The sequence below is a fragment of the Mesorhizobium sp. M0239 genome (genome assembly GCF_040321815.1).
In the GTDB taxonomy this organism is placed as follows: domain Bacteria; phylum Pseudomonadota; class Alphaproteobacteria; order Rhizobiales; family Rhizobiaceae; genus Mesorhizobium.
Genome location: NZ_JAMYSG010000018.1, coordinates 54,048 through 151,588, shown reverse-complemented (window position 1 = coordinate 151,588; position 97,541 = coordinate 54,048). Strand labels below are relative to the sequence as shown.

At 61.2% G+C, this 97,541-nt stretch carries 107 protein-coding genes, 1 tRNA gene and 3 pseudogenes (1 of these 111 only partly in view); 41 read left to right on the top strand and 70 right to left on the bottom strand.

The genetic code is table 11. The features are described 5' to 3' along the window. Positions 1–565: 565 nt before the first annotated feature. From NKI99_RS20225 to NKI99_RS20210, 4 genes are all read right to left on the bottom strand, one after another. Positions 566–766, bottom strand: a complete 201-nt coding sequence (locus NKI99_RS20225; protein WP_352461333.1) for an HGGxSTG domain-containing protein — start codon at positions 764–766, stop codon at positions 566–568. A gap of 1,278 nt (positions 767–2,044) precedes the next feature. After that, complete coding sequence (locus NKI99_RS20220; RefSeq protein WP_352611758.1) at positions 2,045–3,412, bottom strand: integrase; 1,368 nt, start codon at positions 3,410–3,412, stop codon at positions 2,045–2,047. Further along, positions 3,372–3,461 (bottom strand) — tRNA-Ser (locus NKI99_RS20215). The genes NKI99_RS20220 and NKI99_RS20215 overlap by 41 nt, the downstream gene beginning before the upstream one ends. A 468-nt stretch (positions 3,462–3,929) precedes the next feature. Further along, positions 3,930–4,265: a hypothetical protein gene (locus tag NKI99_RS20210; protein ID WP_128304492.1), complete on the bottom strand. Its 336-nt coding sequence runs from the start codon at positions 4,263–4,265 to the stop codon at positions 3,930–3,932. A 376-nt stretch (positions 4,266–4,641) separates the two neighbouring features. Here NKI99_RS20210 and NKI99_RS20205 point away from each other — a divergent pair, with 376 nt between their 5' ends. The 7 genes from NKI99_RS20205 to NKI99_RS20175 all read left to right on the top strand — a co-directional run bounded on the left by NKI99_RS20205 (position 4,642) and on the right by NKI99_RS20175 (position 12,262). Further along, positions 4,642–5,874, top strand: a complete 1,233-nt coding sequence (locus NKI99_RS20205; RefSeq protein WP_128304491.1) for a septal ring lytic transglycosylase RlpA family protein — start codon at positions 4,642–4,644, stop codon at positions 5,872–5,874. Positions 5,875–5,977: 103 nt separating this feature from the next. After that, on the top strand, positions 5,978–7,141 hold the full coding sequence (locus NKI99_RS20200) for a D-alanyl-D-alanine carboxypeptidase family protein (protein ID WP_164892962.1): 1,164 nt from the start codon (positions 5,978–5,980) through the stop codon (positions 7,139–7,141). 137 nt (positions 7,142–7,278) lie between these two features. Beyond that, on the top strand, positions 7,279–7,953 hold the full coding sequence (gene tmk, locus NKI99_RS20195) for a dTMP kinase (RefSeq protein ID WP_023811951.1): 675 nt from the start codon (positions 7,279–7,281) through the stop codon (positions 7,951–7,953). Next, positions 7,950–9,005 (top strand): DNA polymerase III subunit delta', encoded by a 1,056-nt coding sequence (locus NKI99_RS20190; protein ID WP_023811952.1) that lies wholly within the window; start codon positions 7,950–7,952, stop codon positions 9,003–9,005. Before tmk ends, NKI99_RS20190 begins: the two co-directional genes overlap by 4 nt. Positions 9,006–9,095: 90 nt before the next feature. Next, on the top strand, positions 9,096–10,646 hold the full coding sequence (metG, locus tag NKI99_RS20185) for a methionine--tRNA ligase (protein ID WP_352611757.1): 1,551 nt from the start codon (positions 9,096–9,098) through the stop codon (positions 10,644–10,646). Then, positions 10,646–11,440, top strand: coding sequence for a TatD family hydrolase (locus NKI99_RS20180; RefSeq protein WP_352611756.1), 795 nt, complete (start codon positions 10,646–10,648; stop codon positions 11,438–11,440). The genes metG and NKI99_RS20180 overlap by 1 nt, the downstream gene beginning before the upstream one ends. A 3-nt stretch (positions 11,441–11,443) precedes the next feature. Continuing rightward, positions 11,444–12,262 carry an MBL fold metallo-hydrolase gene (locus tag NKI99_RS20175; RefSeq protein WP_023811955.1) on the top strand — a complete coding sequence of 273 codons (819 nt, stop codon included), beginning with the start codon at positions 11,444–11,446 and terminating at the stop codon, positions 12,260–12,262. Positions 12,263–12,275: 13 nt separating this feature from the next. On the opposite strand, the gene NKI99_RS20170 is transcribed toward NKI99_RS20175, so the two are convergent. Both NKI99_RS20170 and NKI99_RS20165 read right to left on the bottom strand, forming a co-directional pair. Continuing rightward, positions 12,276–13,046, bottom strand: coding sequence for a GNAT family N-acetyltransferase (locus tag NKI99_RS20170; protein WP_352441503.1), 771 nt, complete (start codon positions 13,044–13,046; stop codon positions 12,276–12,278). A gap of 265 nt (positions 13,047–13,311) precedes the next feature. After that, complete coding sequence (locus NKI99_RS20165) at positions 13,312–13,794, bottom strand: RidA family protein (RefSeq protein WP_023811957.1); 483 nt, start codon at positions 13,792–13,794, stop codon at positions 13,312–13,314. Positions 13,795–13,979: 185 nt separating this feature from the next. On the opposite strand from NKI99_RS20165, the gene NKI99_RS20160 reads away from it, so the two are divergent. From NKI99_RS20160 to NKI99_RS20150, 3 genes are all read left to right on the top strand, one after another. Further along, positions 13,980–14,666 (top strand): TetR/AcrR family transcriptional regulator, encoded by a 687-nt coding sequence (locus NKI99_RS20160; protein ID WP_352611755.1) that lies wholly within the window; start codon positions 13,980–13,982, stop codon positions 14,664–14,666. A gap of 307 nt (positions 14,667–14,973) precedes the next feature. Continuing rightward, a complete protein-coding gene (locus tag NKI99_RS20155; protein WP_023811959.1) occupies positions 14,974–15,945 on the top strand; it encodes an SDR family oxidoreductase in 972 nt (323 codons plus the stop codon). Positions 15,946–15,985: 40 nt separating this feature from the next. After that, positions 15,986–16,135, top strand: coding sequence for a hypothetical protein (locus NKI99_RS20150; protein WP_023811960.1), 150 nt, complete (start codon positions 15,986–15,988; stop codon positions 16,133–16,135). Between the two features lie 60 nt (positions 16,136–16,195). On the opposite strand, the gene NKI99_RS20145 is transcribed toward NKI99_RS20150, so the two are convergent. Next, positions 16,196–16,702: a YciE/YciF ferroxidase family protein gene (locus tag NKI99_RS20145; RefSeq protein WP_023811961.1), complete on the bottom strand. Its 507-nt coding sequence runs from the start codon at positions 16,700–16,702 to the stop codon at positions 16,196–16,198. 229 nt (positions 16,703–16,931) lie between these two features. Here NKI99_RS20145 and NKI99_RS20140 point away from each other — a divergent pair, with 229 nt between their 5' ends. Further along, positions 16,932–18,641 carry an HAD family hydrolase gene (locus NKI99_RS20140; protein WP_352611754.1) on the top strand — a complete coding sequence of 570 codons (1,710 nt, stop codon included), beginning with the start codon at positions 16,932–16,934 and terminating at the stop codon, positions 18,639–18,641. 134 nt (positions 18,642–18,775) lie between these two features. Here the strand turns inward: NKI99_RS20140 and NKI99_RS20135 are convergent, their stop codons facing one another. Genes NKI99_RS20135 through NKI99_RS20120 form a run of 4 tightly spaced genes read right to left on the bottom strand, consistent with a single transcriptional unit; the run spans position 18,776 to position 23,047 of the window. After that, positions 18,776–19,144, bottom strand: a complete 369-nt coding sequence (locus NKI99_RS20135) for a RidA family protein (RefSeq protein ID WP_352611753.1) — start codon at positions 19,142–19,144, stop codon at positions 18,776–18,778. 23 nt (positions 19,145–19,167) lie between these two features. Beyond that, complete coding sequence (locus tag NKI99_RS20130; protein WP_023811963.1) at positions 19,168–21,447, bottom strand: xanthine dehydrogenase family protein molybdopterin-binding subunit; 2,280 nt, start codon at positions 21,445–21,447, stop codon at positions 19,168–19,170. Positions 21,448–21,450: 3 nt separating this feature from the next. After that, complete coding sequence (locus NKI99_RS20125) at positions 21,451–22,473, bottom strand: FAD binding domain-containing protein (protein ID WP_352611752.1); 1,023 nt, start codon at positions 22,471–22,473, stop codon at positions 21,451–21,453. Position 22,474: 1 nt separating this feature from the next. Further along, positions 22,475–23,047, bottom strand: coding sequence for a (2Fe-2S)-binding protein (locus NKI99_RS20120; RefSeq protein WP_352441559.1), 573 nt, complete (start codon positions 23,045–23,047; stop codon positions 22,475–22,477). 209 nt (positions 23,048–23,256) lie between these two features. Between NKI99_RS20120 and NKI99_RS20115 the strand changes: the two genes are divergently transcribed. The 3 genes from NKI99_RS20115 (at position 23,257) to NKI99_RS20105 (ending at position 24,391) form a co-directional block, all read left to right on the top strand. Next, complete coding sequence (locus NKI99_RS20115; RefSeq protein WP_023811966.1) at positions 23,257–23,427, top strand: hypothetical protein; 171 nt, start codon at positions 23,257–23,259, stop codon at positions 23,425–23,427. A 162-nt stretch (positions 23,428–23,589) separates the two neighbouring features. Then, a complete protein-coding gene (locus NKI99_RS20110; RefSeq protein WP_023811967.1) occupies positions 23,590–23,907 on the top strand; it encodes a hypothetical protein in 318 nt (105 codons plus the stop codon). A 40-nt stretch (positions 23,908–23,947) separates the two neighbouring features. After that, on the top strand, positions 23,948–24,391 hold the full coding sequence (locus NKI99_RS20105) for a PPC domain-containing DNA-binding protein (RefSeq protein WP_023811968.1): 444 nt from the start codon (positions 23,948–23,950) through the stop codon (positions 24,389–24,391). Between the two features lie 22 nt (positions 24,392–24,413). Here NKI99_RS20105 and NKI99_RS20100 read toward each other — a convergent pair whose 3' ends face one another. Together NKI99_RS20100 and NKI99_RS20095 are read right to left on the bottom strand one after the other, a co-directional pair. After that, positions 24,414–25,688 carry a DUF763 domain-containing protein gene (locus tag NKI99_RS20100; protein ID WP_352611751.1) on the bottom strand — a complete coding sequence of 425 codons (1,275 nt, stop codon included), beginning with the start codon at positions 25,686–25,688 and terminating at the stop codon, positions 24,414–24,416. A gap of 101 nt (positions 25,689–25,789) precedes the next feature. Then, the gene (locus NKI99_RS20095; protein ID WP_127294539.1) at positions 25,790–26,398 is read right to left on the bottom strand and encodes a cysteine hydrolase family protein; all 609 of its coding nucleotides are present in this window, start codon (positions 26,396–26,398) and stop codon (positions 25,790–25,792) included. A gap of 202 nt (positions 26,399–26,600) precedes the next feature. Here NKI99_RS20095 and NKI99_RS20090 point away from each other — a divergent pair, with 202 nt between their 5' ends. Both NKI99_RS20090 and NKI99_RS20085 read left to right on the top strand, forming a co-directional pair. Beyond that, positions 26,601–26,996 carry a GFA family protein gene (locus tag NKI99_RS20090; protein WP_352441508.1) on the top strand — a complete coding sequence of 132 codons (396 nt, stop codon included), beginning with the start codon at positions 26,601–26,603 and terminating at the stop codon, positions 26,994–26,996. Positions 26,997–27,020: 24 nt separating this feature from the next. After that, positions 27,021–27,451, top strand: a pseudogene (locus tag NKI99_RS20085) (HD domain-containing protein). Positions 27,452–27,481: 30 nt separating this feature from the next. Here NKI99_RS20085 and NKI99_RS20080 read toward each other — a convergent pair. From NKI99_RS20080 to NKI99_RS20060, 5 genes and pseudogenes are all read right to left on the bottom strand, one after another. After that, positions 27,482–27,892, bottom strand: coding sequence for a DUF427 domain-containing protein (locus tag NKI99_RS20080; protein ID WP_023811973.1), 411 nt, complete (start codon positions 27,890–27,892; stop codon positions 27,482–27,484). A gap of 545 nt (positions 27,893–28,437) precedes the next feature. Continuing rightward, complete coding sequence (locus NKI99_RS20075) at positions 28,438–28,731, bottom strand: alpha/beta fold hydrolase (RefSeq protein WP_352611762.1); 294 nt, start codon at positions 28,729–28,731, stop codon at positions 28,438–28,440. Next, a pseudogene (locus NKI99_RS20070) lies at positions 28,656–28,901 on the bottom strand (alpha/beta fold hydrolase); the annotation flags it as partial. The pseudogene NKI99_RS20070 and the gene NKI99_RS20075, both read right to left, overlap by 76 nt. After that, entirely contained in the window at positions 28,898–29,083 is a 186-nt protein-coding gene (locus NKI99_RS20065; protein ID WP_128304477.1) for a hypothetical protein, read from the bottom strand. The pseudogene NKI99_RS20070 and the gene NKI99_RS20065, both read right to left, overlap by 4 nt. Before the next feature lie 89 nt (positions 29,084–29,172). After that, complete coding sequence (locus NKI99_RS20060; protein ID WP_352441512.1) at positions 29,173–29,367, bottom strand: DUF2934 domain-containing protein; 195 nt, start codon at positions 29,365–29,367, stop codon at positions 29,173–29,175. Positions 29,368–29,565: 198 nt separating this feature from the next. On the opposite strand from NKI99_RS20060, the gene NKI99_RS20055 reads away from it, so the two are divergent. Next, a complete protein-coding gene (locus NKI99_RS20055; RefSeq protein ID WP_352441513.1) occupies positions 29,566–29,946 on the top strand; it encodes a hypothetical protein in 381 nt (126 codons plus the stop codon). Positions 29,947–29,956: 10 nt separating this feature from the next. Here the strand turns inward: NKI99_RS20055 and NKI99_RS20050 are convergent, their stop codons facing one another. Beyond that, positions 29,957–30,193: a DUF6894 family protein gene (locus NKI99_RS20050; RefSeq protein ID WP_023811979.1), complete on the bottom strand. Its 237-nt coding sequence runs from the start codon at positions 30,191–30,193 to the stop codon at positions 29,957–29,959. Between the two features lie 95 nt (positions 30,194–30,288). Next, the gene (locus tag NKI99_RS20045) at positions 30,289–30,702 is read right to left on the bottom strand and encodes a hypothetical protein (protein WP_245273244.1); all 414 of its coding nucleotides are present in this window, start codon (positions 30,700–30,702) and stop codon (positions 30,289–30,291) included. A 235-nt stretch (positions 30,703–30,937) separates the two neighbouring features. Between NKI99_RS20045 and NKI99_RS20040 the strand changes: the two genes are divergently transcribed. Next, entirely contained in the window at positions 30,938–31,720 is a 783-nt protein-coding gene (locus tag NKI99_RS20040) for a DUF1236 domain-containing protein (protein ID WP_352611750.1), read from the top strand. A 127-nt stretch (positions 31,721–31,847) separates the two neighbouring features. On the opposite strand, the gene NKI99_RS20035 is transcribed toward NKI99_RS20040, so the two are convergent. Further along, positions 31,848–32,012, bottom strand: a complete 165-nt coding sequence (locus NKI99_RS20035) for a DUF3309 family protein (RefSeq protein WP_023811982.1) — start codon at positions 32,010–32,012, stop codon at positions 31,848–31,850. Between the two features lie 170 nt (positions 32,013–32,182). Then, positions 32,183–32,773: pseudogene (locus NKI99_RS20030) on the bottom strand (flavodoxin family protein); the annotation flags it as partial. Positions 32,774–33,094: 321 nt separating this feature from the next. Here NKI99_RS20030 and NKI99_RS20025 point away from each other — a divergent pair. Next, positions 33,095–33,934, top strand: a complete 840-nt coding sequence (locus tag NKI99_RS20025) for an alpha/beta fold hydrolase (RefSeq protein WP_352611749.1) — start codon at positions 33,095–33,097, stop codon at positions 33,932–33,934. A gap of 28 nt (positions 33,935–33,962) precedes the next feature. On the opposite strand, the gene NKI99_RS20020 is transcribed toward NKI99_RS20025, so the two are convergent. The 4 genes from NKI99_RS20020 to NKI99_RS20005 form a co-directional block, all read right to left on the bottom strand. Beyond that, positions 33,963–35,303, bottom strand: coding sequence for a PQQ-dependent sugar dehydrogenase (locus NKI99_RS20020; protein WP_352611748.1), 1,341 nt, complete (start codon positions 35,301–35,303; stop codon positions 33,963–33,965). Beyond that, a complete protein-coding gene (locus NKI99_RS20015) occupies positions 35,300–35,740 on the bottom strand; it encodes a DUF2231 domain-containing protein (RefSeq protein WP_352552084.1) in 441 nt (146 codons plus the stop codon). The genes NKI99_RS20020 and NKI99_RS20015 overlap by 4 nt, the downstream gene beginning before the upstream one ends. A gap of 131 nt (positions 35,741–35,871) precedes the next feature. Continuing rightward, positions 35,872–36,483, bottom strand: a complete 612-nt coding sequence (locus NKI99_RS20010; protein WP_352611747.1) for an alpha-ketoglutarate-dependent dioxygenase AlkB — start codon at positions 36,481–36,483, stop codon at positions 35,872–35,874. Positions 36,484–36,867: 384 nt separating this feature from the next. Further along, positions 36,868–37,617, bottom strand: coding sequence for a Crp/Fnr family transcriptional regulator (locus tag NKI99_RS20005; protein ID WP_352611746.1), 750 nt, complete (start codon positions 37,615–37,617; stop codon positions 36,868–36,870). 571 nt (positions 37,618–38,188) lie between these two features. Here NKI99_RS20005 and NKI99_RS20000 point away from each other — a divergent pair. The 4 genes from NKI99_RS20000 to NKI99_RS19985 all read left to right on the top strand — a co-directional run bounded on the left by NKI99_RS20000 (position 38,189) and on the right by NKI99_RS19985 (position 39,609). Continuing rightward, complete coding sequence (locus NKI99_RS20000) at positions 38,189–38,488, top strand: PRC-barrel domain-containing protein (RefSeq protein ID WP_128304469.1); 300 nt, start codon at positions 38,189–38,191, stop codon at positions 38,486–38,488. An 80-nt stretch (positions 38,489–38,568) separates the two neighbouring features. Further along, on the top strand, positions 38,569–39,003 hold the full coding sequence (locus NKI99_RS19995; protein WP_127294509.1) for a GFA family protein: 435 nt from the start codon (positions 38,569–38,571) through the stop codon (positions 39,001–39,003). Positions 39,004–39,083: 80 nt separating this feature from the next. Further along, the gene (locus NKI99_RS19990) at positions 39,084–39,284 is read left to right on the top strand and encodes a KTSC domain-containing protein (protein WP_023811991.1); all 201 of its coding nucleotides are present in this window, start codon (positions 39,084–39,086) and stop codon (positions 39,282–39,284) included. 160 nt (positions 39,285–39,444) lie between these two features. Continuing rightward, positions 39,445–39,609, top strand: a complete 165-nt coding sequence (locus tag NKI99_RS19985; RefSeq protein WP_023811992.1) for a hypothetical protein — start codon at positions 39,445–39,447, stop codon at positions 39,607–39,609. 62 nt (positions 39,610–39,671) lie between these two features. Here the strand turns inward: NKI99_RS19985 and NKI99_RS19980 are convergent, their stop codons facing one another. From NKI99_RS19980 to NKI99_RS19965, 4 genes are all read right to left on the bottom strand, one after another. Continuing rightward, a complete protein-coding gene (locus NKI99_RS19980) occupies positions 39,672–39,926 on the bottom strand; it encodes a DUF6894 family protein (RefSeq protein ID WP_023811993.1) in 255 nt (84 codons plus the stop codon). 49 nt (positions 39,927–39,975) lie between these two features. Continuing rightward, on the bottom strand, positions 39,976–40,215 hold the full coding sequence (locus NKI99_RS19975) for a hypothetical protein (RefSeq protein WP_352552075.1): 240 nt from the start codon (positions 40,213–40,215) through the stop codon (positions 39,976–39,978). A gap of 208 nt (positions 40,216–40,423) precedes the next feature. Next, positions 40,424–41,602: an acetate/propionate family kinase gene (locus tag NKI99_RS19970; protein WP_352611761.1), complete on the bottom strand. Its 1,179-nt coding sequence runs from the start codon at positions 41,600–41,602 to the stop codon at positions 40,424–40,426. Then, positions 41,599–44,010 (bottom strand): phosphoketolase family protein, encoded by a 2,412-nt coding sequence (locus NKI99_RS19965; RefSeq protein WP_352611745.1) that lies wholly within the window; start codon positions 44,008–44,010, stop codon positions 41,599–41,601. Before NKI99_RS19965 ends, NKI99_RS19970 begins: the two co-directional genes overlap by 4 nt. Before the next feature lie 262 nt (positions 44,011–44,272). On the opposite strand from NKI99_RS19965, the gene NKI99_RS19960 reads away from it, so the two are divergent. The 4 genes from NKI99_RS19960 to NKI99_RS19945 all read left to right on the top strand — a co-directional run bounded on the left by NKI99_RS19960 (position 44,273) and on the right by NKI99_RS19945 (position 47,331). Continuing rightward, the gene (locus NKI99_RS19960) at positions 44,273–46,264 is read left to right on the top strand and encodes a protein-L-isoaspartate(D-aspartate) O-methyltransferase (protein WP_352611744.1); all 1,992 of its coding nucleotides are present in this window, start codon (positions 44,273–44,275) and stop codon (positions 46,262–46,264) included. A 101-nt stretch (positions 46,265–46,365) separates the two neighbouring features. Continuing rightward, entirely contained in the window at positions 46,366–46,572 is a 207-nt protein-coding gene (locus tag NKI99_RS19955; RefSeq protein ID WP_013531530.1) for a hypothetical protein, read from the top strand. A 45-nt stretch (positions 46,573–46,617) separates the two neighbouring features. Continuing rightward, positions 46,618–47,088 (top strand): YbhB/YbcL family Raf kinase inhibitor-like protein, encoded by a 471-nt coding sequence (locus tag NKI99_RS19950; RefSeq protein ID WP_127268875.1) that lies wholly within the window; start codon positions 46,618–46,620, stop codon positions 47,086–47,088. A gap of 84 nt (positions 47,089–47,172) precedes the next feature. Then, on the top strand, positions 47,173–47,331 hold the full coding sequence (locus NKI99_RS19945; protein WP_128304463.1) for a hypothetical protein: 159 nt from the start codon (positions 47,173–47,175) through the stop codon (positions 47,329–47,331). 110 nt (positions 47,332–47,441) lie between these two features. On the opposite strand, the gene NKI99_RS19940 is transcribed toward NKI99_RS19945, so the two are convergent. Next, complete coding sequence (locus NKI99_RS19940) at positions 47,442–47,870, bottom strand: hypothetical protein (protein WP_023812000.1); 429 nt, start codon at positions 47,868–47,870, stop codon at positions 47,442–47,444. A gap of 191 nt (positions 47,871–48,061) precedes the next feature. Between NKI99_RS19940 and NKI99_RS19935 the strand changes: the two genes are divergently transcribed. Continuing rightward, positions 48,062–49,963 carry a multicopper oxidase domain-containing protein gene (locus NKI99_RS19935; protein WP_352611743.1) on the top strand — a complete coding sequence of 634 codons (1,902 nt, stop codon included), beginning with the start codon at positions 48,062–48,064 and terminating at the stop codon, positions 49,961–49,963. A gap of 55 nt (positions 49,964–50,018) precedes the next feature. On the opposite strand, the gene NKI99_RS19930 is transcribed toward NKI99_RS19935, so the two are convergent. Together NKI99_RS19930 and NKI99_RS19925 are read right to left on the bottom strand one after the other, a co-directional pair. After that, entirely contained in the window at positions 50,019–50,177 is a 159-nt protein-coding gene (locus NKI99_RS19930; RefSeq protein ID WP_023812002.1) for a hypothetical protein, read from the bottom strand. Between the two features lie 150 nt (positions 50,178–50,327). After that, positions 50,328–50,555, bottom strand: coding sequence for a hypothetical protein (locus NKI99_RS19925; RefSeq protein WP_352611742.1), 228 nt, complete (start codon positions 50,553–50,555; stop codon positions 50,328–50,330). Between the two features lie 251 nt (positions 50,556–50,806). Here NKI99_RS19925 and NKI99_RS19920 point away from each other — a divergent pair, with 251 nt between their 5' ends. Continuing rightward, positions 50,807–51,202, top strand: coding sequence for a hypothetical protein (locus NKI99_RS19920; RefSeq protein WP_352611741.1), 396 nt, complete (start codon positions 50,807–50,809; stop codon positions 51,200–51,202). 453 nt (positions 51,203–51,655) lie between these two features. Further along, positions 51,656–51,841: a hypothetical protein gene (locus NKI99_RS19915; RefSeq protein ID WP_023812005.1), complete on the top strand. Its 186-nt coding sequence runs from the start codon at positions 51,656–51,658 to the stop codon at positions 51,839–51,841. A gap of 38 nt (positions 51,842–51,879) precedes the next feature. Here the strand turns inward: NKI99_RS19915 and NKI99_RS19910 are convergent, their stop codons facing one another. After that, positions 51,880–52,629, bottom strand: coding sequence for a metallophosphoesterase family protein (locus NKI99_RS19910; protein WP_023812006.1), 750 nt, complete (start codon positions 52,627–52,629; stop codon positions 51,880–51,882). Further along, positions 52,622–53,431, bottom strand: a complete 810-nt coding sequence (locus tag NKI99_RS19905) for a nucleotidyltransferase family protein (RefSeq protein WP_023812007.1) — start codon at positions 53,429–53,431, stop codon at positions 52,622–52,624. The genes NKI99_RS19910 and NKI99_RS19905 overlap by 8 nt, the downstream gene beginning before the upstream one ends. 366 nt (positions 53,432–53,797) lie before the next feature. On the opposite strand from NKI99_RS19905, the gene NKI99_RS19900 reads away from it, so the two are divergent. After that, positions 53,798–54,709 carry an agmatinase gene (locus tag NKI99_RS19900; protein ID WP_023812008.1) on the top strand — a complete coding sequence of 304 codons (912 nt, stop codon included), beginning with the start codon at positions 53,798–53,800 and terminating at the stop codon, positions 54,707–54,709. Positions 54,710–54,711: 2 nt separating this feature from the next. On the opposite strand, the gene NKI99_RS19895 is transcribed toward NKI99_RS19900, so the two are convergent. The 9 genes from NKI99_RS19895 to NKI99_RS19855 form a co-directional block, all read right to left on the bottom strand. Next, complete coding sequence (locus NKI99_RS19895; RefSeq protein WP_023812009.1) at positions 54,712–55,368, bottom strand: imm11 family protein; 657 nt, start codon at positions 55,366–55,368, stop codon at positions 54,712–54,714. A gap of 64 nt (positions 55,369–55,432) precedes the next feature. Further along, positions 55,433–56,095, bottom strand: coding sequence for a glutathione S-transferase family protein (locus tag NKI99_RS19890; RefSeq protein ID WP_023812010.1), 663 nt, complete (start codon positions 56,093–56,095; stop codon positions 55,433–55,435). Positions 56,096–56,135: 40 nt separating this feature from the next. Next, the gene (locus NKI99_RS19885) at positions 56,136–57,008 is read right to left on the bottom strand and encodes an aldose 1-epimerase family protein (protein WP_023812011.1); all 873 of its coding nucleotides are present in this window, start codon (positions 57,006–57,008) and stop codon (positions 56,136–56,138) included. 175 nt (positions 57,009–57,183) lie between these two features. Next, on the bottom strand, positions 57,184–57,900 hold the full coding sequence (locus tag NKI99_RS19880) for a Bax inhibitor-1/YccA family protein (RefSeq protein ID WP_023812012.1): 717 nt from the start codon (positions 57,898–57,900) through the stop codon (positions 57,184–57,186). Positions 57,901–57,923: 23 nt separating this feature from the next. Next, positions 57,924–58,715: an anti-sigma factor family protein gene (locus tag NKI99_RS19875; protein ID WP_128304461.1), complete on the bottom strand. Its 792-nt coding sequence runs from the start codon at positions 58,713–58,715 to the stop codon at positions 57,924–57,926. Then, positions 58,712–59,227 (bottom strand): sigma-70 family RNA polymerase sigma factor, encoded by a 516-nt coding sequence (locus tag NKI99_RS19870; RefSeq protein WP_245273246.1) that lies wholly within the window; start codon positions 59,225–59,227, stop codon positions 58,712–58,714. Before NKI99_RS19870 ends, NKI99_RS19875 begins: the two co-directional genes overlap by 4 nt. Positions 59,228–59,478: 251 nt before the next feature. After that, positions 59,479–60,012, bottom strand: coding sequence for a response regulator transcription factor (locus NKI99_RS19865; RefSeq protein WP_023812014.1), 534 nt, complete (start codon positions 60,010–60,012; stop codon positions 59,479–59,481). Then, positions 60,002–61,282: an ATP-binding protein gene (locus tag NKI99_RS19860; RefSeq protein ID WP_031213491.1), complete on the bottom strand. Its 1,281-nt coding sequence runs from the start codon at positions 61,280–61,282 to the stop codon at positions 60,002–60,004. The genes NKI99_RS19865 and NKI99_RS19860 overlap by 11 nt, the downstream gene beginning before the upstream one ends. 38 nt (positions 61,283–61,320) lie before the next feature. After that, positions 61,321–62,634: an MFS transporter gene (locus NKI99_RS19855; protein WP_023812016.1), complete on the bottom strand. Its 1,314-nt coding sequence runs from the start codon at positions 62,632–62,634 to the stop codon at positions 61,321–61,323. 166 nt (positions 62,635–62,800) lie between these two features. On the opposite strand from NKI99_RS19855, the gene cyoA reads away from it, so the two are divergent. The 7 genes from cyoA to mazG all read left to right on the top strand — a co-directional run bounded on the left by cyoA (position 62,801) and on the right by mazG (position 70,219). Continuing rightward, entirely contained in the window at positions 62,801–63,970 is a 1,170-nt protein-coding gene (cyoA, locus tag NKI99_RS19850) for a ubiquinol oxidase subunit II (protein WP_023812017.1), read from the top strand. A gap of 15 nt (positions 63,971–63,985) precedes the next feature. Further along, positions 63,986–65,998: a cytochrome o ubiquinol oxidase subunit I gene (gene cyoB / locus NKI99_RS19845; RefSeq protein WP_352611740.1), complete on the top strand. Its 2,013-nt coding sequence runs from the start codon at positions 63,986–63,988 to the stop codon at positions 65,996–65,998. A gap of 5 nt (positions 65,999–66,003) precedes the next feature. Further along, a complete protein-coding gene (cyoC, locus tag NKI99_RS19840) occupies positions 66,004–66,630 on the top strand; it encodes a cytochrome o ubiquinol oxidase subunit III (RefSeq protein WP_127270912.1) in 627 nt (208 codons plus the stop codon). Then, on the top strand, positions 66,627–67,007 hold the full coding sequence (gene cyoD / locus NKI99_RS19835; RefSeq protein WP_352611739.1) for a cytochrome o ubiquinol oxidase subunit IV: 381 nt from the start codon (positions 66,627–66,629) through the stop codon (positions 67,005–67,007). Before cyoC ends, cyoD begins: the two co-directional genes overlap by 4 nt. A gap of 96 nt (positions 67,008–67,103) precedes the next feature. Then, positions 67,104–67,811, top strand: a complete 708-nt coding sequence (locus NKI99_RS19830; RefSeq protein WP_352611760.1) for an SURF1 family protein — start codon at positions 67,104–67,106, stop codon at positions 67,809–67,811. Positions 67,812–68,069: 258 nt separating this feature from the next. Continuing rightward, positions 68,070–69,254 (top strand): amino acid aminotransferase, encoded by a 1,185-nt coding sequence (locus NKI99_RS19825; RefSeq protein WP_352611738.1) that lies wholly within the window; start codon positions 68,070–68,072, stop codon positions 69,252–69,254. A gap of 140 nt (positions 69,255–69,394) precedes the next feature. Beyond that, positions 69,395–70,219, top strand: a complete 825-nt coding sequence (gene mazG, locus NKI99_RS19820) for a nucleoside triphosphate pyrophosphohydrolase (protein WP_023812023.1) — start codon at positions 69,395–69,397, stop codon at positions 70,217–70,219. 6 nt (positions 70,220–70,225) lie between these two features. Here mazG and hflX read toward each other — a convergent pair whose 3' ends face one another. The 8 genes from hflX to dusB all read right to left on the bottom strand — a co-directional run bounded on the left by hflX (position 70,226) and on the right by dusB (position 80,362). Then, positions 70,226–71,617, bottom strand: coding sequence for a GTPase HflX (hflX, locus tag NKI99_RS19815; RefSeq protein WP_352611737.1), 1,392 nt, complete (start codon positions 71,615–71,617; stop codon positions 70,226–70,228). After that, positions 71,618–71,863 (bottom strand): RNA chaperone Hfq, encoded by a 246-nt coding sequence (gene hfq / locus NKI99_RS19810; RefSeq protein WP_006202172.1) that lies wholly within the window; start codon positions 71,861–71,863, stop codon positions 71,618–71,620. Positions 71,864–72,008: 145 nt separating this feature from the next. Then, positions 72,009–72,872 carry a D-amino-acid transaminase gene (locus NKI99_RS19805; protein ID WP_352611736.1) on the bottom strand — a complete coding sequence of 288 codons (864 nt, stop codon included), beginning with the start codon at positions 72,870–72,872 and terminating at the stop codon, positions 72,009–72,011. Between the two features lie 99 nt (positions 72,873–72,971). Beyond that, positions 72,972–74,333, bottom strand: a complete 1,362-nt coding sequence (gene ntrX / locus NKI99_RS19800; protein WP_023812026.1) for a nitrogen assimilation response regulator NtrX — start codon at positions 74,331–74,333, stop codon at positions 72,972–72,974. Further along, the gene (locus NKI99_RS19795) at positions 74,323–76,608 is read right to left on the bottom strand and encodes a sensor histidine kinase NtrY-like (protein ID WP_023812027.1); all 2,286 of its coding nucleotides are present in this window, start codon (positions 76,606–76,608) and stop codon (positions 74,323–74,325) included. Before NKI99_RS19795 ends, ntrX begins: the two co-directional genes overlap by 11 nt. A gap of 129 nt (positions 76,609–76,737) precedes the next feature. After that, complete coding sequence (gene ntrC, locus NKI99_RS19790; RefSeq protein ID WP_023812028.1) at positions 76,738–78,198, bottom strand: nitrogen regulation protein NR(I); 1,461 nt, start codon at positions 78,196–78,198, stop codon at positions 76,738–76,740. Further along, complete coding sequence (locus NKI99_RS19785) at positions 78,195–79,337, bottom strand: two-component system sensor histidine kinase NtrB (protein WP_023812029.1); 1,143 nt, start codon at positions 79,335–79,337, stop codon at positions 78,195–78,197. Before NKI99_RS19785 ends, ntrC begins: the two co-directional genes overlap by 4 nt. After that, positions 79,334–80,362, bottom strand: coding sequence for a tRNA dihydrouridine synthase DusB (gene dusB, locus NKI99_RS19780; RefSeq protein ID WP_352611759.1), 1,029 nt, complete (start codon positions 80,360–80,362; stop codon positions 79,334–79,336). Before dusB ends, NKI99_RS19785 begins: the two co-directional genes overlap by 4 nt. 261 nt (positions 80,363–80,623) lie before the next feature. Here dusB and NKI99_RS19775 point away from each other — a divergent pair, with 261 nt between their 5' ends. Both NKI99_RS19775 and NKI99_RS19770 read left to right on the top strand, forming a co-directional pair. Continuing rightward, the gene (locus NKI99_RS19775; protein WP_352611735.1) at positions 80,624–81,853 is read left to right on the top strand and encodes a bifunctional 2-C-methyl-D-erythritol 4-phosphate cytidylyltransferase/2-C-methyl-D-erythritol 2,4-cyclodiphosphate synthase; all 1,230 of its coding nucleotides are present in this window, start codon (positions 80,624–80,626) and stop codon (positions 81,851–81,853) included. Beyond that, positions 81,850–82,332 carry a CinA family protein gene (locus NKI99_RS19770; protein ID WP_352611734.1) on the top strand — a complete coding sequence of 161 codons (483 nt, stop codon included), beginning with the start codon at positions 81,850–81,852 and terminating at the stop codon, positions 82,330–82,332. Before NKI99_RS19775 ends, NKI99_RS19770 begins: the two co-directional genes overlap by 4 nt. Positions 82,333–82,377: 45 nt before the next feature. Here the strand turns inward: NKI99_RS19770 and plsY are convergent, their stop codons facing one another. The 18 genes from plsY to NKI99_RS19680 form a co-directional block, all read right to left on the bottom strand. Next, positions 82,378–83,052, bottom strand: coding sequence for a glycerol-3-phosphate 1-O-acyltransferase PlsY (gene plsY / locus NKI99_RS19765; RefSeq protein WP_352552030.1), 675 nt, complete (start codon positions 83,050–83,052; stop codon positions 82,378–82,380). Between the two features lie 10 nt (positions 83,053–83,062). After that, positions 83,063–83,518: a type II toxin-antitoxin system RatA family toxin gene (locus NKI99_RS19760; RefSeq protein WP_127294439.1), complete on the bottom strand. Its 456-nt coding sequence runs from the start codon at positions 83,516–83,518 to the stop codon at positions 83,063–83,065. A 12-nt stretch (positions 83,519–83,530) separates the two neighbouring features. After that, positions 83,531–84,496 (bottom strand): lipoyl synthase, encoded by a 966-nt coding sequence (lipA, locus tag NKI99_RS19755; protein WP_023812035.1) that lies wholly within the window; start codon positions 84,494–84,496, stop codon positions 83,531–83,533. 137 nt (positions 84,497–84,633) lie between these two features. Then, the gene (locus NKI99_RS19750; RefSeq protein WP_023812036.1) at positions 84,634–84,891 is read right to left on the bottom strand and encodes a GlsB/YeaQ/YmgE family stress response membrane protein; all 258 of its coding nucleotides are present in this window, start codon (positions 84,889–84,891) and stop codon (positions 84,634–84,636) included. A gap of 89 nt (positions 84,892–84,980) precedes the next feature. Next, on the bottom strand, positions 84,981–86,426 hold the full coding sequence (gene lpdA, locus NKI99_RS19745; RefSeq protein ID WP_128304448.1) for a dihydrolipoyl dehydrogenase: 1,446 nt from the start codon (positions 86,424–86,426) through the stop codon (positions 84,981–84,983). Between the two features lie 12 nt (positions 86,427–86,438). Further along, entirely contained in the window at positions 86,439–87,074 is a 636-nt protein-coding gene (locus NKI99_RS19740; RefSeq protein ID WP_128304447.1) for an SGNH/GDSL hydrolase family protein, read from the bottom strand. After that, positions 87,071–87,487: a hypothetical protein gene (locus NKI99_RS19735; RefSeq protein WP_023812040.1), complete on the bottom strand. Its 417-nt coding sequence runs from the start codon at positions 87,485–87,487 to the stop codon at positions 87,071–87,073. The genes NKI99_RS19740 and NKI99_RS19735 overlap by 4 nt, the downstream gene beginning before the upstream one ends. A 13-nt stretch (positions 87,488–87,500) precedes the next feature. After that, positions 87,501–88,883: a pyruvate dehydrogenase complex dihydrolipoamide acetyltransferase gene (locus tag NKI99_RS19730; RefSeq protein WP_128304446.1), complete on the bottom strand. Its 1,383-nt coding sequence runs from the start codon at positions 88,881–88,883 to the stop codon at positions 87,501–87,503. Between the two features lie 18 nt (positions 88,884–88,901). After that, positions 88,902–90,305, bottom strand: a complete 1,404-nt coding sequence (locus NKI99_RS19725; RefSeq protein WP_023812041.1) for a pyruvate dehydrogenase complex E1 component subunit beta — start codon at positions 90,303–90,305, stop codon at positions 88,902–88,904. 15 nt (positions 90,306–90,320) lie between these two features. Then, positions 90,321–91,358 carry a pyruvate dehydrogenase (acetyl-transferring) E1 component subunit alpha gene (pdhA, locus tag NKI99_RS19720; protein ID WP_023812042.1) on the bottom strand — a complete coding sequence of 346 codons (1,038 nt, stop codon included), beginning with the start codon at positions 91,356–91,358 and terminating at the stop codon, positions 90,321–90,323. A gap of 194 nt (positions 91,359–91,552) precedes the next feature. Next, positions 91,553–91,876, bottom strand: a complete 324-nt coding sequence (locus tag NKI99_RS19715) for an FtsB family cell division protein (protein ID WP_023812043.1) — start codon at positions 91,874–91,876, stop codon at positions 91,553–91,555. A gap of 269 nt (positions 91,877–92,145) precedes the next feature. Beyond that, complete coding sequence (gene eno, locus NKI99_RS19710) at positions 92,146–93,420, bottom strand: phosphopyruvate hydratase (protein WP_023812044.1); 1,275 nt, start codon at positions 93,418–93,420, stop codon at positions 92,146–92,148. Between the two features lie 375 nt (positions 93,421–93,795). Beyond that, positions 93,796–94,161: a PRC-barrel domain-containing protein gene (locus tag NKI99_RS19705; RefSeq protein ID WP_127294419.1), complete on the bottom strand. Its 366-nt coding sequence runs from the start codon at positions 94,159–94,161 to the stop codon at positions 93,796–93,798. Between the two features lie 86 nt (positions 94,162–94,247). Continuing rightward, entirely contained in the window at positions 94,248–94,451 is a 204-nt protein-coding gene (locus NKI99_RS19700) for a dodecin family protein (protein WP_352552015.1), read from the bottom strand. 96 nt (positions 94,452–94,547) lie between these two features. Continuing rightward, positions 94,548–95,408, bottom strand: coding sequence for a 3-deoxy-8-phosphooctulonate synthase (gene kdsA / locus NKI99_RS19695; RefSeq protein ID WP_031213495.1), 861 nt, complete (start codon positions 95,406–95,408; stop codon positions 94,548–94,550). After that, a complete protein-coding gene (locus NKI99_RS19690) occupies positions 95,405–96,295 on the bottom strand; it encodes a VOC family protein (RefSeq protein WP_352611733.1) in 891 nt (296 codons plus the stop codon). The genes kdsA and NKI99_RS19690 overlap by 4 nt, the downstream gene beginning before the upstream one ends. Positions 96,296–96,408: 113 nt before the next feature. Continuing rightward, the gene (locus NKI99_RS19685) at positions 96,409–96,699 is read right to left on the bottom strand and encodes a Dabb family protein (RefSeq protein ID WP_023812050.1); all 291 of its coding nucleotides are present in this window, start codon (positions 96,697–96,699) and stop codon (positions 96,409–96,411) included. A gap of 91 nt (positions 96,700–96,790) precedes the next feature. Further along, a complete protein-coding gene (locus NKI99_RS19680; RefSeq protein ID WP_023812051.1) occupies positions 96,791–96,925 on the bottom strand; it encodes a hypothetical protein in 135 nt (44 codons plus the stop codon). Between the two features lie 331 nt (positions 96,926–97,256). Here NKI99_RS19680 and NKI99_RS19675 point away from each other — a divergent pair, with 331 nt between their 5' ends. After that, positions 97,257–97,541: the start of an SAM-dependent methyltransferase gene (locus NKI99_RS19675; RefSeq protein ID WP_128304513.1), read on the top strand. 972 nt of this gene lie beyond the right edge of the window; only the first 285 of its 1,257 coding nucleotides appear in the window; its start codon is at positions 97,257–97,259; its stop codon lies beyond the right edge, outside the window.

The window sequence follows — 97,541 nt, the reverse complement described above, 5'->3', positions numbered from 1 at the left end:
AACCGATCCCAACTTCATGGAAATTTCCGCAAGACCGCTGGATGACCAATTCATCTCGCTTGACGCCTACGCCGTCGCGCGAGTCGACCTCGATCGGCCGTCTTCGGCCTAGCCCGATCTTCGCTTAGTTGGCCAAAACCCCAACAAAGATGAGGGTGATAGTTCTATGAGGCCCTAAGGCCGCGCTTGGGATCCATCTCGCTTTGACCCCCAACCCCATCGTTGGTCAATTCAAAGGCATAGCGCGCGAAAGCAGCAGATGATTGAGACCTGGTCTGCCGTGCAAAACGTCCGTGAGCCTGGTTTGCCCTGGCTGCGCCGGGCAAGCCTCACGCGCCTCAATGCCCCCTGGCCACTACGTGCGCTTCAGCATGTGCCTGGAAACCCGTTCACCGAAACGATTTTCAGGTCAACAAAAGTCAACATAATCGTAACACCCCATGGAGCGGCACCGTTTGCATCTTGATTCATTCAAGCGGATTGTTGACCCATTCAAACCCGTCCGAATATGTCCGTTGAGGAGTCAAGTCATTCGTTGAGCGCCGACGATTGCCAAGCCAATTTGCTAGGAATCAGCCGCAGCTCTCCACCTCTCCCAACGATACCGCTGCGCTTCGGCTATCCTATCCTTTCCTCCTTGGGATGTGGGGCCTGTACTCAGCCCACCATGAAACCGACATCTGAGCTTTCCAGGCACAGCTGCATTTCTGCATTCCGTCCCCCTCCTAGTTTTAGCTTCGCATGTCTCGGTGTAGTCTTGGGCCAACTGGTTCTGTCCTCCATGTTCGATCCTTCGCTCCAACGCGGAACAGGGTAGCTTCGCCGCTCGCGGCAAACATTTTTCAAAATGGTTTAGGTAAGATTTTTTGTTTCGTTGGATTTCCGTCTTGTATGGTCTCTATCTCTGTCTCTGTGTCGATAGGGTATCGATAGGGTATCGATGGGGTATGGATAAGGTATCGATAGGGTAGGGCAGCGACAGGGTCTCGATAGGATGGCTCACTGAGAGCGTTTCAAAGACCCAGCATTTCGGACGATTGCGGTATTATGAATACCCGATTTGAATGGGAGTACCTCTGATTCATCTTTTAGCTTTACTGGGCAAAGCCGCTCAAGCTCGGATAGCGCCGCTCCACGAACTCGCTTGCTTACAATCTTGTCGATTTGCATTATCACGCCAAGCCGATGTTTTTCACGGCGGGTTATCTTTGAACCAGTCGATAATGAAATATTCTTCAGTCTTTGGATCGTAGATGACAAAACGATCTTCGATAAGGACAGTTCGAGCCAATGACAGCTGTTTTTCATTTAGGCGGCTCTCTGCAATGGCATGAGCATCGGGGAGCTGACAGCAGCCCCCACTGGTCTGGTACGGAGACGTAAGCAGGTAAACGTAAAAATGGTGGCTCTCCAGAGCTGGCAAAAGCACGGGCCGCTTCGATCCCGTCCAGCGTCGTAGAAATCTTAGCCGAGGCTCGGCATCGGTGAGAAACAGCGCCTGCAGGCGGTGGAACGCCTCGTGGTAGGCCGCATTGGGCCGGCCGCTGTCCAGCGCGGTACGATTGCGTCTCTAGGCGTGTAGTAGCCGCCGGCGGTGTCCGTCCGGTCGCTCCAAACTCAGGCGCGTCTGCTCGGTGTCACCGTCGACGGCACCCCAGCCGCATAGGCCGATTTCGCTGCCTTGGGGCGTAGACCCTCGAAGGCTTTTCGCGCGAAGTCGCCCGTCTCTTTCGACTGTTGCCGAAGCAAGTCGAGCTCAGAGGGCGTCAGCATCACGGAAGTCGAGGATGTACTCAGCTTCGGAGCGGATGAGGGCCGAAGGCTGGAGATTGAGTTCTTCCCTAACGACATCGCCATACATCCTTCGGCCTCTCGGATTTGTTCTCGGCTCACGGCCATTAATCGGAGAGCACCGCATATACAAGCGTGACTGTACCCCTGAGAGCGCATACGTGCCGTTGTTCGAGCATCTGGAGCGCGCCGTCGAGCTCAAGCGCGCCACGATGATAACGCGGCGGTCCTCACCGCAATGATGCGCGGGAGGTCAAAGATGCGCCGGCGGTTTGAACGCGATCTTCTTCAGCCAGAACTGCTTTTGCTCGAGCGTCGGGCCAGAACCGTATTTTGGCCGATGCCATTTGTGGCCCATCAGCATGGCCACGACCTTTTCGGGCGCCTCCACGGCCGTCAGCCGATCCTCGTATGTGTGCCGCAGGCTGTAGAGAGAGTGGTCATCAGTCGGCAGGAGATTCGCATTGTCAAGAAACTTGTTGACCAAGGCAGAGAGCGAGTCGGCCTTGTCGAGATAGCGCGGAAACCCTTTGGGGTGGAGCTTCATTACGGCGAGCGCGCAACCCACGAGCGGAATGTCGCGCAGGGAGTGGTCTGTCTTCAACACGCGTCCATCGGGCCTCACCTGCACATGTGGCACCGCGTGATCTAGCAAGATGCGGTGCGGCAGAAGGTTCGCCGCCTCCGACAAACGCATGCCGGTGTCCGCTATCAGCAGCACAAGGTGACGGGCCTCCTCGTTGAGTTCCGCCAGCGCGCGGTCGGCAAGGATCTTGTCTTGGACGAAAGCCGCTTCGAAAGCCGCTCGTTGGACCGCGACCTGTCCCGATAGCCGCAATTTCTTGAACACCGGCGGCAAATTCAGCTGATGTGCCATGTCGACAGTGGTCAGCATCTTCGACACGTGGCCAATGTCCTTGTTTGCGGTGCCGATGTCGAGACTTTCCACGCGTATGCGTTTCTGCCACCACTCGCGAAATTGTATGGCGTGGCTCCGGGTGAGGGCGGCTATGTTCATGTCGCCCACAACCTCGATAAGGTTGCCAACGGCGCGCTTTTTCGGATTGCGCCACTTTCGGAGCTGGTTCGGGGACATGGCATTGAGGCTTTGGGCCTCGATCTTCTCGAATTCTGCAACCAGCCCCGTGAGGCGGATCGCCGGCCGCTCCTCACCACCCAGGGCGGCCGCCACCTCCCGCTCGTCCTCAATGACGTTCCTGTCGAGGAGCAGTCTAATGCGGTCGACAATATCATCGCGCGCGCCTTCAGCGAGCTCGGCATTCGTCTGATAGACCAGCCTCAGGGCTTTCGCCCGCTGCTGGGCCGCCTCGAAACGCAAGCGAGCTTCGCCAGATTGACCGTCGCGAAGCCCTCCCCAATACGCATCGAGCTCGACGTGGAGGCGCTGCACTACTTCCTTGGCACGAATGCCACGGGGATCGTTTACGATCGGAATGTCGGTGCTGATGCGGACCAGGACGCGGCGATCGAGCTCGGCGAATTCCTTCGGAACACGGCGAACGAGGTACCAGGTGCCGTCGCGCTTATGCGCCTTTGGCGGATCTTGCAGGGGCGCCAGTTGGCGGAGGAAGTGGGATTCGAACCCACGGTGAGCTTGCACCCACGCCGGTTTTCAAGACCGGTGCCTTAAACCGCTCGGCCATTCCTCCATCGTGATTTTTCAACCACTTGGGTAGCGCGGGGGCCAACCCGTTTGGCCTGTTGGCACCGGATTGGCACCGAAGGCGCTCCCGGCTGGTTCACGCCTCATTCCTGTAAAGCGGCATTGAGGGCTGCGTCAACCACCGCTGTGTCGCTTCCTGCTGTCCTGGGCAGACTCTGAGCTTGTCGGGATCGAGCACCGGGACCATCGCGGTCCAATGGTGCATGAAGAAGAAGCCCGCCGCGGGCGTTGCCCGAGATTGTGAGGCGCTGCAGTGCTTCCATGCAGCGCCCCAGGCAAGGGCGCAGTCCAGCTATCGCCAGAACCATCCTTGCAACCGGGCGGGGCGGGTTAATCCCTATAGGTCAACCTCTTGGGAGAGCTGCGGCATTTCCCCAAAAAATTCAGTTCGCCAAGGGAACAGCTGCTCGTGAGGAAGGCCGAAGCTGCAAATCGGCTCCGGCCTGCGTGTTCCTCAGTCTTTGCAGCTTTCGTCCGCCTTTGCCGCCGCGGCCTTATCACCATGCTGCTGCGCCTCAATGTCCTGCTGCGAGGTTGCAAGATTCTTGTCGCCGCCGCCTTCGGCGCCCGCCAACGGCATCGTGGCGCCATCCTTGGCGGCTGGCTTGCCCGTGCTGTCCGACGCTTTTGGGGTCTCTAAAGGCGCATGAGTTCCATCTTTCGAAATACCGGCGGTCTGTTCGGAATCCGTCCCTGCGTTGGAAGCCGACTTGTCCGGGCATGCGGCGATCGCAGACCCGGCAGAAAGTGACATTGCGATCGCGATTGTCAATGAAGCCATTTTCATCATGCTCGTCCTTCTGTTCGAGTGCCCTGCGGAAGAAACTAGCGGCGCATTTCTTTGTTCCGACGGTCGGTCCGCTGCCCGTCAAAGCTTGGTCAACGGCAGGCATGGGCGGCAGGAGCGAAGCCAGGCTCTTTGTGGCAGAGGGCATCACATCTCTCGCGTGGAAGCACGAAAACCGTTACTTTTCAGAAGGCTTTCACGGTGGAGACGCCACAATCTTGCCCGGTTGCAGCCACAATCGGTTAATACCGTGATAAGCAATTCCTGCGCACAAAGGATCGGGGTTCAAAGGCGTCGTTGTATTGGTCGGGTGAGTGTTTCGGCTTCTTCGACGGTTGGACACGACGTCTAGGTCAAGACTGAAGGGGACATCAGGAAAATGCAGGCTGTGACGCAACCGCGTCTTCGTCGCGCTGCTGCAGTCGCGTTGTTCGCCATGTCGGCCGCCTTGCTGGCGGCTTGTGCGTCGCAGCCCGAGCCGAAAGCGATGGTCTACAAGAAGACCCGCTCCAAAGAATATTTCGCCGAATCCGAATATGGCGTGAAGGCAAGCCCGCGTGTGATCTCCCAGAATGGGCGCATCCAACGTGGCGGCGGCAGGGATCAGCTCGGCAAACCCTATCAGGTCCGCGGCAAGTGGTATTACCCCCGGGAAGACAAGCGCTACGCCAAGGTCGGCCTGGCCTCCTGGTATGGCGACGCCTTCCATGGCCGGCTTACCGCCAATGGCGAAGTCTACGACATGACCCATCTAACGGCGGCGCACCCGACCATGCCGCTGCCGAGCTATGCCCGCGTCACCAATCTCAAGACCGGCAGTTCGGTCATCGTTCGCGTCAACGATCGCGGCCCATATCACGAAGGCCGCATCATCGATGTCTCGGAGCGCGCTGCCCAGATGCTTGACTATGCCAACACCGGCACCGCTCAGGTGAAGGTCGAATATGTCGGCCGCGCGCCGCTCGACGGCGATGACGACCAGTATCTGATGGCTTCCTACCATCCCGGCAACAGGGCGCCAGACCCGTCGGATGGACTGCCGACCGGCGTCATGGTCGCCATGAACGGGCCGTCGCCAAGCCTGCCTGCGGGCGCCGCCGCCGTGCCGTTTCCGGGCCAGTTGACCGATTCCGGCGCTGTCCAGCCGGTCATGTCGACGCAGTCCTCGGCCTATGGCGATCTGGCGCTTCCGGATTTCGGCCCGATCGTGCCGGAGCGCCCGCAGATCAATCTGCCGCCGCAATCACCGTTTGCCGTGGCCTCGCTGTCCTATGCCGACGAGCGGGTCGAACGCGCCTCAAATGCCTTCGCCGCAATGGGTGGCGACGGCATGTCGCCGGCCGACGTGCTCCAATCGTGGAAGCGGCAGCCGCCACCGGCCGGTCCGTCCACCGACTACGTTGCTGCCGGTTCGTTCGAGGATGCCGGAGAAGCCAAGCGTATTGCCGCTCAGCTTGCCGCCTTCGGCAAGATCGAGATCCAGCGTTCGGAACTCGACGGCGAGGATTGGTATTCGGTCAATCTCTATCCCGATGGCCATCACAACCTGGATGATTTGCTGCAGGCTGCCTGGTCGCATGGCGCTCCCGATGCGCTGGCTGTGCGCAACTGAGCACAAGCCAGGCTGGATTTCCGCTACGCGGTTGATCCGCCGTGCAAAAAGCCCGATACTTTTTGCGGGCTTGCCGGCGGTGCCGGCCAACGGGTCGAACATCATGCAATTGCGCTTGCTCCCGCTCGCCGGGCTTCTGGTTTTTGGCCTGCTGCTGTTTTTCCAGGCTCCGGCCGGTGCGCAGCTGTTCGAGACCAAGGCCGCACAGGCCTTCATGATCGACGCCGAGACCGGGACGGTGCTGTTTTCCAAGGATGCCGACAAGCCGATACCGCCGGCCTCGATGGCCAAGCTGATGACCATGGAAGTGGTTTTCAACGCCATCAAGTCCGGTCGCCTGAAGCTCGACGATACGTTCGTTGTCAGCGAAAACGCCTGGCGCAAGGGTGGCGCGCCTTCGGGAACATCGACAATGTTCGCCAAGCTCAAGTCGTCGATCCGGCTCGAAGACCTGATTCAGGGCGTGACCGTGCAGGCGGCCAATGACGGCTGCATCGTCATCGCCGAAGGCATGTCGGGATCCGAGGACAATTTTGCCGCGCAGATGACCGAACGGGCCCGCCAGATCGGCCTCAAGACGTCGACTTTCGTCAATTCGACCGGCCTGCCGGCGGATGGCCAACAGACGACCATGCGCGAGCTGGCGCAGCTCGCCCTGCACCTGTGGCGCGATTATCCGGATCTCTATCGCTATTACAGCCAGAAGGATTTCACCTGGAACAAGATCTCACAGAGGAACCGCAATCCGCTGCTGGCGATGGACATCGGCGCCGACGGCCTGGCGGTCGGTGCGAGCGAGGCAGCCGGTTTCGGCATCGTCGGTTCGCTCAGCCACAATGGTACCCGCGTGATCGCGGCGATGAGCGGGCTGGCCTCGGACAAGGAGCGCGCCGAGGAAGCGCGAAAGCTGCTCGACTGGGGTGTCCGCTCGTTCGAGAAGACTGAAATTTTCGCCAAGGACGAGGTGGTTGGAGAAGCCCAGGTTTTCGGCGGAGCGAAATCCGGGGTGACGCTGAAGGCCAAGGGTCCGATCGACATTTTCCTGCCGATCACCAACCGCGACAAGCTGACGGCCAGGATCGTCTACAACGGCCCGGTTGCTGCACCGGTGGAGGAGGGGCAGCCGGTGGGTGCGCTGCGCGTCTGGATCGGCGATACGCTCAGCCAGGAGACACCGCTTTTCGCCGCCGAATCGATCGGCGTCGGCACGCTGCCGCAGCGCGCACTCGATGCCGTCAAGGAACTGGCGGTCGGCTGGCTGCGATAACGCATATCACTCAAAACCAGCCATGGTTTTGGGGGCGACTGCACAAGGGCAAAAATTGACGGCATGGACGTTTGGCCGAACGCGGACTATCTAGAGCGCTACAATCCCATTCAGCCATGGACAAGAAGGCCTCTCGGTTGGCACGCGGTTTTTTCATCACCTTCGAAGGCGGCGAGGGGGCAGGCAAGTCGACGCAGATCGAGCGGCTGGCCAGGAAGATGCGCGCCAAGAAATACGATGTGCTGCTTACCCGCGAACCCGGCGGCTCGCCGGGCGCCGAAGCCGTCAGGCATGTGCTGCTTTCGGGCGCGGCCGAACCGTTCGGACCGAAGATGGAAGCGCTGCTTTTCGCCGCCGCGCGATCCGATCATGTCGAGCAGCTCATCCGGCCGGCGGTCGAGCGTGGTTCCATCGTGCTTTGCGACCGCTTCCTCGATTCCTCGCGCGTCTACCAGGGCGTCACCGGCGGCATCGATTCGGCGTTCATGGATGCGCTGGAGCAGGTCGCCATCAACGGCATGATGCCGGACATGACGCTGATCTTCGACATCGATCCGGCGGAAGGCCTGAGGCGCGCAACGCTGCGGCGCGGCACCGAGGCAGTCGCCGACCGCTTCGAAAAGGAGACGCTGGCGATCCATCAGGCCCGCCGCGAGGCGTTTCTGGCGATCGCCAAGGCCGAGCCGGAGCGCTGCATCGTCGTCGACGCAGCCGCCGAGCCCGACGCGGTCGAGAACGTCGTCACCGCGGCGGTGTTCGCGGCACTGGCGGCGAGAACGCCGGCACGCGACAGGCAGGCAACGCCGGCATGATCTTCGAACGCATCGCACCCGAGCAGCACGACACGCTCGACGGCGTGCCGGAGCCCTCCGAAACGCCCGTTCTGGTCGGGCATAGCCAAGCTGCAGGCGTGCTCACCGCCGCTTATCGTGCGGGCAAGCTGCCGCATGCGCTGATCTTCTCCGGGCCAGTCGGCATCGGCAAGGCGACGCTCGCCTTCCACCTTGCGCATCATCTGCTGAAGCACCCGGATTTTGCGCAGGCGCCGGAAAGCCTTGCCACTGCCGATCCGGCTTCGTCGCTGTTTCGCCAGATCGCCACCGGGGCGCATCCTTCCGTGCTGCATCTGACCCGGCCGCTGAACGACAAGACCAAGAGTTTCAAGACAGTCGTCACCGTCGATGAGATACGCAAGGTCAGCCGCTTCCTGTCGCTGACCTCGCACGACGGCAGCTATCGGGTCGTCATCGTCGACCCCGCCGATGACATGAACACCAATGCGGCCAATGCGTTGCTGAAAAATCTTGAAGAGCCGCCGGCACGGACTCTGTTCATCCTGATTGTCCACGCGCCGGGCAGCCTGCTGCCGACGATCCGGTCGCGCTGTCAGGTGGTGCGATTGAACCCGCTCGACGCCAACGACCTGATGACGGTGCTGGAAACGACCGAGCCCGCGCCGCCTGACGATCCGGCGGCTCGCGCGGCACTGGTCGGGCGGGCAGGGGGCAGCGCCCGGAACGCGATCCTGTTGACGCAGTATGGCGGGCTGGAGATCGCCTCCACGCTCGACGCTCTGGTCACCGGCAGAAAGAGCGATGTCGGCGGCGCGTTTCGCCTCGCCGAAGCCGTGGCTGGCCGCGATCAGGCGATCCAGTTCGATATCTTCAACCGCCGGGCGCTGGACCTGTTGTCGGACGCGGCAAGTCAGGCAGCACTGGCGGGCGATCTCGCACGGGCCAAAACGTTGTCCGACACTTGGCATGAGGCGCTGGACGCTATATCTGAGACCGATACCTACAATCTCGACAAGAAGCAGCACGCCCTGATCATGATCGACCGCCTGAATTCTGCAATGCGAATGTGACTGGGTTTCCTGGATCGGGATGGCAAATGCTGCCTCGATACGATATCCACCGCCACGCCTTTCCATTCAGACATTCATGACGGTTCCTTCATGTCACGCGACAAGTTCTACATCACCACCCCGATCTTTTATCCGAACGGCAAGCCGCATATCGGCCACGCCTATACGGTCATTGCAACCGACGCCCTGGCACGCTTCCAGCGCCTGGACGGCAAGGACGTCTTCTTCCTGACCGGTACCGACGAACACGGCCTGAAGATGCAGCAAACGGCCGAGAAGGAAGGCATAACGCCGCTGGCGCTGGCCGACCGCAATTCGGCGATTTTCCGCGCGATGACCGAGGCGATGGGTGGCTCGAACGACGACTACATCCGCACGACGGAACCGCGCCACTACGAATCCTGTCAGGCGATCTGGAAGGCGATGGCCGCCAATGGCGACATCTATCTCGACCGTTATAGCGGTTGGTATTCGGTGCGCCAGGAAGCCTATTTCGACGAGAGCGAGACGACGCTCGGCGAGGATGGCGTGCGTCGCGAACCGCTCGGCTCGCCCGTCGAATGGAACGAGGAAGAAAGCTATTTCTTTCGGCTTTCCGCCTATCAGGAAAAATTGCTGGCCCTTTATGAGAGCCAGCCAGACTTTATCGGTCCCACCGAGCGCCGCAACGAGGTGCTCAGCTTCGTCAAGTCCGGGCTGAAGGATCTGTCGATCTCGCGCACCACCTTCAAATGGGGCGTGCCGGTGCCCGGCGACGACAAACATGTGATGTATGTCTGGGTCGACGCGTTGACCAACTACATCACCGCCGCCGGCTATCCCGACACAAAGGCCGAGCAATGGCGCTATTGGCCGGCCACGCACATCATCGGCAAGGACATTGTCCGCTTCCATGCGGTCTATTGGCCGGCATTTCTGATGTCGGCGGGCATTGAGTTGCCGAGCCGCGTTTTCGCGCATGGCTTCCTGTTCAACCGCGGCGAAAAGATGTCGAAATCGGTTGGCAACGTCGTCGATCCGTTCGCGATGGTCGAGCACTACGGCCTCGACCAGGTGCGCTACTTCTTCCTGCGCGAGGTGCCCTTCGGCAACGACGGCAGCTACAGCCATGACGCGATCGTCAACCGCACCAATGCCGATCTCGCCAATGGCCTCGGCAACCTTGCGCAGCGCTCGCTGTCGATGATCGCCAAGAACTGCGGCGGCGTGGTGCCGCAGCGCGGCGACCTGACGGATGCAGACAGAGCAATCCTGGATCAGGCCGTCGCCGCTCTCGACATCGCGCGCAAGGCGATGGCCGAGCAGGGCATCCATCTGGCGCTGGCGGCGATCTCCGGCGTGGTGGCGGAAGCCGATCGCTACTTCGCCGGCGAGGCACCATGGGCGCTGAAGAAGACTAATCCGGAACGAATGGAAACGGTGCTGTGGACGACCGCCGAAGTCGTGCGCCGGGTGGCGGTGCTGTGTCAGCCCTTCACTCCGGGATCAGCCGCGAAACTGCTCGATCTGCTGGCGGTTCCGGCGGACAGCCGCGACTTCGTGCATGTCCACGCGGACCATGCGCTGGTGCCGGGCACCGCGTTACCCGTGCCGGAAGGGGTTTTTCCACGTTATGTCGAACAGCCGGACGCGAACGTCTGATGCTCGTCGACAGTCACTGCCATCTCGACTTTCCCGACTTCGCCGAGGAGCGGGCGGCCATCGTCGCCCGCGCGTTAGCCGCCGGAATCGACCGTATGGTGACGATCTCGACACGCGTGAGGCGGTTTCCGCAAGTACTTGAGATCGCTGAAACTTTCGACGAAGTCTATTGCTCTGTCGGCACTCATCCGCACAATGCGGCCGAAGAGCTGGATATCACGGTCGAGGAGCTTGTGCGGCTATCCGCGCACCCGAAAGTGGTGGCCATCGGCGAGGCCGGGCTGGACTACTTCTACGACAAAGCGCCCCGCGATGCGCAGGCGCAAGGCTTTCGCACCCACATATCAGCCGCGCGCGAGACCGGCCTACCGCTGGTCATCCATTCGCGCGACGCCGACGACGACATGGCAGCGATCCTCAAGGCCGAAACGGGGAAGGGCGCCTTCCCCTTCATCCTGCATTGCTTTTCTTCCGGACATCGGCTCGCCGAAATTGGCGTCGCTCTCGGCGGCTACATGTCGTTCTCGGGTATCCTCACCTTCAAGAATTCAGCTGAGTTGCGCGCCATTGCCGCCGATGTGCCGCATGACCGGCTGCTGGTCGAAACCGACGCGCCCTATCTGGCGCCCGTGCCGTTTCGCGGCAAACGCAACGAGCCGGCCTATGTCGCGCACACGGCCAAGGTGCTGGCCGAGACGGTCGGCGTCAGCGAGGCCGAAATCGCTGATCTGACGACGGACAATTTCTTCCGGCTGTTCGGCAAGATGCCGCGGCCTGTAGAGCAAAGTGCCTGAACGATGACTGACCGGCTGCGCCTCACCATTCTCGGCTGCGGCTCGTCCCCAGGTACGCCGCGCATCACCGGCGACTGGGGCAATTGCGACCCCGACAACCCCAAGAACCGGCGCACGCGTGCCGCCGCACTCGTCGAGCGGATAGCGGCGAACGGCAGCCGCACGACTGTGGTCATCGACACAGGGCCGGATTTTCGGCAGCAGATGCTGCTGGCCGGCGTTAAACGTGTCGATGCGGTCGTCTATACCCACCCGCATGCCGACCACATCCATGGCATCGACGATCTGCGCGGTTTCGTTCTCGATCAGCGCCAGCTGATCGACGTCCATGCCGACAGGGCGACGATGCTTCGGCTGCGGGAAGCGTTCGGATACTGTTTCGAGACGCCGCAAGGCAGTTCCTATCCGCCGATCGTCAGGCCGCATCTCATCGACCACACCAGGCCGGTGGTCATCGAAGGAGAGGGGGGTACCCTCACCCTCGAGCCGCTGCCGCAGATCCACGGCGACATCGTATCGCTCGGTTTCCGCATTGGCGGTCTCGCCTATTGCCCCGACATCAGCGACTTTCCGGAACCCACCGCCGAACGGCTGCGCGACCTCGACGTGCTGATCATCGACGCGCTGCAGTACCGGACGCATCCTAGTCACCTGTCCCTTGGCGAAGCGCTTGAATGGATCGAGCGGCTGGCGCCGATACATGCGGTGCTGACACATATGCACGTGCCGCTCGACTACGCCACGGTGATGGCCGAGACACCCGCCAACGTCGAGCCGGCCTATGATGGGATGGCGATTGAAATCCCTTACGAATCAGCGTGATGCGAATAGACTTTCATACAGGCTTTCGGTTCATTGGTGCGAATATCAGCAGCGTTCCGATCCGTTCGTAGCCCATCCGGGGATAAAGCAGAGCCCCGGCGTGGGTTGCAGCCAGCACCGAGCACCTCGACCCACGCGCCCGATCGTCGTGCAACATTTTCGACATCAAAGCCTGGCCAATGCCGCGACGCCGGTGCGAAGGCTCGACATACATGCTCGAACACCACGTGGCTTCCACGGCATCCAAGCTGCGCACGCGCCCAACGATATCGGCGCCATCGACTGCCACATACTGGCGCAACGGCGCGCTGTCGCCGAGCAAATGATCCGGGATCGGCTGTCTGCGGATGATCTTTCCCAACTGCGCCGCCGCCCGTTCGGCTGTCTGCACGCGTTCGACCGAAGCAACCGCAACCGCTGGCGGGCTCGGAATCCGGCGCAACCGGTGGACGAAAAAACCTTCGGTCCGAAGCAGCCGGTAGCCGAGAGCTTTGTAGGCGGTTCGTGTCGGCCCGTCCGGATCCTCGTTCGCGATCACAACGGAAATGGCAAAGCCCGGCCGTGCATGCTGCCGCACGACGGCATCGGCTTCTTGAGCGGCGACGTCATGGACGACCCATTCTTCGCCGCGGTAGTCACGAAGATTCTTGCGCTCGGCATCGCGCATCAGCCACAAGCGTCCAACGCGGCTGGCCTCGTAAGGAAAGGTGCGGCTTCTGTCGGCGCTGAAGCCATGCACGAACACTTCGATCGCCGCTTCGATCTCGCTGTTTGCCATCTTCATTTCGACAGCCTAGCGTTGGCCATCCGCTCAAGGCAATACGGCACAATCGGCTCAAGCCTATGAGAATCAACGGCAATTTCCAGTTCTTGACCGATGCGTTAGTTCCATAATCTATCTTATGCGACTTTTGGATGCGGCGGCAATAGCAATAGAGTGTATGCGTCGTGACGGCTTTGCTTCGTGGGAGCCAAAATGAATTGGTGGTTCCAACGCGCGGCTGTCGGCGGCGCGCTCGACCCCATGTCAGTTGGGGCGATCAGGCTCCCTATTCCAGAATAACGGTGGCTTCCACCTCGAAAAGCATGGGGTCGATTGCAAGCTTGGGAACGGGAACCAGTGTCTGCGCCGGCAACGCCTCGCCGAACATGTCCTTGACGTTCCTGGTTAACACATCGAGCTTGGACATGTCGTGGTCGACCACGAAGACCGTGAGCTTCGCCACCTGATCCGGCTTGGCGCCGATGCCCCCGAGCGCCGCATGCAAATTTGCGTAGGCCTGCTTAACCTGGACGGCGAAATCGGGTGACAAGGCTCCTGTGCTGTCTTGGCCGCCCTGCCCGGAAATGTAGGCAATCCGAGCTCCGCGCGGTGCGATCACGGCGGTGCTGTAGCCATTCGGCGACGGGTCGTAGAGCGTCTGTGGATTGATGATGGTCAGCTTGAACTCGTTCGCCGGCGACGCAGTGGGAACTGCAATGGTCATGATGATTAGCCCTCCGATAAGCAGATGCTTGATTGCGCGTGACATGATTTCTCCTGGCTCTGCTGACTGCGAATAACGCACTCGCCGCCGGCATGAACTTTAAACCAGATCGCTCATACGATGAATCGTGCGATGTACGAGTCATCGTATGGTACATCGTACTAAGCGATCAGCGTCGACATTCCTGACGGTGCCTGCCAAAATCGACGTTCGGCCAGCAAGGAAGACAGATGGCAGCCAAACCCCGCAGTGCCAGCAAACGATCGCAACGGACAAAGCTTCAACCCATCCAGGAGGCGAGCAGCGAGCCGCCGCTGTCTCGAGAGCGTATCGTGGCGATCGCGGTGGAATTGCTGGACGCCCAGGGCATAGACGGATTGACAATGCGTCGGCTGGCCGATCGCCTCGGCTCGGGTGTGATGAGCCTGTACTGGCACGTCGACAACAAGGAGGATGTCTTTGATCTGGCGCTGGATTCGGTGCTCGAATATCGCGGATCGCCTGAAACGGGTGAGTCTCTGGACTGGCGCGGAGACGTCGTTTATATGCTCGAAGACTGGCGCGCCAGAATGTTGCGCCATCCTTGGTCGGCATCGCTGTTGCCGCGACGGGCGCTTGGCCCGAACATTCTCAGCCGCCTGGAAATGCTGAGCAAGACCTTGTCCAGAGCCGGTGTAGCGGACGCGGATCTCAACGCCGCGATATGGTCGCTCTGGAACTATGTGATGGGCGCCACCCTCACCCGGGCAAGCTTCGACCTCTCGGAAGAAGACAGGGCAGCCGCACAGCAGCGTCTTACACACCTCAGCGAACACTACCCAACAATCGAACGCTCTCGTCTGCTGTTGGACAACGATTGGGATGGCGCCTTCCGAAAAGGCCTCGACTTCCTGCTCGATGGGCTGTCGCCAAGATAGAATTCCGGCGGCTACGCCCGGAGTAGACCGGATGGCGCTGCTTTGCCAGTTTGACGCAATAGCTTCCCAATCCACATCATCACGTTTGGCTCGCCGCCAAGGCGGCGCAGGCAGCGGGCAAGCCCCGGTGCTCGATCCCATCGCGGCGGTGGCTGGCGCGGCTGCATTGCAGCTGAATTGGTGCAGCTGGCGATGTCGTCGTTACGCGTTGCCAAACGCTGGCCGGAATCCTCTCGGCAAGTCGATCTTTTGCGCAAACCTTTTTGCCTGACATGCGTTGTTTCCTCTCCAAGCCAAGGAGACGATCATGCAGATGAAGTCAGAAATAGCCGGTGAAGCGGCCAAGCAGCGCCATATCCAACGTGGCGTCGATGCCAAGGACAAATCGAAAGGCGGTGGGAAGCAGCAAGGCGCCATGCAGGCTGGCGCCCGTGAATATCCCGAGCCCCCCTTCCCCGAGCAACATCAGCCCAAACCGGGGCACGAATGGGCGCTAGAGCCGGAGCCGCTGTACGATGCGCCGTACTATCTCGGATCGAAAAAACTCGACCAAAAGGTAGCACTCATCACGGGCGGCGATTCCGGCATCGGCCGCTCGGTGGCGGTGTTGTTCGCCCGCGAGGGCGCCGACGTCGCGATCGTCTATCTGGCCGAGGACAAGGATGCTGAAGAGACCAAATCAGCGGTGGAAAAGGAGGGACGACGCTGCATCCTGGTCAAGGCCGATGTCAGCGAACGCAGCCACTGCCACAAGGCGGTCATGGAGACCGTTGAAAAATTCGGTCGCATCGACGTGCTGGTCAACAACGCTGCGTTCCAGATCCATTCCAGCGATTTCGGCGAGCTGACCGAAGAACATTTCGACACGACGCTGAAGACCAATCTTTACGGCTATTTTCATATGGCGCAGGAAGCGGTGCCGCACATGAAGCCAGGTTCGGCGATCATCAACACCGGTTCGGTAACCGGTATCGACGGTTCAAAACAACTGGTCGACTATTCGATGACCAAGGGCGGCATCCATGCCTTCACGCGGGCCCTGTCGGGCAATCTCATCGGCAAGGGCATAAGGGTGAATGCGGTCGCACCGGGTCCGGTGTGGACGCCGCTCAATCCGTCGGACAAGGAAGCCGACGACGTCTCGAAATTCGGCGCGGACACGCCAATGAAACGACCCGCGCAACCGGAAGAACTCGCGCCGGCCTATGTGTTCCTCGCTTCGCCGCATTGCTCGAGCTACATCACCGGCGAAATCTTGCCGGTCGTCGGAGGGTACTGAGGATGGCCGGAATGAAATCCATGAGCAAGGAGTAGGATGGATGGGCCGTCTGCTTTTCATGGTGGCGCTCACTTGTGTAGCGTACCGCATCTACACGGAAATCGCAGGATCTGCTCGGCATGCGCCGCAGGATGACGATGAGGCGCTGCGCAAGCAATCAACGGCCTTGGGCGTCGACCCGTCTCGCTGACGGAGTGGAAACCTGCCAGCAATCCGGCCGGCCGAGTTACCAGCCGGCCGGATTGCAGCCCTATTCGGCTGCCTGCAGGTTGATCTTGCTTTCCGCCATTTCGGTGAGCTTGCGATCGGTCGCCTGTTCTTCCCTCAGGTTCTTGGCCAGCACATTGGCGCAGTCGGTGCGGCCGAGTTGCTTGGCCCAGGCGATGAGCGTCCCGTAGCGGGTCATCTCATAGTGTTCGACGGCCTGCGCCGAAGCAATCAGCGCCGCGTCGAGAACCTCCTTGTCATCGACGTCACCGCTCACATCGTCGGCCTCCTCGAGAATACCGTCGATTGCCGGACAGTTGACCTCCTTGGCCTTGACGCCATGCAACTCAAACACCTGTTCGACGCGCTCGATATGGCCTCTCGTCTGGTCGAGGTGTTTTTCAAATCCGGCTTTCAATTGCGGGTCGGTTGCCTTGTCGATCATCTTCGGCAGCGCCTTCTCGATCTGCTTTTCGGCGTAATAGATGTCGCGCAGCGTGTGCACGAAGAGATCGTCGAGTGTCTTGATGTCCTTCGAAAAGAAGCCCATGGCCTTACCTTTCATTGCGCTTGGTGTGGATTTCGGCGACGGGGTTTGCACGCCGCCAGCAAAGACCGGGACGGTTCCCGGCTTGTCTGGTCAACGTACCGGCACCGAAGGAGTTCCTGATTCCGAGGGCGAACCGCCCCTCCTCCACCTACGATCCGGTCGGTGGGGAGCCTTTGTCTCGATCACACGTTCTAGCCACAGGGCAACCGGAACGAGAAGGGTCGGCGGAATGTATTTCATTGCATTGGCGGCAGACTATGACGGCACGCTGGCTCATGATGGGATCGTCGCCAAGAAGACGCTCGCCGCGCTTGAGCGGTTCAAGAAAAGCGGCCGCAAGCTGGTTCTCGTCACCGGGCGTGAACTGCCCGATCTCAAGCGCGTCTTTCCCGAGCTTAGCCTCTTCGACAAGGTCGTCGCTGAGAATGGCGCGATGATCTACACGCCGGCCAGCGAGGAAGAGCGGGTGATCGCCCCATCGCCCGAGCCCAAATTCATCGCCAGATTGAAGCGGCAGGGCGTCAAGCCGCTTTCGGTCGGGCGATCGATCGTCGCGACCTGGGAACCCCATCAGGTGACCGTGCTCGATATCATCAAGAAGATGGGTCTCGAACTGGAAATCATCTTCAACAAGGGCGCGGTGATGATCCTGCCGAGCGGCATCAACAAAGCCACCGGGCTCGCTGCGGCCCTTCAGGACCTTCGACTTTCGCCGCACAACGTCGTCGGCGTCGGCGACGCCGAGAACGACCACGCGTTCCTGCAAGCCTGTGGCTGCAGCGCCGCCGTCGACAATGCAATTCCGGCGGTCAAGGATACAGCCAACCTGGTCATGCGTGGCGCCCGCGGCAAGGGCGTGGAGCAATTGATCGCAAAGCTGATAAAGCGTGATCACGCGATAGTGCCGAAGCGCCATGACGGCATCGTTCTTGGGTCGTCTGGCGGCGATGATGTCTACCTGTCGCCGAGCGACACGATCCTCATTGCCGGGAGTTCCGGCATTGGTAAATCCACCTTGGCCACCGCGCTGACGGAACGCTTCGTCGAAAGTGGTTTTCAGTTCTGCGTCTTCGATCCCGAAGGCGACTATGACGGCCTCGAAGGCGCCGTTCGCCTGGGAGACGGCTCAAGCGCGCCGACAAAGGCGCAGGTGCTGGATCTGATCGCCAAGGCCGACAGCAACATTGTCGTCAACGGATTGGCCCTGCGCGTCGACGAGAGGCCGGATTTCTTTGCCGACCTGCTGCCTGGCCTGAGCAGTTTCCGCCGGCGCACCGCGAGACCGCACTGGCTCGTCATCGATGAAGCGCACCATCTTCTGCCCAAGCGGCGCGACGATACGCGGGCGGTCCTTTCATTGGAATTGCCGGGCACAATCTTGATCACCGTTCACCCCGAGGCGATCTCGACAGACGCCTTGCGCCTTGTGACAGCCATCATTGCGCTTGGCCCCAAGGCGAAGGACGTGGTGAAGGTCTTCTGCAAGGAGACTGGCATTGAGCCGCCAAAGGACATCCCCAGCCCCAAGGGCGCGCGCGTGCTGTTCTGGCGGCCGCAGGCGGGCAAGAAAGTCAAGACGGTCAAGGTGGTGGAACCACGTCAGTCACTCAAGCGGCACAGCCGGAAATATGCCGAAGGCCAGCTCGACGAAGCCGGCAGCTTCTATTTCCATGGCCCTGACAATGCGATGAACCTCAGGGCTCACAATCTGATGATCTTCGCTCAGATCGCCGAGGGCATAGACGACAAGACTTGGGAGTTTCACTTGCGCACCGGCGACTATTCCAAATGGTTTCGACATCAGATCAGGGACAAGGACCTGGCGCGCGAAACCGCCGAGGCGGAAGAGGACAAGACCCTGTCGGCGCAGGAGAGCCGCAAGCGGGTGCTTGACGCTGTGCGCCGACGTTACACGGCTCCGGCCACAGCCCCGGAGTGACACTCGAGAGCCAAGGCAACTAAGCTATCGCTGCACGCGAAAACTTTTTCAGTCAGGCAACGCCGCCACCGCGACAATCGATGTCGGCTTGCGCAAGCGCTGCAATCCCGATCACCTCGGAGGGCGGCGGGTTGTTATAGCTGCAGTGCTTCGCGCAATGCTCGGCAAAGAACTCGTCCCGTACGTCGAGACGAAAAATTGGGTGAACTTAGAACGCCGCCATCGGGAAATGGCCCCTTGATGAAGAAGGTCAGCCGGATGAGATAGTCGAGCGCGCTGCCGAGTTCTTCCAGATCTGATTTGATGTTCGCCAAAATTGCGCGCCACTGTGCCGCCGCATCGCCAGGGAAGCCCCCTCCTCTCTTTCCGGCAGGATCGTAATTTTCGGCGGTTGCCGTATTGCCGCAGAGGTAGACAAATCCCTTTGCTCCGGTGACGACCGTGCCTTTTCCCCACGGCATCAACCTGCCGTTTTTGAATTTCTGATGGGTTACGAGTTCCATGCTCCGTCCAGAGCTCTTGATCGTCAGCCTATCAAATCATCTATTCTGATCGGCAGATCGCGAATGCGCTTGCCGGTGGCATGATAGACGGCACTCGCCACGGCAGCAGCCGTTCCGACATTGCCGAGTTCGCCCAAGCCCTTGACGCCGGCAGGATTGACCTGGTGGTCGATTTCGGGGACCAGGATAACGTCGACCTGTTTGATGTCGGCGTTGACCGGCACGAGATAGTCCTGCAGGTCGCGATTCACGTAGCGCGCGTGTCGCTGATCAATTTCCGTGGCCTCGTGCAACGCTTGGCCAATGCCCCAGATCATGCCACCTATCAGCTGGCTGCGCGCGGTGCGCGTGTTCATGATGCGCCCGGCAGCGAAGGCTCCGACCATGCGCGGCACCCGGATTTCGCGTGTATAGCTGTTGATGCGCACTTCGACGAACTCGGCGCCAAACGCATATTTGACCGAATCTTCGTCGTTCTCTCCACCATGAAACTCCGATTGTCCGGCATAGAGTTTCCTCAGGGCTTCAGGCGAAGAACCCTTCGGCGCAAACTCGGCATATTCTTCGATGGCGCCGACTTGCATGGCCTTGAAGACATCGGCCAGCTTGGCGGACTTGCCGGTCTCGGTGACGACCTCTTCGTCCTTCAAATCCAGCTTCGCATTGGCCGAACCTGCCAGCGGAGCCCCCTTGCCCGCAGCGGCGGCAAACAGTTTTTCGCGTATCGCGTCGCAGGCTTTCATGACCGCGGAGCAGACGCTGGCGGTCGAGATCGATCCGCCCGACACGGGAGCCGGCGGCAAGGCACTGTCGCCCATCTCCACGCTGATCTTGTCCATGCCGACCCCCAGCCTTTCGGCCGCCATTTGGCCGGCGATGGTGCGAACGCCGGTGCCAATTTCATGGGAGCCGCACTGGACCCGAACCTCGCCATCCGCGGTGAGACGAACCCGGGCCGCGCAAGGTGCGGCGGCAGTCGGATAGATTGCCGTCGCACAGCCCATTCCGACCAGCCAATCGCCGTCGCGCATCGAGCCGACCCTGGGATCGCGCTTCGACCAGCCAAAGGCCTCGGACGCCTGGTCGTAGCACTTGATGAGTGAGCGGCTGGAAAATGGCTTGCCTCCGATCGGCTCCTTCTCCGGTTCATTGATGCGACGAAACTCGACAGGATCCATACCGAGGGCCACGGCCATTTCGTCCATGGCGTTTTCCAGCGCGTAGACATAAGGCGTCTCCGGCGGCGATCGCATGTAGCCAGGCGTGTTGCGGTCGGCATGAACCAGCGAAACATGCGTCAGAACGGAGCCGTAATCGTACATGCGCGCGGTGGCGGACGTGCCGCCGACGACATAAGGGTCCGGGCGTGACGTCACCTCCCAGGCCTCATGTCCGAACGCCGTGATGCGGCCGTCCTTGCCGGCGCCCATGCGGATCCGATGCCGTGTTTCGGCTCGATAGGTCTGCGTACCGAAGGCTTGCATGCGATTGACGACGCAGCGAACCGGCCGGCCGATGCGCCGCGCCGCGACGGCAACGATAGCAGTGCGTGCCGTCATCGGCCCCTTGGAGCCGAAGGCGCCGCCGATATAGGGACTGACGATCCGCACATTGGCCGGATCGAGCTTCAGTTGGCGTGCCAGTTCCACCTTCCAGCCCGTAACGTTTTGACTGGGTTCGTGTATCGTCAACTGGTCGCCCTGCCATATGGCGGTGGTCGAAAACAGCTCGATCGGATTATGATGCTGGGTCGGCGTCGAATATTTTTCGTCGATCTTCACCGTCGCATCCGCCCAAGCGGCGTCGAAGTCACCGGCCTTCGCATCCTCCTTGAACATCGGGCTTTTGCCGGCAGCCGGTTCCATCTTCACGCCCTTGGAATCAAAGCTGGCGCTGGGCCGTTCGTCCTCATAGTCGGCGCGGACCAACATCGCTGCCTCCTCCGCCGCCTCGAAGGTTTCAGCGACCACCAGAGCGATGATCTGACCATCGTGAAAAACCGTCTTGTCGTGCAAGGGCCCAATCGAACTTGCACCGGTGTTGCCGAATTTCGGCATGTCGGTCTTGTCCAGATCGCCATAGGTGACGATGTCCAGCACACCGGGTACGGCATTGGCGTCTTTCGTGTGAAGTTCGGAAACCTTGCCCCGGGCAATGCTGCTGGTGGCAAGGGCACCGTAGGCGACGTTGGCCGTAACGATGTCGGCGGGATAGCCGGCCTGTCCGGTAACTTTTAGCCGGGCGTCAATGCGAACAACGGGATCGCCCTGGTTTTCCCTTGGAGCGGGTGCAGCTTGGTTCATGGCTCAGCCCTTCATATCCCGGGTTTCGAGCAGCGCCCGCACCAGCGTGCGCTTGCCGAGCGGTATCTTGAATGCGTTATGCTCGCGCGGTCTGGCATCGGCGAAAGCAGCCTCGGCGGCCTCCTGCGCCGTGGCTTCGTCAAGCACTTTGCCCTGTAGCGCGTCCTCTGCTTCGCGCGCACGCCACGGCACCGTCGCCACTCCGCCAAGCGCAATGCGCGCACTCCTTACCGTCTCGACATCCATGTCGAGCGCGACAGCCGCGGACGCCAGCGCAAACGCGTAGGATTCGCGATCGCGTATCTTCAGATAGCGCGACCGGCTGCTCCACTGTGCCAGCGGCACTTCGATGGCGGTAATGAGCTCGTCGGCGGCCAGATCCGTCTCGATGTCGGGCGTTTCGCCCGGCCGTTTATGCAGCTTGGCAAAAGTGAGCGTGCGCCTTCCCCGCGGACCTTCGACATCGACGGTGGCGTCCAGCGCAACCAGCGCCTGCGCGAAATCGCCGTGATACGTGGCAATACAGGCATCGCTCGTACCCAGCACGGCATGCTGGCGATTGGACCCTTCCATCGCAGCGCAGCCGGAGCCCGGTTCGCGCTTGTTGCACGGCCAAGATATCTCTCGAAAATACTCGCAGCGCGTACGTTGCAGCACATTGCCGCCCAGGCTCGCCATGTTGCGAAGCTGACCGCTGGCAGCGAATTTCAAGCTGTCGGCGAGGACCGGGCAACGGCGCCTGACATCATTGTTGTCGGCTGCTTCACCCATACGGACCAGCGCACCAAGCCGGATCTTATCATCGTCTATCCTGATCTGCCGCAAGGCCGGCTCGGCAAGAGTGTTGAGGTCGAGCAGTCGCTCCGGCCGCGCGACACCGAGCTTCATGTAGTCGGCCAGATTGGTGCCGCCGACGATGAACTGCGTGTCGGCGCCGGTTGGCGGAACATGCACGGCATCGGGACGGGACGCCATGGCGATCGCCGTGGAGACGCTGGTTGGTCTTTCATATACGAACGGGCGCATCCTAAGCCCTCCTGGTCTCGTCGCGTGCCTGAACGATCGCCGCAACGATGTTGGGATAGGCCGCGCAGCGACATAGATTGCCGCTCATATATTCGCGAATATCATCTTCCGATCCAGCATGGCCTTCGTTGATGCAACCGATGGCGGACATGATCTGACCCGGTGTGCAATAGCCGCATTGAAAGGCATCGTGGTCGACGAAGGCCTGCTGGACCGGATGCAGTTCCCCGTCCGCCGAAGCCAGGCCTTCCACCGTTGTGATCTCCCGGCCCTGGTTCATGACGGCAAAGCTCAAGCACGACAGTACCCGCTTTCCGTCGATCAGCACCGTGCAGGCACCACACTGACCGTGATCGCAACCTTTCTTGGTGCCGGTCAGGCCGACATGGTCGCGCAGCGCGTCAAGCAGGCTGGTTCGATTGTCGAGCGCGAGGTTGTAGGTCTGCTTGTTGATACGCATCGAAACCGCCGACAAATCGCGCGGTTCGGCCGGTTTTGCGGACGCGGGCTGGGCAGCTCTCGTTGGGGAATTCACAAGCGGCATCACCGCCGCCGCCGAAACAGAGGCCGTCATGAACATGCGTCTGCTCAAGCCGCTGGAAATTTTGGCATCGGACATGGCTGGCTCCGGGCTGGCTGGGTCTCAAGCGGCCCAAACCACTCGCGGAGGGCAAAGTTCCCTCCTCACGAGCCTGTGATCCTTTTTCTGCTGGCCGGATCGATGCAATCGGAACCTCCCCGGTCAAGCGATGGTTGTGTGCCAAGAGCCGGAAGGAGGCGATCATGAGCGATGGTCGGCATGGCAAGGACGGCGACAATGGACCTGTATTCTCTGCGGAGCAGGCGAGACAAGGCGAGATCATCCTGCGAACGCGCACCCGTCGGGTCATCTTCATAGCCGGCTTGGTCGGTGTCGTGATCCTGGCCCTCGTCGTGAGGTTGGCAATCGGCTGAACCAATTCCCCTCGCCTGCTGCTGCGCTCTCCCCGGCCCGAAAAGCGTTAGCCTGCGCGCGGCGGTGTTTGGCCATGGCGGGCGATGGCATTGGCTACGCGAACTTCTGTTGGAACCAGCGCGTCAAATCGACGTTCAGCCCTTATTCAATAGGAGCAGGCCATGCCACGAGGCGACAAATCGAAATACACTGACAAGCAGGAGCGTAAGGCCGACCACATTGCCGAAGGCTACGAGAAGCGCGGGGTTTCGGACAAGGAAGCAGAGCGGCGTGCATGGGCTACCGTCAACAAGGACGATGGCGGTGGCAAGAAGGAAGGCGGTTCGGGCCGCGGCAAACACACGGGCCATCTCGCGGCGCACAAAGGCGGTAAAAGCGGCGGCAAGGCATCGGCATCACGGTCTGCCGCAAGCCGATCCGAATCGGCAAAGAAAGCTGCAGCGACCCGCAAGCGCAATGCGGAACACCGCGCCCATTGATCTTGGCGACGGCCTTGGGCCGAACGATGGAAGCACAGGGATGAAATCTCAGCTCGTCAATGAGATCGGCGGACAACGGACATTCGTCGTGGTGCTCGACCCAGGCGAAGAAGCGTTCGCGGCACTGACCGCCTTCGCGGTCGACCAGGAGATCGGCAGTGCGTCCTTGACCGCCATAGGGGCTTTCGAAAAAGCCACCGTGGGCTGGTTTGATCCGACCGCGAAGACCTACCGCAAAATCCCCATCGGCGAACAGTGCGAGGTTCTGAGCGCGATCGGCGATGTTGCACTGGGTGATGATGACAAGCCCAGCCTGCACGTCCATGCGGTGCTTGGATTGAGCGACGGCACCACCCGGGGTGGACATCTGCTTGACGGCATCGTTCGACCAACGCTCGAAATCACCCTGGTGGAAGCGCCCGGTCATCTGCGCCGCAGCAAGCGTCCGGACCTCGGTGTCGCGCTGATCGATCTGGCCGACTGATCTACAGCCCTCTGTCTCGTTCTCACGCTTTCTTGCTCCGCTCAGCAGGTGCTGTGTCCGGCGCAGCTTCCCACCCGAACACGCTGCGCCCGCCAAGCAGATGCGATTGGTCGAATTCTCCCGCGACAATTTCCTTCAGGCTGGGGCCGGTCACGTATCGCTCGACTTGCCGCGACTGATCGTCGAGCCGCCTCAAGGCGCCGATTTCTTCATCGCGACCGAGCTTTGCCTTCTGCACGGCCGACTTCAGAACCCCGATCGTCTCGTCATAGACCTTCAGCGGTACCGGAAATGGATGCCTGTCCTTGCCGCCATGCGCCAGCGAGAAGCGGCCGGGATCGGAAAAACGGCAAGGAGCGCCATGCACCACCTCGGCAACGAGGGCCAGCGCGCGCACTGTGCGTGCGCCGACGCCGGGGACCAGAAGGAGCTCGGCGAAATCGGTGGGACCGCGGTCCGCGGCGGCTGCGATATTGCCGTGTAGGCGATGCATGACGACATCGCTTTCGCGAACGTCATGGTGGGCCGGCATGACCAAATGCGGCAGCAGCGGTTGTTCCGGTTCCTGCCGGCGCGTCGGCTCCGCGCCACGCTCCAATGCCGCCAGCTCGCCCAGGATGCGATCCGGTCCGAGATCCTGCAAAAGGTCAAGTTGCCCTTGGCGGGACGCCTCGGCACGCCGGTCGGTCAGGTTGACGATCTCGCCTTGATTGGCCCCTTCGATGGCGGCATGCGGCTGGTCGACAAAACTCTTCAGGCCTTCGGAAAGCCAATGGTAGCGGCGCGCCACCTTGCTGTCGCCGTTCATACCTTGCTGCACCACAACCCAGTGACCGTCATCGGCGACGATAAAGCCATGCAGATAGAGATCGAAACCGTCCTGGACGGCGGCGCTGTCGACCTTGGCGACCAGCCGGCTGGCGGTTGCCAGGCCCGCTCCGTCGAAGCCGACGCGTTGGCCGATGGCTTCCAGCTCATGCGGGGTTTTGCACGAATGCGCGCCGCGACCACCGCAGACATGAATGCCGAGCTCGCCGGAAAGCGGCGTGAGGCCACGCTTCAAAGCGCCCACGACGCTGGTCGTGATTCCTGACGAGTGCCAATCCATGCCCATGACAGCACCAAAGGACTGGAACCAGAATGGATGCGCCAGCCGCCGCAGCAGCTCGTCTCGACCATAGTGATGAATGATCGCCTCGCACATCACAGCGCCAAGACGCGTCATGCGGTCGCCGAGCCATTTTGGCACGCGCCCGCCATGGAGTGGAAGATCAGCACTTCCCGATCGTTGCGTCACGTCCTGCTACCTGTTCTGGTGTCCGTCATTCTCTTAACAGATAGGCAGCCCAACCGCGCAAGGAAGCATGGACACTCCCACCCGGGCCGGGTTAGCGGACGTCAAGTCCAGTTCGAGAGAACCGTTTCCATCTCAACCGTCTCGACCTGCTGCGCGAAACGTTGGTGGTAAACGGTCAGCAGTGCGTCATGGGTTGCGTCGGAAGAACTGCACAGCGCGTCCGTGACGAGAACCACGCGATAGCCGAAATCGATGGCCCCGAGCACCGTGGCCAGAACGCAAACATCCGTTTCGCCGCCGGTGATGACCAGCGTATCGATGCCGCGCTCCACCAGGAGCGCTCTGAGACGCCCTTCGAACCAGGGCGAGTAGATGTGCTTGTCGACGATCGCCGCTGGCGGACAGTAGCCGGCTAAAGACGGCAACAGTTCGGTCATTTCGGGCCCGATCGTCTCGATCGTCAGGGAAGCCCAGCGCTCATAATAGCGCTTCCATGTGCCGACGCCCTGCCCCGGCTTCCCGGCGGGCAGGAAGCGTGTAAAGACCGTCTGTGGCGCGCGTCTTTCGACCAGCCTCTCGATCTGCGGGAGAACCCGGGTGATCCAGGGTGTTGCCCATTCGGACGGCTCTGCAAACAGCCGCTGCATATCCACGCAGATATGCATGCATCGATCGCCGAGAGGACCGTATGCCAGCCCCGGCATCGACATCAGCGCTTCTCCGACCGACGATGCATTTTCCCTGTTTCCTCCCGTTGTCGGCAAAGACACGCAACGCCGCGCGCAAGCACTGGTTCCTGAGATAGCCACAGGAACCGACGTAAATGGCTGGCGTTTCCGCTGAGATGAATGGAGGTGCTCGCATGAGACCGCGCGAGAGGCGTTGGAGCGGCAAGTCAGCCGGGGCGCCAAAATGGAACTGAGCGGAGGATGTCTCTGCGGCACGATCCGCTTCCGCGTTGGAAGCGAACCGAGAGTGCATTACTGCCATTGTGATATGTGCCGGCGAGCGACCGGCAGTGCGTTCGCGGTTCTGGCCTGGGTGCCTTCCCAAAGCGTGAACTGGACCAATGCGACGCCGACCTATCGCAGGTCTTCGCCGATTGCCTGCAGGGGGTTCTGCTCCGCCTGCGGATCGCCCCTCAGCCTTGCCTATGACGCATCGCCCGGAGAGATCGCGCTGCATATCGGAACGTTCGACGATCCGGCTCGGCTGGAACCGCGCTACAATTATGGATCGAGGCAGCGACTTGGCTGGGTTTGCTGCGGAATAGACCTGCCGCACCACGATACTGAGGAGCGATGGTGAAACCATGTCTGAAGGACAAGCCAGATGAGCATGTTTTACCGGGCGGCCAAGATTGCCGAAGAGGTCCACGCAGCACAGCGCGACAAGACCGGGCGACCGTATATCGAGCACTGCCGCCGTATCGTTGACGCGGTCGAAACCAAGGACCAGAAGGTCGTCGCCTATCTCCATGACGTCCTCGAAAAGGGCGAAGGCTGGGACCGGACCAAGTTGGAAGAGGCCGGTTTTGGCCCGACGATCGCTTCGGCCGTCGACGCCATGTCGCGCAGGTCCGGTGAGGATTACTTCAGTTTGTGCGACGAGCGGCATCGAATCCATTGGCGCTGCGGGTGAAGCGCGCGGATCTGGCGGACAATATCTGGCAGGCACGACAGGTCGGGGCATCGACTGTCAAATATGAGGAGGCACTATGCATCCTTGATGACGAGTTTCCGCGCCGTCAGCACCAGCCTTGAATTCAGATCGCCCCGCTGCGAACGGGCAATCTACTCCGGGACGTGGGGCGTGTGCCGTCTGTCCTCCGCGGGCTCGGCATCGATGCGCGCCTTTTCCGGATCGAATGCACCATGACGCGCAATGGGCCGCGCCGCGGTTTCAGGCGTCTCGTATGCCCACATGACATCGTCAGCCGAGCTGCCCACCGCATGGACGCGCCAGTAGCTTGCGGTGCCTTTCAAAGGGGAGCGGCTGGTGGTGTTCGTCTTTTCGAAAAGGTCGAAATAGATGTCTTCGAAAGGGATGTAGAACACGGGCTCATGTCCTTCTTCCTGAAGCACTTTCGCCCGTTCCGTGGCAGCGACTATGGCGTCGGAAAATCGTACCGTCACCGTGCCGGCAAACGGTTCTATGGCCAGTTGGCCAGCATGGTGTGTTGAGATTGCGCCTGAAGCTTGCATTCAAATTCTCCCTGGCTGCCGATTGATTGCGAGACCGCATTTCGGTTCGTCATGCATGGAGACGAAATGCACGGCGATGCGTCAGGTTCCGGCCTGTACTATGAGGTCGAATGACGACCCCACTTCAGCGCTTGCCATGGCTATCGAGAAACGCAGCCAACAATCGCGAAACCTGATCAGAAGCCTCACGCGTCGGGAAGTGTCCGATGCCATCCAGCACCACCCGCCTGTAGAACGCGGTGAAATGCTTTTCGAGCCCCTCTGAGGACTGGGCAAACACAACGCGGTCGTCGCCACCATGAAGCGTCAGGATTGGCACCGTGATGATCTTGACCGCTGCTTGCCGGCGGGCGAGTTCGGCATAGCGTGGATCGGGCTCGGCCTCTTCCCATCTGACCCGATAGGAATGCAACGTCACATCCGCCCAGTCAGGATTTTCGAACGAACTCGCGACACCATCGAAAATAGCGTCGTCGAACCAGCCTAATGGGCCCCAGCTATCCCACTGGTATCTGGCGAATTTTTTGCCATTGTTTCGTACGAACTCAGCGCCCCGGGCCGTCGCCATGAACCATTGATACCAAAAGTCCGGGCGCCGGCGTTGCTGGTTTGCCTGGTTGCCAGCCGAGCGACAGCGCAGCACAGCACTTGATGCGGTCCGGGAAAACCGACGCGAGCAGATAGGATATCCGGGCGCCCCAATCGTGTCCGACAACCGCAAAGCGGCTGAGGCCAAGCGCATCGGCAAATCCAGCACATCCTGCGCCATCGCGGCAATCTCGCCCGAGCGCATGGTTTCTTCTGACAGGAACGATGTCGGCCCAAAGCCTCGCAGCCAAGGCGAAAACGTCCGAAAGCCAGCTTCATGAAGGGCTGGCGAAATGCGAGCGTATGTCGTCGCGTCGTCGGGCCAGCCATGCAGCAGGATAACCGGGGCGCCGTCTCGCGGTCCACCATCGAGATAGGCGACGCGCAGCAGAGGTGTGTCGCAATGTGATACCGAGTTCATTTGCCCTGAGGCACAGTGGCTGGCTGATCACCACCAGTCGTGGACTCTAGTCTGGCGGCCTGGTCAATCTGTGGGTTCTTGTTGATGGTGCCGGTGTTGGCTTTCATCGGCTCGATATTGTTGTCGCAGGCGCCGAGCGCAAGGACGGCGGCCAGGACCAGGAGTAAAAAGAACCTCTTCATCGAAACCTCCTCTGGTTGCTGTCCGGCAAACGAGGTTCCACCAATTTGGTTGCCTGATCGTACTCTCCAAGACGCCATGGATTTGACGATCAACGCTTCGAGCTATTGGAATCGGCTGCAACTGTCGGATCAGGCAAAACCGGGCCACGTTCAGTCTCCGAACCCTCAGCCTCGATCTCCTGCACGGCCTGGTCCCAGTGCTCCTGCTCGCGGCCAGCCGGCCGGCCCTCCTGCTCCCAGATTTCATGGGCTCGCCGTTTGATCTTTTCTTCCTTGCTGTCCATGGCTAGATCCTCCAATTCGTCAGTCTCAATTCCGGGCCATATTTTTTGTTCCTCCCCATATTTTTTGTTCCTCCTCTGTCGGGAACAGCGCTGCCGGAGTTGCGATTTCGGGGAAGGCGCTTGTGGATTGCGTGGGATGAGCCGCTTGGTAATTTTCGTACCGATATTTTTTCGTGACACACCGATGCCCGCAGCTTTATGAATCTGGCTATCGGCCAGCGCCGAGCACGTCCCTCTCCGATCCTCTTGCCCGGCGCTCAACGCCTGATCGCCCGTCGCATCGACATGACGGGCCTGTTGCTTCGAGAGGAGGTGACGCCCATGCGGGAATTGCCGAAAGACATCGACGCCGATGTGGTCATCGAAATCAGCAAGCTGCTGGACGACAGCCCGCTTTTCGTCCCGGTGCGGGTTCATGAACTTGCGGCCAAGGTGAGGCAGAGGGTGAAGACCGGCCTGCCGGATTTTTCGATCGAAGAACTGATCGTGGAGATGGCCTCCGTACGTCAACTGGCCATGGCCTTTGATCTGCCTGGATCGGAGAACGTCGTGCAAATCCCGGTGCGGTATCGCCGCTAGCACTGCGGCATCACACGCTCCATCCGGAGGTCAGAACAAGCGACGCCTCAAACATCTGCGCACCGATCTCATCGCGTACTTTGACGGTTACCTTGACGAAATCGCAGTCGGGCATTTCGTCTTGGGCAACATCCTGCAAAATACGAATTGCTTCCGCTCTGGCTTGTTCCCGGGATTCGAACAGCTGCCCGTCATCGTCGGGTACCGCGCCGTCACCGTTTTGAAGATCGAAATAGTACCGCTTCATTTTCGGGCCACGCTGGAAACATCGGGCGGGTCAGTGATTTCGCTTCATTGGGGTTCCTGCCCGCTCGGCGGCCGTGCTGGTGAAGACGTGGTCGTTCAACGCACCGCAGCGCGAAGCGCCGATAGGAAAAGCACAAGCAACGCCAAGGCATTGAGGCCGGCGGCGATGGCATGTGAATACTCCCATTGGCGCCGCAGCAGCTCCCAGTTTTCAGGCAGGACAGTCCAGTTCCGGGTCGCCTGATTGATTGGGTAGGTCAGCGTCCAGAAGGCAAATTGCGTGGCGCCGATGCTGAGAAAGGCGACGACAACCAAGCCGAAAGATGCACTCGCTCGGTAGAGCAGGATCGCCAGGGCGGCCGTAGAGAGCAATGCTCCCAGCACCACGATTCCGAACAGGCTCCATCCATCATAGGCGCGCTGCGCAGCCAGATAGTTTGGCCCGTCAAGCTTCATCTTGTTGAATATCGCGAAGAAATGCGCGGCGGCCGGAACGAAAGCCAGTGCCACGAAAATGAAGCTGACCACCCTCAGACTATAAATTGCCATATCCGGCCTCCTCTCAGGAGAGAGCTAGGGCAATCGGCAAGGTTGAAAAGGTCATTATAACGACGGCTTCCGCCCGCGATCATGTGGTCTCGAGTGAGGTCGTTTTTTTAGACCTCACTCAACTATCTCGGAACATTTTTTTTGGGTTCTGGTTCTACGCACTGAAGGGACGAACCTTACCCAGGGAGATTTCCCCATGAAACATGTTCTCATTACCAGCATGCTGGCGATCGGGCTCGGCTGTGGAACGGCAATGGCTCAGACACAACAGCTCGAAAGCCAATCTGGCGCAGACGCCAATTGCGCTTCCGGGCAGGCTGACTGCCAGGGCGGTTCCAAGATGGGCGAGCAGGCCCAGGGCAAAGCCAAGCTGAAGACCGACGAGCAGGCGCAGGGCAAGGCCGGCACCTCCACCGACCAACAGGCTCAGGACAAGACCAAGCTGAAGACCGACGAGCAGGCGCAGGGCAAAGCCGGCACCACCGACAAGCAGGCTCAGGACAAGACCAAGCTGAAGACCGACGAGCAGGCGCAGGGCAAGGCCGGCACCACCACCGACCAGCAGGCTCAGGACAAGACCAAGATGCAGACCGACGAGCAGGCTCAGGGCAAGGCTGGCACCACCACCGACCAGCAGGCTCGGGACAAGACCAAGATGCAGACCGACGAGCAGGCTCAGGGCAAGGCCTCGACACAGGATACGACGTCGACCGGTTCCATCAACAACGTGACGGTGGAGCAGAAAACCCAGGTCACTCAGATCATCCGGGAGACGAAGGTCGAGCCTGTGTCCAATGTCGATTTTGACATCACCGTCGGCGTCGAAGTCCCACGGCAGAAGGTCAGGCTGCATCGTTTGCCGGCTCGTATCGTCAAGATCGTTCCCGCTTACGAAAGTTACGAGTATTTCGTGCTTGCGGACGGCCGGATCGTCATCGTTGATCCGGATACGTTCAAGATCGTCCTGATTTTGACCTAACATCTCCAACGAGTGGTCCGCCCTCTAGAGGGCGGACCGTCATTGCTGGACTGCTATGGATTCAAAGCAACCCAGAAGGACCGCAAGCGGCAGGTGATACATTCTGCCACCCGCATCGCGGACTCGGCTAGAGACGCCCGAGCACGACTAAGATAATGACTACAAGCAGCAGCAGACCGAGACCGCCGCCGCCATAGTAACCGGTGCCGTAGAAAGGCCCGCCGCCAAGACCACTAAAACCGCCAAGCAATGCAATGACCAGAATAATGATAAGAATCGTGCCGAGACCCATGACTTGCTCTCCTGTTTGCGGCTTCGCGCCGTATAGACGGAGCGGCGATCGCCGGCTGATGAGAATATGAACTCGCTACAAGCCTTCCTGTTCCCGACTGAGACCTCATCGACGCTGCTAAGGTAGTGTTTAGGCGAACAAAGGTCACCCCGAGACGCCCGAGTAGTCCCGCTCTTCAGCAATCCAGCGAGATGGGCGGCGTTTGAGGCTGCCATTTCGATCGCACCCGAGACTTTTTCCGGAGTTGCCGGCAGGTCGACGTAGTTGACCTCCTGCATGGCCTCGCCAACCCAATAGACCCCGCCATTGGCCGGGATGGTGAAGCCAACATCGTTCAGTGACTGAAAGCATTCCGCGTGGCAGTGATGCGCACCGTCCTCATTGCCGACGATGGCTACCAAGGCCGCCTTTCCTGCTGCCGGCATGCGCCCTCTGTCATCGGTCTCATCGAGAAACGCATCCATCCGCTCCAGGACGCGCTTGGCCACACTCGAGGGCTGGCCAAGCCAGATCGGGAGCCCGAGCACGAAAATGTCGGCCGCCAGTATTTTCTTCCTGAGTTTCGGCCAATCGTCGCCCTCGCCCATGTCGGAGAGCACGCCGGGCTTGATATCGTGGCTGAGCGCACGCACGATCTCGCCCTTCACCTCGTATTGCATCAGCGCCGCCAGGACATCGGCGAGCAACCGATCGGTGGAGGATTTTTCCCTGTCGTTCGAAGCTTTGAGCGAGCAATTGAGTGCGAAGGCCGTAAGCGGCATCTGGATCTCCCTGCATTGTCCTAATTGCAAATCGCCGCGACGACTTCGCGACAGCCCATTCGCCCGTTGCGGGACCGCTCGACATTTTAACGTCAGGATTAAATGCTTGTTCCGCCAGGCGGACCAACAGGCCGGTGGCGAGAGTGGCCCCCTCCTCCCGCCGGGTGACGGTCCAGCCGGCTGAGCGAGCAGGCTGGGTTCTTTGAGCACTGGCCACTGCTGGAGAACGGGCGGCGGTGAGCAGCGACGCCGGCGGAACCGGTCGGGCAACCTATTCGTTCGCTCATCGTTTTCTCCTGAGTTCCCGAGAATGGATAGACGATGCTCGTCCGGACCCTCGAAGCAGGCAATATGCGGCTGGCGGTATCCATGGCCGGCGATCCGGGCCGACCGGCCTTGATCCTTCTGCACGGCTGGCCCCATTCCCGGAAAATCTATGAGGGTGTGATCGATGAACTCGGCGCACGATACTTTACGCTGGCTTTCGATCTTCCGGAGATCGGTGAATCGCGTGGCACGCCGCCGTCGGCGGAAAAGAAGGTTCTTGCCGATATCGTGATTTCAGCCGCCGAGACGCTTGGGGCCAAATCCATCGTCGTTGCAGGCTTTGATGTGGGCGGCATGATTGCCTTCGCCGCTGCTCGCCATCATGGCGATCGCATCGTTGGTGCGGTGCCGATGAATACGGTTATCCCCGGCCTTCATCCCTGGACGAAGATAGTGGCAAACCCGGACATCTGGCATTTTGCGTTCCATGCGGTGCCCGAACTGCCGGAGTTGCTGGTGACAGGCCACCAGCGCGCCTACTTCGATTTCTTCTTCGATCTGCTCGCCGGACATCCCGATGCGTTGACCAATGAAATGCGGGAGACTTTTGCGGAGGCCTATTCGAGGCCGGAGGCACTTAAGGCCGGCTTTGATTGGTATCGCGCGTTCAAGGAGGATGCCAAGGTCAATGCAGTACCCGCGCGCATCGAAATTCCGATCCTCTATATCCGCGGCGACGCGGATTTCGGATCGATCGACGACTACCTCGAAGGTTTGAGGCTGTCTGGAGCAAAGGACCTGCAAGGTCGCGTGATCGTCAACTGCGGCGAATTCCTGCCGATCGAGGCACCGGCAGAATTCGTCAAGGCGCTGGTGGAATTTGCACCGAGATAGGTGAAGCGATCCGCGTTTATGCAGGTGCCTACTGACTCGCGGAAGTTACGCGCCAGACCGTGTTTCCGACATCGTCGGCGATCAGCAACGCGCCCGATTTGTCGACGGCAACGCCGACGGGCCGCCCGTGTGCCTTGTTGTCCTTATCGAGGAAACCGGTGACGACATCCTGCGGCTTGCCATCTGGATGACCGTCCTTGAACGGCACGAACACGACCTTGTAACCGTTGAAGGTCTTGCGGTTCCAGCTGCCATGCTCGCCAACAAAGGCGCCATTGCGATACGGGTCCGGCAGGTTGGTTCCAGTGTAGAACGCTAAGCCCAGCGGTGCGACGTGGGAACTCAAGGCATAGTCGGGAGGGATCGCCTTGGCGACAAGGTCCGGCCGCTGCGGCATCACGCGCGGGTCGACATGCTGACCATAGTAGCTGTACGGCCAACCATAGAACGCGCCGTCCTTGACCGAGGTCATATAGTCGGGAACCAGGTTAGGCCCGAGCTCGTCGCGCTCGTTGATCACAGCCCACAGCGCGCCGCTCTGCGGTTCCCAGCTCAGCCCGTTGGGATTGCGCAGGCCGCTCGCGAAAATACGATATCGGCCAGTGGCCCTGTCGACTTCCCATATCGCGGCCCGGTCCTTTTCTGCCTGGATGCCGTTCTCGGTGATGTTGCTGTTGGATCCGATGCCGACATAAAGCAGAGACCCGTCGGGGCTGGCCACGAGAGACTTTGTCCAGTGATGATCGATAGGCCCGCCGGGCAACGGCGTCAGCACTGTGCCCGGGGCGGTGATCTTGGTGTCGCCCGACATGTAGGGGTAACGCACGATAGCGTCGGTGTTGGCGACGTAGAGATCGTTGCCGACCAGGGCCACGCCAAAGGGCGAATTGAGATGATCGAGGAAGACCTCCTGGACATCGGGCACACCATCGCCGTTGGTATCGCGCAGCAGGGTGATACGGTTGCTTCCTTCGGTGCCGCCGCCTGACGTCGCCATGGACTCGATCCAGCCCATGACCAGGTCTTTCGGCCGCTTGATCGCCGCACCGGGCGGCGCCACGGACTCGACCACCAGAACGTCACCATTCGGCAGTTTGTAAAGCGAGCGCGGATGCTTTAAGCCCTTGGCGAAGGCTTGGATTTGCAAACCCTTGGCGACCGTCGGCCTTTCCTCCTGTTTCCAACCGATGACGGACGCGACATGCATCGGCGGCACCAGATACTGGATCGGTTCAGGCAGCGTCGGGTTCGCTCCGACCTGATCGGTGGGATCCGGTTCGCTATCGCTGCATGCGGGCAGCGCCAAAATCGATCCACACAGCAGACCGAGGCTCGCGATACGCGTGATATGCCTGGCCGAGACATTCATTCGACCACCTCCACCTGAGTGCGGCCGGAACTCCATCCCAGCAGGCCCACCAAGAGAACAACGATCACGGCGACGGCGGACAGGATGAGCCCCGTCGGCACGACCGAGGTCCAGGCATCCCGGCTGTGCACCAGTGCGTTGAAGAGCGATACGACGAGCACGACGAGGCTGCCGAGGAGATATGGCCATACACGCCCGGCTTCACCGGAAAGCCGGCCGGTAAACAAATCCACCAGTGCTGCAAGAACCGCGAGCACGCCCACAACCAGGCCAGCAAGGAGCAGCCAAGCGGAAAAATCGGCCCACATCATTTCAGCGCTTCGCCAATAGGCAACGTCGGTCAGCAATGTGCTGACGAAACATGCATTTGCGACTGCCATCGGCGTTTTATGGAACGGACGCCTGGCGGCCACCAACACGGATCGGGCACGGGCCATGGGCATTCTCCACCTTTGAAGCTGTACCTGTCCTCCAAACCAACTTGTGGTTGGGAGGTTCCCGGAACCGTTTGGGTTCAAGAACTCGTGATGGCGCTGGCGATGCCTCAGAACGGCTCGGCGCGCGATGCTCATGCGGAATTGGCGCGCAATGTCCGCAAGGTGATCGAGTATCGATGCAGATCAACTGGCGGAATGCTATGCTCCCATTCCGTGCGCGATGGTCCGGTCATGAGATACGCCGACCTTGGTTCGACGACGATGGTGCGGCGATCCCACTTGGTGCCATTCTTCCGCCGGAGCCGAAAACTGCAAGGCCCCAGCAACGAAACACCCGCAACGTCTTCGAAATGAGGCTTGTCTCGATGCCAGCCAATGCCGGCGCCGGGCCGGTATTCATTGATCAACACTTGCGCGAAGGCCTCGGCGGGCCTGCCTGCCAACGCCGCGATCTTGTCGCGTAGGGCCAACAGGAAGTCAGGGATCGGCGGCGCCTCGACGACCTGGCGCCTGTCGTAGTCGTAGCGCAGGCCAAAACCGACGACGCGCCGGTTTGCCAGATGGCCATGGAAATCGAACGCCTCGAAAGGCAGGCCTTCGAGATGCCGGGCGAGTTCCGTTTCTTCTTGCGCCGCGATCAGCTCGGGCTGGTAGAGGAAACCTTCCGGCAGGTCGTCGGCAGCACCAAAGAGATCGTGCTGGAGCCTGGATGAGTCGAGTGTTTTCGATGTGGGTGTCGCCATCCCAGCTAGATGGTGAAGGCCAGCCCGCCTGGCAATATCGGAACCTGGCCAGCAAATCTGCACCCCACCCAGCGGACATCACCGCATCTGACAACGCCTGCCAATCCGGAGTTTATCGGGTGCTGTATTCAACTCAGGATTCGCGAGCATGCCTTGAATGTAACCGAGGGAGGTTGCGTGCATGTACGTACGGTTCTTACCAAACCGTGAGCCTTCGTTGCCAGTTGCTTGTCAGCAACTAGATTGGCACCGCGGCATCCCCAAAAAATGCCGCGGTGGCCGGCGCGGCTTAGGCAACGGTGTCTCACCGGCATCATCGCGTCGGCCACTCGAAATGTCTTCCTGGCGGTTCAGTGGCGGAGAAGCCTCTGTTGACCCCGGCGCTCAAGCGAGAGGCCGCTCCTGCCTCGCAGGATGCTTCGAGCCCAAATCTCCGATCAGCCGGCGGTACTGGGTTTCAGGTGGACCGTAAGAGCCTCGCGCCAACTTCACGAGACCGTCTCGATCGCGGATCGTGATCTCTCCGCGGCGCGCTCGGATATAACCATAACTCTCGATCATCTGGAGGCCAACGGTAACCCCCGGACGCCTGACACCAAGCATGATGGACAGAAATTCATGGGTTATCATAAGCCTGTCTCCGACAGTGCGGTCGCTGCACATCAAAAGCCATCTCGCCAGCCGGACTTCCAGGCTCTGCCGTGCGTTGATCGATGCCGTGTAGCTTGTCTGAACATGGAAATATTGGACATAGCGCAACAGGAACGGCCGCAATGTAGGACTGTCCTCCAAGGCTTCGACGAATGGGGCAGCCTCCACCCGGAGGGCCTCGCATGTCGACTGGACGTAACAATCAAAGTTCGCCTGGTCGTCCCCCATGACCAGGGCCGACCCGGTCATTCCTTCGAACCCGATGATTCCGACTTCAGCCTCGGTCGCCTCCGAAGTCCTGGCCACCACCGAGGCCAGTCCGCTTTCCAGAAAATAGACGGCCTCGATCTTCTGCCCCGCAGTCTCCATCGGCGCACGCAACTCAAGAAAAACGCTCGCCAGATGCGGCTTTAGCCGCGCGAAATCGTCCGCGCTCATGCGGCGAAGCAATTCGCTCTTGGCTTGCAGGATCTGGTAATCCACGAGACTCTTTTCCCTTGGGCAAGAGTACTGGGATCTCTTAGCCGGCCGCGCCCGTCGAACGAGCGGACGGTAACGAACCATAGACTTCGTCTCGCGCAGCACTAGACGGGCTGGCGTGTTGGTATGAAACCGACAGTTACTGCTGAAGACTCGAAGGCCTTGTTGGCTGACCATCTTTCGCCAGCAAACGAGCCTCCCGCAGGATAGAGGCGCGATCGAACCCGAGGAGCGATATGATTTCACGTATCTGCTGTTCAGTGGCGCCTGTGTCCCGCGCAAGCGCGGTTATCGCGTCTACTGGCAGCACGTGGTGCTCGGGCTCCTTCGCCATGCAACGCCATGCCTCGTGATGGGCAAGAGCGATGGTCACTCCCAAGCGTCAGCGCCCAACTGTGCTGCTGACGATTTTCCTTTGTACGCTTCCGTACGGAGCTTTGCGAGTCAATTCGGGCCGAGGCTGATTTTGGGGGTTCTTGCATCCTTGCGTCGTCCGTCCGTCGGCCCCGAAATTGTTCGGAACGATTGCTCGGCTGAGAGGTTCAGATATTCCACCCAACAGGAGTCTCGAACGATGGACCACACCAACCACGTACGCCTCACAAGCACCGAACTGACGCCCGACCTTCTCGAAGACGCCACGATTTACGACGCGGACGACAACAAGGTCGGCAGCGTTTCGCATGTCCACGGCTCTGGAGCCGCCAGTCAGGTCGTCATCGATGTCGGCGGCTTCCTCGGCATAGGCGCCAAGCCAGTGGCCGTTCCCGCGAGCCAGTTGGAATTCATGCGCGATGAAGACGGCGACGTTCACGCGGTGACGAACTGGACCAAGGATCAGCTCAAGAGCATGCCCGAGCATCACGATGCATGATTTCCACGACTTCACCTTGAATGGGAGCGGCCGTTCGGCCGCTCTCTGAACGTCCCTTGGGCGCGACAGGAGGACAGACGATGCGGCGCGAGACCGGAGCCTGCTTCTGCGGGCGGATCGCGGCAGCCATGGATGGAGAGCCTTTCTGGATATGCTACGATCACGACGACGATTGCCGCCGGGCCATCGGAAGTCCGCTGACGATCTGGGTCGGTTACCGGCCGAAGCAATTTCAGCTTCTTAGGGGAACTCCGAAGGCCTTTTCCAAAACGCCAGGCGTCACTCGCACGTTCTGCCCAGACTGTGGAAGCTCGATAGGCTATAGCGACGAAGGCCTGCCGGACGAGTTCTATGTGACGATCGGCTTCCTCGACAAACCTGAAGGTTTTCGGCCGCAAGCCCATGCCTATTGGGACCTGAGGCTACCGGGCATCGAGTTTGATGACAGCCTGCCACGCATCGACCGATATTCGAGGAAGCGCGACCCGACGTTCGGCAACCCGCGCGACCGGTAGTCGCGGTGCGAGCCGCGAGGACATCGGCGGAACCTGACTATTGCTAGCGGGTTATTCGGGCAGACCCGTCGGGTGCCACTATGCCATCGACCGTGATCCAAAACACACAATACGATCCCGCCACCAAGATCCTCTCGGTCTGGTTTGTGCCGAGCGGCAGACGTTACGATTATGAGGGTGTTGCGCCGGCAACTTATGCCGCTTTCACCAAAGCCTCCTCAAAAGGCCGCTTCTTCAATGAATTCATCCGAGATCGCCATCGGTACCGCCGCGTGGCGTAACAAGTTCGGACATGAGCAGGCGATGCACGGAACCTGACCGGCATCGTCTCGTTGACGTCTCGTCGAAGCAAACCAGGCAACGACAGTTCATCTGGATATGGTCGGGCGTTGGCACCGGCAAAGATCGATCGGAACAGGGCTTCAAGGGAGTTCAAGAGCCATGACGGCCAAGAAGCAGAAGACCGAAAGCAAGGACAAGAAGGCGCTGCGCTTGGCAGAGACCACCGACGTCTCACCCAAGCAGGCCAAGGAGCTCATGCGAAAGCATGGCAAGGACAGCCCCAAGGTCGAGAAAGAAGCCAGAAACTTCAAGGCGGAAGGATAGGATCCGCATTGACGCCCGACCTGTATGACCCTGCAAGCGATCGGCCGCCAGGCAATTCGGTATTAAGGGGGTGCCCCGGCCTTTTCGGCCGCGAGCGCAAAGGGGAAGCGCAGCACCAGGTTGCGGTTCTCGTCAAAAATCTCGAAGGCCAATCCGGTACGCAGCGGCTTGCCATGCAGCAGCTCTTCGGCGAGGATTTCCTTCGCCGACGCCATCGCGTTTTCCTCGGCGCTCGCGAGATCAGGAAATTCCTGGCCCTCCGGATCCTCCTGCAAGCTTCCGCTCTCATCTCGAAGGTCGAAAAAGTATCTGGACATGCCGACTGAACTCCTGCTCATCGCGATGGTGGCCTCGGAAGCGCCAGCCTCAGATTTCAGTGCCTGATATACCCGGATTGTCGAAGAGCACGGCGAGGCCATGCTCTATGGCGCAGGCCGCAATCAGATCATCGAAGGCCTTTCCCGAAAGCGGGCAACTTGGCATCACCTCTCGGATTGCGGTTCCGGCCTTGGCTGTAGAGATCACATCGTGGCGCTTCTTGCGTGTCTCGACATATTGCTCGACCAGGATTTTCAGGCGCCTCACCGCAACGTCGTCCGTAAACATGGATTCCTCAGCCAAAGCCTGAAGTAAGGCTGTCGGCCTGATCATCGTGCCGACGGTCTCGGGGTTAGCCCGGATTGCTCGCACAATATTTCCATGGGCAGTTGGTTCCCCCGACCGCTCGCTTGGTAATTTTCGTACAGGGAATACCCTTGCCCGCGCTTTCGTCGGGCCGAACCGACAGCCGATTTCAGATGCCGATGGCGAGCCCTCAGACTTGCATCACCTTGCGGCTGTGACGCGCAACGACACTTTCCTCATCGGTCGCAATCACGCGCACCTCCACCTTGCTCTCCGACCGACTGATGATTTCGGCGTGGGTGTCGTTGGCGTGTTCTTCAAGCACCACGCCAAGCCAGGTCAATTTTTCGCATATGGCGTTGCGGATAGACGCGGACCGTTCGCCGATGCCGGCGGTGAACACGAGGCATTCAAGACCACCCATCGTGTTTGCAAGCGCCGCGGCCTCTTTCGCGGCGCGAAAGGCGAAAAGCGCCATCGCCTCATGAGCGCGAGGATCATTGCTCGCTTCCAGCGTCCTCATGTCGCCCGAAATACCGGATACGCCGAACAGTCCCGACTTCTCGTAGAGCATTGTCTGCAGTTCCTCAGCCGCGATGCCTCTTTCCAGCAGGAAGTACAACAGCACGCCGGGATCGATGGCGCCGCACCGCGTGCCCATGACGAGGCCATCCAGCGCCGAAAACCCCATCGTCGTATCGATGCTCTTGCCCTGCTGCAAAGCGCAAAGGCTGGCACCATTGCCGAGATGGGCGACGATGGTGCGTTTCGCCGCAAGAGTTGGCGATATCCCGCTGAGCCGCCCGGCGATGTATTCATAGGAGAGACCGTGAAACCCGTAGCGGCGCAAGCCTTGCCCTTCATACTGGCGCGGAAGGGCGAAGCGCCGCACGAGCGGATCGATCGTCTGGTGGAAAGCGGTGTCGAAACAGCCAACCTGTGGCAAGTCCGGTTGCAAGGCAGCTATCGCGCGGACCGGCGCGAGACTGCGAGGCTGATGCAGCGGAGCAAGCGGCGTCAACCTGTCGATGGCGTCGATGATGTCTGGGGTCAGACGGACAGGTTCGATGAATTCGCTTCCGCCATGCACGACGCGATGGCCGGCGCAGAGCAGGTTTCTTTCGCCAATTTCGCTCTGCACCAAATTCAGCATCTCGCCTATGGCCGCGTCACGCGGCTTGTCGGCGGCGAGCTGCCGCTCGCACTGCACCGTTCCGTCGGCCGCTTTTGCGCGGAGTGTGGGTGTGTCGCCCAAGTCCAACGTGCCGCGTGAAACGAGCTGCAGATCCTGCGACGAGGCAACATCGTAAAGCGCGAACTTTATGCTGGACGAACCGGCATTCAGCGCCAGGATCGACCGGCGGATCATCGGCGCGCCTTTGCCGCGCTTTTGCCGGGCCAGCTCCATTCCTGGATTTCGGGCATGTCTTCGCCGTGCTCGCGGACATAGGCCCTGTGCTTCACCAGCCGGCCGTGGAGTTCGCCCGCAAGCCCTTCGGCCCTTTCGGCCAGTCCCGGCACGCGTTCGATGGCGGCGAGCGCGAGGTGATAGCGATCGAGTTCATTGAGCACCACCATGTCGAACGGCGTCGTCGTGGTGCCCTCCTCGCGGAAGCCATGCACATGCATGTTGTCATGGTTGGCGCGACGGTAGGTCAGGCGATGAATGAGATAGGGATAGCCGTGATAGGCGAAGATGACAGGCCGTGTCTTCGTGAACAACGCGTCGAAGTCTCCATCGGCGAGGCCGTGCGGGTGCTCGGTGTTCGACTGCAGCGTCATCAGGTCGACAACATTGACGACACGTATTTTCAGGTCGGGGATCGCGGAGCGCAGAATGTCGGTCGCGGCCAACGTTTCCAGGGTCGGCACGTCGCCGGCGCAGGCCATGACCACGTCGGGCTCCTCGCCCTGAGCAACCGTACCGGCCCATTCCCAGATGCCCGCCCCCGCCTTGCAATGCGCTTCGGCTTCTTCAATGGACAGCCATTGCGGTGCCGGCTGCTTGCCGGCGGTAATGACATTGATGCGATTATAGGTTCTCAGGCAATGATCGGTGATCCACAGCAGAGTGTTGGCATCCGGCGGAAAATAGAGCCTTACCGTATCGGCCTTCTTGTTGGCGACCAGATCGGCAAAGCCCGGATCCTGATGGCTGAAACCATTGTGGTCCTGCCGCCAGACATGGGAGGTCAAAAGGTAATTGAGCGAGGCGATCGGCTTGCGCCAGGCAAGCTCGCCGGAGGTCTTCAGCCATTTGGCATGCTGGTTGACCATCGAATCGACAATGTGGATGAAGGCTTCATAGCAGGAGAACAGGCCGTGCCGGCCGGTGAGCAGATAGCCTTCGAGCCACCCTTGGCAAAGATGCTCACTGAGCACTTCCATGACACGTCCGTCACGGGAAAGATGGACGTCGTAGGGTTCGATGCGCTGCATCCAGATCCGATCGGTAACTTCGAACACCTCATCGAGGCGGTTGGATGACGTCTCGTCCGGCCCCATCAGGCGAAAATTCCGCGCCTCGGCATTGAGGCGGAACACCTCGCGAAGATAGCTTCCGCAAATCCGCGTCGCTTCAGCGATGACGCCACCTGGACGCGGCACTTCCAGCCCCAGGCTTTTCCAGTCTGGAAGCACAAGATCGCGCTTCAGCAGTCCGCCATTCGCGTACGGGCTTGCACCCATGCGCTTTGTCCCTGTTGGGGCAAGTGCCGCTAGCTCTGGCAACAGGTGTCCGCTTTCATCGAACAGCTCTTCCGGTTTGTAGCTTCGCATCCAGTTTTCGAGGATCGTGCGGTGGTCCTCATTTCCGCGTGCGTTCGACACCGGCACTTGATGCGAGCGCCAGAAACCCTCAACCTTCTCGCCATCGACCTCCTTGGGACCTGTCCACCCCTTGGGGCTGCGCAGCACGATCATCGGCCATTGCGGGCGTTGACCATGCCATCCCGGAGCCCGTGCCTGCTCCTGAATGGACCGGATGCGATCGAGCACCGTGTCGAGCGTCGCGGCCATCGACTGGTGCATGGAAAGCGGCTCGTGGCCTTCGACGAAGAACGGTTCGTAGCCATAGCCGGCGAAAAGCTTTCGCAATTCCTGGTCGTCCATGCGGCCGAGGATCGTTGGGCTGGCGATCTTGTAGCCGTTGAGATGCAGGATCGGCAGGACGGCGCCGTCCGACATCGGGTTCAGGAACTTGTTGGAATGCCATGCCGCCGCGAGCGGACCGGTCTCGGCTTCGCCGTCACCAACGACGCAGGCAACCACCAGGTCCGGATTGTCGAAGGCCGCACCGAAGGCATGGACCAAGGCATATCCCAGTTCACCGCCCTCATGGATTGAGCCGGGCGTCTCGGGCGCGGCATGGCTTGGCACGCCGCCGGGGAAGGAAAACTGCCGGAACAGTTTCCTGAGGCCGTCTTCGCCCTGCCCGATATCGGGATAGATCTCGCTATAGGTGCCCTCGAGCCAGGTGTTGGCAACCATTGCGGGACCGCCATGGCCCGGGCCGCAGATAAACAGAACATCAAGGTCGCTTTCGCGGATAACGCGGTTCATATGCAGGTAGAGAAAATTCAGCCCCGGCGTCGTGCCCCAATGTCCAAGCAGCCGCGGCTTGACATGTTCGGCCTTCAACGGTTCGCGCAACAGCGGATTGTCGAGCAGGTAGATCTGGCCGACCGAGATATAATTCGCGGCGCGCCAGTAACGGTCCAAGAGGTCGATCCGTTCGTGGCCGATAGCCTGCGGCGTCGCGGCTGCCTTGTCGTTCATCGACATCTCCAGCTTCGGTTCGCTGGTGATAACTGGGGCATTTTTGCGCTTGAGCAACCCCCGACTGCCGCCGTCCGGGGCGGCGTCGCGATCCGCGCAGCCAAGAGACCGGACGCTATCCCGGCGGGCACACGGCTCTGTCCGCAGATAGTCGGGAACCTTGAAGTCTTCTGGCGGTTAGAAACTGGAATCGCGAAGGCAGGCTCAAGGCAGGTACCGCGAAGGATCGCCTCGAAGCGTTGCACCAAAGGGGAGCTAAAAGATGCTCGATCTTCCTCGCGCCCGTGATCGAATGGTCAAAATCCATGTCGGCCGGCGCGGCATCCATGACCGTGAGATTCTGCAGGCTATGCGCGAAGTTCCACGCGAGGCCTTCGTCGAACCCGGCTTCGAGGAATTTGCTTATGAAGACACGCCGCTGCCGATCGCCGACGGCCAGACCATATCGCAACCCTACATCGTCGCGTTCATGATCGAGATGGCGGATGTCAAACCGGGTGACCATGTGCTCGAAATTGGCACCGGCTCGGGGTACGCGGCCGCGGTGATGAGCCGGATCGTCGAACAGGTCTACACGATAGAGCGTCATCCCGGTTTGGCCGAAACCGCGAAGCGGCGGTTTGAAAAACTCGGCTACCAAAACATCGAGGTTCGGACGGGCGATGGCACCAAGGGCTGGCCGCAGGCGGCGCCGTTCGATGCCATCGTGGTGACAGCCAGCGGTCCCGGCGCACCGCTCGCCCTTCAGGAACAACTCGATGTCGGCGGCAGGCTCGTCATTCCGGTCGGCGACGACCCGGATTTGCAACGTCTGCTCAAAGTCACCCGGACAGGCGCCGCAACCTATAGCGAGGAGGATTTCGGCGGTGTGCGCTTCGTCCCTCTGATCGGCGAGCAGGGTTGGTCGGAAAACGGCACAGTCACCGACGTCGGTCGTCCGCTTCGACATCCCCATCCGATCAGCCTGCCTGATATGATCGCGGCCGCGGCCGAACCCCTGCCCGATTTCGACGATCCGGCCTTCGGCGCATTGTTCGATCGGTTCGCCGACCGGCGCATTGTTCTGCTTGGCGAGGCAAGCCATGGCACGTCCGAATTCTACAGGGCGCGCGCGGCAATCACCCGCAGGCTCATCGAACGCCACGGCTTCACCATCGTCGCGGTCGAGGCGGACTGGCCCGACGCGGCGGCGATCGACCGCTACGTTCGCCATCGTCGGCCGCGAACCGGCAGTGGTGCGCCATTCCAGCGATTTCCGACGTGGATGTGGCGCAACACCGATGTCGCGGCCTTCACCGACTGGATGCGCCGTCACAACGAGAAGCTAGAGCCTTCGGAGCAAGCAGGGTTCTACGGCCTCGACATCTACAATATGAGCGGTTCCATCGGCGCGGTCCTCGACTATCTCGACCGGGTCGATCCCCAGGCAGCCAAGATCGCGCGCGAACGCTATGGCTGCCTGACGCCCTGGCAACACGAACCGTCCACCTACGGCCGCGCGGTGCTCACCGCCGGCTATCAAAAATGCGAAAAAGCGGTGCTGGAACAATGCCGGGACTTGCTCGCCAAACAGCTCGAATATGCAAAAAGGGACGGCACCGACTTTCTCGATGCCAGTCAGAATGCCCGGCTGATCGCGTCCGCCGAACACTATTACCGGATCATGTACTATGGCGGCGCGGAGTCCTGGAACCTGCGCGACACGCACATGTTCGAAACGTTGGAACATTTGCTGCATGCCGGCGGCCCCAAAGCCAAGGCCGTGGTGTGGGCGCACAATTCCCATATCGGCGATGCCCGCTTTACCGAGATGGGCGTCGTCAGGGACGAACTGAACATCGGCCAACTCTGCCGGCAGCGTTTCGGGGATGAGGCAGCGCTGATCGGTATGGGCACGCATTCCGGCACTGTAGCGGCCGCCAGCAACTGGGATGGCAAAATGGAGGTGAAGCAAATTCGCGCGTCGCACGCCGACAGCTACGAACGGCTTTGCCACGATTCCCTTGTGTCGCGGTTCCTGCTCGACCTCGGGCGCGACACAACGCTGCGTGAGCGGTTGCTGGAACGAAGGCTGGAGCGATTTATCGGCGTGATCTACCGGCCGGAAACCGAGCTGGGCAGCCACTATGCGGACGCTTCCCTGCCCCGGCAGTTCGACGCGTTCGTATGGTTCGACAAAACCGCGGCAGTGACGCCGCTTGGCCCGGAGCATGCAAGAACCGGCGTTCCCGACACCTATCCATTCGGGCTTTAGCCGGCGCGCTGCGAACCAATGAAGAAGCCGAGGCGTGGAACCGGAACGAATTATCCGCTCTGCGATTTCAAAACTGCAATCCCCGTCGAAGGAGTTTTCTCATGACCGGAACCAAACATCCGAAATGGAAAAAACCGAGCGATGCCGACTTGGCGAACAATCCTGGTATCGGGACTTCCAAGGGAACGATCAAGGAAGGCGAAGAGTTCGAGCTTGAGGGCGAGAACACGGTCGAAGGTGACGTCGAAAACGACACGACCGCCGCTGGCGGGATCGATCCAAGACAAAAGATGCGGACTAACAAATAGCTGCCCTGCGCGTCGCTGGGATCAACTTCGCCGGAGGAGTGAACCATGCCACTTGCCCTTAGCAGTGCCGCCTTTGCCGAAGGCGGACAAATTCCCGAAAGATACACACGAGACGGCAAAAACGTATCGCCGCCGCTGAAATGGTCTGGAGTGCCAGATGAAGCAAAGAGCCTTGTTCTCGTCGTTCAGGATCCTGACGCGCCGAGCGGAACGTTTGGTCATTGGGCGGTGTTCAACATCTCCCCGGACACAAGGGAACTTCCCGAGGCCGAAAGCGGCAAGCCGGGTCCGGGCGCCCTCAGGCAAGCAACGAATGATTTTGGCAACGCCTATTACGACGGCCCTGAGCCGCCGGTCGGACATGGCGTTCACCATTACCATTTCCGGCTGGCCGCGCTCGACACCCCGAGCCTTGCCATTCCAGCCAGCGTGGGCATCGAGCGCATCTGGCGGGAGGCGCAGAAACATTCGCTTGAGCAGGCTGAACTCATCGGAACCTACGAGCGCAATTCGTAAGTTAATGACCAGGGGCGACCGAGGTGGCCTGCTGCGCGGAACGGTTCTCCTCCTCGCCGGTTGTCTGGGAAAGGAGATGGCGCCATGTTTGGAGATATCATGTGGTTGGTCGTCGTTGCCGGCGGCCCATTGCTGCTGATCGTGCTGATGGCCTATGCCGTTATCGCACGCCGTCGGCGTGGACCCGCCGAACGAAGGGAGAGCGACCGGGCGACCGACCGGCTATACCAGGACAAGCGTTGATCCGCATCGGCGAGACCTCCGATTGGCAAGACATCCAATCGGCAAGACATCCAATCGGCAAGACAGGGGATCGTATGCCGCACCGAAGCGACGACGATCCCCAACTACGGTCAGCGCATTATCCTTTGCCGCAACCACGCAAAGAACCTGCCGCTGATGGCTGAGCGGACCCGCGTCGCAGCCCAGCGCGCTTTCATGGTTGAGCCGACGTGGCAATCGCAGACGATGTCGTGCAACTGCCAGTCGTTCAACTCGAAAAAGCGCTTTGCCTCACCATATGTGTCGTCTTTCAAACCCGATGCGCGCAGCACTGGATCTTCGAAGGCAACCGAAATTGCCGTACCCTCGCCCCGCATCATCGCACGTGCTTCAGGGTGCAGATGTTCAGTGCCTGCAAACGCCCCAAGGCATCGCTCGGGATTACGCTCCAGCAGTTCAGCCCAGCGCTCTACGCGCTGATTTCGTGTCATTGCGGAATAGGCAGCCGACGATTCAATCTTGGCGACGGCATGCAGTTGGTCGAGTGTTTGATGTTTCATGGCCAGCTCCTGTTGAGGCAGCGAAGCGCCCACGCCTTCAAGGGAATTACCGCGCGTTAATGCTTCGACAAGAGCGCCAGGCTGGAGAATTCGACACAACCGGATTGGGTCGGCGGGATCATAAACACGCCGGCTGCGTTCATCGACGGGGCTGCTTGTGACAAGCCACTGATCCGCGACGGGATGCATCCATGTTCATCCAGCCAATCGACTATTTCCTTGCCGTCTGGTTCGCTCTTGCCGCCGCCTCGACGCTTTATGTCGGCTTCGATCAATACCGCAACAATCCCGAACCGGTGGTGATGAAATGGGGTTTCATCCTGGTGACCCTCTATATGGGTCCATTGGGGCTGCTGCTTTATGTGCTTGCAGACAAGGAGCCACGGCCGGGCGAGCATGAAGACTTTACCAGGCCGCTGTGGAAACAGGGGGGCGGTTCGACCATCCACTGCGTTGCCGGCGATGCGACCGGCATCATTCTCGCCGCAGTCATCACGGCAACGCTTGGCCTGCCGATGTGGCTCGACCTCATCGTCGAATATCTGGCGGGCTTTGCCTTCGGCCTGTTCATCTTCCAATCGCTGTTCATGAAATCGATGATGGGCGGCACCTACTGGGAGAACGTGCGCAAGAGCTTCCTGCCCGAGTTCATCTCGATGAATTTCATGATGGCCGGCATGGCACCCGTCATGAGCTTTCTGATGATGGGGCGCGACATGCGCGCCATGGAGCCGAACGAGCTTTTGTTCTGGGGCGTGATGTCGATCGGCGTCATCGCCGGCTTCACGCTCGCCTATCCGGCCAATGTCTGGCTGGTCGCGCGCGGGCTGAAGCACGGATTGATGACGCAGCGCCCGCAGGCGAACGAAACGAGCAGTGGAGAGCCGACCGCCCACCAACAGCATGCTATGCATCACCCCAACGCCGGCGACGGCCGACGAAGCCGCAACACCTCCCATAAGTCCAAACGCAGCGGCCACCAGATGGAGACGGACGCTACCACGCCGCAGATTGCGGCCCTCGGTATTGTGTCGGTGTTGGCGCTGGCGATCGGCATGGCCGCGCCGGCCAACTGGCTGAACCTGACGCTTTCGGCGCGTGACGTCGGCGGCGCGATCATGCCGCAAGGCATGATCATGGGTCGCGACACGCCGGCGGAGGCCATGCGTGACATGGCTGCAACCGATCCGCGTCGCGTCACCTCGTCCTATGCTCTTGCCGCCAAGGGCGACCAGGAACTGCCATTCCGCCTGGAGAACGGCGTCAAGGTGTTCGAGCTCAGACCATCGGTGGTCCGCTGGCAGATCCTGCCCAACGTCGCGGTCGACGCCTATGCCTACAATGGCCAGATTCCCGGTCCGCGCATCCACATTCGCCAGGGCGATAAGGTTCGCATCGACGTCACCAACGACCTGCCCGAAGAAACCACGGTGCATTGGCACGGCATGATTCTGCCGAACCAGATGGATGGGCCTGCCGAGATCACCCAGCCGCCGATCGAACCTGGACAATCCTATTCCTATGCATTCACCGCGACCCAGCACGGGACCTATTTCTATCATCCGCATGCCAAGCCGGACCGCACCCAGGCGCTGGGGCTTTATGGGGCGCTGATCATCGATCCCGCCAATCCTGCCGACGAGGTTCCGGCTGACCACGACTATGTCATCGAACTTCAGGAATGGCTGGTGCGTGATGGGCTGACCTACCCCTCAATGCCAATGGAAGGCGGCATGCCGAACTTCTTCACCATCAACGGTAAGGCCTATCCCGCAACCGACACCATTCCTATGAAGGTGGGCGAGACGCTGAAGGTGCGTTTCATCGGCACCAACAACGGCTTCGTCCATCCAATGCATATCCATGGCGGACCCTTCGAGGTCGTCGCTCGTGACGGTGAGACGCTTTCTCCCTCGGCACGCTTCCTGGCCGATACCATCAATGTCGGACCGGGACAGCGCTATGACGTCGTGTGGAAGGCGCTGCGTCCCGGCAAGTGGCTCATTCACTGCCACATCCCGCATCACACGACGAACAACAATGTCGAGGAGAAGGGCGGCGGCGGGTTGATGGTCGTCATCGACGTCGGCTAGATCTGCCAACCCCTGTGGATTTACCGATGTTATTCGGAGGCCGCGTTGTTGCGCGCTACTTCTTGATAATGGTTCCGTTGCGCAAGTCGAATGCTTCGGTACCGCGAGCCTGACGGTAGAAATCGTCCTGCAATTCGCCCCACTCGCCGAGAAAGGCGCCGCAATTGCTGCAATGAATTGGCGTCGATTCCTCCGCGTTGTCGGGAATGTCCATTTGGATAGTCCCACAAGCCTTGCAATCGAGTTTGTCGTCCAACCGTCGTCCCATTTCCCAATGATTGCGCATTTTCGGCCATGAGCCAATTGTCGATTTCGTACCAAATCGCTCCAACCGCCGGTGAGTCCTCCAGCCATGGCTCATCGGTCAATCGCGAGAGTCAAAAAGGACGGCCAGCCCCAGTTCCCGTGCCAGCTCGACGATCGTCTCCATCAACTCATCGTCTGTGTCCTGCAAATAAGGCGCGTCCCTGCGAACGGCCTCTATCGCCGCTTTGACCGAAACAATGTCGCCGTATCGCGCACTTCGAAGCTCCTCTGCCAGAAACGCCTTGGCGGTACCGACAGGTCTTATTGCCCATCTGGCGATGCTCATGCGGCTCCCTCCCATGGTCACCTCTGCTTGATTTTGATCCTGTCCAAGGTGCAGATCAATCGATGGTACGATTCCGTACGAAACCGCCCAACCGGTTGGGAGACAGCCGTGTGACGGACGCCCTGGCCAAGGTTTTCGGCGTCTCTCTGGGGTGAGTTGGGACGAAATCGCCCGGCGGGACCAGCCCCGCGGGAACCATCGCTCAGCATGGGGGTTTCTTCAAAATCTCCTCGAGGATGCAAGGAGCGACCATGCGCATGTTGACGATAGCTCTCGCACTTTCCGGGGCGGTCATCATTCAGCCCGTCTACGCCCAAACTGTTGGACCGCAGCCTCCCCAGGTGACGCCACCGCAGGGCGAAGTGCAACCGGAGCTGGCGCTGCCAAATCCAGGCTCTGCTGATTTGAATTTCACCGGCGTTGCCATTATCGCCGTCGAGGATTTGCCTGACGAAATCAAGGCGCAGGCGGATGCCGTGATCAATCAAACCAGCGCCGAAGATTTGCTTCGCCTGCAAAACTCAGTCGATGCTTCGCCTCAGGCGACATCGGCTTTGAGGGCGAATGGGCTCAATTCCTCGCAGGTTGTCGCTGCAAACATAGATGGCGATGGCACGCTGACCCTGATCATCCAGACGACGACTTGAGGCGCCGAAGCAACCATTCAGCTTTGCCGATCTGCAGGCGATGGGCTTTCTGTCTCGAGGTTGCGCACTTGCCCCGCGATAAAGAAGCTCCCCTTCGTCTATGCGTGGACGGGAGGCTCTTCATTCTCGTCGGGATTGGGCAGCGGGGTCTCGTCCGGGAGCCTTTCCGGTTCGGGTTCCTCGATCGGCTGGGGCTTCCATGTTGGAGGCGGCACGGGCACATCGCGATTTGGGTCTGGCTGTCTTGGCTGTGGCATCTAACTATCTCCGTTCAGTCGGAACAACTCGTGCGCCGTGGCATGGTTCCTGGCAGAATCCAGCCATCGAGATCGTTACGCCCTCAGGGCACGCGCATGTTGGTCCGCCCAGGTGCCGGCCCAAAAGTTTGCAGATCGTTCGGAACCGGTCGGATTTTCGAGCCGTTGTCATCGACAGGGATCAAGGAGAAGCGCGATGAAGGACAAGCAAGGAAATATCGACCATACATTGCCGCAGGTCGCCATCGACGATCAGCAGGTGCGACAACTGGCGGCCACGACCGATTTGCCGTCCAGGCAGGCTCGCGAACTGGTGCGCCGTCACGGCAACGATCCCCGGAAGCTGGAAGAGTTGGCGAAGTCGATCAACGCCACCAATTGAGTTCAGGCCAATGGGCACCACGGCGCATGCCGCTGGCGTCAGATTTCGAGCAAGGCGTAGGGGCGGCCGCTTGGCTTGGTCACATGCATGGCGACGTTGTAGACCTTGGCTCCGCCAGGCGTTTGACCTTCGTAAGAACCGCGATGTGCATGACCGTGCACGACAGCACTAACCTGGAATCGATCGATCGTCTCCGCCAGGCGTGAAGAGCCCAAAAATGGAAATATCTCCGGCGGTTCTCCCGCGACTGTGTCGGCAATCGGCGCATAGTGGAGGATCACCAGCGTGCGCTTCGCCCGCACCTGGCGCATCGCGTTTTCAAGTCGCATTGCCTCGTTCACGCTTTCGGCGACCATCGTCTTGATGGCCGGTTCACCGAATGAGCCGAGCATGCGTGACCCGAAGCCGCCTATGAATCCCTTCACGCCGACAAAACCCACCTCTTCGATTTCGACTGCCTGCCCGTCGAGGAGATGAACATGCGCCTGGCGCAGGATGTTCGTGACGTCTTCCACCGCACCAGACTCGTAGTCATGATTGCCGAGCACCGCCACGACCGGGATCGAGCAGTTGCGCAGATCCTCGGCCAGCATCTCCGCTTCACGAGGCTTGCCGAGATTGGTCAGATCTCCCGTGAGAACGAGAATGTCCGCTTCGCTCGAAATTTCGCCGAAGAGGTTTCGATACGAGGTTTGCGCATCTTCCCGCACATGGAGATCCCCGACCGCGGCAACTTTGAGCGCGCGTGCGCCGTCCTTGGGCCCGCTGCTCTTGACGGGATCAGCCATCACGGAATTCTCCCACACCACCGACGCCGGCGAAGCCCCATTCCTTGACGTCGATTTCGTAATCGGTTTGCGAAAGCAGCCGCCCACGGCAGATCTTCATCCTTGGAGACGGCAACTGCCGTTGCTTGGCGAGGCGGTCGAGCAATTCATCGAGCAGCCACGCCGGGATATGATCGCGCTCGCTCGGATAGATCCATCTGAAATTGATAAGCTGCATCAACAGAACCTCCCAATGAACCTCCAGATAAGAAAGCAGCCGGTGCCAATCGATCTGATCGCCCGCCTTGAGAATCGTATGAGCGATATCGGCGCCATCGTGTCGCCCTCTGTCCTGGATAAAGCATTTGGACCAGATGAGTTCGGTCGGGCCGATGATCCGCACCCTGCTGCCCAACAGCTCTGTTTGGCGGGCGTGTTCCAGCCACAGGTCGCCAACAGGCACCGTGCCGTTGGCCGAGCCGAATATGACGTCGAAGAAATGCGTGCCCTTGAACACCTTGCCGAGCCACCGGTCATCCTCGATTTCGACGGCATATCCAAGCTGCTTGAAATGGGCGAGGATCCGCGCGTAATCGCCTGCCTTGCAGAAAATATCGAGGTCCTTGGTCTGGCGGGTGACACCCGTATAAGCGCTTACCGCGTAAGTCCCGGCGACCAGAAAGGGTATGTCGGTGGCGGTAAGCTCGCGGATTGCTTCCGTGTAAAATACCTCCGCCTCGGCATTTTTGAGCGTCGGCGCCGCTTTTGCATCGATCTTGGGAAGCGAGACCAGAACGTTTTCAGGCAATGGACCATTGGTCATGAAACGATGACTCCGAATCCGGCAACCGGTAGTCGCCCGCTGTGGTAACAACGTGAACCTCGCCTGGTTCCGCTACCAGGCGACCAGCCAAGGTTCATTCTCGTCACGCACTGGAAATTTCGGGATCGCGCCTGCCGATCCAAACCGCCAACGTCCTCGTCGGCAGCGCAATGTCGCCTCGAGATCGGCCCATGCCACCGCCAATGTCCCATTGGCCCAAATTTGAAACACCAGGTGGGTGATCGATCTCGATTGTTTTAGAGTTTATTGGGCTTACCCAATCGGCCCACAAAGCTGAAGCCGAGGCGCTTGACTTAGACACAACCGATTGGCGTGCGCTAAGCCATCATCAGGATCCATCAAGCCATGACACCCTCGCCTCCCTTTCTCGGCTTTCCCGATCGCCTGACAGATGGCCACATGCCCCGCGCAGTGATCTTCGGAGCCGGTCACGGCAGCACTTATCCCGGCAAGGACAGCCGCGGCCATGCCTTGGCGGCGGATGCCATCCGAACTGCGAGCCAGGACGATGCCGCGCTCGTCGAGCACTGGGATTTCGATCTCGGCGGCCCGCTGTTCGACGGCAAGCCGGCCTCTTGCATCGACTTCGGCGATATCTTGACCACCATGCATGACAACGCCGGAAACCGGGGCAGGATCGAGGCAAAAACGTGCGAGATCCTGGCATTGCCGGCCGTGCCGATCCTGATCGGTGGCGACTGTTCCATGACCATTCCCTTCCTCGCCGGCTTTGCGGAGCACGGGCCGGTCTGGGTCCTGCAGATCGACGCTCATATCGACTGGCGCGACGAGGTGTATGGCGAGCGCCACGGCTATTCGAGCCCGATGCGCAGGGCGAGCGAGATGCCGCATGTCGCAGGCATGGTGCAAGTCGGCCTGCGCAGCGTCGGCAGCGCACGCATCACCGAGATCGAAGCGGCACGGCGCTATGGCAGCCGCTTCGTGACCGCCCGCGAGGTTCACGCTCAGGGCGTCGAAGCCGCGCTCCGGCATATTCCGGAAGGCGCGCGGGTTGTCGTCACCCTCGACTGCGACAGCCTCGATCCAAGCATCATGCCGGGCGTGGCGGCGCGTACACCCGGCGGCCTCACCTACATGCAGGTGATCGACCTGATCGCCGGCCTCGGCAGACGGACCCGGATCGCAGGGTTCGACCTTGTCGAGTTCTATCCTCCGGCCGACATCGACGGCCTGTCAGCGCTGACCGCCGCGCGCCTTCTCGTCAATGTGGTCGGCACCGTCGTCCGGCAGGTTTGATATCAAAACCCCGCTTTTCGCCGCAGACCGGCCCAAAAGCTCGTGAGCAAGCTTGCGGCTGAAATGCCCTTTTCCACACCTGGGTACTCGATCCTGCCTTGTCCGACCGGCTCGTCGCTCCAGACCAAGTTGAAAGCAATGCCCTTGAGCCCAAGCTCCCCGATCCGGCGTACGATCGTCTCCTGCAGATAGATATCGGATATTCGCACCCCATCGGCACGCTCGGGCAGCTTGAATATCTCGGCACCGCCGATTGCGTCCGCTCGAAGGACGAGGCTTTCGATCACCATTATGCCGCCATCGTCAAAGCGAACGATCTTTGAACGTTCCTCGTCCAGCGCATCGATCACGGTGGTGACATTGAAGAGCGATATTGGCTTGTCAGCACGAAGCGGCAGGAATTCACCGTACGGTTCGAGGGTTGGCCGAAGCAACTTCAACGCCCTCGCCCGCAGGATGAGCGCATGCTCGCCAAGCCATGGAAAATCTGAATATTGCCGGAGCGTACCGTCGTCGTGTTCGCACAGGATCTCCATCCCGGGCGGATGCCATTGTGTCTGCTTCCGGCCGCAGAGCGTCGAAAACAGCTGGTAGTCGTCCGCCTGTCGAGGAAGGACCCATTCCTGTCCTTCGACCACACTCAGGACATAGATATTCATCCGATCCCCCGCACATCATTGCCTTGGTAGACTCGGCCTGCTGCGCGGCTCTTCGCGCGCGTTCTCACCGCTGGTCCGCGACAGCCGTTTGCGGCACCGGCAGCAATTCGGGTGCATCCATCCCCTTGAAAGGGTCACGCCAGGCGTCGATGTCTTCAAGCCGACGGTACCAGCGGCTGACAGAGGAATAATCGTCGAGCGGCAATCTGGCGGCATCGTTGAACGGCAGAAAGGTCGCCATTCGAAAATCGGCATAGGAAACCGAATTCCCGACCAGCCACTGCCGCTCGGCAAGCACGGCGTCGAGTATTGCCGCGGCCGTATGGAATTGGTTTAGGCCCTCCTCCACCCGCTTCTGATCGATCGGGCCGATGCCGTACCGCTGTTTGGTCCCACGTTCGAAATGCACCGTGTCGCAAGCGAGTGCGAAGTGCTCCTTGCCCCAGCTGAGCCAACGGATCATCTCGGGTTCGTCATCGCCGGTGCGCCAGAAATCCGAATGCGCGTCGCGCGAGAGCCTGCAGGCTATGGCGTCTGCCTCCCAGAGGCTCTTTCCCTCATCATCCACAAGGATGGGCAGTGAGAGATTGGGATTTAACGGCCGATATTTCTCCGCCTGCCCCGGAGCGAAGGGCGAGGCGAATTCAAATTCGACTTTCGCGTCGAGATGGAGTGCCGCCGCGACCGCCAATCGAGGGTTGGGATTGCGGCTGAAATACAGCTTCATAGGGCACTCCCGGCGTGACTGGATCTGCCGATCAGGAACGTCATAGCAGCCGTGTCTGATAGCTCATCACGCGCTTTGCCCCCGGCGCGACCAGCATCAGGCCTGGTTTGTCGACAAAATCACCATCGAAATCCACCGGGCTTGCAAGGCCGTGCCAAGGTTCGATGCAAAGGAATGGCGCGCCGCCCGGCTTTGACCAGACGCCCAACTCCCGAACCCCTTGCCAGGACATCTCCAGAGCCGGGCCACGCTCAGCGGCATAACGCACGCTGGAGCTGGCGATCTGGTCCATGATCACCGCGTCCTCGTCGAACAACCGCTCAGAGAGCGGGAGTATGTTGCCTTCGACAGGCGTCGGCTGTGGCGTTTTCAGCAGCAGTCCGTCCTTAAGACGGCGGATCGGCGCCGGCTCATCATCGGCAAAGATCAGCCGGTAATCCGCCTTGGCCAAATCCGGCTGCAAGGGCCAATTGAATGCCGGGTGCGCCCCGATCGATGCCGGCAGGAGCTCATCACCGGTGTTGGCGATGTCGAAAGTCACATCAAGCTGCTGGCGGACCAGCGTATAGGTCACTTCAAGCCGAAAGGCGAACGGATAGCGCGCCCAGGTGTCGGCGTCGTCAGTGAGCACCAGCGTGCAGGATCTCGCCCCCTTCTGCGTCCAGGCAAACGGCTTGTCGCGCCCAAACCCGTGCTGCGTCATTGGATAGGTCCGGCCGCGATGGCGCAGATGATCGCCCGCCAGCCGCCCCACGATCGGGAACAGCACCGGCGAGTGCCGCCGCCATTCTGGCCCCGCCTGCCACAGGAATTCAAATCCGTGCGCGTCTTGCAGCGAAATCAGTTCGGCACCCTGCGCGACGATGGTCGCCGAGATGCCGTCGCCATGAAGCGTTTGGCTGTCCTGTGCCACATTTCCTCGCGGGTCGTTGTTGAAGGCCGGCGCGGTCGGCAGACTAGCAAAAGCTCTTGGGGACTCAAGGTGTAGCCTGGTTCTGCAGGAACGAATTGTGGCCGGAGGATCTCCCTCCGGCCACCTCTCCGCATCAAGAGCAATAACCCTCGCTCTTGCCCACAGCGAATAGTCGTTATTCGCGTTCGCCGGTAAAATTCAGCAGCAGCTGGAAGATGTTGATGAAGTTCAGATAGAGCGAGAAGGCGCCGAAGACGGCAAGTTTCTGGCGCGATTCCGCGTCGAAATTCTCGGCATACTGTTCTTTGATCGTCTGCGTATCCCAGGCGGTCAGGCCGATGAACACGGCGATGCCGATCACCGAGATGGCGAACTGCAGCGCGGTCGAGCCGAGGAAGATGTTGACGATGCTGGCGATCACAACGCCGATCAGGCCCATGATCAGGAACGACGAGAACTGGGTCAGGTCGCGCTTTGTCGTGTAGCCGTAGAGACTGGTGGCGCCGAACATGGTGGCGGCGATGAAGAAGGTGCGCGCGATGCTGGTTCCGGTGAAGACCAGGAACACGGAGGCGAGCGACAGGCCCATGACCGCGCAGAAGGCCCAGAACATCGCCTGGGCACTCGCCGCCGACATGGTCTGCATTTTGAACGAGAACAACATGACGAAGGCGAGCGGCGCCAGCATCACCACCCATTTCAGCGGGCTGGAGAAGATCGGCACGTAGAGCGCCGGCGTCGATGAGATCATGAAGGCGACGAGGCCGGTGACCACAAGGCCGACGCCCATGTAGTTGTAGACGCGCAGCATATGCTGGCGCAGGCCCTCGTCGAAGATGGCTCCGGTTTGCGCGCCGGCGCCGACGCGATATCCCAGATTGGGGGTGTTCATTTGCGTTCTCCTTTGTGGATCGATCAGTAAAGCGTCTTGGCAAGCGTCTCGGCGGCGCGGTCGAGGTCGTGAACCTCGCTTCGTCCGACCACCGCATAGGCGACATCGCCGATCTGGAAATAGGCCGACGAAATGTCGCCCGAGGGCGCTATCGTCGGCTTGACGACGTCGAAGGTTCCGGGCCGGATCGCAAACAGCGACACCAGCCCCATGTCTTTCGTCTCGACCGCCATCTCGACGCTCGGCCCAAAGCGCGACGGATAGATCTGCACGTCGCGCACCCTCCAATCCGTCGGCAGCGACGGCATGACGATCGCAGTGGCGGCGCGGATTTCGCCGGCGTTGTAATTGGGCGCTTCCGGCTGCGATGGCATGCTCTCGCGCACCAGCGTCGTCCTGTGGGCCTGCACCGCCTCGTCGACATAGGCGGGCGGCTGCGGCGAGGCGACGACCTTGGTCACCGACATCGGCCCGATGATGCCGTTTGCCAGCCAGCCGGCGGCGACGAAGCCGGCGACCGCCGCCGCGCGCTGCAACACGCCGAAGAGCCGGCCGCGGGCAAGCCCCCTCTCCAGCCGCCGCGCGGCATCGGCGGTCGCGGACCGCGCCATGCCTTTGGAGCCGGCCAAACCTGCGGAACCGGCAAGCGCCACGCGCAGTTCATCGCGGGTCCTGAGATCCGACATCACGCGCGCCGCCGCCTCCGGGCGAGCGGACAAGAATGCTTCGACCTCGATGCGGCGGGTGACGTCGACCTGATCGTCGACATAGGCGTCGAGGTCGATATCGGTCACGGGATCGACAGTTGCGGTCATGACGGGCCTCCAACGATCCTGAGATGGTTTTTTGCCTTCGCCGGCTCCTCCATCTCGCGCAGTGCGGCGCGCGCCCTGCCGATGCGTGACATCAGCGTGCCGAGCGGCACGCCGCTGGCATCGGCGGCCTGTTGATAAGAGAGGCCTTCGATGGCGACGAGGTGCAGCGCTGAACGCTGTTCTTCCGGCAGGCTGAAAAAAGCCTCGCGCACCTGCGCTAGGCGCACCGAATGTTCCTGTGGTGCCGGCGTGCTGCCGTCGGCCAGGTATCCAGCCTGTTCGACGCGCGACGCTTCGGACTTGCGGGACCGCATCTTGTCGATGAAGGTGTTGTGGACGATCGACAGCAGCCACGCGCGCAGGTTTCCGCCGGAGCGGAACGTGCTGCGCCGCTCATAGGCGCGCACCAGCGCGTCATGGACAAGATCCTCGGCGTCGGTGCTGTCGCGCGTCAGCGAGCGCGCATAGCGACGCAGCGAACCGAGCTGTCCTAGGATGTCAAAGCGTGGCATCGACGGTTTCATGTCCTGTTTACGGAGCATGTGGGGATTTTAATCCCTGCCCTGCCAATTTTTTCCCTTTGAGGACATCGTTCGCCTCTACCCTCGCCTCGCAGCATCGAGCGGCTATCCCTGGAACCGCATGATGAAGCCGAGAAATACAAGCTCCCGGAATCGTTGTGCGGGTGATTTCCATCGGTGCATCGACGGCAGGCATGGCGGCAGTGGGCCCAATGTGGCGACTGGAATGCAGTAGATCGTGCCTACTTCACACGCCTCTTCTCCAGCTTCCTCGCCAGCGTCCGGCGGTGCATGCCCAACCGTCGTGCTGTCTCGGAAATGTTGAAGTCGGCCTCCACCAGCATTTCGTGGATGCGCTCCCATTCGAGGTTCTTTATCGAGGTTGGTCGCTCGGCGAGCGGCACCGAAGCATTGCCCTCGACCTGGCCGAAAGCGGCTTCAATGTCGTCGGTGTTGGCGGGCTTGGCAAGATACTGGCAGGCGCCGAGCTTGATCGCCTCGACAGCGGTGGCGATGCTTGCAAAGCCGGTCAACACGACGATCCGCATTTCAGGATCGTGCTCGTGCAGCGCCCTGACGCATTCCAGGCCCGAGCCGCTGGCAAGCTTGAGATCGACGACGGCATATTGGAAGGCAACGGTGCCGATCAGCGCATGCACGCCGTCGACGCTCCGGCAGCTATGCGTTTCGTAGTCACGCCGTTCGAAAGACCGGCGCAGTGCGTTGGCAAAGGCGATGTCGTCCTCGACGATCAACAGCGTGCGTTTAGTCGGCATTGTGCCCTCGCGGAGACAGAGCAGCCAGCGGCAGATGCAACGTAACCGAAGCTCCCCCCTCGGTTCTATTTCTTACGGTGACGCTACCCCCCAGCTTGCGGATGACATTGACGACCAGAAACAGGCCGAGCCCGCTACCTGGCCGGTTTTTGGTCGACGTATAGGGCTTGCCGAATTCAGCAAGCATGGCTTCTTCAAATCCCGGTCCCGCGTCGACAACTTCGACGATAAGATCGTCCGCGTGGCGGCTGACGATCAACCCGACCCATAGAGGCGACGCTTCAAGTGCGTTGTCCAGTACATTGAACATCACCTGTTTGAGCGCAGGATCGGAGACGATCTCCTGGTTGGCGCCGAAACGCCTGGTGTATTCGAAACCTTGCGGCAGCCGTGTCGATTTCCATTCGGCCACCAGCTCCGCCAGGAAGGTGTCGACGGAGGTGCGAACCGTGCCTTCGCCGCGCAATTCGCCCGACGACATCAGGATTCCCGAAACGATCTTCTTGCAACGGTCCAACTGGCCCTGCATCTCCCGGATTTCCTGCGCCAGATCCGGATCGGCCTCGAGAGCCGGCATGCGCTGCCAGTCGTTGAGGATGACCGAAAGCGTGGCCAGCGGCGTGCCGAGCTCATGCGCGGCGCCAGAGGCGAGCAGGCCCATCCTGACGATGTGAGCCTCCTCCGCCGACTGCTGGCGCAAATCCGCAAGATGGGCGTCGCGGGTGCGAATGTTGTTCTGGACCCTGGTGATGAACAGCACCAGAAGCGTTGCCGCCAGGACGAAACAGATGAACATGCCTTGGATGTGCAAGCTGAACAGCCCGGCACCGTGTGCGGCGGGCAGGCTGATCTCACGGTAGAAAGTGGTCAGCGCGATGAAGCACGTGCTTGCAATGAGAACAAGGGCCCAGACCGACCATGTCTCCAGCAGCACCGCGCCCAGGATGACCTGGAGCAGGTAAAGCGAAATGAAGGGATTGGACGCGCCGCCGCTCAGGTAAAGCTGGACCGTCAACGCGGTGACGTCGAGCAGCAGCCCAAGAAACAGCTCGGTGTTGGTGATCGCGTCCTGGCTGCTGTGCCGGCGCAGGCTGGCGACATTGAGAGCGATCAGCAGCAGGATCACCACCGCCATCGGCACCAGCGGCAGGCCGATGCCAAGCGCGTAGCGGACGAACAGGATCGTCACGATCTGACCACCGACCGCGATCCAGCGCAGTTGGATCAGAAGCAGGAAATTCTGTTTGTTGGTCTTGTCGTGCAGAGTCATTGGGCCGGGAGGTCCCCAGCCCTGGCCAAGCAGGTCACTCAAGCGGGCGTCCGATCCAGGCGCTGGTTGAGCCTCAGCGCCAGCAACGTGCACAGCGCTCCCGACAACAGATAGGCGCCTGACGAGATCAGCCCGAAATGGGCGGACAGGAACAGGGCGACTATGGGGGCGAAGCCGGCGCCGAACAGCCAGGCGAGGTCCGAGGTCAGCGCAGCACCTGTATAGCGGTAGGTCTTTGAAAAGTTCGAGGCGAGTGCTCCTGAAGACTGGCCGAACGACAGGCCGAGCAGGACGAAGCCCAATACCATGAAGACGGACTCTCCGACGAAGCCGCCATCGAGCAGCTGTGGCGCGAAACCGCTGAAAACGGCGATGGCCACCGCCGAGCCTCCTAGCAAGGGCCAGCGCCCAACCCGGTCGGCGACGAAGCCCGAGATCGCGATTGCCGCCAGGCCGAAGAAGGCTCCGATCGTCTCGATGACCAGGAACCGGGCCGGTCCCTCGCGCGTGAACAGGAAAATCCAGGACAGAGGAAACACCGTCACCATGTGGAACAGGGCGAAGCTCGCCAGCGGCGCGAAGGCGCCGAGCACGACAGTGCGCCCTTCGGCGCGCAATGTCTCGCGGACGGAAGTCGGCTCCAGTTCCTGGCCTTCGAACAGTTTGGTGTATTCCGGCGTCACCACGATGCGCAGCCGTGCGAACAGGGCGACGACATTGATGGCGAAGGCGACGAAGAAAGGATAGCGCCAACCCCAGCTGAAGAAGTCTTCGGCCGACAGGTTGCCGACGAAATATGCAAACAAGGCGCTGGCAACGATGAGCCCGAGTGGTGCGCCCAGCTGCGGGATCATCGCATACCAGCCGCGGCGCTTTTCGGGCGCATTCAACGCCAGCAGCGAGGCAAGTCCATCCCATGTCCCGCCCAGCGCCAGTCCCTGACCGATCCGAAACATGGCCAGCAGCCAGGCCGAAGCCGGGCCGATCTGGTCGTAACCGGGCACGAAGGCGATCGACACGGTCGAGGTCCCCAGCAGGAACAGTGCGATGGTGAGCTTGGCGCTGCGGCCGTAGGCGCGGTCGAGCGCGGTGAAGATCGCCGTCCCGATCGGCCGCGCGATGAAGGCAAGCGCGAAGATGGCGAAGGAGTAGAGCGTGCCGGTCAACGGGTCGGCATAAGGAAATACGAGCTTCGGAAAAACGATGACGGAAGCGATCGCGTAGACGAAGAAGTCGAAGAATTCCGACGTCCTGCCGATGATGACGCCAACGGCGATTTCGCCGGGCTTCACCTCATGATGGCGCGCGTTTATCCGTCTTGCGTCGGCTTCGATCTTCGAAGTTGGGCTCACAGCATTCTCCGTCGCCCCGCCGCGGTCTCATACGATCGCTTGCCATGTGCGCGGGCCAGGTGCTTTGATGACGCCTGCCGCGTCATTGCGGCATTGGACAAATTGTCCAATGCCTTCATTGCCGCGGTACGGCTAGCACTGGGGGGAACAACCGACAGGTCAAACATTGAGCCGTCTCCGTACCCTTTTCCTGCTGCCCCTGCTGGCATCGCTCGGCTCCTGCAGCATGGTCGTCATGAACCCTGCCGGCGACGTTGCCGCGCAGCAGCGCGACCTGCTGATGGTGTCCACGGCACTGATGCTGATCGTCATCATACCGGTGATGGCTCTCACCATATTCTTTGCCTGGCGATACCGCCAGTCCAACCGCGAGGCGCGCTACGAGCCGGATTGGGACCACTCGACCCACCTCGAACTCGTCATTTGGGCTGTGCCGCTTCTGATCATCATCTGCCTGGGCGCAGTGACCTGGATGGGCACCCATCTGCTCGACCCCTATCGTCCGATCGGACGTGTAGCGGCCGGCAAGCCGCTGCCGCCGGACGTGCGCCCGCTTGAGGTCGAAGTCGTCGCGCTCGACTGGAAATGGCTGTTCATCTATCCGGACTACGGGGTCGCCATGGTCAACGAACTGGCTGCGCCGGTCGACCGGCCGATCAGCTTTCGCATCACCTCCGCATCGGTGATGAACTCCTTCTACATTCCAGCACTGGCCGGCCAGATCTATGCAATGCCGGGTATGGAAACCAGGCTGCACGCCGTCATAAACAAGTCCGGCGACTATGAAGGGTTCTCCGCCAACTACAGCGGCGCCGGCTTCTCGGGAATGCGCTTCGCGTTCCACGGCCTAGACGATGCCGGTTTCCAGGCATGGATCGCGAAGGCAAAGGACGGCGGCGGCAAGCTCGACCGAAACGGCTATCTGGAGCTCGAACAGCCCAGCGAGAACCAACCCGTGCGCCACTATGCGGCGGTGGATGCCGATCTCTACAAGGCGATCCTCAACATGTGCGTCGAGCCCGGCAAGATGTGCATGAGCGAGATGTCGCAGATCGATGCCAAGGGCGGTCTGGGAATGGCCGGCATCCGCAACACCCTGCCGCTGCTGTATGACAAGTTCGCCCGGCGCGGCACGATATTCGGCCCTGCCCCATCCTATGTCGCCAGCATATGCACGACCGAAGAAGCACTGGCGGCTTCGAAGGCCGATCAATCCGTCACGCCGATGACCTCGACGCCGATAGTCGGCGCTGGTCTGCAACGGCCACCGCCCCTGTCGATCCGACTGCCGTCACCTTCCGCAACCGGCACGCTTCGGTCGCCCTTCAACTCCTGAGGCGCCACGCAAGACATGTTCGACAATCCTGCTCTTCTCAAGGCGATCTTCGGCCGGCTCACGCTCGAGTCGCTGCCGCTGCACGAACCCATCGTGGTCGCGACCTTCGTAGTCGTCGCGCTGGGCGGCATCGCCCTCGTCGGCGCGCTGACCTATTTCAAGCTCTGGGGCTATCTGTGGCGCGAATGGTTCACCAGCGTCGACCACAAGCGCATCGGTGTGATGTACATGGTGCTCGGCATCGTCATGCTGCTGCGCGGCTTCAGCGACGCCATCATGATGCGGCTCCAGCAGGCGATGGCCTTCGGCGGTTCGGAAGGCTACCTCAATTCGCATCACTACGACCAGATCTTCACCGCGCACGGCGTGATCATGATCTTCTTCGTGGCGATGCCGCTGGTGACGGGCCTGATGAATTTCGTCGTCCCGCTGCAGATCGGCGCGCGCGACGTGTCGTTTCCGTTCCTCAACAATTTCAGCTTCTGGATGACGGTCGGCGGCGCGGTCATCGTCATGATGTCGCTGTTCGTCGGCGAATTTGCCCGCACCGGCTGGCTTGCCTATCCGCCGCTGTCGGGTATCGGCTACAGTCCCGATGTCGGTGTCGATTATTATATCTGGGCCCTGCAAGTGGCGGGCGTCGGCACGCTGCTGTCGGGCGTGAACCTGGTCTGCACCATCGTCAAGATGCGCGCGCCAGGCATGACCATGATGAGAATGCCGATCTTCACCTGGACCGCGCTCTGCACCAATGTGCTCATCGTCGCCGCCTTCCCGGTGCTGACGGCGGTGCTGGCCCTGCTGGCTCTCGACCGTTATGTCGGCACCAACTTCTTCACGAACGACTTCGGCGGCAATCCGATGATGTACGTGAACCTGATCTGGATCTGGGGCCACCCCGAGGTCTACATCCTGATCCTGCCGGCCTTCGGCATATTTTCCGAAGTGACCTCGGCCTTCTGCGGCAAGCGGCTCTTCGGCTACACATCGATGGTCTATGCAACCATCGTCATCACCATCCTGTCCTACCTGGTCTGGCTGCATCACTTCTTCACCATGGGATCGGGAGCGAGCGTCAACTCGTTCTTCGGCATCACAACGATGATCATTTCGATCCCGACAGGCGCCAAGATATTCAACTGGTTGTTCACCATGTACCGCGGCCGCATCCGCTTCGAACTGCCGATGATGTGGACGGTCGCCTTCATGCTGACCTTCGTGGTCGGCGGCATGACCGGCGTGCTGCTCGCGGTTCCGCCAGCCGACTTCGTGCTCCACAACAGCCTGTTCCTGGTCGCGCATTTCCACAACGTCATCATCGGCGGCGTGCTGTTCGGCCTGTTTGCCGGCATCAGCTACTGGTTCCCCAAGGCATTCGGATTCCGGCTTGATCCGTTCTGGGGAAACATGTCGTTCTGGTTCTGGGTGGTCGGCTTCTGGTTCGCCTTCATGCCGCTCTACATCCTCGGCTTGATGGGCGTAACGCGCCGGCTGCGCACCTTTGAGGATCCCTCGCTGCAGATCTGGTTCATCATCGCCGCCTTCGGCGCCTTCCTGATCCTGCTTGGCATCCTGTCCTTCCTCATCCAGATCTTCGTCAGCGTGCGCCGGCGCGAGCAGCTTCGCGACGATACCGGCGATCCGTGGGACGGGCGTACGCTCGAATGGGCGACGTCCTCGCCGCCGCCGGCCTACAATTTCGCCTTCACCCCGGTCGTCCATGATCTCGACACCTGGGCGGACATGAAGAAGCGCGGCTACCAGCGCCCTCTGACGGGCTTCCGTGACATCCACATGCCGCGCAACACCGGAGCCGGCGTCATCCTGGCCGGGTTGAGCGTGGTGCTTGCCATGGCGCTCATCTGGTACATTTGGTGGCTGGCGATCGTCAGCTTCGTCGCCCTGATCGGCTACGCCATCGCGCATACTTTCAACTACGACCGGGACTTCCACATTCCGTCCAGTGACGTCACCCGCGTCGAGGACGAGCGGACACGCCTGCTCGCAGCCACCAGCCAGGCGGGATAAGCACCATGGCACACGCCGACACGGTGATCGACGACACGGTCTTCCACCTGGAAGACGACCACGGCCATGCCGAGAGCGGCAGCAGCACCATGCTCGGCTTCTGGATCTATCTGATGAGCGACTGCCTCATCTTCGCGATGCTGTTCGCGGTCTACGGCGTGCTCGGTGGCAATTACGCGGCCGGACCCGCGCCGAAGGACCTGTTCGATCTTCCGCTGGTCGCGCTCAACACCACCATGCTGCTCCTGTCCTCCATCACTTACGGCTTCGCGATGCTGGAGATGGCGAAGGGAAGGGTGAAGCCCATGCAGGTGTGGCTGGTGATCACTGGCCTGTTCGGCCTCGCCTTTCTCAGCATCGAACTCTACGAATTCGCCCATTTCATCCACGAGGGGGCGACGCCGCAGCGCAGCGGCTTCCTGTCGTCGTTCTTCACGCTGGTCGGAACGCACGGCCTGCACGTCACCTTCGGCCTGGTCTGGCTGGTGGTGCTGATGGTGCAGGTCTCCAGGCACGGGCTGATCGCCGCGAACCAGCGGCGCCTGATGTGCCTGAGCATGTTCTGGCACTTCCTCGACGTCATCTGGATCGGCGTCTTCACCTTCGTTTATCTGATGGGAATGTTGCGATGAGCGCCGGGCACCAAACAGACACCAGCGACCAGAGCCACGCGCATCACGGCGTCGATCACGGCTCGCTGCGCGGCTATCTGACAGGCTTCGGCCTGTCCGTCGTGCTGACCGCCATTCCCTTCTGGCTGGTCATGACCAACGCGCTCGGCAATCAGATGGCGTCGGCGATTGCCATCATGGCCTTCGCCGTCGTGCAAATCATCGTCCACATGGTGTTCTTTCTGCATATGAACACCAGGTCGGAGAGCGGCTGGACCATGATGGCCCTGATCTTCACCCTCATCCTGGTGGTGATCGCGCTGACGGGCTCACTCTGGGTCATGTACCATCTGAACGTCAACATGATGCCCGGCCATGACATGAGTCAGATACCCTGAGAGAGGGACCTGGCTTTGGACGAACAGGCACGGACGATACCGCATTCGAATACAGGCGACGGCCAAAGGGTTACGCGTTCACCATGGACGCTGTTGGTGCTTTGCCTTTGCGGGGCCATCGGCATCACCGGCTTTTCGGCGCTTGGTGTCTGGCAGCTGGAGCGCCGCGTCTGGAAACTCGACCTGATCGAGCGTGTCGACCAGCGTCTCAAGGCAGTACCTGTGGCCGCCCCGGCGCCTTCGGCCTGGCCAGCGATCAACGCCAGGGATGGCGAGTATCGCCAGCTTGCCGTCACGGGCCGGTTTCTCGGTGATCGCGAGACCCTGGTCCAGGCGGTCACCGATCTCGGCGGGGGCTTCTGGGTAATGTCGCCGTTCCGAGCGGATGATGGCTTCACGATTCTGGTGAACAGGGGCTTCGTGCCGACGGACAAGCGCGATCCGGCAACCCGCCTCGCAGGCAAGCCCTCGGGCGATCACACCGGAATTCACGGCCTGTTGCGCATCAGCGAACCGAAAGGCGGCTTCCTGCGTAACAACGATCCGGCCGCCAACCGCTGGTATTCGCGCGATGTGCAGGCGATCGCCACGACGCAAGGCCTCGGGCAGGTCGCTCCTTATTTCATCGATGCCGATGCCACGCCCAATCCGGGAGGGTGGCCGGTCGGCGGCTTGACGGTGGTTTCGTTCCACAACAACCATCTGGCCTATGCCCTGACATGGTTCGGGCTGGCCTTGATGGTGCTGAGCGCGGTCGCCTATCTGTTGCGGCAGGCTGTGAAAGACAGGCACGGTGGGGGCTGACCACTGGCCGTGGCAAAGCCGAAATTTGCGCACAGAAGCGCTCATGCCGACGCGGACGATGGCGTGGTGGCGCTGTTAATGCCGGCTGGTCATTTTCCCACGCGCATCAATGGGTTCCGCATCAAACCCCGTCCACATCACAGGAGCGTGCAGAGCAGGCTTCCCGGCACCCCCGTCTAGGGCTGGATCACCCAGCTAAAACCGCTGGCGAAACGTGACCGATTTGCGTATCACTCCGCCGCCATTGGAGCCGTATCGATGTTTGAAGCCCTGCAGCCCGCCCCCGCCGACAAGATCCTGGCCCTGATCGGCCTTTATCGCGCCGATCCGCGCCCCGACAAGGTCGACCTCGGCGTCGGCGTCTACAAGGATCGCGACGGCAAGACGCCGGTCATGCGCGCCGTGCGCGAAGCCGAAAAGCGGCTCTTGGAGGGTCAGGACACCAAGACCTATCTCGGCCTTGCCGGCGATACCGGCTTCAACACAGTGATGGCCAAGCTCGCCTTCGGTCCAGGCGCCGACATGACGCGCATCCGCGCCGCACAGGCGCCCGGCGGTTCCGGCGCGCTGCGGCTGGTGGCGGAACTGCTGAAGCGGACGCGCTCGGATGCAACCATCTGGCTATCGGATCCGACCTGGCCGAACCACATGCCGGTGATGCGCGCCGCCGGCCTGCAGATCCGTGAATATCCCTATTTCGATGCGGCCTCGGGCGCCGTTCGTTTCGACGACATGCTGGCCGCGTTGCGGACGGCAAAGAGCGGCGACGTCGTGTTGCTGCATGGCTGCTGCCACAACCCGACCGGCGCCAATCTGGATGCGGCACAGTGGGCAGCCGTTACCGATCTGGTCGTCGAGCGCGAGCTGCTGCCGTTTGTCGACATCGCCTATCAGGGCTTTGGCGATGGCCTTGAGGCCGATGCCCTCGGCTTGCGCCTGCTGGCGGCGAAAGTTCCGGAGATGGTGGTGGCGTCGAGCTGCTCGAAGAATTTCGCCGTCTACCGCGACCGCGTCGGCGCGGCGATGATCCTGGCCAGGGACGGCGCACAGGCGGATGTGGCGATGAGCCAGATGCTGTCGGCGGCGCGCGCCATGTATTCGATGCCGCCGGACCATGGTGCGGCGGCCGTGCGCATCGTGCTCGAAGACGCCACCTTGCGCGCCGACTGGGAAGCCGAGCTCGAAGAGATGCGGCTGCGCATGCTCAGGCTTCGGGTGCAATTCGCCGAAGCGTTGCGCCGGCAGTCCAATTCCGACCGCTTCGACTTCGTCGCCAGCCATCGCGGCATGTTCTCCCGCCTTGGCCTCACGGAAGCGCAGGTCGAGCGGCTGCGTGCCGAGCACGGCGTCTACATGGTCGGCGACAGCCGCATCAATGTCGCCGGCCTGCCCGAGGACGGCATGGACGAACTCGCCAAGGCGATCGTTTCGGTTCTTGATTGACGCGGCTCATCTGTGGACAAGGCTTCCGCGCCGGCTGACAGCGTTGGCCGCGCGGCCGGTCGCGGGATAGCATCCGATAGACTGTTTTGACGCAATTCCGGACAGAAAACCGTTTCACACTTTTCCTGGAATAGCTCTAGATGACGCCATCGAAAGACATTTCGCGCCTGATCGAGATCATGGCGGCGCTGCGGGCGCCGAAGACTGGCTGCCCCTGGGACATCGAACAGGATTTCTCGACCATTGCGCCCTATACGATCGAGGAAGCCTATGAGGTGGCGGACGCCATCGCGCGCGGCGACCTCGACGATCTGCGCGACGAGCTCGGCGATCTTCTGCTGCAGGTCGTCTACCACGCGCAAATGGCCGAGGAAGCCGGTGAATTCGCCTTCTCTGACGTGGTGCAAGCCATCACGACGAAGATGATCCGCCGCCATCCGCATGTCTTTGGTGACGAGAAAGCCCGCAGCGCCGGCATGGCCAAGGGCATGTGGGAAAAGATCAAGGCCGAAGAGAAGGCGGAGAAGCGAAGCGCTCGCCTCGCCCGCGGTCTCGATCCCGAAGACAACGGCAAGGGGTTTTTGGACAGCGTGCCGGTCGCCCTGCCCGCGCTGACCCGGGCACTGAAACTTCAGGAGAAAGCCGCCCGCGTCGGCTTCGACTGGAGCGAGGCAGCGCCCATCCTCGACAAGATCGAGGAAGAGATCGGCGAGTTGCGCGAGGCACTGGCCAAAGGCGACACCGCCTCGATCAAAGACGAGTTCGGCGACATGCTGTTTGCCGTCGTCAATCTCGGCCGTCATCTCAAGCTCGATTCCGAAGCAGCGCTGAGCGGCACCAACGAAAAATTCCGCTCGCGTTTCCATTATGTCGAACAGGCACTGGGAAAAGCCGGAAACACGCTGGACAAGGCTGATCTGGCCGAGATGGAAGCGCTCTGGCAGGAAGCAAAGACCGCGAAGTAAGTTACATTAGCCGTTGTTTTTACGACGCAATCTGCTTTCGATCTCTTCGCGGGCGCTTTGCGTGGCCTTGAGCGAGATGGTGGCGCTGCCGTCATCATTGTCGCTTCGCGAAACGACATCGCCATTGCGGTAAAGCCAGTCGACAAGGCCGAACTGTGCCGGCTCGATCGTCACCGTCAGGTCTTCGAGCTCGCCCGCCATCCGCGTTTCGATGATTGCCTTCAGCGCATCGATGCCCTCGCCGGTGACAGCCGACACCGCAATCGGCGGCGCCTTGCTGGCATTGGCGCCGTCTGCAAGCAGCCGGGTCCGGTTGCCCTCGTCGAGCCGGTCGATCTTGTTCCACACTTCGATCACGCGCTTGGCGTCGCCGGCGTCGACACCGAGGTCGGCCAGGATGCGTTCGACATCTTCCGCTTGTGCCGCAGTGTCCGGATCGGAAATGTCGCGCAGATGAAGCACGAGATCGGCCTCGACCACCTCTTCCAGGGTTGCGCGGAAAGCCGCGATCAGATGCGTCGGCAGATCCGAGATGAAACCCACAGTGTCAGATAGGATGATCGGCGTGCCGTGCGGCAGGCGTACGCGCCGAAGCGTCGGGTCGAGCGTGGCGAACAGCATGTCCTGCGCCAGCACGTCTGCTCCGGTCAGCCGGTTGAACAGCGTCGACTTGCCGGCGTTGGTGTAGCCGACGATCGCCACCACCGGGAACGGCACCTTCCTGCGCTTGGCGCGGTGCAGGTCGCGCGTGCGCCGCACCGTTTCCAGCTCCTGCTTCAGCTTGATGATCTTTTCCTGCAACTGCCGCCGGTCGGATTCGATCTGCGTTTCGCCGGGGCCCCCGAGGAAGCCGGCGCCACCGCGCTGGCGCTCCAGATGGGTCCAGCTGCGCACGAGGCGGCCCTTCTGGTAGTTGAGATGGGCGAGCTCGACCTGCAGCGTGCCTTCCTTGGTGCGCGCGCGCTCGCCGAAGATCTCGAGGATCAGCCCGGTGCGGTCCAGCACCTTGGCGTTCAGCTCCTTCTCCAGATTGCGTTGCTGCACCGGGGTCAGCGGATGGTCGACGACGACCACCTCCGCGTGTCCCTCTTTGACGATTTCGGCGAATTCGGCGACCTTGCCGCTGCCGAGCAACGTCGCCGGGCGCGGATCGTTGATGGTAACCACCGCAGTGTGGACCAGGTCGAGGTTGATGGCGCGGGCAAGGCCAACTGCCTCGTCATGACGAGCATCAGCCGAACGCATCAACCGAGGACGGTTGGTCTCGTCGTCGTTGCGCTGGTGGCGGGTAAGGACGGGCACAATGACAACGGCCCGGGTCGGGCCCTTGGCTTCCGTCCCGGGATGATGTGTTGGTTTTCCGCGAACGGTGGCGTCCGCGTCTTTCTCACGTGCCAATCAGGCGCCCTGGCTTTCCTCGCCATCGAACATCTGAACCGGCTGGCTCGGCATGATCGTGGAAATGGCGTGCTTGTAGACGAGCTGGGAGTGACCGTCGCGGCGCAGCAGGACACAGAAATTGTCGAACGAAGTGACCACGCCGGTCAGCTTCACGCCGTTGATGAGGAAGATGGTGAGCGGGTTCTTGCTCTTGCGAACTGAATTCAGGAACAGGTCCTGAAGGTTTTGCGATCGTTCCGCCATTGTTCTTGTCTTTCGCCGATCCCCTTCGGTTTGCAAGCCAATGCGCCAAATTAACGGGCGCATGTCAAGCTCGCAAACACCGTCTTGTCGTCAGTAACGACAAGCAGAACGAGATATATTGATGTTCATTCCACCTGTGCGGTTATCAGGCTGGACTTTTTTCCGCAATGTCAAAAAAGGCCTGCCGCAACGAAAGTGTTATTGAGCCGGGGTGCCCATTGGCGACCGTATCGCCGTCGATGGCCACCACCGGCATGGCGATTGTCGTTGCGGAGCTGATGAACGCCTCGCGTGCCGCCTTGGCCTCGGCGACGGAAAAGCCGCGCTCCTCGATCTTCAGGCCAAGCTTGGCCGCCACTTCGAACATGGTCGTGCGGGTGATGCCGCGCAAGATGCCGTGCTCGGCCGGCCTGGTGACCAGGACGCCGTCCCGGGTGATGATCCAGGCATTGGACGAGCCGCCTTCTTTTACGTTGCCTTCATCGTCGACGAACCAGGCTTCCTGCGCACCGGCTTCCTTGGCCTTCTGCTTGGCCAATACATTGGGCAGCAGCCCGACGGTCTTGATGTCGACGCGGTCCCAGCGGTTCTCCGGCACGGTGATGACCGCGATGCCGGTCTCGGCTCGCTTCGCTCCAGCCGCTGGGTCGGCCTTCCTGGCGGTGACTACCAGGGCCGGCTTCGTGTCGGCGGAAGGGAAGGCGAAGTCGCGGCTGGCCACGCCGCGCGTCACCTGCACGTAGACCAGGCCATTGGCGACCTGGTTGCGATTGACCACCTCGCGCAGAATGAGTGGCAGCACGCGGGAGGTGACCGGCCAGGCGATCGACAATTCGGTCAGCGAGCGGTTCAGCCGGGACAGATGGCGCGGCATGTCGACGATGAAACCACGCGCCACCTCGCAGACCTCATAGACACCGTCGGCGAACTGATAGCCACGGTCCTCGATATGGACGGCGGCATCGGCGTGCGTGACATAGCGCCCGTTGACATAGGCAATGCGCGGCATGGGCAACCTCTAGATATTCTCGGGGCTTTCTTATGCGATTCCACCGCCGCCGTAACCGGCAAATGCTCGGCCCGGGCGCGGCGGCTGGATATGTCGCGCTCAGACGCCCAGCGACTTCAGCTTGCGATGCAGAGCGGAGCGCTCCATGCCGATGAACTCGGCGGTCTTCGAGATGTTGCCGCCGAACCGGTTGATCTGGGCGATCAGGTAATCCTTCTCGAACTGCTCACGCGCTTCGCGCAACGGCAGCGCCATGATGTGCTGGTCGGATTGATTCGGCGTGCGCGGCATGACATCGCCGATCTCGGCCGGCAACAGGTCGGCGGTGATCGGCGCATCGACGTCGTCGCCGCGCGCAAGGATCATCAGGCGCTCGACATTGTTGCGCAGCTGGCGAACGTTGCCCGGCCAGTTGTGCGCCTGCAGCACGGCCAGCGCGTCGTCGCCGATGCGGCGCGGCTTGATGCCGGCCTGGCGGGCGATCTGCTTCATGAAATTATCGACGAGGTAGGGAATATCCTCGCGCCGCTCGGCCAATCCCGGCACGATGACCGGAACCACCGCGAGGCGATGGTAAAGATCCTCGCGAAAACGCCCGTCGGCAATCATCGCTTCGAGGTTCTGCGAGGTCGAGGAGATGATGCGGACATCGACCTTGACCCGCTTGGTTCCCCCTACCCGCTCGAACTGCTGCTCGACCAGCACGCGCAGGATCTTGTTCTGCGTCTCGCGCGGCATGTCGGCCACCTCGTCGATGTAGAGGATACCGCGATGGGCCTCCTCCAGCGCCCCGACCTTGCGCTCGACGCCATTCGATTCGGTGCCGAACAGCTCGATCTCCATGCGCTCGGGCGTGATGTTGGCGGCGCTCAGCGTCACGAAAGGTGCGCTCTTGCGCGCCGACAGCGTGTGGATGGCGCGCGCGGCAAGTTCCTTGCCCGAGCCAGACGGTCCGATGATCATCACGCGGCTGTTGGTCGGCGCGACGCGTTCGATGGTCTGGCGCAACTGGCTCATCGCCGACGACATGCCGATCAGATCGAAGGTTTCGCCGCTGCGCAGCTTGAGGTCGGAAACCTCGCGCCGCAATTTCGAGGTCTCCAGCGCACGCTCGGCAATAAGGATCAGCCTGTCGGCCTTGAACGGTTTTTCGATGAAGTCATAGGCGCCGCGGCGGATGGCGGAGACCGCCGTTTCGATGTTGCCGTGGCCGGAAATCATCACCACCGGCAAGGTCGGATGCATGGTCTTGATCTCGTCGAGCAGCGCCAGCCCGTCCAGGCGCGAGCCCTGCAGCCAGATATCGAGGAAAATCAGCCGCGGCGCGCGATCAGCTATAGCAGCGAGCGCGCTGTCGGCATCGAATGCCGTGCGGGTTTCGTGACCTTCGTCGCTCAGTATGCCCGCGACGAGTTCACGGATGTCTTCCTCGTCATCGACGATGAGAATATCAGACGCCATTACCGACCTTTTCAGTTTCTCTTTCGTTTTCCGCCCTGCTTTCGCCGCGCGGAGCCGTTGCGGCCGCAGGCGGCAGGATGATGCTGATCATCGCGCCGCGCCCATCGTGGAAGTCCGCTGGAGCATCGTGTAGTTCCAGCCTGCCGCCATGGTCCTCCACGATCTTCTTGACGATAGCGAGGCCAAGTCCGGTGCCCTTCTCGCGTGTGGTCATGTAGGGCTCGAGCAGCCGTTGGCGATTCTCGCGCGGCAGGCCTTTGCCATTGTCGATGACGTCGATTCGAATCGCACCATTCTGGCGCCCGGCTTGAATCCGGATTATGCCGTGCGAACCGTCCTTCTGTTCCAATCCGTCGATGGCCTCGGCGGCGTTCTTGATCACATTGCCGAAAGCCTGCGCCATCAAGCGGCTGTCGAAAGTGCCCTTTAGCGGCTCCGTGCCGAAAATCCGCTCGAAAGTGATGTCGGCGCGGCTGACCTCGACCAGGAACGAGGCCTCACGCAGCGATTCGCGCAGATCTATCGCCTTCATCTCGGGCTTTGGCATGCGCGCGAACGCCGAGAATTCGTCCACCATACGGCCGATATCCTCAACCTGACGGATGATGGTGTCGGTGCATTGGTCGAAAACCTCGCGGTCCTCGGTAATCACCTTGCCGTAACGGCGCTTGATACGTTCGGCCGAGAGCTGGATCGGCGTCAGCGGGTTCTTGATCTCGTGGGCGATACGCCGCGCCACGTCCGCCCAGGCCGACGAGCGCTGCGCCTGAACCAGGTCGGTGATGTCGTCGACCGTCACCACATAGGATTTTTCCTCCGAGCCGTCGTCGCCGGCCTCGATCGTGATCTGCACGTTGAAGGTCCGCTCGGCACCGGCGCGGTAAAAGGTCACCTGCTCACGATAGACGGGTTTGCCGGACTTGCGGCCGATCTCGAAGACGCGGCCGACATGCGGCAGCACGGCGGAAAGATTCTGCCCAAGGGCTGCGCTGGCCGAAATCGCCAGCATCGCCTCGGCCGAGCGGTTGACGATGGTGACGATGCCGTAGGGATCGACGCCGATGACGCCGGCGGTAACGCCGGCAAGCACGGCTTCCGAGAAGCGGCGCCTCTCATCGATCAGGTCCTTGGCGGACAGGATCTCATTGCGCTGCGATTTCAGTTCGAGAAGCATCTTGTTGAACGTATCGCCGAGCGACGCGACATCGCCGTCCGAAGGCCTGACGGGAACCGCGACGTCGAGATTGCCGGTCGCGACCTCGTCGGCGGCGCCGATGAGCTGGCGAATGGGCCGCACCAGACGGTCGGCGACCGCAATGCCGGTCCAGATCGCGGACAGGATAATGATGAGCGTCAACGACAGATAGGGCAGCGCGAAGGCCACCTGAGAGGTACGGCGGTTATCTTCCAGCCCCCGATATTCGTCGGTGTTGGACCTGACGATCTGCCTTGCCTTGATCACTTCGGGGTCGACGAGCCGAATGGTGTAGAGGTAGAGTCCTTCGATCTCCCGCAGCTTGACGATGGCACCCATGATGTTGCGCGTTTTCGGTTCGATCAGCACCGGCTTGCCGTCGGTAGCGCTGGCCACCGCGCCTTCCGGCGGCTCGGGCATGGCGAAATCCGTATCGGTCTTGGCGCTCATGACGAAAGAGCCGTCCGGCTTGATCAGCGCCGCATGGGCCAGCGAACGGCCCACGGCTTCCTTGTTCATCAGGTCGAGAAAGCCGGTACGATCAAGGCCGTAGAGCGTGCGCGACGCATCGAGATCATAGGCCATGGACAGCGTCGTGCCCTGGAGGTTGCGGGCATTTTCCTGGACATAGGCGTCGGCGATCGACAGCGATGAATTGACGATCGTCTTGGTGCGGATCTCGAACCAGCGGTCGAGGCCGATGTCGAGCGTGATCGAGGCGATGATGGCCACCATGATGGCTGGAATGGCGGCAACCAGGGCGAACATGGCGACAATGCGCACATGCAGCCGCGAAGCGGCCTTGCCATGCCGGCGCGCCATCAGGATGCGGTGCACCTCACGCCCGACCAGCGCGATAAGAAACAGGACGAAAGCCGTGTTGAGGGCAATCAACGCCAGCGTAGTCGACTCGTTCGGTGTGATCGGCGTGGCGCCAACGAGGATGGCGAACGAGATCGCCGCCGTCATCAGCGCGCCGACGACCGCGATCACGCCTGGCAGCGCAAGCAGCCGGCGCCCGTCACGAGCGCCGGGTTCGCTGAAAAGCGGTTGGTTTGTTGTCGGTGCCTGCGGAGCCATGTCGCCGTCTAGAGCCATGATTGCGTCGGATGTATGCAACGCATTGTGGCGATTATGCAACAAGTGTGACCGAGACGGAAATCTTTCGCGAGCCGATCCCCTGAAAAGAGCGCGGGCTCAGATCAAGGCTCAGCCCTGCCGCGATGATTTGTAGACGTTGACGCCGAGCTCGCGAATCTTCTTGCGCAGCGTGTTGCGGTTCAAGCCCAGCAGTTCCGCAGCCTTGATCTGGTTGCCACGCGTTGCCGTCATCGAGGCCAGGACAAGCGGAAACTCGACCTCGGACAGGATGCGCTGATAGAGCCCGGCAGGAGGCAAGTCGCCGGCAAACGACGCGAAATAGCGCTGCAGGAAATGCTCGACCGCCTGGCCAATCGACAAATCGTCGGGAATGAGGTTACCGCCTCCCGGCACTACGGGGCGCTCGCCGGTCTTCAGCTCGGCCTCGATGATCTCGGCGGAAATTTCGTCCTGCGAATAGAGCGCGGCAAGCCTGCGAACCAGGTTTTCCAGTTCGCGAACATTGCCTGGCCACGGATAGCGCTTCATCAACTCGATGCCGCCGGAAGAAATGCGCTTGGTCTGTAGGCCTTCCATTTCGCCGAGCTTGAAGAAGTGGCGGACGAGGTCCGGCACGTCCTCGGAGCGCTCGCGCAGCGCTGGCAGCCGGAGCGGCACGACATTGAGGCGATAGAAAAGATCCTCGCGGAAAAGCCCCTGGTTGATCAGCGTGCGCAGATCCTTGTTGGTGGCGGCGACGATGCGCACGTCGGTCTTGATCGGCGTGCGTCCGCCAACCGTCGTGTATTCGCCCTGTTGGAGCACGCGCAGCAGCCGCGTCTGCGCCTCCATCGGCATGTCGCCGATTTCGTCGAGGAACAGCGTGCCGCCTTCAGCCTGCTCGAAGCGCCCGGTCGAGCGATTCTGTGCGCCGGTGAAGGCACCCTTCTCGTGACCGAACAGTTCCGATTCGATCAGGTCGCGCGGGATCGCCGCCATATTGATGGCGACGAAGGGGCCGCCGCGGCGGCGGCCATATTCATGCAGCGCGCGCGCCACCAGCTCCTTGCCGGTACCGGATTCGCCCGAGATCATCACCGTCAGGTCGGTCTGCATCATGCGCGCCAGCATGCGGTAGATGTCCTGCATGGCGGCCGAGCGGCCGACCAGCGGCATTGCATCGGGCTGCTCTTCCGGCCGCGCGTCGATCTTCGGCCGACGCGGCTCGGAAAGCGCGCGGTTGACGATGTTGAGCAGTTCGGTCAGGTCGAACGGCTTAGGCAGATATTCATAGGCGCCGGTTTCGGAGGCGCGGATCGCCGTCATGAAGGTGTTCTGAGCGCTCATGACGATGACCGGCAGCTCCGGCCTCGCCTTCTTGATGCGCGGCAGCATGTCGAAGGCGTTCTCGTCCGGCATGACCACATCGGTGATGACAAGGTCGCCCTCGCCCGCCGCCACCCAGCGCCACAAAGTCGAAGCATTGGAGGTGACGCGCACCTCGTGGCCGGCGCGCGAAAGCGCCTGGTTGAGGACGGTACGGATCGCCGCGTCGTCGTCGGCGACGAGAATATTGCCGCGAACGGTCATTTGCGGTCTCCTTCACCGTCATCATCGGCGCCGTTTGGCGCTTCTTTCCAGGCCGGCATCAGGATGCGGAATGTGGTGCCGCGCGGCGTCGATTCGCATTCGATGATGCCGCCATGCTCGCCGACGATCTTGGCGACCAGCGCAAGACCCAACCCGGAGCCGTTCGGCTTGGTGGTGATGAACGGGTCGAACAGGATCGGCAAGATGTCTTCCGAAACGCCGGAGCCGTTGTCGCGCACGCAGAATTCCAGCGGCAGCGACACGCGGTCCTGCGTGCCCGGAACGGAAACACGGATGCCTGGCCGGAAGGCGGTCGACAGCACGATCTCGCCCTGCGGGTCGCTGCCGATCGCCTCGGCGGCGTTCTTGACCAGGTTGAGGAACACCTGGATCAACTGGTCGCGGTTGGCAAACACCGGAGGCAACGAAGGATCATAATCCTCCAATATCTTGATTCTCTTGGCAAAACCGTTCTTGGCAATCGCCTTCACATGGTCGAGAACGACATGGATGTTGACGGGGTAGCGGTCGATCGGCCGCTCGTCGGAAAATACCTCCATGCGATCGACCAGCGACACGATGCGATCGGTCTCGTCGGTGATCAGCCGCGTCAGCGCGCGGTCTTCGTCGGAAGCCGACAGTTCGAGCAACTGGGCAGCGCCGCGGATGCCTGAGAGCGGGTTCTTGATCTCATGGGCAAGCATCGCCGCCAGACCGGTGACCGAACGTGCCGCGCCCCGATGCGTCATCTGCCGGTCAATCTTGTCGGCCATCGACCGTTCCTGGAACATAACCACCACCGAGCCCGGAAATTCCGGTACCGGCGCGACATAGAGATCGACGACCTTCTCGATGCCGAGCCGCGGCGACGACACGTCGACGCGGTACTCGTTGACCGGAGCCCGGCGCTCGCGCACCTGGTCGACCAGTGTCAGCAGCGGGCTGCCGAAGGGAATGAGTTTTGACAGCGTGTTGCGGGCGAGCATGGTCGCGCTCGAGCGAAAAAAGTCTTCCGCATCGGCGTTGGCGAAGGTGATGAACCCCTCCTCGCTGATCATGATCACCGGGCGGCGGATGGTGTTGAGCACGATTTGGGCGGCATCCGCCATTTCGGCGCCCTGGCCGGCGGCGGCGTTCATGCGGCGCTCCGCAGGTTCAAGGGTTGCGGATCGCGCGAAAACACATCGCGCAGCAAGGCAATAACGCGCGCGGGCTCGAATGCGGTCAGTATAGCCTTTCGGCTGTCGTCGGCGACGCCGCCGGCATGCCGATCAAGATACCAGCCAAGATGCTTGCGCGCCTGGCGCAGGCCGCTTTCGGCGCCGTAGAGCGCCAGCATGTCCTCGTAGTGGGCCACGATGTAGTCGGCGACCGCGGTCGAGTCCCGTGGCATGTTTGGCGTCGCCTCGCCGGTCGCCGCGGCCGCAATGCCGCCTGCGATCCAGGGCGCGCCATAATGGGCACGGCCGATCATCACGGCGTCGGCACCCGATTGATCGAGAATGTCGGCCGCTTCCGCCGGCGAAGAGACGTCACCATTGGCGACGACCGGGATGGACACGGCTTCCTTGACGCGGGCGATGGCGCGCCAGTCGGCCTTGCCCTGGTAGAACTGGCAGCGCGTGCGGCCGTGCACGGTCACCATGCTGACACCGGCCTGCTCGGCGCGGCGCGCGAGCATCGGCGCGTTGAGCGCGCCTTCGTCCCAGCCAAGCCGCATCTTGACCGTCACTGGCACCTCGACCGCGCCGACAACGGCGTCGATCAGCGACAGTGCGTGGTCGAGATCCAGCATCAATGCCGAACCCGCATAACCGCCGGTAACCTTCTTGGCCGGGCAGCCCATGTTGATGTCGATGATGTCGGCCCCCTCACCGGCTGCGATTCTGGCACCTTCGGCCATGTGCATCGCCTCACGGCCTGCAAGCTGAACCATATGGACGGGCAGGCCGGAGTGGCGTATGCGCAGGTTGAAACCGGCCCTGCCCTTGGCGAGCTCTCCGCTGGCAACCATTTCGGACACGACCAGGCCTGCTCCATGCGCGTGGGCACGCTGCCGGAACGGCTCGTCCGTAATCCCCGACATTGGTGCGAGGAACACGCGATTGCGGAGTCTCACACCGCCGACATCAAGCGGCCCTGCCAATTTGGTCAAGTCAGGCAATTTGGTCAAGTTAACCATGCACAAAAACCAAGCATCTTCATTCGTTGCACATTCTCTAGCCAGAACCGGCGCAATGTGCAACGCGGAAGACGCCACATTTAGGCGCAATTGGGAAAATGCTGGCCTTCGGCTTTGGCCGCGACCAAAGCGCCGCGCGTCCCTCAGGACGCGCAAAGGACGCTTTGGAATTTCATACTTAGCGCACGATCTTTCCGAAAACCGATTACACTTTTCGGGATCGTGCGCTAGGACCAAACGGGCATGACTGACGCAAGTGAAAATCACGTTTCGGATGCGGATGGCAAGGTCGCGGTGGTGATCGTTGCGGCCGGCCGTGGTGCGCGCGCCGGACAGGCCAACGGACCGAAGCAATATCAACACATTGGCGGCTTTGCCGTCATTGCACACACGCTGGACATTTTTCTGGCCCACCCGCGGACCAGCGAGATCGTCGTCGCCATTCATGCCGATGACCACGAGCTGTTCCGGCAGGCGGCGGGCGCCAATGTAGAGCGCGTCACCGCCATCATGGGCGGGGCGACGAGGCAGGAATCCGTCCGGCTCGGCCTGCTTGCCCTTAGAGGCCACGCGCCGGCGCAGGTTCTGATCCACGACGCCGTCCGCCCGTTTGTCGATGCGGACCTGATAGATCGCACCATCGCCGCCATCGGCGAGCGCGAGGGCGCGTTGCCCGCTTTGCCCGTCGCCGACACGCTGAAGCGCGAATCGGCCTCCGGCGTGGTTGGCGAAACCGTTTCGCGCAGCGGTCTTCACGCGGCGCAAACGCCACAGGGCTTTCCGTTCTGGCCCATTCTTGCCGCGCACGAGAAAGCCCATCATCTGGGAAGAATGGATTTTACCGACGATGCCGCGATCGCCGAATGGGCGAATATTCCGGTCAAGATCGTTCCGGGCTCGCCGGACAATGTCAAACTCACCTGGGCACGGGATATTGCGATGGCGGACCAGCGGCTTTCCGGCGAACGCGTGCGCTTTCCCGATATCCGTACCGGCAATGGCTACGACGTCCACGCCTTCGAACCGGGAGACCATGTCACTTTGTGTGGCGTCGCCATTGCACACGACAAGAAGCTGTCCGGCCATTCCGACGCCGATGTCGGTCTGCACGCCTTGACCGATGCGCTGCTGGCGACTTGCGGCGCAGGCGACATCGGCACGCATTTTCCGCCATCCGACCCGCAGTGGAAAGGCGCTGCGTCGCGCATATTCGTCGAGCATGCGGCAAGGCTGGTGCGCGCGCGCGGCGGCCGCATCGCCAATGCCGACATCACGCTGATCTGCGAAGCGCCGCGCGTCGGGCCGCATCGCGAGGCCATGACCGCAGCCCTTTCTCAGATGCTGGCGATTACGCCGGATCGCATCTCGATCAAGGCCACAACCAATGAGAAGCTCGGCTTTGTCGGGCGCGAGGAAGGCATAGCGGCGATTGCCACCGCCAGCGTGGTGTTTCCCGGCGAGGTGCCGGAATGAGCAACAACGAGCTGGCAAATGCGCTGCTGCAAGCCTGCCAGAAGCGCGGCATCATGCTAGCAACGGCGGAAAGCTGCACCGGCGGCATGATCATCTCCGCGCTCACCGACATCGCCGGTTCCTCGGCCGTGGTCGATCGCGGCTTCATCACCTATTCCAACGAGGCCAAGATGGACATGCTCGGTGTCTCCGCCGCCACGCTTGAGGCGCACGGCGCGGTTTCGCGCGAGACGGCGATCGAGATGGCAACAGGCGCGCTTGTCCGTTCGCGCGCCGGGCTGACCCTGGCGGTCACCGGCATTGCCGGGCCTGGCGGCGGTTCGGCGGGAAAACCGGTCGGCCTGGTCTGGTTCGGGGTTGCGCTGGACGGCCGACCGATTGTCGCCGAGCACCAGCTCTTTGCAGACAAAGGCCGCGATTTCATTCGTCGCGAAACGGTCCGGCAAGCGCTGGAACTGGGCCTACAAGCACTCGGATAGGGTTATAAAAACGTTGGGCGGGCGGGCCCGAAAGCTGGATTGCGGTTACGTTTTCGATTCCGGGCTGCTTTGCCCTAAGCGTGGCTCCGTCCCAGCCAGCAGCCGCTGAATGTTGGCACGATGGCGCGCAATCACGTAGATGCTGCCCGCAATCACCAGCAACCGATAGGCCAACGGTTGCTCCAGGCCACAGATGAGGGCGATCGCGGTCAACGCCGCTACCATCGAACTCAGGGAAACTATCCGAGACGTAGCCAGCACAGCACCAAAAGCCGCCGCAGCCCCCACACCTACCGGCCAAGACAGAGCCAGCAACACGCCAAGCCCCGTCGCAGCGGATTTGCCACCTGTAAAATTCAGCCAGATCGAACGGCCATGTCCCAACAACACGGCAATTCCGGCCAGGCAAACAGCCCAAGGCACCCAGGTTTGCAGGTCAAGCGGGGTCGATGGCGTAACCAACGGCAACGTGATGAACCAGGGATAGAACCAGCGGGCAAAAACGATCGCCGCCGCGCCTTTCAGCACATCCAGCAGCAACACCACCAACGCAGGCCATTTTCCCAAGACCCGCAAGACGTTCGTTGCCCCGGTGGATTTGGAGCCATGCTCCCGGATATCGATGCCCTTGAGCAGCTTCCCCGCCAGATAACCCGTGGGCATGGTACCGAAGAGATAGGCGATTGCCAGTCCAACGGTGCTCGCTATCCAGAAAAGCATGCGCAGGGCCTCAAGACGGTTTTGCACCGTAGATGACGTCGGCGCGCTTCTCAAAGGCTTCGGCGAACATGCGGAAGGCGCGATCGAACATGGTTCCCATGACCGCGCCCAGAATACGGCTCTTGAACTCGTAGTCGATGAAGAAGCGGACGGCGCAACCGGCGCCGTCGGGTTCGAAACGCCAGACATTGCTCAAATATTTGAACGGCCCGTCGATGTATTTCACGTCGATGGCGTTCTCGGCGGGCTTCAGCAGCACCTGCGTCGTGAAGGTTTCGCGGATGGCCTTGTAGCCGATGCTCATGTCGGCAAGCAGAACAGTGCGCCCGTCACGCTCCTTGCGCGAGCGAACCGTCAGCGCTTCGCAAAGCGGCAGGAATTGCGGATAGGATTCAACATCGGCGACCAAAGCGAACATCTGCTCGGGTGTATGGGATACGCGTCGGGTGGCTTCGAATTTTGGCATGGAACCAGCGAGTTAAGCTGATTTCTTGAGAATCGCTTCCCGTGCCGCGCGCAGCTTGGCAAAATCGTCGCCGGCGTGATGCGATGAACGCGTCAGCGGGCTAGATGCCACCAGCAGGAAACCCTTGGTCCGGCCGATCGTCTCAAAGGATTTGAACTCCTCCGGCGTGACGAAGCGGATCACCGGGTGGTGCTTCTTCGACGGCTGCAGGTACTGGCCGATGGTCATGAAATCGACATTGGCGGACCGCAGATCGTCCATCAGCTGCAGGATTTCATTCCGTTCCTCGCCCAGCCCCACCATGATGCCGGACTTGGTGAAGATTGACGGATCAAGCTCCTTGACCCGCTGCAACAGCCGGATCGAATGGAAATAGCGGGCGCCCGGACGAACCGTCAGATAGTTCGACGGTACGGTTTCGAGATTGTGGTTGAAGACGTCGGGCTTGGCGGCCACGACGATCTCCAGCGCGCCGTCCTTGCGCAGGAAGTCGGGCGTCAGGATTTCGATCGTCGTCGAAGGCGTCGCGGCCCGGATGGCACGAATGACTTCAGCGAAATGCTGCGCACCGCCATCGGAGAGATCGTCACGGTCCACCGAGGTGATGACCACATGGGTAAGGCCCATCTGCTTGACCGCATGCGCGACGCGGGCCGGTTCATCCGGGTCAAGCGCTGTTGGAATGCCCGTGGCGACGTTGCAGAAGGCGCAGGCGCGGGTGCAGATCTCGCCCATGATCATGAAGGTGGCGTGCTTCTTTTCCCAGCATTCGCCGATGTTAGGGCAGCCGGCCTCTTCGCAGACCGTCACCAGCTTGTGCGATTTGACGATTTCGCGCGTTTCGGCATAGCCCTTCGACACCGGCGCCTTGACGCGGATCCAGTCGGGCTTGCGCAGCACGTCCTGATCAGGCTTGTGCGCCTTTTCCGGATGCCGCAAGCGCGGGGCGTTGGCGATCGTATCGAGGACAGTGACCATCGGGAAACCTGGTTCATTCGCGACGCCAGTCAGGCGTTCGCTGTCATAACGTCATCTAAGACTTTTCAACGCAAAGAAAAAGGCCGCCACGGCGCATGCCGCAACAGCCTTTTTCGCATAGCAACTCTTCAGTGATGCTAACGGCGCACCAGACGCCCGGCCCAGATCAGCAGGCAGGCACCGATAAAGCCGGTGATCAGATAGGCAATCCAGCCGACGCCGAACGGGCCAAAATTGAGAGCCTGCAGAATGGCGTTCAGCACGACCGCGCCGACGATGCCCATGACGATGTTCATGAAGATGCCGGTGTTGCTCTTCATGAACATTTCGGCGAACCAGCCTGCCAGGCCGCCGATGATGATGGCTGCTATCCAGCCGACGCCATTCAGGTGCATATGCCTTCTCCTTGTGGGATACGTGAAAACGCATTCGCAAACGAAGTACCTTGCCGCCGGGTTCCATCTGTAGCAGCGCTTTCAATCTATCAGGCGTTGAGCGCGCGGCCATAGGCGTCGAGCACGCTTTCCTTCATCATCTCCGACAGCGTCGGGTGCGGGAAGATGGTGTGCATCAGCTCTTCCTCGGTCGTCTCCAGGTTCATCGCCACGACAAAACCCTGGATCAGTTCGGTCACTTCGGCACCGACCATGTGGGCGCCGAGCAATTGACCGGTCTTCTTGTCGAAGATGGTCTTGATGAAACCCTGATCCTCACCGAGCGCAATCGCCTTGCCATTGGCGGCGAACTGGAAGCGCCCGACCCGGATGTCCTTGCCCTCGGCCTTGGCCTTGGCTTCCGTCAGCCCAACCGAGGCGACCTGCGGATTGCAGTAGGTGCAGCCCGGAATCTTCAGCTTGTCGGTGGCATGCACGCCAGGAAAATCTGCGATCTTCTCGATGCACACGACCCCCTCATGTTCGGCCTTGTGAGCGAGCATCGGCGGGCCGGCGACATCGCCGATGGCGTAGATGCCCGGCACGTTGGTCTTGCCGTAACCATCGATGACGACGCAGCCACGCTCCGTCTTCACGCCAAGCGCCTCGAGTCCGAGGCCCTCGATGTTGCCCTGGACGCCGACGGCCGAGATCATCCGATCGGCGGTGATCTTCTCGACCTTGCCGTCCTTCATCTCGACATGCGCGGTGACCGAGTTGGCACCCTTCTCGACCTTGGTCACCTTGGCTTCGAGGATGATCTTCATGCCTTGCTTCTCGAACTGCTTCTGCGCGAATTTCGAGACTTCGGCATCCTCGACCGGCATCACCGCCGGCAGCAATTCGACCACCGTCACTTCGGCGCCCATGGTGCGGTAGAAGGAGGCGAATTCGATGCCGATGGCGCCCGACCCCATGACCAGCAGCGACTTCGGCATCTCCTTCGGCACCATGGCTTCAAAATAAGTCCAGATCAGTCTGCCGTCCGGCTCGATGCCGGGCAGCGCGCGCGGCCGGGCGCCGGTCGCCAGGATGATGTGCTTGGCGGTATAGGTGCCCTCGCCCTTGACGCCTTTCGGCACTGGCGGCTGCGGCTCCATCGGCTTCTTGGCCGTCTTCGACACGACGATCTCGCCCGGCTTCGAAAGCTTGGCCTCGCCCCAGATGACGTCGACCTTGTTCTTCTTCATGAGGAAGGCAACGCCGCCATTGAGCCGCAGCGACACCTTGCGCGAGCGGTCGACCACGGCTGACGCATCGACGCTGACCTTGCCGTCGAGCTTCAGCCCGTAATCCTTCAGGTGGTCCGAATAGTGCATGATCTCGGCCGAGCGCAGCAGCGCCTTGGTCGGGATGCAGCCCCAGTTGAGGCAGATACCGCCGAGATGCTCGCGCTCGACGATCGCCGTCTTGAAGCCGAGTTGCGCGGAACGCACCGCGGTGACATAGCCGCCAGGGCCGGAGCCGATGATGATGACGTCGTAGTTCTCAGCCACGGTTTTTCTCCTTCACAATTCCAGCATGACGCGCACGACGGGTGCCAGCGCCTTGCCGATGTTTCGCGTGTTTTCGGCATCGAGATGGACGCCGTCGAGCGGGGTGGTTTGCGCCACGCTGCCGGCGTCGAAGAAGCCGCAGCCGGCCTCATCGGCAAGAGCGGCATAGAGCGGCGCCAACCGCGTCGAAGCCTCGTCACCGCCGGCGAACATCTCCTTGAATTCGGCATTGTCTGTACGGCTGACCACAGGCGGCGAAACGATCAGGATCTGCGGCGCCGGCCAGTCGAACGGATAGTCGTGACCGCGCACGATGTCGATCAGCCGCTGGATGCCCTGCTTGGCCGCGACGGGATTGCCGTGGATCCACGGCTTCATGTCGTTGGCGCCGAGCATGATGACAATCAGGTCGATCGGCGCATGGGTCGTCAGGACGGTTGGTAGCAGTTTTGCACCGTTGCGGTCCGCACCGGCCAGATGATCGTCGAAGGCCGTGGTGCGGCCGTTGAGGCCATCGGCAATCACTTGCACGTCGGCGCCTAACGCTGCCTGCAGCACGCTCGGCCAGCGGTCTTCCAGCGCATGGCGGCCACCTTCGGCATTGTAGCCCCAGGTCAGCGAGTCGCCGTAACAAAGAACCGTCTTCATGCGCCCACCTGTGCGTTAATCGAGCCGCGCCTCAACCGCCAGCGCACGAACAGCCAGTGAACCAGCACAGTGGCCAGGTTCGGCAAAACCAGGCCGGCGACGATCGGCAGGTCACCTTCCCACTGGCGCTTATCGACCGGCTGAGAGAACGTCCAACCGATCAGGCCGAGCCCGATCAGCACGAACAGGACAATTGCGCAGAGGCCCAGCCAGTTGATGATCGACGGTGCGTTCGAAAAAAGCTGCGCGATGAAAAACACGATCGTCGCGACAATGGTGACAAGCACCGACGTCATGAACACCAGAATGTATTCTTCCTGCGCATGGGTTGCGACCGCCAGCTGTTGAGCAACCAAGCCGCCTGCCAATCCTGACAGGAAAAACGCCATAAGGGAGGTGAAGAAGATCCGCACCGCCCTCTCCGTCCTAAACCAGCATGCCCATCGGGTTCTCGATCAGGCGCTTGAAGGCGACCAGCAGTTCGGCACCCAGCGCGCCGTCGACGGCGCGATGGTCGGTCGACAGCGTCACCGACATCACGGTGGCGATTTTGATCTCGCCGTTCTTGACCACCGCCCGCTCCTCGCCGGCACCGACGGCAAGGATCGTCGCATGCGGCGGGTTGATGACGGCGGCAAAGTCCTTGATGCCGAACATGCCGAGGTTGGACACCGCCGTGGTGCCGCCCTGATACTCTTCCGGCTTCAGCTTGCGGCTGCGCGCCCGGCTGGCCAGATCCTTCATCTCGTTGGAGATGGTGGACAGCGTCTTTTCGTCGGCATGCCGAATGATCGGTGTGATCAGGCCGCCCGGGATCGACACGGCGACGCCGACATCGGCATGCTTGTGCTTGACCATGGCGCTTTCGGTCCATGAGGCATTGGCATCCGGCACCGCCTTCAGCGCCATCGCCATCGCCTTGATGACCATGTCGTTGACCGACAGCTTGTAGGCGGGCGCATCGCCTTTGTCGGTCTTCTTTACCGGGGCTGCGGCGTTAATCTGCGTGCGCAATGCGAGGAGTGCATCGAGCTCGCAGTCGAGCGTCAGGTAGAAATGCGGGATGGTGGTCTTGGCCTCGACCAGGCGGCGCGCAATGGTCTTGCGCATATTGTCATGCGGGACGAGATCGTAGGAGCCAGCCTCGAACAGCTTCAGCACCTGATCGTCGGACATCGCCTTCACAGCAGGAGCAGTTGCCGGAGCCCCGGCGGGTGCTGCCTTGGCGGCAGGCTTGGCGCCGCCACCGGCAATCGCGGCGTCGATATCTGCCTTGACGACGCGGCCATGCGGGCCGGTGCCGGTCACGGCAGACACATCGACGCCGGCTTCCCTGGCGATGCGACGTGCGAGCGGCGAGGCGAAGGTGCGCTCGCCGGCCGCATGACCATTGGCAACTGGAGCCGCCTCTGCCTTGGGTGCGGTCGCGACCGGTTCCGCCTTTGATGCTTCCGCCTTTGATGCTTCCGCCTTTGGTGCGTCAGCCTTGGGCTCCTCCGCTTTCGGCGCCTCGGCTTTCGCTGGTGCGGCACCGCCACCGCTTTTCGCGACGGCGCCTGCATCCTCGCCCTCTCCGGCGAGCACGGCGATCAGCGCATTGACCTTGACGCCCTCGGTGCCGGCGGGAACGACGAGCTTTGCAACCGTGCCCTCATCGACAGCTTCGACTTCCATCGTCGCCTTGTCGGTCTCGATCTCGGCAATGACATCGCCCGGCGAAACCTTGTCGCCTTCCTTGACGAGCCACTTGGACAGATTGCCCTCTTCCATCGTGGGCGACAGGGCCGGCATGGTGATGTTGATTGGCATTTTGTCCTCCCGCCCGGTTCAGCGATACGTGACGGCTTTGACCGCCTCGATGACTTCGCCGACATTCGGCAACGCCAGCTTCTCGAGGTTGGCCGCATAAGGCATCGGCACATCCTTGCCGGCGATGGTGATGACCGGCGCGTCCAGAAAGTCGAAGGCGCGCTGCGACACCTGGTTGGCGATATGGTCGCCGACCGAGTTCTGCGGATAACCTTCCTCCACCACCACCAGGCGGTTGGTCTTCTTGACCGAGGCGATGATGGTGTCGAGATCGAGCGGCCGGATCGTGCGCAAGTCGATGATCTCGGCATCGATGCCAAGGCCACGCAGTTCCGCTTCAGCCTTGACCGCATAGGTCATGCCGATGCCGAAGGAGACGATGGTGACATCCTTGCCTGATTTATGGATGCGCGCCTTGCCGATCGGCAACACGAAATCGTCCAGCTTCGGCACGTCGAAGGACTGACCGTAAAGGATTTCATTCTCGAGGAAGATGATTGGGTTCGGATCGCGGATCGCTGCCTTCAGCAAGCCCTTGGCGTCAGCGGCGGTGTAGGGCATCACCACTTTCAGGCCCGGAATGTGGCTGTACCAGGCGGCATAGCACTGCGAGTGCTGGGCAGCGACGCGTGCGGCGGCACCGTTCGGTCCACGGAACACGATCGGCGCGCCCATCTGGCCGCCGGACATATAGAGCGTCTTGGCGGCCGAGTTGATGATCTGGTCGATCGCCTGCATGGCGAAGTTGAAGGTCATGAACTCGACGATCGGCTTCAGGCCGGCCATCGCCGCACCCACGCCAACGCCGGCAAAGCCATGCTCGGTGATCGGCGTATCGACGACGCGCCGCGGCCCGAATTCCTGCAGCAGGCCCTGCGTGATCTTGTAGGCGCCCTGGTATTCGGCAACCTCCTCGCCCATGACGAAGACATCGCCGTCGCGGCGCATTTCCTCGGCCATCGCATCGCGCAGCGCTTCGCGCACCGTGGTGGAGACCATCTCCGTGCCGGCCGGAATGTCCGGATCGGCGGCGATCTCCGTCTTCGGGGCGGCAGCCACCGGTGCGGCGGCCGGCTTTGTGGCCTCCGCCTTGTCCTCTGCTGCGGCCGGAGCCTCTGCCTTTGCAGGTGCTTCCGCCTTGGCGGGCGCCGCAGACTTGCCGATATCCCCGGCACTTTCGCCGTCCTGCAGCAGCACGGCGATCGGTGTGTTGACCTTGACGCCTTCGGTACCGGCGGCGATCAGGATCTTGCCCAGCGTGCCTTCGTCAACAGCTTCGACTTCCATCGTCGCCTTGTCGGTCTCGATCTCGGCGATAACGTCGCCGGCGACGACCTTGTCGCCCTCGTTCTTCAACCACTTGGAAAGATTGCCCTCTTCCATGGTCGGCGAGAGAGCGGGCATGAGAATTTCGATCGGCATGTCCTTGCCCTCCCGTTACAATACGATATCGGTCCAGAGCTCGGACGGATCCGGCTCCGCGTCGTTCTGGGCAAATTCGGCGGCGTCGGCGACGATGTCGCGGACCTCCTTGTCGATGGTCTTGAGCTCGTCCTCGGTCGCCCACTTCTTTTCCATCAGCCGTGCCTTGACCTGCTCGATCGGGTCATGGTCCGAGCGCATCTTCTGCACTTCTTCCTTGGAGCGGTATTTTGCCGGATCGGACATCGAGTGACCGCGGTAGCGGTAGGTCTGCATTTCGAGAATGATCGGCCCGTTGCCGGCGCGGCACCATTCGGTCGCCTGGTCGGCGGCAGCCTTGACAGCGCGCACGTCCATGCCGTCGACCTGGATGCCCGGGATCTTGAACGAGGCACCACGATGCGAAAAGTTGGTTTCCGCCGAAGAGCGCGACACCGAGGTGCCCATCGCATAGCGGTTGTTCTCGATGATGTAGATCACCGGCAGCTTCCACAGCGAGGCCATGTTGAAGCTTTCATAGACCTGGCCCTGGTTGGCCGCGCCGTCGCCGAAATAGGTCAGCGAGACATTGTTGTTGTCGCGGTAGCGGTTGGCAAAGGCGAGACCAGTACCAAGAGACACCTGCGCACCGACGATGCCGTGGCCGCCGTAAAAGTGCTTTTCCTTGGAGAACATGTGCATGGAGCCGCCCTTGCCCCGGGACAAGCCGCCCCGACGCCCGGTCAGCTCGGCCATGACGCCGCGCGGCGACAGCTCCATCGCCAGCATGTGGCCGTGGTCGCGATAGGCGGTGATCATCTGATCGCCGTCGATCAGCGCCATCTTCATGCCGGTGACGACCGCTTCCTGGCCGATATAGAGGTGACAGAAGCCGCCGATGAAACCCATGCCGTAAAGCTGGCCGGCCTTTTCCTCGAAACGACGGATGAGCAGCATGTGCCGGTAGGCGGCAAGCTCTTCATCCTTGGTGAACTCGGCGGGCTTGGGGGCGGAAAGCCCCGATTTGCCGTCGGATTTGGATTTGGCAGGCGCTTTTCTGGCTGCGGTGGCCATGCATCACTCCCTGTTGGCGTCTCTTCGTGGACATTAGAGCAGGATGAAATCTGCTCTGGGGAGATCAGCTCCTCCCCACCGATTTTAGGGAGGCTAACACGCGTCAAAGCGTTGCGCCATGCCGAATTTGCATAGCTGGCATGCGCCTAAGCAATTAAAATCGTTGAAAATATTGGCGATTAACTGGAAATCAGTTATTTCACCGAGGTCGGCAACATAATGGTGATTTCATCGGCTTGGGACAGATTGAGCGCCTTGCGTGCCTGCTCATCGAGCATGTCCTTCTCGAGCGTGCCTTCATGCATCAGCCGAACGCGGCGCTCGAGTTCCATGCGGCGCGCCTTGATCGCATCGAGCTGGCCTTGCAGCGCAACCGTCTGGGCTTCCAGCTGATATTTCGAATAGATGCCGAATTCGCCGTGATAGGCATGAAAGCCGAAATAGGCCAGGAACACCACGCAAAGCGAGGGAATGATCAGCCGGCCGGTGTTTCTCTGCTTGTGCTGACGCGTCCACATCGCCCGGTTCCTCTAGAGCGTGATGCCGAAATGTGTGAAGCGGTTTTCGGACGACAACATGCTCTATCTCTTTGATTTGAGTCGGATTCAGACTTCAGGTCGAACAGACCTGAAATCATCCGGCTCTAGCCCGCGAACTCAGGCGGCTCACGATCTTTTTCGCCCGATTGTGCTTAACGGACGGTTACAGGTGACCGGTTTGGCGAACCGAAATGAAAAAAGGCGGGAATGCTCCCGCCCTTTCATCCGATATCCGAGTGTTTTCCGGATCAGCCCTTGATCACCGACTTGCCGGCATAGCTTGCCTGCTTGCCGAGTTCTTCCTCGATGCGGATCAGCTGGTTGTACTTGGCCATGCGGTCGGAGCGCGACAGCGAGCCGGTCTTGATCTGTCCGCAATTGGTGGCAACCGCGAGATCGGCGATGGTCGAATCCTCGGTTTCGCCCGAGCGGTGCGACATGACGGCGGTGTAGCCGGCCTTGTGCGCGGTCTCGACGGCGTCGAGCGTTTCCGTCAACGAGCCGATCTGGTTGACCTTGACCAGGATCGAATTGGCAACGCCCATGCGGATGCCGTCGCGTAGCCGCGCCGTGTTGGTGACGAACAAATCGTCGCCGACCAGCTGCGTCTTCTTGCCGATCAGGTCGGTCAGGTACTTCCAGCCTTCCCAATCGTCCTCGGCCAAGCCGTCCTCGATCGAGATGATCGGATAGTCGGCGGCAAGCTTGGCCAGGTATTTGGCCTGGGCCTTGGGATCGCGCGTCTTCTTCTCGCCCTCATAGACGTAGTTGCCGTCCTTGAAGAACTCGGTCGCGGCGCAATCGAGGCCGAGCGCGATCTCGTCGCCCGGCTTGAAGCCGGCCTGCTCGATCGATTCCATGATGAAATCGAGCGCCACCGGGGCGCTTTTCAGGTTCGGGGCAAAGCCGCCCTCGTCGCCGACATTGGTGTTGTGGCCGGCATCCTTCAGCTTCTTGCGCAGCGTATGGAAGATTTCCGAACCCCAGCGTACACCTTCGCGCAGCGTCGGCGCGCCGATCGGCAGGATCATGAATTCCTGGAAATCGATCGGGTTGTCGGCATGCGCGCCACCATTGATGATGTTCATCATCGGTACCGGCAGGAGATGCGCCTTGGTGCCACCGACATAACGGTACAGCGGCAGGCCGGCGGCATCAGCGGCCGCCTTGGCCACCGCCAGCGACACACCGAGAATGGCGTTGGCGCCAAGCCGGCTCTTATTGGGCGTGCCGTCAAGCTCGATCATGGTCTGGTCGATATGGATCTGGTTTTCGGCTTCCATGCCGCCGATCGCCTCGAACAGTTCGCCGTTCACCGCTTCGACGGCCCTGAGCACACCCTTGCCGAGATAGCGGGCACCGCCGTCGCGCAGTTCGACGGCCTCGTGGGCGCCGGTCGAAGCACCCGATGGCACCGCCGCGCGGCCCATCGAGCCATCTTCGAGAATGACATCGACCTCGACGGTCGGATTTCCACGGCTGTCCAGGATTTCACGCCCGACAATGTCGATGATGGCGGTCATTTGCGATGTCCTCGATTGATCTGAAGAATGCCGCACGTCTTAGCCAAAGTGCTGCAAAAGGCAATCGGCCGGCTGGCAATTATTGCCGCGGCTTCAGCCTCCGAACGATTCACGAAGCGCAAATCGCTGTCATCATAAGTCATGTACGGCAGGCCGGCTTGTGGCTATGGTGCGGGGGCGCGGGGCGAAACAGGAGGAGTTTCGCCATGTCCCAGTTGAGTGGTATCGTGAGTCTGTTCCTGATCGCGGCGGCATTCCTGACGTCGTGCGACAATCAGCAGTCGCCGCCCAAGGCGATGGCCCCCTTACACGTCAGCGAATAAGCCGGAATCCAAAGCGGCCCCGTCTCTCGACGGGGCCGCTTTATCGTTGCTGTTAATGCCAGTAAGGCGTGACCTTGTAATAATTGTAGGATTCGTCGCGGGCCGCCTCGCCATCCGCCCCGGTCAATTCGTTGATCGAATAAGCAGGTGCCGCCCTGAGTTGTTCCTTGGAAAACGGCACGACATACCCGCCTTTGTCCTCATCGTAGTCGAGGCTTGCCCACGGAATGGCGTGATATTTCTCGCCGATACCGAGGAAGCCGCCAAAACCGATGACCGCGAACATGATGCCGTTCGTCATCTTGTCAAGCATCACATCCTCGATGCTGCCGATGCTCGTGCCTTCGGTATTGTAGACCGATGTGCCGATGACCCGCGAAGCGGCGATGGCTTGGGTGTGACCTGTCTGGGTAGCCATGATTGTGCTCCTCATTGTGGTTTCGAACCATACTTGGACAATGAGGGGCGCGGGCGAAGGTTCCCGACTTTTTCGGCGTCGACCGTTCACTCCGCGAGGATGAAGGTAACCTTCATATTGACGCGATAAGCAACAATCTTGCCGTCTTCGACGACGATCTTCTGGTCCTGGATCCAGGCGCCCTCGACGTTCTTCAGGGTTTTGGATGCGCGCGCAATTCCCTGTTCGATGGCGTCCTGAAAGCTCTTGTTCGACGAGGATGTGATTTCGGTGACGCGGGCGACGGACATGGCTTCCTCCTGCCAAAACGCTCATTTGCCAGCCAAGCGTATAGCCGGCTCGTGCCTTCCACAAGCGCCGGCAGTCGGCGGAGTATGCGTCCGCCCTTAGAGGCCCTTGGCGATGCGGTCGAATGCCATCAGCCGCTCGAGCAGGGCCGGCATGTCCTTCAACGGGAGCATGTTCGGGCCGTCGGAAGAGGTCGAGTTGTCGGGATCCTGATGGGTCTCGATGAACACGCCGGCAACGCCGACAGCGACTGCCGCGCGGGCCAGCGTCTCGACAAAGCGGCGCTCGCCGCCCGAGGAACCACCCTGCCCGCCCGGTTGCTGCACCGAATGCGTGGCATCGAAGATCACCGGCGCGCCGATCTCGGCCATGATGGGCAGAGCGCGCATGTCGGACACCAGCGTGTTGTAGCCGAAGGACGCGCCGCGCTCGGTGGTCAGCACATTGGCATTGCCGGATCCGGTGATCTTGGCGACGACGTTCTTCATGTCCCAGGGGGCGAGGAACTGCCCCTTCTTCACATTGATCACCTTGCCGGTCCTGGCGGCGGCGACCAGCATGTCCGTCTGGCGCGACAGGAAAGCCGGAATCTGCAGGACATCGACATGCGGCGCGACGATCGCGCACTGCTCCTCGGTATGGACATCGGTCAGCACGGGGAGCGAAAATTCCTTGCGCAACTCGTCGAAGACGGGAAGGGCTGCGTCCATACCGGCACCGCGCGTCGCCGACAGCGAGGTGCGGTTGGCCTTGTCGTAGCTGGTCTTGTAGACGAGCCCTATGCCGAGCCTGCCGGTCAGTTCCTTCAGCGCGCCGGCCATATCGAAGGCGTGCTGGCGTGATTCAAACTGACAAGGGCCGGCGATCAGCGACAGAGCCGCCTTGTTGTCGAAGACGACATTGCCGACGGTTACCGACGAATTGGGCGCCATCGAATTGGACGCTTGCGGCTTGCTCATGGGATCTCCCGGAAGATGAAGGCCGCGCCCTGTCCGGGTGCAGGCCGCACGACGATATCATTGCCCGCTATATCGTGTTGGACGGAATTGGCTGCAAGCAGCCTCGATGTCACATCGGCGTTCCGAACCGAAAAGACCACCGCTGCGAAGCGTAGATCTGTCGGCGCGCCGGCAGGCAGGCCGAAGCGCGCGGTGAAAGCCGCGCCGTCAAGCACGCTCAAATCTGCATTCGGCAAGGGAAACATGCCGCCCTGCCTGTCGGCGGCCGGATCGTCCACCGCCACGGAAATCAGCCCATGCTGCTTTCCGGGCGCATCGCTGATCGCCAAGATCTCGACAATTCCGGTCGCGCCGTTGGCGTGGGCCTGCAAAGCCGTGCGGTCCACATCAGGCGCGTTGACCCGCTCGCAGGCAAACAGGAAGGCGTCCGTGGCTTCGGCTCCGGCCGCGAAGGCGAGCTTGAACGACGCGATGTCGCTTTTGCCGGCAGGGTCGGTGAAGGCGCGCGAAAAGCCCAGCATGTCTCCCGCCGAGATGCCGGCATCGACATAGCGTGCATGGTCGGCGTCGGCATTGTCCGTGCCTAGAACAATGGCGGAAAATCCCTCGTCGCCGTTGCTGTCGCGATAGGCGCGATCACGCGTGACGAAGACATTGCCGTCTGCGATAGCCTTTGTCGCCACCTGTTCGTCGCCGACCGCGAGCGGTTCGAGATACGTGCCGTCGGCCAGGAAAACACAGCAGTTTTCCGTTCCGAAGGGATGGATGCCGGTCGGGGCCACGACGAAGCCAAGCGCGGTGAGCCGGGCTCGCGCAACCTCAAGGCTCTGCGTCGGCAGCACCAGGTGATCGAGCGGATGAGTGCCTGCGGCTGCGGTTTGGGTCATGCAGGCGCGATGTGCATCATTCCGCAAATCGGTTCAAGACTTGATCGCAATCCCGGCCAGTTCGCCCAAGTCAGTTCACCGGACTTCGAAAAAGGCACCACCTGGACAAGGCATCAGCTTCCGGCAACGACATCGGCGGAATAGCGCAGTTCGCGCATCGGTTTGACCTTGCTGGTGGTCTGCGCATAGAGCGGGTGCGCCTTGTAGGCGGCCAGCGCGGCGTCGTCGGCGAACTCCGCATAGACGACCACGTCGACCTCATCGGACAGTGGATCGACCTTGGTGTTCAAGGTGACCTCGAAAAGGCTGGAATGAGGAATGTCGCCGAGCGCCAGCAAGCCGGTGCGCACAGCCTCGACATCCTCTTTTCGCCGCGCGCTGAAGAAAACGATATGCCGGATCAACCCCGCCTCCTCGATCAAAGTGCTGGGGTCTTTTGTGACGGCAGGACGTTGGCGTCAATCGACAAGGATGTCGCGGCTGCAGCCGCCGGAGCTAAACCTTGCCGGTAGCATATCGCACAATGCGGCTAAGTTCTCTCACCGTGGTGTCGAGATACCGGCCCTGATTGTACATGCCATCCCAGATCAGGAAAAACGCGATGGCGGCAATGACGATTACATAACGCATGGCTAAATCTATCGCACAAGGAATTCTGCGGCCATAGGCGTTTTTTAACGCGCTGCGCCTTGGCTGTCCAAAGGCACAGATGCCCGCCGGCGCGAGCAATCTGCTTGGCACAGCCCCGGTTGCAGCCTGCCCCTTGAAGTTTCCCCGCATGACGTGGAAGATTGTCGCACGGATTCACCGGGAAGCGCTGAAGCTCTGGTAGGGGGCGCGCACTTCATTCGAGCCCGCTCGCCGACGAACCGGTCGCGGCGGCGTTCGAAGCTGGCGAATGATCCAAGAGAACCGTGGCCCGGCAATTTGCGCCGACACCGCGGAAATCCAGGGGCACGAGATGGCGCAAAAGGAACATTTTGGCGTAGCATTGAGCGACGCGGTCAGGCTCGATGAATTCAATTTCGCGGAGATCGTGAAAGGTCTTCCAGCGAAAGCGCGCATGGTGCTGTCGGCGGCGATGAACCTGCCGCGCGGTTCGCTCAAGGTCAGGCTGCCGGACGGCCGTGCCGTCCTCGTCGGCGGCAAGGGACCTGGCCCAGATGCCGAACTGGTGTTGAAGAATTGGCGCTTGCCGGGCCGCGCCTTTTCCGGCGGCACGATCGGCGTTGCCGAATCCTATATG

Bases quoted from the DNA above. Each gene is read 5' to 3' on its own strand.
- NKI99_RS20105 (WP_023811968.1), top strand. From the start codon at position 23,948: ATGAAATCTCAGCTCGTCAATGAGATCGGCGGACAACGGACATTCGTC.
- NKI99_RS19870 (WP_245273246.1), bottom strand. From the start codon at position 59,227: ATGCCACGCTTTGACATCCTAGGACAGCTCGGTTCGCTGCGTCGCTAT.
- pdhA (WP_023812042.1), bottom strand. From the start codon at position 91,358: ATGGCCACCGCAGCCAGAAAAGCGCCTGCCAAATCCAAATCCGACGGC.
- NKI99_RS20125 (WP_352611752.1), bottom strand. From the start codon at position 22,473: ATGCGCCCGTTCGTATATGAAAGACCAACCAGCGTCTCCACGGCGATC.
- NKI99_RS20205 (WP_128304491.1), top strand. From the start codon at position 4,642: ATGCAGGCTGTGACGCAACCGCGTCTTCGTCGCGCTGCTGCAGTCGCG.
- NKI99_RS19950 (WP_127268875.1), top strand. From the start codon at position 46,618: ATGCCACTTGCCCTTAGCAGTGCCGCCTTTGCCGAAGGCGGACAAATT.
- NKI99_RS19725 (WP_023812041.1), bottom strand. From the start codon at position 90,305: ATGCCGATCGAAATTCTCATGCCCGCTCTCTCGCCGACCATGGAAGAG.
- NKI99_RS19740 (WP_128304447.1), bottom strand. From the start codon at position 87,074: ATGAAGACGGTTCTTTGTTACGGCGACTCGCTGACCTGGGGCTACAAT.
- NKI99_RS19965 (WP_352611745.1), bottom strand. From the start codon at position 44,010: ATGAACGACAAGGCAGCCGCGACGCCGCAGGCTATCGGCCACGAACGG.
- NKI99_RS19805 (WP_352611736.1), bottom strand. From the start codon at position 72,872: ATGCCGCGCATTGCCTATGTCAACGGGCGCTATGTCACGCACGCCGAT.
- NKI99_RS20015 (WP_352552084.1), bottom strand. From the start codon at position 35,740: ATGGCCCGTGCCCGATCCGTGTTGGTGGCCGCCAGGCGTCCGTTCCAT.
- NKI99_RS19900 (WP_023812008.1), top strand. From the start codon at position 53,798: ATGACACCCTCGCCTCCCTTTCTCGGCTTTCCCGATCGCCTGACAGAT.
- NKI99_RS20020 (WP_352611748.1), bottom strand. From the start codon at position 35,303: ATGAATGTCTCGGCCAGGCATATCACGCGTATCGCGAGCCTCGGTCTG.
- NKI99_RS20130 (WP_023811963.1), bottom strand. From the start codon at position 21,447: ATGAACCAAGCTGCACCCGCTCCAAGGGAAAACCAGGGCGATCCCGTT.
- NKI99_RS20140 (WP_352611754.1), top strand. From the start codon at position 16,932: ATGTATTTCATTGCATTGGCGGCAGACTATGACGGCACGCTGGCTCAT.
- NKI99_RS19960 (WP_352611744.1), top strand. From the start codon at position 44,273: ATGCTCGATCTTCCTCGCGCCCGTGATCGAATGGTCAAAATCCATGTC.
- NKI99_RS20050 (WP_023811979.1), bottom strand. From the start codon at position 30,193: ATGAAGCGGTACTATTTCGATCTTCAAAACGGTGACGGCGCGGTACCC.
- metG (WP_352611757.1), top strand. From the start codon at position 9,096: ATGTCACGCGACAAGTTCTACATCACCACCCCGATCTTTTATCCGAAC.
- NKI99_RS19940 (WP_023812000.1), bottom strand. From the start codon at position 47,870: ATGAAACATCAAACACTCGACCAACTGCATGCCGTCGCCAAGATTGAA.
- NKI99_RS19700 (WP_352552015.1), bottom strand. From the start codon at position 94,451: ATGTCCGTCGCCCGCGTCACCGAAATCACATCCTCGTCGAACAAGAGC.
- NKI99_RS19930 (WP_023812002.1), bottom strand. From the start codon at position 50,177: ATGGACATTCCCGACAACGCGGAGGAATCGACGCCAATTCATTGCAGC.
- lipA (WP_023812035.1), bottom strand. From the start codon at position 84,496: ATGGTCACTGTCCTCGATACGATCGCCAACGCCCCGCGCTTGCGGCAT.
- NKI99_RS19995 (WP_127294509.1), top strand. From the start codon at position 38,569: ATGCGGCGCGAGACCGGAGCCTGCTTCTGCGGGCGGATCGCGGCAGCC.
- NKI99_RS20155 (WP_023811959.1), top strand. From the start codon at position 14,974: ATGCAGATGAAGTCAGAAATAGCCGGTGAAGCGGCCAAGCAGCGCCAT.
- NKI99_RS20055 (WP_352441513.1), top strand. From the start codon at position 29,566: ATGAATCTGGCTATCGGCCAGCGCCGAGCACGTCCCTCTCCGATCCTC.
- NKI99_RS19860 (WP_031213491.1), bottom strand. From the start codon at position 61,282: ATGACTCTGCACGACAAGACCAACAAACAGAATTTCCTGCTTCTGATC.
- NKI99_RS19925 (WP_352611742.1), bottom strand. From the start codon at position 50,555: ATGAGCATCGCCAGATGGGCAATAAGACCTGTCGGTACCGCCAAGGCG.
- NKI99_RS20065 (WP_128304477.1), bottom strand. From the start codon at position 29,083: ATGAAGAGGTTCTTTTTACTCCTGGTCCTGGCCGCCGTCCTTGCGCTC.
- NKI99_RS20150 (WP_023811960.1), top strand. From the start codon at position 15,986: ATGGGCCGTCTGCTTTTCATGGTGGCGCTCACTTGTGTAGCGTACCGC.
- NKI99_RS19975 (WP_352552075.1), bottom strand. From the start codon at position 40,215: ATGTTTACGGACGACGTTGCGGTGAGGCGCCTGAAAATCCTGGTCGAG.
- eno (WP_023812044.1), bottom strand. From the start codon at position 93,420: ATGACCGCCATCATCGACATTGTCGGGCGTGAAATCCTGGACAGCCGT.
- mazG (WP_023812023.1), top strand. From the start codon at position 69,395: ATGACGCCATCGAAAGACATTTCGCGCCTGATCGAGATCATGGCGGCG.
- kdsA (WP_031213495.1), bottom strand. From the start codon at position 95,408: ATGAGCAAGCCGCAAGCGTCCAATTCGATGGCGCCCAATTCGTCGGTA.
- NKI99_RS19750 (WP_023812036.1), bottom strand. From the start codon at position 84,891: ATGCACCTGAATGGCGTCGGCTGGATAGCAGCCATCATCATCGGCGGC.
- NKI99_RS20145 (WP_023811961.1), bottom strand. From the start codon at position 16,702: ATGGGCTTCTTTTCGAAGGACATCAAGACACTCGACGATCTCTTCGTG.
- NKI99_RS20180 (WP_352611756.1), top strand. From the start codon at position 10,646: ATGCTCGTCGACAGTCACTGCCATCTCGACTTTCCCGACTTCGCCGAG.
- NKI99_RS19730 (WP_128304446.1), bottom strand. From the start codon at position 88,883: ATGCCAATCAACATCACCATGCCGGCCCTGTCGCCCACGATGGAAGAG.
- NKI99_RS19990 (WP_023811991.1), top strand. From the start codon at position 39,084: ATGCCATCGACCGTGATCCAAAACACACAATACGATCCCGCCACCAAG.
- NKI99_RS19980 (WP_023811993.1), bottom strand. From the start codon at position 39,926: ATGTCCAGATACTTTTTCGACCTTCGAGATGAGAGCGGAAGCTTGCAG.
- NKI99_RS19770 (WP_352611734.1), top strand. From the start codon at position 81,850: ATGAGCAACAACGAGCTGGCAAATGCGCTGCTGCAAGCCTGCCAGAAG.
- NKI99_RS20025 (WP_352611749.1), top strand. From the start codon at position 33,095: ATGCTCGTCCGGACCCTCGAAGCAGGCAATATGCGGCTGGCGGTATCC.
- NKI99_RS19785 (WP_023812029.1), bottom strand. From the start codon at position 79,337: ATGAACGCCGCCGCCGGCCAGGGCGCCGAAATGGCGGATGCCGCCCAA.
- NKI99_RS20170 (WP_352441503.1), bottom strand. From the start codon at position 13,046: ATGAAGATGGCAAACAGCGAGATCGAAGCGGCGATCGAAGTGTTCGTG.
- NKI99_RS19760 (WP_127294439.1), bottom strand. From the start codon at position 83,518: ATGCCAAAATTCGAAGCCACCCGACGCGTATCCCATACACCCGAGCAG.
- NKI99_RS19880 (WP_023812012.1), bottom strand. From the start codon at position 57,900: ATGAACACCCCCAATCTGGGATATCGCGTCGGCGCCGGCGCGCAAACC.
- NKI99_RS19955 (WP_013531530.1), top strand. From the start codon at position 46,366: ATGACCGGAACCAAACATCCGAAATGGAAAAAACCGAGCGATGCCGAC.
- NKI99_RS20040 (WP_352611750.1), top strand. From the start codon at position 30,938: ATGAAACATGTTCTCATTACCAGCATGCTGGCGATCGGGCTCGGCTGT.
- cyoD (WP_352611739.1), top strand. From the start codon at position 66,627: ATGAGCGCCGGGCACCAAACAGACACCAGCGACCAGAGCCACGCGCAT.
- NKI99_RS19775 (WP_352611735.1), top strand. From the start codon at position 80,624: ATGACTGACGCAAGTGAAAATCACGTTTCGGATGCGGATGGCAAGGTC.
- NKI99_RS20120 (WP_352441559.1), bottom strand. From the start codon at position 23,047: ATGACGGCCTCTGTTTCGGCGGCGGCGGTGATGCCGCTTGTGAATTCC.
- cyoC (WP_127270912.1), top strand. From the start codon at position 66,004: ATGGCACACGCCGACACGGTGATCGACGACACGGTCTTCCACCTGGAA.
- NKI99_RS19985 (WP_023811992.1), top strand. From the start codon at position 39,445: ATGACGGCCAAGAAGCAGAAGACCGAAAGCAAGGACAAGAAGGCGCTG.
- NKI99_RS19825 (WP_352611738.1), top strand. From the start codon at position 68,070: ATGTTTGAAGCCCTGCAGCCCGCCCCCGCCGACAAGATCCTGGCCCTG.
- NKI99_RS19915 (WP_023812005.1), top strand. From the start codon at position 51,656: ATGAAGGACAAGCAAGGAAATATCGACCATACATTGCCGCAGGTCGCC.
- NKI99_RS19935 (WP_352611743.1), top strand. From the start codon at position 48,062: ATGTTCATCCAGCCAATCGACTATTTCCTTGCCGTCTGGTTCGCTCTT.
- NKI99_RS19970 (WP_352611761.1), bottom strand. From the start codon at position 41,602: ATGATCCGCCGGTCGATCCTGGCGCTGAATGCCGGTTCGTCCAGCATA.
- ntrX (WP_023812026.1), bottom strand. From the start codon at position 74,333: ATGGCGTCTGATATTCTCATCGTCGATGACGAGGAAGACATCCGTGAA.
- NKI99_RS20190 (WP_023811952.1), top strand. From the start codon at position 7,950: ATGATCTTCGAACGCATCGCACCCGAGCAGCACGACACGCTCGACGGC.
- NKI99_RS19895 (WP_023812009.1), bottom strand. From the start codon at position 55,368: ATGAATATCTATGTCCTGAGTGTGGTCGAAGGACAGGAATGGGTCCTT.
- NKI99_RS20160 (WP_352611755.1), top strand. From the start codon at position 13,980: ATGGCAGCCAAACCCCGCAGTGCCAGCAAACGATCGCAACGGACAAAG.
- NKI99_RS19875 (WP_128304461.1), bottom strand. From the start codon at position 58,715: ATGACCGCAACTGTCGATCCCGTGACCGATATCGACCTCGACGCCTAT.
- NKI99_RS19890 (WP_023812010.1), bottom strand. From the start codon at position 56,095: ATGAAGCTGTATTTCAGCCGCAATCCCAACCCTCGATTGGCGGTCGCG.
- NKI99_RS20010 (WP_352611747.1), bottom strand. From the start codon at position 36,483: ATGGCGACACCCACATCGAAAACACTCGACTCATCCAGGCTCCAGCAC.
- NKI99_RS19865 (WP_023812014.1), bottom strand. From the start codon at position 60,012: ATGCCGACTAAACGCACGCTGTTGATCGTCGAGGACGACATCGCCTTT.
- NKI99_RS19705 (WP_127294419.1), bottom strand. From the start codon at position 94,161: ATGGCTACCCAGACAGGTCACACCCAAGCCATCGCCGCTTCGCGGGTC.
- NKI99_RS20090 (WP_352441508.1), top strand. From the start codon at position 26,601: ATGGAACTGAGCGGAGGATGTCTCTGCGGCACGATCCGCTTCCGCGTT.
- NKI99_RS19690 (WP_352611733.1), bottom strand. From the start codon at position 96,295: ATGACCCAAACCGCAGCCGCAGGCACTCATCCGCTCGATCACCTGGTG.
- NKI99_RS20060 (WP_352441512.1), bottom strand. From the start codon at position 29,367: ATGGACAGCAAGGAAGAAAAGATCAAACGGCGAGCCCATGAAATCTGG.
- NKI99_RS20110 (WP_023811967.1), top strand. From the start codon at position 23,590: ATGCCACGAGGCGACAAATCGAAATACACTGACAAGCAGGAGCGTAAG.
- NKI99_RS20000 (WP_128304469.1), top strand. From the start codon at position 38,189: ATGGACCACACCAACCACGTACGCCTCACAAGCACCGAACTGACGCCC.
- NKI99_RS20080 (WP_023811973.1), bottom strand. From the start codon at position 27,892: ATGCAAGCTTCAGGCGCAATCTCAACACACCATGCTGGCCAACTGGCC.
- NKI99_RS19715 (WP_023812043.1), bottom strand. From the start codon at position 91,876: ATGTGGACGCGTCAGCACAAGCAGAGAAACACCGGCCGGCTGATCATT.
- NKI99_RS20035 (WP_023811982.1), bottom strand. From the start codon at position 32,012: ATGGGTCTCGGCACGATTCTTATCATTATTCTGGTCATTGCATTGCTT.
- cyoB (WP_352611740.1), top strand. From the start codon at position 63,986: ATGTTCGACAATCCTGCTCTTCTCAAGGCGATCTTCGGCCGGCTCACG.
- NKI99_RS19920 (WP_352611741.1), top strand. From the start codon at position 50,807: ATGCGCATGTTGACGATAGCTCTCGCACTTTCCGGGGCGGTCATCATT.
- NKI99_RS20135 (WP_352611753.1), bottom strand. From the start codon at position 19,144: ATGGAACTCGTAACCCATCAGAAATTCAAAAACGGCAGGTTGATGCCG.
- ntrC (WP_023812028.1), bottom strand. From the start codon at position 78,198: ATGACCGTTCGCGGCAATATTCTCGTCGCCGACGACGACGCGGCGATC.
- plsY (WP_352552030.1), bottom strand. From the start codon at position 83,052: ATGCTTTTCTGGATAGCGAGCACCGTTGGACTGGCAATCGCCTATCTC.
- NKI99_RS19905 (WP_023812007.1), bottom strand. From the start codon at position 53,431: ATGACCAATGGTCCATTGCCTGAAAACGTTCTGGTCTCGCTTCCCAAG.
- NKI99_RS20175 (WP_023811955.1), top strand. From the start codon at position 11,444: ATGACTGACCGGCTGCGCCTCACCATTCTCGGCTGCGGCTCGTCCCCA.
- NKI99_RS20165 (WP_023811957.1), bottom strand. From the start codon at position 13,794: ATGTCACGCGCAATCAAGCATCTGCTTATCGGAGGGCTAATCATCATG.
- NKI99_RS20115 (WP_023811966.1), top strand. From the start codon at position 23,257: ATGAGCGATGGTCGGCATGGCAAGGACGGCGACAATGGACCTGTATTC.
- NKI99_RS20200 (WP_164892962.1), top strand. From the start codon at position 5,978: ATGCAATTGCGCTTGCTCCCGCTCGCCGGGCTTCTGGTTTTTGGCCTG.
- NKI99_RS19910 (WP_023812006.1), bottom strand. From the start codon at position 52,629: ATGGCTGATCCCGTCAAGAGCAGCGGGCCCAAGGACGGCGCACGCGCG.
- NKI99_RS19795 (WP_023812027.1), bottom strand. From the start codon at position 76,608: ATGGCTCCGCAGGCACCGACAACAAACCAACCGCTTTTCAGCGAACCC.
- NKI99_RS20095 (WP_127294539.1), bottom strand. From the start codon at position 26,398: ATGTCGATGCCGGGGCTGGCATACGGTCCTCTCGGCGATCGATGCATG.
- NKI99_RS20210 (WP_128304492.1), bottom strand. From the start codon at position 4,265: ATGATGAAAATGGCTTCATTGACAATCGCGATCGCAATGTCACTTTCT.
- hfq (WP_006202172.1), bottom strand. From the start codon at position 71,863: ATGGCGGAACGATCGCAAAACCTTCAGGACCTGTTCCTGAATTCAGTT.
- NKI99_RS19945 (WP_128304463.1), top strand. From the start codon at position 47,173: ATGTTTGGAGATATCATGTGGTTGGTCGTCGTTGCCGGCGGCCCATTG.
- NKI99_RS19680 (WP_023812051.1), bottom strand. From the start codon at position 96,925: ATGCGTTATGTAATCGTCATTGCCGCCATCGCGTTTTTCCTGATCTGG.